This window comes from Comamonas terrae (assembly GCF_001544075.1).
Classification (GTDB): Bacteria; Pseudomonadota; Gammaproteobacteria; order Burkholderiales; family Burkholderiaceae_C; genus Comamonas; species Comamonas terrae.
Genome location: NZ_BCNT01000005.1, coordinates 167,424 through 280,639, shown reverse-complemented (window position 1 = coordinate 280,639; position 113,216 = coordinate 167,424). Strand labels below are relative to the sequence as shown.

The 113,216-nt window shown below is 67.8% G+C and carries 99 protein-coding genes (1 of these 99 only partly in view); 62 read left to right on the top strand and 37 right to left on the bottom strand.

The window, feature by feature from the left end; genetic code table 11:
- Positions 1-500: the 3' portion of a 5-formyltetrahydrofolate cyclo-ligase gene (locus Cte04_RS09730; protein WP_066475908.1), read on the top strand. It extends 91 nt beyond the left edge of the window; the window shows 500 of its 591 coding nt (coding positions 92-591); the start codon falls outside the window, past its left edge; its stop codon occupies positions 498-500.
- Positions 501-515: 15 nt separating this feature from the next.
- Here the strand turns inward: Cte04_RS09730 and queC are convergent, their stop codons facing one another.
- The gene (gene queC / locus Cte04_RS09725) at positions 516-1,280 is read right to left on the bottom strand and encodes a 7-cyano-7-deazaguanine synthase QueC (RefSeq protein WP_066475906.1); all 765 of its coding nucleotides are present in this window, start codon (positions 1,278-1,280) and stop codon (positions 516-518) included.
- A gap of 111 nt (positions 1,281-1,391) precedes the next feature.
- Here queC and Cte04_RS09720 point away from each other — a divergent pair, with 111 nt between their 5' ends.
- The gene (locus Cte04_RS09720) at positions 1,392-2,081 is read left to right on the top strand and encodes a glutathione S-transferase family protein (protein WP_066475904.1); all 690 of its coding nucleotides are present in this window, start codon (positions 1,392-1,394) and stop codon (positions 2,079-2,081) included.
- A 168-nt stretch (positions 2,082-2,249) separates the two neighbouring features.
- Here Cte04_RS09720 and Cte04_RS09715 read toward each other — a convergent pair whose 3' ends face one another.
- The gene (locus Cte04_RS09715) at positions 2,250-3,791 is read right to left on the bottom strand and encodes a M20/M25/M40 family metallo-hydrolase (RefSeq protein ID WP_066475903.1); all 1,542 of its coding nucleotides are present in this window, start codon (positions 3,789-3,791) and stop codon (positions 2,250-2,252) included.
- A 177-nt stretch (positions 3,792-3,968) separates the two neighbouring features.
- Here Cte04_RS09715 and Cte04_RS09710 point away from each other — a divergent pair, with 177 nt between their 5' ends.
- The gene (locus Cte04_RS09710; protein WP_174522912.1) at positions 3,969-5,216 is read left to right on the top strand and encodes a multifunctional CCA addition/repair protein; all 1,248 of its coding nucleotides are present in this window, start codon (positions 3,969-3,971) and stop codon (positions 5,214-5,216) included.
- A 10-nt stretch (positions 5,217-5,226) separates the two neighbouring features.
- On the opposite strand, the gene Cte04_RS09705 is transcribed toward Cte04_RS09710, so the two are convergent.
- The 3 genes from Cte04_RS09705 to Cte04_RS09695 form a co-directional block, all read right to left on the bottom strand.
- Positions 5,227-6,087: an acid phosphatase gene (locus Cte04_RS09705; protein WP_066476218.1), complete on the bottom strand. Its 861-nt coding sequence runs from the start codon at positions 6,085-6,087 to the stop codon at positions 5,227-5,229.
- Positions 6,088-6,199: 112 nt separating this feature from the next.
- Positions 6,200-6,634 (bottom strand): thioredoxin TrxC, encoded by a 435-nt coding sequence (gene trxC, locus Cte04_RS09700; RefSeq protein ID WP_066475901.1) that lies wholly within the window; start codon positions 6,632-6,634, stop codon positions 6,200-6,202.
- 114 nt (positions 6,635-6,748) lie between these two features.
- A complete protein-coding gene (locus Cte04_RS09695) occupies positions 6,749-6,949 on the bottom strand; it encodes a DUF2905 domain-containing protein (protein WP_066475899.1) in 201 nt (66 codons plus the stop codon).
- 211 nt (positions 6,950-7,160) lie between these two features.
- On the opposite strand from Cte04_RS09695, the gene Cte04_RS09690 reads away from it, so the two are divergent.
- Positions 7,161-8,153: a Bug family tripartite tricarboxylate transporter substrate binding protein gene (locus Cte04_RS09690; RefSeq protein WP_066476215.1), complete on the top strand. Its 993-nt coding sequence runs from the start codon at positions 7,161-7,163 to the stop codon at positions 8,151-8,153.
- Between the two features lie 4 nt (positions 8,154-8,157).
- On the opposite strand, the gene Cte04_RS09685 is transcribed toward Cte04_RS09690, so the two are convergent.
- On the bottom strand, positions 8,158-9,285 hold the full coding sequence (locus Cte04_RS09685) for a class I SAM-dependent methyltransferase (RefSeq protein WP_083526588.1): 1,128 nt from the start codon (positions 9,283-9,285) through the stop codon (positions 8,158-8,160).
- Positions 9,286-9,295: 10 nt separating this feature from the next.
- On the opposite strand from Cte04_RS09685, the gene Cte04_RS09680 reads away from it, so the two are divergent.
- The 7 genes from Cte04_RS09680 to Cte04_RS09650 all read left to right on the top strand — a co-directional run bounded on the left by Cte04_RS09680 (position 9,296) and on the right by Cte04_RS09650 (position 14,885).
- The gene (locus Cte04_RS09680) at positions 9,296-10,090 is read left to right on the top strand and encodes an SDR family oxidoreductase (RefSeq protein ID WP_066475897.1); all 795 of its coding nucleotides are present in this window, start codon (positions 9,296-9,298) and stop codon (positions 10,088-10,090) included.
- A gap of 31 nt (positions 10,091-10,121) precedes the next feature.
- Positions 10,122-10,493 carry a dihydroneopterin aldolase gene (locus Cte04_RS09675; RefSeq protein WP_066475895.1) on the top strand — a complete coding sequence of 124 codons (372 nt, stop codon included), beginning with the start codon at positions 10,122-10,124 and terminating at the stop codon, positions 10,491-10,493.
- A 5-nt stretch (positions 10,494-10,498) separates the two neighbouring features.
- A complete protein-coding gene (gene ttcA / locus Cte04_RS09670) occupies positions 10,499-11,476 on the top strand; it encodes a tRNA 2-thiocytidine(32) synthetase TtcA (RefSeq protein ID WP_370671025.1) in 978 nt (325 codons plus the stop codon).
- An 86-nt stretch (positions 11,477-11,562) separates the two neighbouring features.
- Positions 11,563-12,243, top strand: coding sequence for a DUF4136 domain-containing protein (locus Cte04_RS09665; RefSeq protein ID WP_066475891.1), 681 nt, complete (start codon positions 11,563-11,565; stop codon positions 12,241-12,243).
- Between the two features lie 148 nt (positions 12,244-12,391).
- Positions 12,392-12,901: a YjjA family protein gene (locus Cte04_RS09660; protein ID WP_066475889.1), complete on the top strand. Its 510-nt coding sequence runs from the start codon at positions 12,392-12,394 to the stop codon at positions 12,899-12,901.
- 174 nt (positions 12,902-13,075) lie between these two features.
- Positions 13,076-13,717: a histidine phosphatase family protein gene (locus tag Cte04_RS09655; protein ID WP_066475887.1), complete on the top strand. Its 642-nt coding sequence runs from the start codon at positions 13,076-13,078 to the stop codon at positions 13,715-13,717.
- On the top strand, positions 13,701-14,885 hold the full coding sequence (locus Cte04_RS09650) for a DSD1 family PLP-dependent enzyme (RefSeq protein WP_066475885.1): 1,185 nt from the start codon (positions 13,701-13,703) through the stop codon (positions 14,883-14,885). The genes Cte04_RS09655 and Cte04_RS09650 overlap by 17 nt, the downstream gene beginning before the upstream one ends.
- Before the next feature lie 141 nt (positions 14,886-15,026).
- Here Cte04_RS09650 and Cte04_RS09645 read toward each other — a convergent pair whose 3' ends face one another.
- Positions 15,027-15,527, bottom strand: a complete 501-nt coding sequence (locus tag Cte04_RS09645) for a YbhB/YbcL family Raf kinase inhibitor-like protein (RefSeq protein WP_066475884.1) — start codon at positions 15,525-15,527, stop codon at positions 15,027-15,029.
- A gap of 175 nt (positions 15,528-15,702) precedes the next feature.
- On the opposite strand from Cte04_RS09645, the gene Cte04_RS09640 reads away from it, so the two are divergent.
- A complete protein-coding gene (locus Cte04_RS09640; protein WP_066475883.1) occupies positions 15,703-16,731 on the top strand; it encodes an alpha/beta hydrolase in 1,029 nt (342 codons plus the stop codon).
- A gap of 16 nt (positions 16,732-16,747) precedes the next feature.
- Here Cte04_RS09640 and Cte04_RS09635 read toward each other — a convergent pair whose 3' ends face one another.
- Genes Cte04_RS09635 through Cte04_RS09625 form a run of 3 tightly spaced genes read right to left on the bottom strand, consistent with a single transcriptional unit; the run spans position 16,748 to position 19,713 of the window.
- Positions 16,748-17,497: a phosphoribosyltransferase gene (locus tag Cte04_RS09635; protein WP_066475882.1), complete on the bottom strand. Its 750-nt coding sequence runs from the start codon at positions 17,495-17,497 to the stop codon at positions 16,748-16,750.
- On the bottom strand, positions 17,494-18,711 hold the full coding sequence (locus tag Cte04_RS09630; protein ID WP_066475880.1) for a M20 aminoacylase family protein: 1,218 nt from the start codon (positions 18,709-18,711) through the stop codon (positions 17,494-17,496). The genes Cte04_RS09635 and Cte04_RS09630 overlap by 4 nt, the downstream gene beginning before the upstream one ends.
- A 6-nt stretch (positions 18,712-18,717) precedes the next feature.
- A complete protein-coding gene (locus tag Cte04_RS09625; protein ID WP_066475873.1) occupies positions 18,718-19,713 on the bottom strand; it encodes a Bug family tripartite tricarboxylate transporter substrate binding protein in 996 nt (331 codons plus the stop codon).
- 133 nt (positions 19,714-19,846) lie between these two features.
- Here Cte04_RS09625 and Cte04_RS09620 point away from each other — a divergent pair, with 133 nt between their 5' ends.
- The 5 genes from Cte04_RS09620 to Cte04_RS09600 all read left to right on the top strand — a co-directional run bounded on the left by Cte04_RS09620 (position 19,847) and on the right by Cte04_RS09600 (position 26,398).
- Entirely contained in the window at positions 19,847-21,598 is a 1,752-nt protein-coding gene (locus Cte04_RS09620) for a lysoplasmalogenase family protein (RefSeq protein ID WP_066475871.1), read from the top strand.
- Positions 21,599-21,999: 401 nt separating this feature from the next.
- Entirely contained in the window at positions 22,000-22,227 is a 228-nt protein-coding gene (locus Cte04_RS09615; protein WP_066475870.1) for a hypothetical protein, read from the top strand.
- Positions 22,228-22,460: 233 nt separating this feature from the next.
- A complete protein-coding gene (locus Cte04_RS09610) occupies positions 22,461-22,799 on the top strand; it encodes a hypothetical protein (RefSeq protein ID WP_066476211.1) in 339 nt (112 codons plus the stop codon).
- 11 nt (positions 22,800-22,810) lie between these two features.
- Entirely contained in the window at positions 22,811-25,570 is a 2,760-nt protein-coding gene (gene mgtA / locus Cte04_RS09605) for a magnesium-translocating P-type ATPase (protein ID WP_066475868.1), read from the top strand.
- Positions 25,571-25,678: 108 nt separating this feature from the next.
- Positions 25,679-26,398 (top strand): MgtC/SapB family protein, encoded by a 720-nt coding sequence (locus Cte04_RS09600; RefSeq protein WP_066475866.1) that lies wholly within the window; start codon positions 25,679-25,681, stop codon positions 26,396-26,398.
- Positions 26,399-26,506: 108 nt separating this feature from the next.
- On the opposite strand, the gene ruvB is transcribed toward Cte04_RS09600, so the two are convergent.
- A complete protein-coding gene (gene ruvB, locus Cte04_RS09595) occupies positions 26,507-27,601 on the bottom strand; it encodes a Holliday junction branch migration DNA helicase RuvB (protein ID WP_157081913.1) in 1,095 nt (364 codons plus the stop codon).
- A gap of 133 nt (positions 27,602-27,734) precedes the next feature.
- On the opposite strand from ruvB, the gene Cte04_RS09590 reads away from it, so the two are divergent.
- Positions 27,735-28,277 carry a peroxiredoxin gene (locus Cte04_RS09590; protein ID WP_066475865.1) on the top strand — a complete coding sequence of 181 codons (543 nt, stop codon included), beginning with the start codon at positions 27,735-27,737 and terminating at the stop codon, positions 28,275-28,277.
- A gap of 146 nt (positions 28,278-28,423) precedes the next feature.
- On the opposite strand, the gene Cte04_RS09585 is transcribed toward Cte04_RS09590, so the two are convergent.
- Positions 28,424-29,902: a trypsin-like serine peptidase gene (locus tag Cte04_RS09585; protein WP_083526586.1), complete on the bottom strand. Its 1,479-nt coding sequence runs from the start codon at positions 29,900-29,902 to the stop codon at positions 28,424-28,426.
- A gap of 51 nt (positions 29,903-29,953) precedes the next feature.
- Positions 29,954-30,529, bottom strand: a complete 576-nt coding sequence (ruvA, locus tag Cte04_RS09580) for a Holliday junction branch migration protein RuvA (protein WP_066475861.1) — start codon at positions 30,527-30,529, stop codon at positions 29,954-29,956.
- A gap of 153 nt (positions 30,530-30,682) precedes the next feature.
- Here ruvA and Cte04_RS09575 point away from each other — a divergent pair, with 153 nt between their 5' ends.
- The 6 genes from Cte04_RS09575 to Cte04_RS09550 all read left to right on the top strand — a co-directional run bounded on the left by Cte04_RS09575 (position 30,683) and on the right by Cte04_RS09550 (position 35,942).
- Complete coding sequence (locus Cte04_RS09575) at positions 30,683-31,687, top strand: PhoH family protein (protein WP_066475859.1); 1,005 nt, start codon at positions 30,683-30,685, stop codon at positions 31,685-31,687.
- Positions 31,688-31,827: 140 nt separating this feature from the next.
- Entirely contained in the window at positions 31,828-32,286 is a 459-nt protein-coding gene (gene ybeY / locus Cte04_RS09570) for an rRNA maturation RNase YbeY (RefSeq protein ID WP_066475857.1), read from the top strand.
- A 16-nt stretch (positions 32,287-32,302) separates the two neighbouring features.
- Positions 32,303-33,820 carry a sensor histidine kinase gene (locus Cte04_RS09565; RefSeq protein ID WP_066475856.1) on the top strand — a complete coding sequence of 506 codons (1,518 nt, stop codon included), beginning with the start codon at positions 32,303-32,305 and terminating at the stop codon, positions 33,818-33,820.
- A gap of 7 nt (positions 33,821-33,827) precedes the next feature.
- On the top strand, positions 33,828-34,454 hold the full coding sequence (locus Cte04_RS09560; protein ID WP_066475855.1) for a response regulator transcription factor: 627 nt from the start codon (positions 33,828-33,830) through the stop codon (positions 34,452-34,454).
- 92 nt (positions 34,455-34,546) lie between these two features.
- A complete protein-coding gene (locus Cte04_RS09555; protein WP_066475852.1) occupies positions 34,547-35,041 on the top strand; it encodes a GlcG/HbpS family heme-binding protein in 495 nt (164 codons plus the stop codon).
- A 229-nt stretch (positions 35,042-35,270) separates the two neighbouring features.
- The gene (locus Cte04_RS09550) at positions 35,271-35,942 is read left to right on the top strand and encodes an outer membrane protein (RefSeq protein ID WP_066475850.1); all 672 of its coding nucleotides are present in this window, start codon (positions 35,271-35,273) and stop codon (positions 35,940-35,942) included.
- A gap of 67 nt (positions 35,943-36,009) precedes the next feature.
- Here Cte04_RS09550 and Cte04_RS09545 read toward each other — a convergent pair whose 3' ends face one another.
- From Cte04_RS09545 to Cte04_RS09525, 5 genes are all read right to left on the bottom strand, one after another.
- The gene (locus tag Cte04_RS09545; protein WP_066475848.1) at positions 36,010-36,993 is read right to left on the bottom strand and encodes a Bug family tripartite tricarboxylate transporter substrate binding protein; all 984 of its coding nucleotides are present in this window, start codon (positions 36,991-36,993) and stop codon (positions 36,010-36,012) included.
- 217 nt (positions 36,994-37,210) lie between these two features.
- Positions 37,211-38,620: an ATP-dependent RNA helicase DbpA gene (gene dbpA, locus Cte04_RS09540; protein ID WP_066475847.1), complete on the bottom strand. Its 1,410-nt coding sequence runs from the start codon at positions 38,618-38,620 to the stop codon at positions 37,211-37,213.
- 56 nt (positions 38,621-38,676) lie between these two features.
- Positions 38,677-40,443, bottom strand: coding sequence for a dipeptidase (locus Cte04_RS09535; RefSeq protein ID WP_066475845.1), 1,767 nt, complete (start codon positions 40,441-40,443; stop codon positions 38,677-38,679).
- A 28-nt stretch (positions 40,444-40,471) separates the two neighbouring features.
- Positions 40,472-40,927 carry a D-aminoacyl-tRNA deacylase gene (dtd, locus tag Cte04_RS09530; protein ID WP_066475843.1) on the bottom strand — a complete coding sequence of 152 codons (456 nt, stop codon included), beginning with the start codon at positions 40,925-40,927 and terminating at the stop codon, positions 40,472-40,474.
- Between the two features lie 24 nt (positions 40,928-40,951).
- Positions 40,952-41,947 (bottom strand): cation diffusion facilitator family transporter, encoded by a 996-nt coding sequence (locus Cte04_RS09525; protein WP_066476196.1) that lies wholly within the window; start codon positions 41,945-41,947, stop codon positions 40,952-40,954.
- A gap of 178 nt (positions 41,948-42,125) precedes the next feature.
- On the opposite strand from Cte04_RS09525, the gene Cte04_RS09520 reads away from it, so the two are divergent.
- The 8 genes from Cte04_RS09520 (at position 42,126) to Cte04_RS09485 (ending at position 51,235) form a co-directional block, all read left to right on the top strand.
- The gene (locus Cte04_RS09520; protein WP_066475840.1) at positions 42,126-44,165 is read left to right on the top strand and encodes a putative bifunctional diguanylate cyclase/phosphodiesterase; all 2,040 of its coding nucleotides are present in this window, start codon (positions 42,126-42,128) and stop codon (positions 44,163-44,165) included.
- A gap of 57 nt (positions 44,166-44,222) precedes the next feature.
- Entirely contained in the window at positions 44,223-45,671 is a 1,449-nt protein-coding gene (locus tag Cte04_RS09515) for an AMP nucleosidase (protein WP_066475837.1), read from the top strand.
- An 11-nt stretch (positions 45,672-45,682) separates the two neighbouring features.
- Positions 45,683-46,855, top strand: a complete 1,173-nt coding sequence (locus Cte04_RS09510; protein ID WP_066475836.1) for a GGDEF domain-containing protein — start codon at positions 45,683-45,685, stop codon at positions 46,853-46,855.
- 106 nt (positions 46,856-46,961) lie between these two features.
- Positions 46,962-47,810, top strand: coding sequence for a 3-hydroxybutyryl-CoA dehydrogenase (locus Cte04_RS09505; RefSeq protein WP_066475834.1), 849 nt, complete (start codon positions 46,962-46,964; stop codon positions 47,808-47,810).
- A 101-nt stretch (positions 47,811-47,911) separates the two neighbouring features.
- Entirely contained in the window at positions 47,912-48,727 is an 816-nt protein-coding gene (locus Cte04_RS09500; RefSeq protein ID WP_066475832.1) for a crotonase/enoyl-CoA hydratase family protein, read from the top strand.
- Positions 48,728-48,748: 21 nt separating this feature from the next.
- Positions 48,749-50,083 carry a serine hydrolase domain-containing protein gene (locus tag Cte04_RS09495; protein WP_066475831.1) on the top strand — a complete coding sequence of 445 codons (1,335 nt, stop codon included), beginning with the start codon at positions 48,749-48,751 and terminating at the stop codon, positions 50,081-50,083.
- A gap of 195 nt (positions 50,084-50,278) precedes the next feature.
- Positions 50,279-50,755 carry a MarR family winged helix-turn-helix transcriptional regulator gene (locus tag Cte04_RS09490; RefSeq protein WP_066475829.1) on the top strand — a complete coding sequence of 159 codons (477 nt, stop codon included), beginning with the start codon at positions 50,279-50,281 and terminating at the stop codon, positions 50,753-50,755.
- A gap of 63 nt (positions 50,756-50,818) precedes the next feature.
- The gene (locus Cte04_RS09485; RefSeq protein ID WP_066475827.1) at positions 50,819-51,235 is read left to right on the top strand and encodes an organic hydroperoxide resistance protein; all 417 of its coding nucleotides are present in this window, start codon (positions 50,819-50,821) and stop codon (positions 51,233-51,235) included.
- Here Cte04_RS09485 and Cte04_RS09480 read toward each other — a convergent pair.
- Positions 51,184-51,933 carry a 2'-5' RNA ligase family protein gene (locus tag Cte04_RS09480; protein ID WP_083526602.1) on the bottom strand — a complete coding sequence of 250 codons (750 nt, stop codon included), beginning with the start codon at positions 51,931-51,933 and terminating at the stop codon, positions 51,184-51,186. The two genes, Cte04_RS09485 and Cte04_RS09480, sit on opposite strands and share 52 nt — an antisense overlap.
- A 155-nt stretch (positions 51,934-52,088) precedes the next feature.
- Between Cte04_RS09480 and Cte04_RS09475 the strand changes: the two genes are divergently transcribed.
- Both Cte04_RS09475 and Cte04_RS09470 read left to right on the top strand, forming a co-directional pair.
- Positions 52,089-53,117, top strand: a complete 1,029-nt coding sequence (locus Cte04_RS09475; protein ID WP_066475824.1) for a serine/threonine protein kinase — start codon at positions 52,089-52,091, stop codon at positions 53,115-53,117.
- 82 nt (positions 53,118-53,199) lie between these two features.
- Positions 53,200-54,558, top strand: coding sequence for an esterase-like activity of phytase family protein (locus Cte04_RS09470; protein WP_066475822.1), 1,359 nt, complete (start codon positions 53,200-53,202; stop codon positions 54,556-54,558).
- A gap of 27 nt (positions 54,559-54,585) precedes the next feature.
- On the opposite strand, the gene Cte04_RS09465 is transcribed toward Cte04_RS09470, so the two are convergent.
- Positions 54,586-54,987 (bottom strand): hypothetical protein, encoded by a 402-nt coding sequence (locus Cte04_RS09465; RefSeq protein ID WP_245633334.1) that lies wholly within the window; start codon positions 54,985-54,987, stop codon positions 54,586-54,588.
- A 322-nt stretch (positions 54,988-55,309) separates the two neighbouring features.
- Between Cte04_RS09465 and Cte04_RS09460 the strand changes: the two genes are divergently transcribed.
- Both Cte04_RS09460 and Cte04_RS09455 read left to right on the top strand, forming a co-directional pair.
- A complete protein-coding gene (locus tag Cte04_RS09460) occupies positions 55,310-56,527 on the top strand; it encodes an MFS transporter (protein ID WP_245633333.1) in 1,218 nt (405 codons plus the stop codon).
- Between the two features lie 10 nt (positions 56,528-56,537).
- Positions 56,538-57,479 (top strand): DMT family transporter, encoded by a 942-nt coding sequence (locus Cte04_RS09455; RefSeq protein ID WP_066475820.1) that lies wholly within the window; start codon positions 56,538-56,540, stop codon positions 57,477-57,479.
- Here the strand turns inward: Cte04_RS09455 and soxR are convergent.
- Positions 57,418-57,963: a redox-sensitive transcriptional activator SoxR gene (gene soxR, locus Cte04_RS09450; RefSeq protein ID WP_083526599.1), complete on the bottom strand. Its 546-nt coding sequence runs from the start codon at positions 57,961-57,963 to the stop codon at positions 57,418-57,420. The two genes, Cte04_RS09455 and soxR, sit on opposite strands and share 62 nt — an antisense overlap.
- A 201-nt stretch (positions 57,964-58,164) precedes the next feature.
- Here soxR and Cte04_RS09445 point away from each other — a divergent pair, with 201 nt between their 5' ends.
- Both Cte04_RS09445 and Cte04_RS09440 read left to right on the top strand, forming a co-directional pair.
- A complete protein-coding gene (locus tag Cte04_RS09445; protein ID WP_066475818.1) occupies positions 58,165-58,683 on the top strand; it encodes a RidA family protein in 519 nt (172 codons plus the stop codon).
- Between the two features lie 22 nt (positions 58,684-58,705).
- The gene (locus tag Cte04_RS09440; protein WP_066475811.1) at positions 58,706-59,926 is read left to right on the top strand and encodes an MFS transporter; all 1,221 of its coding nucleotides are present in this window, start codon (positions 58,706-58,708) and stop codon (positions 59,924-59,926) included.
- Positions 59,927-60,022: 96 nt separating this feature from the next.
- Here the strand turns inward: Cte04_RS09440 and htpG are convergent, their stop codons facing one another.
- The 3 genes from htpG to Cte04_RS09425 all read right to left on the bottom strand — a co-directional run bounded on the left by htpG (position 60,023) and on the right by Cte04_RS09425 (position 64,833).
- Positions 60,023-61,969: a molecular chaperone HtpG gene (gene htpG / locus Cte04_RS09435; RefSeq protein WP_066475809.1), complete on the bottom strand. Its 1,947-nt coding sequence runs from the start codon at positions 61,967-61,969 to the stop codon at positions 60,023-60,025.
- Between the two features lie 393 nt (positions 61,970-62,362).
- Positions 62,363-64,003 carry a pseudouridine synthase gene (locus Cte04_RS21965; RefSeq protein ID WP_245633332.1) on the bottom strand — a complete coding sequence of 547 codons (1,641 nt, stop codon included), beginning with the start codon at positions 64,001-64,003 and terminating at the stop codon, positions 62,363-62,365.
- Between the two features lie 98 nt (positions 64,004-64,101).
- Positions 64,102-64,833, bottom strand: coding sequence for a Crp/Fnr family transcriptional regulator (locus Cte04_RS09425; RefSeq protein WP_066475808.1), 732 nt, complete (start codon positions 64,831-64,833; stop codon positions 64,102-64,104).
- A gap of 262 nt (positions 64,834-65,095) precedes the next feature.
- Between Cte04_RS09425 and Cte04_RS09420 the strand changes: the two genes are divergently transcribed.
- The 8 genes from Cte04_RS09420 (at position 65,096) to Cte04_RS09385 (ending at position 74,969) form a co-directional block, all read left to right on the top strand.
- Positions 65,096-67,021, top strand: coding sequence for an AMP-dependent synthetase/ligase (locus tag Cte04_RS09420; protein WP_066475807.1), 1,926 nt, complete (start codon positions 65,096-65,098; stop codon positions 67,019-67,021).
- Between the two features lie 11 nt (positions 67,022-67,032).
- Entirely contained in the window at positions 67,033-67,818 is a 786-nt protein-coding gene (locus tag Cte04_RS09415) for an ABC transporter ATP-binding protein (protein ID WP_066475806.1), read from the top strand.
- 10 nt (positions 67,819-67,828) lie between these two features.
- Positions 67,829-68,758, top strand: coding sequence for a branched-chain amino acid ABC transporter permease (locus Cte04_RS09410; RefSeq protein ID WP_066475804.1), 930 nt, complete (start codon positions 67,829-67,831; stop codon positions 68,756-68,758).
- A gap of 145 nt (positions 68,759-68,903) precedes the next feature.
- Positions 68,904-69,968, top strand: coding sequence for a branched-chain amino acid ABC transporter permease (locus Cte04_RS09405; protein WP_066475802.1), 1,065 nt, complete (start codon positions 68,904-68,906; stop codon positions 69,966-69,968).
- Between the two features lie 70 nt (positions 69,969-70,038).
- The gene (locus Cte04_RS09400) at positions 70,039-71,352 is read left to right on the top strand and encodes an ABC transporter substrate-binding protein (RefSeq protein WP_066475800.1); all 1,314 of its coding nucleotides are present in this window, start codon (positions 70,039-70,041) and stop codon (positions 71,350-71,352) included.
- A 244-nt stretch (positions 71,353-71,596) separates the two neighbouring features.
- Positions 71,597-72,424, top strand: a complete 828-nt coding sequence (locus tag Cte04_RS09395) for an ABC transporter ATP-binding protein (protein WP_066475799.1) — start codon at positions 71,597-71,599, stop codon at positions 72,422-72,424.
- A gap of 96 nt (positions 72,425-72,520) precedes the next feature.
- Positions 72,521-73,786, top strand: coding sequence for a phenylacetate--CoA ligase family protein (locus Cte04_RS09390; RefSeq protein WP_066476184.1), 1,266 nt, complete (start codon positions 72,521-72,523; stop codon positions 73,784-73,786).
- Between the two features lie 193 nt (positions 73,787-73,979).
- On the top strand, positions 73,980-74,969 hold the full coding sequence (locus Cte04_RS09385; RefSeq protein WP_066475798.1) for a tripartite tricarboxylate transporter substrate-binding protein: 990 nt from the start codon (positions 73,980-73,982) through the stop codon (positions 74,967-74,969).
- A 91-nt stretch (positions 74,970-75,060) separates the two neighbouring features.
- On the opposite strand, the gene Cte04_RS09380 is transcribed toward Cte04_RS09385, so the two are convergent.
- The 3 genes from Cte04_RS09380 to Cte04_RS09370 all read right to left on the bottom strand — a co-directional run bounded on the left by Cte04_RS09380 (position 75,061) and on the right by Cte04_RS09370 (position 77,445).
- Positions 75,061-75,393: a DUF1840 domain-containing protein gene (locus Cte04_RS09380; RefSeq protein WP_066475796.1), complete on the bottom strand. Its 333-nt coding sequence runs from the start codon at positions 75,391-75,393 to the stop codon at positions 75,061-75,063.
- 28 nt (positions 75,394-75,421) lie between these two features.
- Positions 75,422-76,684 carry a class I SAM-dependent methyltransferase gene (locus tag Cte04_RS09375; RefSeq protein WP_370671024.1) on the bottom strand — a complete coding sequence of 421 codons (1,263 nt, stop codon included), beginning with the start codon at positions 76,682-76,684 and terminating at the stop codon, positions 75,422-75,424.
- A gap of 140 nt (positions 76,685-76,824) precedes the next feature.
- The gene (locus Cte04_RS09370) at positions 76,825-77,445 is read right to left on the bottom strand and encodes a hypothetical protein (protein WP_066475790.1); all 621 of its coding nucleotides are present in this window, start codon (positions 77,443-77,445) and stop codon (positions 76,825-76,827) included.
- A 30-nt stretch (positions 77,446-77,475) separates the two neighbouring features.
- Here Cte04_RS09370 and Cte04_RS09365 point away from each other — a divergent pair, with 30 nt between their 5' ends.
- Both Cte04_RS09365 and Cte04_RS09360 read left to right on the top strand, forming a co-directional pair.
- A complete protein-coding gene (locus Cte04_RS09365) occupies positions 77,476-78,717 on the top strand; it encodes an aminopeptidase (protein WP_066475788.1) in 1,242 nt (413 codons plus the stop codon).
- Positions 78,718-78,960: 243 nt separating this feature from the next.
- Positions 78,961-80,664, top strand: a complete 1,704-nt coding sequence (locus Cte04_RS09360) for a phosphoethanolamine transferase (protein WP_066475786.1) — start codon at positions 78,961-78,963, stop codon at positions 80,662-80,664.
- Between the two features lie 91 nt (positions 80,665-80,755).
- Here the strand turns inward: Cte04_RS09360 and Cte04_RS09355 are convergent, their stop codons facing one another.
- The gene (locus Cte04_RS09355) at positions 80,756-81,010 is read right to left on the bottom strand and encodes an acyl-CoA-binding protein (RefSeq protein ID WP_066475785.1); all 255 of its coding nucleotides are present in this window, start codon (positions 81,008-81,010) and stop codon (positions 80,756-80,758) included.
- Positions 81,011-81,245: 235 nt separating this feature from the next.
- Between Cte04_RS09355 and Cte04_RS09350 the strand changes: the two genes are divergently transcribed.
- Together Cte04_RS09350 and Cte04_RS09345 are read left to right on the top strand one after the other, a co-directional pair.
- Positions 81,246-81,782, top strand: coding sequence for a MarR family winged helix-turn-helix transcriptional regulator (locus Cte04_RS09350; protein WP_083526584.1), 537 nt, complete (start codon positions 81,246-81,248; stop codon positions 81,780-81,782).
- 42 nt (positions 81,783-81,824) lie between these two features.
- Positions 81,825-83,369 (top strand): MFS transporter, encoded by a 1,545-nt coding sequence (locus Cte04_RS09345; protein ID WP_066475783.1) that lies wholly within the window; start codon positions 81,825-81,827, stop codon positions 83,367-83,369.
- Positions 83,370-83,471: 102 nt separating this feature from the next.
- Here the strand turns inward: Cte04_RS09345 and Cte04_RS09340 are convergent, their stop codons facing one another.
- Positions 83,472-84,674 carry a M20 aminoacylase family protein gene (locus Cte04_RS09340; protein WP_066475781.1) on the bottom strand — a complete coding sequence of 401 codons (1,203 nt, stop codon included), beginning with the start codon at positions 84,672-84,674 and terminating at the stop codon, positions 83,472-83,474.
- A gap of 119 nt (positions 84,675-84,793) precedes the next feature.
- Here Cte04_RS09340 and Cte04_RS09335 point away from each other — a divergent pair, with 119 nt between their 5' ends.
- On the top strand, positions 84,794-86,860 hold the full coding sequence (locus Cte04_RS09335) for a molybdopterin-containing oxidoreductase family protein (protein ID WP_066475778.1): 2,067 nt from the start codon (positions 84,794-84,796) through the stop codon (positions 86,858-86,860).
- A gap of 11 nt (positions 86,861-86,871) precedes the next feature.
- Positions 86,872-88,476 (top strand): sensor domain-containing diguanylate cyclase, encoded by a 1,605-nt coding sequence (locus Cte04_RS09330; RefSeq protein WP_066475776.1) that lies wholly within the window; start codon positions 86,872-86,874, stop codon positions 88,474-88,476.
- Positions 88,477-88,603: 127 nt separating this feature from the next.
- On the opposite strand, the gene Cte04_RS09325 is transcribed toward Cte04_RS09330, so the two are convergent.
- Together Cte04_RS09325 and Cte04_RS09320 are read right to left on the bottom strand one after the other, a co-directional pair.
- Positions 88,604-89,626, bottom strand: a complete 1,023-nt coding sequence (locus tag Cte04_RS09325) for a TraB/GumN family protein (RefSeq protein WP_083526583.1) — start codon at positions 89,624-89,626, stop codon at positions 88,604-88,606.
- 8 nt (positions 89,627-89,634) lie between these two features.
- Positions 89,635-90,675, bottom strand: a complete 1,041-nt coding sequence (locus Cte04_RS09320; RefSeq protein WP_066475773.1) for a fumarylacetoacetate hydrolase family protein — start codon at positions 90,673-90,675, stop codon at positions 89,635-89,637.
- A 132-nt stretch (positions 90,676-90,807) separates the two neighbouring features.
- Here Cte04_RS09320 and Cte04_RS09315 point away from each other — a divergent pair, with 132 nt between their 5' ends.
- From Cte04_RS09315 to Cte04_RS09300, 4 genes are all read left to right on the top strand, one after another.
- On the top strand, positions 90,808-91,599 hold the full coding sequence (locus Cte04_RS09315; RefSeq protein ID WP_066475772.1) for an IclR family transcriptional regulator: 792 nt from the start codon (positions 90,808-90,810) through the stop codon (positions 91,597-91,599).
- A 25-nt stretch (positions 91,600-91,624) separates the two neighbouring features.
- Entirely contained in the window at positions 91,625-92,758 is a 1,134-nt protein-coding gene (locus Cte04_RS09310; protein ID WP_066475771.1) for a DUF3108 domain-containing protein, read from the top strand.
- Positions 92,759-92,980: 222 nt separating this feature from the next.
- Positions 92,981-93,274, top strand: coding sequence for a BTH_I0359 family protein (locus Cte04_RS09305; RefSeq protein ID WP_066475770.1), 294 nt, complete (start codon positions 92,981-92,983; stop codon positions 93,272-93,274).
- 521 nt (positions 93,275-93,795) lie between these two features.
- Complete coding sequence (locus Cte04_RS09300; protein ID WP_066476182.1) at positions 93,796-95,916, top strand: c-type cytochrome; 2,121 nt, start codon at positions 93,796-93,798, stop codon at positions 95,914-95,916.
- On the opposite strand, the gene Cte04_RS09295 is transcribed toward Cte04_RS09300, so the two are convergent.
- The gene (locus Cte04_RS09295) at positions 95,913-97,022 is read right to left on the bottom strand and encodes an AbrB family protein (RefSeq protein ID WP_157081911.1); all 1,110 of its coding nucleotides are present in this window, start codon (positions 97,020-97,022) and stop codon (positions 95,913-95,915) included. The genes Cte04_RS09300 and Cte04_RS09295 overlap by 4 nt on opposite strands.
- 151 nt (positions 97,023-97,173) lie before the next feature.
- Between Cte04_RS09295 and Cte04_RS09290 the strand changes: the two genes are divergently transcribed.
- Positions 97,174-98,112, top strand: a complete 939-nt coding sequence (locus Cte04_RS09290; RefSeq protein ID WP_066475768.1) for a ChaN family lipoprotein — start codon at positions 97,174-97,176, stop codon at positions 98,110-98,112.
- A 52-nt stretch (positions 98,113-98,164) separates the two neighbouring features.
- Here the strand turns inward: Cte04_RS09290 and Cte04_RS09285 are convergent, their stop codons facing one another.
- Positions 98,165-100,858: a sensor domain-containing protein gene (locus Cte04_RS09285; protein WP_066475765.1), complete on the bottom strand. Its 2,694-nt coding sequence runs from the start codon at positions 100,856-100,858 to the stop codon at positions 98,165-98,167.
- Positions 100,859-100,909: 51 nt separating this feature from the next.
- On the opposite strand from Cte04_RS09285, the gene purU reads away from it, so the two are divergent.
- The 5 genes from purU (at position 100,910) to Cte04_RS09260 (ending at position 106,643) form a co-directional block, all read left to right on the top strand.
- Positions 100,910-101,758 (top strand): formyltetrahydrofolate deformylase, encoded by an 849-nt coding sequence (purU, locus tag Cte04_RS09280; protein ID WP_066475762.1) that lies wholly within the window; start codon positions 100,910-100,912, stop codon positions 101,756-101,758.
- A gap of 31 nt (positions 101,759-101,789) precedes the next feature.
- A complete protein-coding gene (locus Cte04_RS09275; protein ID WP_066475760.1) occupies positions 101,790-102,716 on the top strand; it encodes a LysR substrate-binding domain-containing protein in 927 nt (308 codons plus the stop codon).
- 243 nt (positions 102,717-102,959) lie between these two features.
- Positions 102,960-104,096 (top strand): ABC transporter substrate-binding protein, encoded by a 1,137-nt coding sequence (locus tag Cte04_RS09270; RefSeq protein WP_066475758.1) that lies wholly within the window; start codon positions 102,960-102,962, stop codon positions 104,094-104,096.
- Between the two features lie 145 nt (positions 104,097-104,241).
- Positions 104,242-105,777 (top strand): FAD-linked oxidase C-terminal domain-containing protein, encoded by a 1,536-nt coding sequence (locus tag Cte04_RS09265; protein ID WP_066475757.1) that lies wholly within the window; start codon positions 104,242-104,244, stop codon positions 105,775-105,777.
- 443 nt (positions 105,778-106,220) lie between these two features.
- Positions 106,221-106,643, top strand: a complete 423-nt coding sequence (locus Cte04_RS09260; RefSeq protein WP_066475756.1) for a DNA-binding protein — start codon at positions 106,221-106,223, stop codon at positions 106,641-106,643.
- A gap of 10 nt (positions 106,644-106,653) precedes the next feature.
- On the opposite strand, the gene Cte04_RS09255 is transcribed toward Cte04_RS09260, so the two are convergent.
- The 4 genes from Cte04_RS09255 to Cte04_RS09240 all read right to left on the bottom strand — a co-directional run bounded on the left by Cte04_RS09255 (position 106,654) and on the right by Cte04_RS09240 (position 113,117).
- Positions 106,654-107,004 carry a DUF4148 domain-containing protein gene (locus Cte04_RS09255; protein WP_066475753.1) on the bottom strand — a complete coding sequence of 117 codons (351 nt, stop codon included), beginning with the start codon at positions 107,002-107,004 and terminating at the stop codon, positions 106,654-106,656.
- Between the two features lie 191 nt (positions 107,005-107,195).
- The gene (locus Cte04_RS09250; protein ID WP_066475751.1) at positions 107,196-110,345 is read right to left on the bottom strand and encodes a CusA/CzcA family heavy metal efflux RND transporter; all 3,150 of its coding nucleotides are present in this window, start codon (positions 110,343-110,345) and stop codon (positions 107,196-107,198) included.
- 154 nt (positions 110,346-110,499) lie between these two features.
- Positions 110,500-111,837: an efflux RND transporter periplasmic adaptor subunit gene (locus Cte04_RS09245; RefSeq protein ID WP_066475749.1), complete on the bottom strand. Its 1,338-nt coding sequence runs from the start codon at positions 111,835-111,837 to the stop codon at positions 110,500-110,502.
- The gene (locus Cte04_RS09240) at positions 111,834-113,117 is read right to left on the bottom strand and encodes a TolC family protein (RefSeq protein ID WP_083526598.1); all 1,284 of its coding nucleotides are present in this window, start codon (positions 113,115-113,117) and stop codon (positions 111,834-111,836) included. Before Cte04_RS09240 ends, Cte04_RS09245 begins: the two co-directional genes overlap by 4 nt.
- Positions 113,118-113,216: the final 99 nt, after the last annotated feature.

Genomic DNA, 113,216 nt, shown 5'->3' with positions numbered 1-113,216 from the left:
TGCGCTTCTGGCTGATAGACCGCCCCGACACCGTGATCGGAGCCTACTGGCCCATCAAGGGTGAGTTCGACCCGCTGCCCGCACTGCATCGCTGGAAGGAAGATGGCGAGCTACAGGGTACCCCACAACGGCGCAAGATCGGCCTCCCGGTGATCGATAAGCAGCGTAAGACGCTCAGCTTTCATGCCTGGTATCCGGGCTGCCCCATGGAGGAGGATGCCTACGGCATCCCCAAGCCCAAGGACACGGAAATCCTGGCCCCCACCCTGCTCTTCGTGCCCTGCGTGGGCTACGGCGGCGGCGGCTTCCGCCTGGGCTATGGCGGGGGCTTCTACGACCGCACGCTGGCCCAGCTGCAGCCGCGCCCGTTCACCGTGGGCCTGGGCTACGCCGAAGGCTATGTGGACGACTTCGAGCCCGAGCCCCACGACCAGCCGCTGGACGCCATCCTCAACGACAACGGCGTGGTCTGGCCCGTGCCGGGCCTGCCCGGGAAATAGGCCGCGGAAGCGGCTTCAGGCGGCGTGCCGGGCGCGCCACTGCGCCCAGCCGTGGGCCCGCAGCTCGCAAGCCGGGCAGCGGCCGCAGCCGTAGCCCCAGTCGTGCAGCACGTCGCGCACGCCCTGGTAGCAGGTGTGGGTCTCGGTGCGGATCAGCTCCACCAGCGCCTCGCCGCCCAGCTCCCGGGCCAGCTGCCAGGTCTGGGCCTTGTCCAGCCACATCAGCGGCGTGTCGATGCGCAGGCGCCGGTCCAGCCCCAGGTTCAGCGCCAGCTGCTGGGCCTTCATGGTGTCGTCCCGGCAATCGGGGTAGCCCGAGTAATCGGTCTCGCACACGCCGGTGACGATCACCGACAGGCCGCGCCGGTAGGCCAGCGCACCGGCCAGCGTGAGGAACAGCAGGTTGCGCCCCGGCACGAAGGTGTTGGGCAGGCCGTCGGCCTGCATGGCAAAGGCCACGTCCTCGGTGAGGGACGAACCGCCGATCTGCCTGAGCACGTCCAGCGACAGCACATGGTCCTCGCCCAGGCGCGGCGCCCACTGCGGAAAACGCTCCGCCAGCGCCCGGCGCACGTCCAGGCGCACCCTCATCTCCACGTCATGGCGCTGGCCATAGTCGAAACCCAGCGTCTCCACGCGCTCGAATTGCGACAGGGCCTGCGCCAGGCAGGTGGTGGAGTCCTGGCCGCCCGAAAACAGCACCAGCGCCGCCTTGTGGCGGCCGGCGCCGGGGGCGGCAAGGGTATCGGGACGGGACGTTGGGGAAGACGGTGCAGACATGCCCCGGATTACAACATTGCCGGGCAGGCCTCGCACCTGCGTGGGCATACCCGCCGTTCTTGCTAAGCTGGCTGCCTTCGCACCATCCGCACTTTTGCACAGGGGCCCTCCATGCTCACGCTCTATATCGGCAACAAGAACTACTCCTCCTGGTCCATGCGCCCCTGGGTGCTGATGCGCCAGGCCGGCATCCCCTTCGAGGAAGTGCAGCTGCGCTTCGACAGCTTTGCGCCCGACTCCAACTTCAAGCAGCGCCTGCAGGCCGTATCGGCCGCCGGCAAGGTGCCGGTGCTGGTCGAAGAGGGACTGTCCATCTGGGACAGCCTGGCAATTGCCGAATACCTGGCCGAGAAATTTCCCGAAAAGCATCTGTGGCCGCAACAGGGCCCGCAGCGTGCCCGGGCCCGCAGCATGGTGGCCGAGATGCACAGCGGCTTTACCACGCTGCGCAGCCTGTGCCCCATGAATATCGAGGCCCGCCTGCCCGAGGTGGGCGCCCGGCTGTGGGCCGACAACCCGGGCCTGCGCGAAGACGTGCAGCGGCTGGAAGTGCTGTGGACGCCGCTGCTGACGCAGGGCAAGGGCCCCATGCTGTTCGAGCAGTTCAGCATCGTGGATGCCTTCTTCGCCCCGGTCTGCATGCGCCTGATCACCTACGCCCTGCCCATACCGCCCCTGGTGCAGTCCTATGTCCAGCGCGTGCGCAATCTGCCTGCGGTGCAGGAGTGGGTGCAGGCGGCGCTGGCCGAGCACGACTTCCGCCCCTTCGAGGAACCGTACCGCAGCGCCCCTGCCAACTGACGGCGCCTAGGACCTGTTCACATACCCTGGCTTGCCCGGAGGGTTGTGCAGCCTTGGGCGTCTGCGGCGTTGCCGCTCCTTGCAAGGTGCCTACCTTGCTGCGGCCCGGCGCCTGGCATCCATCCCCAGGCTGCACAACGCGATCCACGTGCGTTATGTGAACAGGTCCTAGAACGGCTCGGCCAGCATGTTCACCAGGCTGTGCACGCCGTCGAAATAATTGCCCAGCCGCATGTTCTCGTTGAAGCTGTGCTGGTTGTTGTCGGCATTGACCAGGGGCACGATGACGAAGGGAATCCCCAGCGCCTGGACGGCCGCGCCGGTCGGCACGGTGCCCCCCATCATGCGGATCTGCACCGGAGCGCTGCCCCAGGCCCGGTCCATGCCGCGGCGCAGCCACTGGCCCACGGGCGCATCGAGCGGCGTGCGCACGGCCGAGCCCGAGGCCGAGACGCCGCCCATCTTCAGCGTGGCCAGCCGCGGATGGCGCGCGCGCTCATCTGCCGACGGGGCACCCTCGGTCAGATGGAAACCCTGGGCCTCGATATGGGCGCGCAGCAGCTTTTCCAGGCGCTCGGGCGGCGTTTCGGGAACGGTGCGCATGTCGATCTCGGCCACGGCCGTCGCAGGAATCACGGTGCGCGCCTTGGGGCCGACTTCCGCGCTCTGCAGGCCGCGCACGTTCAGCGACGGGTATTGCATGGACTCCTGGTAGCTGCCGCCCACGGATTCGGCCTGGGCGATGCCCAGGCGCCGGCGCAGCGCGGCCTCGTCATCGGGCACGGCCTGCATCACGGCCCTGGCCTGGCTGTCGAGCTCGATGCCGTCGTAGTAGCCCTTGACCAGTACCCGCCCTTCGTCGTCCTTCATGCTGGCCAGCAGCCGCGCCAGGCTTTGTGCGGGGTTGGCCGCGTAATTGCCGTAGTGGCCGCTGTGCAGCTCCTGGCTGGCGCCGTAGACGGTCAGCGTGGCCTGGGCCACGCCGCGGTTGCCGAAAACCAGGGTGGGCCGGTTGCTGGCATGCATGGGTCCGTCCAGCACCACCATGGCATCGGCCTGGAGCGCCTGCAGGTTCTCGCCGATCACGCGCCCCAGCGTGGGCGAGCCCTTCTCCTCTTCCGAGTCGAGCAGCACCTTGATGTCCACGCCCGCTTCACGCCCCTCGGCCTTGAGCGCGTCCAGCGCCGCCAGCAGCATCACGATGGGCGCCTTGTCGTCCGACGACGAGCGCGCGAATACCCGCCATTCCGGATCGATCTTCTCGCCCTGCAGCCGCTCTATCGGCAGCTCGGCCCAGCGGCCGTCGGCCGTGCGCTGCTTGAGCGTGGCCTTCCACGGGCTGGACTGCTGCCATTCCTCGGGCTTGACGGCCTGGCCGTCGAGGTGGGCATAGAAAAGCACCGTCTTGCGGTTGCCGGCCGCCGGCGTCTGCGTGGCCAGCAGCATGGGCTTGTCGCCGTTGGCCAGCTGGCTGACCGCAAAACCGCGGCGCTCGAAAGCCTTTGCGAACCAGGCCACGTTCTTCTGGATGTCGGCCGGCACGTTGGCGTCATTGGGCAGGGCCAGCACATCGATCCACTCCTGCAGGCTGGCGCGGGCGGCCTGCCGCGTGGCATCGGAGGGCGGGCCGGCAAGAACCGGCAGGGCGGCGAGCGCCACCAGGCCGGCAACGGCCAGGCTCATGGAGTGCGGCCTGAAGGACCAGGGCATGGATATGTCTCCTTGAAGAATGGGGGATGAAGATGGAAGAAACGGGGGAGGCCAAGACCGGCCGACGGGATTTTCAACCCGCCACGGCGATACGCCATGGCATGGCGGCGACACCGCCCGGAGCCCGCGCTCGCCGCATGCGCCCTGTGCAGGCCCTACCATTGCGGCATGAGCGAAATCAAGGTCTACCAGGTCGGCGGAGCGGTACGTGACCGCCTGCTCGGCCTGCCGGTGAACGATACGGACTGGGTGGTGGTCGGCGCCACGCCCGAGCAGATGGCTGCCCGCGGCTATGTGCCGGTGGGGCGCGACTTCCCCGTCTTCCTGCACCCCGAAACCCATGAGGAATATGCGCTGGCACGCACCGAGCGCAAGTCCGGCGTGGGCTACCGCGGCTTTGTCGTGCACACCTCGGCCGACGTGACGCTGGAAGAAGACCTGGCCCGGCGCGATCTCACTATCAATGCCATAGCTGCTCCCGCAAAGTGGGAGAGCACCAGCGAGCTTTTCGACCCCTATCACGGGCAGCACGATCTGCAGGCCAGGGTGCTGCGCCACGTGACGGATGCATTCCGCGAGGACCCGGTGCGCATACTGCGCCTGGCCCGTTTTGCGGCGCGCTTCACCGAATTCACGGTGGCGCCCGAAACCCTCCAGCTCATGCGGGAGATGGTGGCCGCCGGCGAGGTCGATGCCCTGGTGCCCGAGCGCGTCTGGCAGGAAGTCGCGCGCGGCCTGATGGAGGCCCGCCCTTCGCGCATGTTCGAGATCCTGCGCGAGTGCGGCGCACTGGCCGTGCTGCTGCCCGAGCTGGACCGCCTCTGGGGCGTGCCCCAGCGCGCCGAATACCACCCCGAGGTGGACAGCGGCGTGCACGCCATGATGGTGCTGGACATGTCGGCCCGCCTGCAGGCGCCGCTGGCCGTGCGCTTTGCCTGCCTGTGCCACGACTTCGGCAAGGGCACCACGCCCGCCGACGTGCTGCCGCGCCACATCGGCCACGAGCAGCGCAGCGCCCGCCTGCTCAAGCATGTCTGCGAGCGCTGGCGCGTACCCAATGAATGCCGCGAGCTGGCCGACCTCGTCGCGCGCGAGCACGGCAATATCCACCGCAGCGGCGAACTCCAGGCCGCGGCCCTGCTGCGCCTTCTGGAGCGCTGCGATGCACTGCGCAAGCCCCAGCGCTTCGAGCAGGCCCTGCTCGCCTGCGAATGCGATGCGCGCGGCCGCCTGGGCTTCGAGGAGGCGCCCTATCCGCAGCGCCAGCGGCTGGGCGCGGCGCTGCAGGCGGCCCGTGCGGTGGAGACCGCGCCCATCGCCCAGGCGGCCGCCGAACGCGGCCTCAAGGGCAAGGCCGTGGGCGACGCGGTAAGCCAGGCCCGTGAACGGGCGATCGCGCACTGGCTGCAGCAGCAGCCTCTCTAGCCGCCACGGCTCAGGGCGCGAGCCGGACCGAGGTATCCAGAACCTGCTGCTGCGCGGTACAGGCGGCGGCATCGGGCACCTTGCCCTTGCCGCGGGCGGCGGCCACCTCCTGCCGCGCCAGGGCCAGCTGCGCCCGGAACACCGCGTTGTCATGCAGCCGCGCCACCACGGCCGAACCCATGAGGCGGCCCGCCTCGATGTCGCTTGCCCAGTGGGCTCCGCACACGCCCCGGCTCTGCGCGAACGAACGCCCGCGCTGCAGCAGCGCATCGGCGCGCTCGGGCGCCACCTCGGTCAGCACCAGCGCCCAGGCCCAGCCTATGGCCGAATGGCCCGACGGATAGGAGCCGTCCCGGGCCAGGGCCGGCTCGTCGGCAGGCGTGCAGCTGGGCTCCTTGAATGTGACGAAGGGCCGTGTGCGCTGGTAATGGTCCTTGGCCTTGTAAGTGGCCAGTCCCGCGTCCGACAGCGTGCGCCGCAGCAGCATGTTCAGGTGCGGCGTGGCCTGTTCGGAGACCTCCACGCCCAGCGCGCAGGCAAACGCGTCTGCGGCCTGCGGAAAGCGCAGCTGCGCGTCCCGGGCGGCCTGGGCGCCGCGCGGCCCGGCGCGCAAGGCGGTCAGCGCGCGGTAGGCCTGGCCATCGGCCGCCAGCGCGGCCGAATCCGCCGCCGGCGGTGGCGGCAGCAGGGCCAGGCTGTCGGGCAGCTCGCCGTGCGCCAGATAACCCTTGAGATAACCCGAGCCGGGCCGGGATTCGCCGACCTGCGCGGCCGACACGGGCGGCTGCGATTCGGGCGGTGAAGCGGTGGTGGTGCAGGCGGCCAGCAAGGCCAGGGAAGCGGCCAGCGCCGCGCCGAGAGGGGCATTCATCATCTGTCTCCTTGTGTCATGGGTTTGAAAGCGCTCAAACCCGTACAGATTGATGGCTGCGCCGCCAAAACACCGTTAAAGAGGCGACAAACCCCGCGCTATTTGCAATCTCTCAGATCACCGACTGCACCCAGCGCACGATCTCGCCGGGCGGCAGGGCGCCCGAGATGCGCGCCAGCTCCTTGCCTTCCTTGAACACCACCATGGTCGGAATGCTGCGGATGCCGAATGGGGCCGAAGTCTGCGGATGGGCCTCGGTATCGAGCTTGGCGAACTGGGCCTGGCCGGCCAGCGTCTTGGCGGCCTGGGCAAAGCCTGGCGCCATCATGCGGCAGGGGCCGCACCAGGGCGCCCAGAAATCCACCACCACGGGCAGCTGGCTGCGGCCCGTGTGCCTGGCAAAGCTGTCGGCATCCAGCGCCACGGGCTCGCCGGTGACCAGCGGCTGGTGGCAGCTGCCGCAACTGGGCTGGTTGCCCAGTTGCGCGCGCGCGATGCGGTTCGTCGTGTGGCAGTGAGGGCAGACATAGTGCAGGGAATCGGACATGGGAAGCCTTTCTCGTTCGGACGCGGCAGCCCTTCGCATGGCCTCGCCGCACTCCCTGCATGTGCAGCCGGCGCCCCGGGATTCAAGCCAGACGGATGGCCTGAGAACACGTTCTCACAGCTTCACAAACCGTGCGACCAGCGCCGCAATCAGGCTCAGCACCACGGTGCTGGCCACGGGCAGGAAGAATTCGCGGCCGAAGAGCCTGAAGCGCAAGTCGCCCGGCAGGCGGCCCAGGCCGATGCGCTCCAGCCAGGCATGCAGGCCGTTGATGAGCAGCAGGGCCAGGAAGATGATGAGCAGCCAGCGGATCATGAGGCCGCCAGTATAGGCGGCCGCCGGAACCCTGACACCACTGCCGACGCAGGGGCCGGGATGGCGCAGCCTGCCATTCCGTTTGTGAATGAAGTGCTTCCCAAAGATTGATTGACGTCAATTGCGCTCCCTGCCCATGATCGGCCAGGCCATGCGCCCTGCAGGGCCGGATCCCACGCCCGTGGACAACAACGAGACAGCGAGACATTCCGTGCCCCAGACCTTCTCCCGCCAACAATTCCTCCGGGCCGCCGCGCTGCTGGCCGCCGGCCTTGCCGCCCCGGTCTTTGCCGCCGCCGACACCTACCCCAGCCGCGCCATCAAGCTGGTCGTGCCTTTCGCGCCCGGCGGCAACACCGACGTGGTGGCGCGCCTGGTCGGCCAGGGCCTGGCCGAGGCGCTGGGCCAGCCGGTGGTGGTGGAGAACGTGCCCGGAGCCAACGGCGCCATTGGCGCCAGCCGCGTCGCGGCGGCCGCCAATGACGGCTACACGCTGCTGTTCGGCACGGCGGGCACGCAGGCCATCAACCCCAGCCTGTACCGCAACCTCAGCGAAAAAAGCCTGGACGACTTCGAATACATCGCGCTGGTGACCTCCATTCCCAATGTGCTGGTGGTCAACGAGGCCAGGACGCCGGTCAGGTCGGTGGCCGAACTGGTGAGCCATGCGCGCGAGCGCCGCAGCGGCATGAGCTATGGCTCGCCGGGCGTGGGCTCGACCGTGCACCTGTCGGGCGAGCTGCTCAAGAGCGCCGCCCGGCTGGACCTGGTCCATGCACCCTACAAGGGCAGCGCTCCGGCCCTGAGCGACCTGATCGGCGGCCAGATCGACTTCATCTTCGAGAACATCACGCCGGCATTGCCCTTCATCCAGAGCGGCAAGCTCAAGGCGCTGGCCGTGACCTCCGCCGAGCGCCTGCCGCAGCTGCCCCAGGTGCCGACCATGAAGGAAAGCGGCTTCCCGTCCTTCGTCACCGCCACCTGGAACGGCGTGCTGGCGCCCAAGGGAACGCCGCGCTCCGTCGTCCAGCGGCTGGAGGCGGCCACGCTCAAGGTGGCCAGCAGCCCCGAATTCAAGGCCCGGGTCGCGGCCCTGGGCGGCGAGCCGCGCCTGCTGGGCTCGGCTGCGTTCCGCGATTTCACGCGCACCGAGTTCAGGCACTGGGCCGGCATCATCCAGGCCGCGGGGCTGGAGAAACAATAAGGCGTTACAACCGGTGGGTGCGGTCGCCGCGCACAAAGCCCAGCGGCGCCCAGGGCTGCACGCCCTTGGACAGGGCGATGACCTTGAAAAGCTCGCCCATCTCGTGCTCCATCACCAGCTTGGCGGCCATGGAGCGCGCCTTGAGGTTGGCCGCATCCATCCTGGGCGCCAGGCCGCAGTTGATCAGGAAGTGGGCCTGATTGGTATAGCCCAGCACCTCGAAGCCCGCATCCTGCGCGGCCACGGCCGTGCCCGTGAAGTTGACATGGGCCGTGATGTCCTTGAGGCCCACCTGCACCAGCGGATCGCTGTCCACCTGGTGCTGGTAGTGGCAGACCAGCGTGCCCATGTGGCGCTGCACATGGTAGTACTCGCTTTCGCCGAAGCCGTAGTCGATGAAGAAGGCCGCGCCGCGCTGGAGCTTCTCGCCCAGGGTGCGGATGAAGGCCTCGCCCTGGCGGTGGATCTCGGTCAGGTAGTCGTGCGGGCCGTCGATCTCCACGGGAGGGCGCAGCCCGGTCGGCCGGTCCTCCCAGGCAAAGGCCTCGCCGCCCTCGGCCTGCCTCACCGCCACGCCGCGCTCGAACCACTGGCCCTTCGTGCGCTGCAGCAGCTGCACCGGCATGGCATCCAGCACCTCGTTGCCCACGATCACGCCTTCCATGGCGTCGGGCAGCGCGTCCACCCAGCGCAGCAGATGCTCGTACCGGGCCAGCTTGAGCTGCTGGCGGGCGCGCAGCGTGCCCGAGAGGTCGACGATGGTGTAGCGCGCGGGCAGGCGGCCCCGGGCAGCCAGTTCGTCCAGGATCTGCAGGGCCAGCGCCCCCGTGCCGGCGCCAAACTCCCAGATTTCCCGGGTGTCTGTCCTGTCCAGCGCCTCGGCCAGCTGCGCGGCCACCAGCTGGCCGAAGATCGGCGAGATCTCCGGCGCCGTCACGAAATCGCTGCCCGATTCGGGCAGGGCCCCGAACTTGGCCGTCTCGTTGGCGTAGTAGCCCAGGCCCGGCGCATACAGCGCCAGCGCCATGAACCGGTCGAAAGGCAGCCAGCCGCCGGCTGCGGCAATCTCCTGTGCAATACGCGATTGCAAGGCGCTCGTTAAACTTGAGGGTTCTGTCGTCACAACCCGCATTTTTCCACGAATGTCCTCCCTTGCCCGAACACGCACTGTTTTGGTGACCGGCGCTGCCCGTCGCCTGGGACGCGACATGGCCCTGGCGCTGGCCCGTGCAGGCTGGCAGGTGGCCGTGCATTACCGCGGCTCCCGGCAGGAAGCTCTTGAAACCGTAGCTGCCTGCGCAGAGCTGTCGGGCAACAGCGCGGCTTTTGATGCAGATTTCTTTGGCGAGAGCGCGGTGCGCGCCCTGGTGCCGCGCGTCGTGCAGCATTTCGGCCGCCTCGACGCCGTGGTCAACAACGCCTCGCTGTTCGAGCACGACGATGTGCACGACTTCAGCTATGCGGCGCTGGAGGCGCACCTGCGCAGCAATACCGGCGCACCCATCCTGCTGGCCCAGGCACTGCATGCCCACCTCGAGGAGCGGGCCGCGGCCGAAGGCGGGCAGGCTGAACCCATCCAGGGCGCCGTGGTCAACGTGCTGGACCAGAAGCTCTGGAACCAGAATCCGGACTTTCTGAGCTACACGCTTTCCAAGGCGGCGCTGGAGGCTGCCAACACCATGCTGGCGCTGGCGCTAGCGCCGCGCGTGCGCGTGGTCGGCGTGGCGCCGGGCCTCACGCTGACCAGCCACATGCTGAGCCAGGAGCGCTTCGAGCAGCTGCACGCCATGAGCCCGCTGGGCCGCTCCTCCAGCGCCGAGGACATTGCCTCGGCCGTGTGCTTCGCGCTGGAGAACCGGGCGATGACAGGAACCACCCTGCTGGTCGATGGCGGCCAGCACTTACAGCGCTTCGAGCGCGATTTTTCGATGATGTGAGCGCCTGCTACGGCACCGCACAACAACTGCAATGACTTCCGCCTCCGGACAACAGATACTCACCCTCACGGGCCTGCGCTTCGACGCCAGCCTGGGGATTCTTGCGCACGAGAAGAATGCGCCCCAGCCCATCCAGGTCGATGCCGAGCTCCACCTGGGGCCCCAGCCCCTGGCGCCGCGTGACGATGACATCCTGCATGTGCTGGACTACCGCAAGGTGCGCCAGATCATCATCGACGAGTGCACCTCCGAGCATGTGAACCTGCTCGAGAGCCTGATCGGCAAGCTGGCCCAGCGCCTGCTGCAGCTGCCTGGCGTGCGCGGCGTGCGCGTGAAGATCGCGAAGCTGGAAATTTTTGATGACTGCGAAGTGGCCATTCGCATCGAAACCGGACAATGGTGAACCCCATGAATGCTGTGAACGACAACCCCTGGATTGCCGAAGAGGCTGCCGCCCTGGACGCGGCCGAAACTGCTGCGGCGCCCGAAGGCGAAGCCAAGCCCAACAAGATCAAGATCGAGCGCGAGCAGATCAAGCTCGAAAAGCGCCTGTGCCGCGAAGTAGGCCGCGCCATCCTCGACTTCAACATGATCGAGGAAGGCGACAAGGTCATGGTCTGCATGTCGGGCGGCAAGGACAGCTACACGCTGCTGGACATCCTGCGCAAGCTGCAAAAGCGCGCGCCCGTGAAGTTCGACATCGTGGCCGTGAACCTGGACCAGAAGCAGCCCGGCTTTCCCGAGCACATCCTGCCCGAGTATTTCCAGAGCATCGGCGTGGACTACCACATCGAGAACCAGGACACCTACAGCGTCGTCAAGCGCGTGGTGCCCGAGGGCAAGACCACCTGCGGCCTGTGCTCGCGCCTGCGCCGCGCCATCCTGTACAAGGTGGCCGACGAGCTGGGCTGCACCAAGGTGGCGCTGGGCCACCACCGCGACGACATCGTGCAGACGCTGATGCTCAACATGTTCTATGGCGGCCGCATGAAGGGCATGCCGCCCAAACTGGTCTCCGACGACGGCAGGCATGTGGTGATCCGGCCCCTGTGCTACGTGCCCGAGAAGGACACGACGCGCTGGGCCCAATACCAGAACTTCCCCATCATCCCCTGCAACCTCTGCGGCAGCCAGGACGGCCTGCAGCGCGTGGCCGTGGGCGAGATGCTGCGCGAATGGGACCGGAAGTTCCCGGGTCGCATCGAAAGCATGTTCCGCGCCATGGGCAACATCGTGACCACGCACATGATGGACCCCGAGCTGCACGACTTCAAGAACGCCCGGGCCACGGGCATCGCCGACCCCAACGGCGACATGGCGTTTGACCATGAAGAGCTTCCGGTTGCCGCCGGCCTGCCCGGCATGCAGGTGATACAACTGTCCTGAAGCGCGGCTGTTGAACCAAAGCGGCCGCCCAAGGTCCAACAAAGGCCCGTCACCCGCGGGCCTTTTTCACGAACAGGAGAGCAAGCATGAACAAGCGCTGGATCTACGCCATCGCGCTCACGGCCACCGCCCTGCTCGCGGGCTGCAGCACGGTGCGCGAAGTCAACAGCACGGTGCAGAGCTATTCCTCGCTGGGCGCCATTCCCGCGCCGCCGACCTACCGGCTGGAAACCCTGCCCTCGCAGCAGGGCCAGCTGAGCTTTCCCGCCATCGAGGCCCAGGCCCAGCAGGCGCTGGCCCGCGTGGGGCTGACGCGCGACGATGCGCGCGCCAGCCTGGTGGTGCAGATCAGCGCCGTGGCCCGCTATGCGCGCGACTACGCGAGCTGGCCCTATTACGACCCGTACTGGGGCCCGCGCTGGGGCTGGGGCATGAGCTACGGCAGAGGCTGGGGCTGGGGCTTCGGGGGCGGCATGTTCAACGAGCCGCCGCTGGAGTACTACCGCGCCGTGAGCCTGGTGATGCGCGACATCAAGACCCAGCAGATCGTCTACGAGACCTCGGCCCAGCGCCAGGATGTCTGGACCGACGACCCGGCCATCTTCGGCATTCTGTTCGATGCTGCGCTGACCGGCTTTCCGCGTCCGCCGCAGGGATCGCGCAATGTGCGCACGGTGATCCAGCCGGTCCAGGCCGCTGCCCCGGCCGCCGCAGCCACACCGGCACCCGCTCCGGCGGCCGCGCCGGCCGGCACCTCCGTGCGCTGAGGGCGCCGGTGGAGCAGCCGGACCGCTGCCCGGCGTTTTTGCAATCTTCCACACTTGCCCATGCATGCGCGCAGCCGGCGCGTGCTAACGTGCAGGCCTCTCGGTTACGCGGCCAGGCGCCGCCGCCGACCACGGAAAGGAATACAGCATGAAGCGATTTGCCCTCTCTGCGCTGGCCTGCGCCACCCTGGCCGCCAGCGCCTTCAGCGTGCAGGCCGGCGGCCTGACCGATGCCCTGCGCGGCCAGCTGGGTGGACAGCTGGGCGGTGGCGCAACCGAAAGCGGCTCCGGCGCAGCGGGCCTGGGCGGCATGCTGGGCAATGCCGGCGGCGGTGTGGGCGGAGGCCCGGCGCTGTCGGCTCTGGGTCTGGGCGGCCTCACGGGCTCGGGCACGGCCAGCAATGCGGCCGGCGTCATCACCTACTGCATGAGGAACAACTACCTGAACGCCGACAAGGCCGCCCAGGTCAAGAACCAGCTGCTGGGCAAGCTGGGCCTGGGCCAGCAGGAAGAACCCCGGGACGAGGGCTACCAGAACGGGCTCATGGGCCTGGTCAAGGGCGGAAACGGCCAGAGCTTCAGCCTCGACAAGGTCAAGAGCAACCTCAGGGAAAAGGCCTGCGACTTCGTGCTCGACCATGCCAAGTCGCTGATCTGACCGCACAAGGTTCCACACACGCCGATGCACCTGGACGGGCATCGGCTTTTTTGCGCCTGCAGGCCGGCTTGGCTGCTTTGGCGTCAGCACAGTACCGCGCGCATGTCGCAGCCCGCGGCGGCGGTTTGCATGACAATGGTCCGGTTACCAAGAGCACAGGTCTGCACCATCGCCATGCATGTCACGCGCATCATTGCCATCCGGCACGGAGAAACCACCTGGAACGTGGACGGCCGCATCCAGGGCCATCTGGATGTTCCGCTCAACGATACCGGCCTGTGGCAGGCCGAGCAGGCCGCCCGCGCCCTGGTCCACGAGCCCATTGCCGCCATCTACAGCAGCGATCTGCAGCGCGCCTATGCCACGGCCCAGGCCGTGGCCCGCGCTGCCGGGGCCGCGCTGCATGCCGAGCCCGACCTGCGCGAGCGCTGCTTCGGCCAGTTCCAGGGCCATACCTTCAAGGAAATCGAGGCCGCCCATCCCGAGGCCGCGCAGCGCTGGCGCAGGCGCGACCCGCAATACGTGCTGCCCGGCGGCGGCGAGTCGCTCGCCATGCTGCGCGAGCGCATTGCGCGCACGGTGGACCGCATCGCCAGCCGCCACGAGGGCGAGCAGATCGTGCTGGTGGCCCACGGCGGCGTGATGGACACCCTGTACCGCCTGGCCACGCGCCAGGATCTGCAGGCGCCGCGCACCTGGGAGCTGACCAATGCGGCCATCAACCGCCTGCTGTGGACACCCGAAGGCCTGTCTCTGGTAGGCTGGGCCGATACCGCCCATCTTTCCCCGGACAGCCGCGATGAAATCCATTCCTGAGTCTCTGCAAGCCCTGGTCGGCCAGGCCGCCCGCCGCATCGACACCCCCGCCCTGGTCATCGACCTCGACGCCATGGACCGCAACATCGAGCGCATGGCCCGCTTTGCCCGGCAGCACGGCGTGCTGTGGCGCCCCCATGCCAAGCTGCACAAGAGCGCGCACATCGCGCTGCTGCTGGAGCAGGCCGGCGCCTGCGGCCACTGCGTGCAGAAGGTCTCTGAAGCCGAGGCCCTGGCCGAAGGCGGCGTGAACAACATCTTCATCAGCAACGAAGTCGTCTCGCCGGCCAAGCTCGAGCGCGTGGCGCGCCTGGCCAAGACGCTGTATGCGCGCAGCGGCCGGCTGGCCATTGCCGTCGACAACGCGGAAGGCGTGGCGCGCCTGGCCAGGGCCATGCAGGAGGCAAAGGCGGCCAACGGCGCCATCGACGTGCTGGTGGAAATCAACGTGGGCCAGAACCGCTGCGGCGTGGCGCCCGGCGCGGCCGCGGTGGAGCTGGCGCGCGCCATTCTGGCCCAGCCCACGCTGCGCTTTGCGGGCCTGCAGGCCTACCACGGCGGTGCCCAGCATCTGCGCTCGGCCCGGGAGCGCCGCGAGGCCATTGCCCAGGTGCTCGGGCATGTCAACCGCACCCGCCATGCGTTCGATGCCGCGGGCATCGAACTGCCGCTGATCACGGGCGCCGGCACCGGCACCATGGTTCACGAAGCCGCCAGCGGCGTGTACGGCGAGATCCAGCCCGGCTCCTTCCTGTTCATGGACGCCGACTACGCGGCCAACGAGCACGATCCGGCCCAGCCGGTGTTCGAGCATGCGCTGTACGTCAAGACCCAGGTCATGTCGGTCGGCGAAGGCCGCGCCGTCTGCGATGCGGGCCACAAGTCCCATGCCGTGGACTCGGGCCTGCCCCGGCTGCACGCACTGCCGCCCGGGCAGGCGCTGCGCTTTGCGAACGGCGGCGACGAGCACGGCGTGCTCTATCCGGCCGAAGAGGCCGGCAACACCAGCGGCTGGCTGCCCGCGCTGGGCGAGACGCTGTGGCTGATTCCCGGCCATTGCGATCCGACGGTCAACCTGCACGACCATCTGATCGGCGTGCGCGGCGGACGGCTCAAGGGCGTGGTCGAGCGCATCTTCACCGTGGACGGCCGCGGCGCGCTGACCTGATCCGCTTTCAGGCTGCGCGCCACTCACCAAAAAGGAGCGCCTTGCGCCTGCCAGTCCATGGCTTCAGCCTTCTTAAAGGTTGAAAACCATCGCTGGCAAGCGCAAGGCGCTTCTCTTTTCGATATCCCCGCAGGGCGGCGATCAGGCCGGACGGCCGTAGGTCGAGGTGAACGTGGCCTTGGCGATGGTGTTGGCGTTGATCATGAAGCCGCAGATGGCCGCCGTGGCATCGTCGGGAATGTCCAGCCGCTCCACCGACAGCGCATGCACGGTGAAGATGTAGCGGTGGGGCTTGTCGCCGGGCGGCGGGCACATGCCGCCCCAGGCGAAGGCGCCGTAGTCGTTGCGCATCTGGCGCGCCCCGGCCGGCAGCGTGCTGCTGCCCTTGGCGCCGGCATTGGCCTGGAGTTCCGAAGTGCCGGCCGGCAGGTCCACCACGATCCAGTGCCACCAGCCGCTGCCCGTGGGCGCATCGGGGTCGTACACGGTCACGGCAAAGCTCCTGGTGTCTGCAGGGGCGCCGCTCCATTGCAGCACGGGCGACTCGTTGCGGCCGCCGCAGCCGAACACATCGGCCTCGAAGTGCGCGGGCACGCTGCCGCCTGCGGGAATATCGGGGCTGGAAAGGGTGAAGGTACTCATGCTTGTCTAGGCTCCTTTGCAATCCCTGGAGTATGCCGCGCGCACTGCGCCGCAGCCAGCACCGGACGGGATTGCCGTCCACCATTCATAATAATGAGAATCAATATCATATAGAATGAAAACGACCGGTGCAGCCCAAGGCCTGCGCTCCTCTTTTTCTCCCCGGATCCGCCGCATGCCGACTTCCGCCGCCTCTTCTCCGGCGCGTCCCGACGCTTCATGCCACTCCCGCCGCCAATGGCTGGCCGCTGCCCTGGCCCTGCCGGCGCTGGCCGCAAACAGCCGCGCCCGGGCCCAGGGGGAATCCAGGCCGCCCTGGCAGCCATGGCCCATGCCGGGCGTGCGCCAGCTGGACCTGCCGGCCGCGCCGCTGCCCGGCTCGGCCGCCGCGCGCCAGCACCGCGTGATGGTCTATGAGCCCGAAGGCGCGGTGCCGGCCGGCGGCCATCCGGTGATTTATGTGCTGGACGGCAATCTGATGTTCCCACTGGTCGCGCAGCTGGTGCACAACCGCGGCGCACGCGGCCAGGCGCTGCGCGGCGGCAGCGCCATCGTCGTCGGCCTGGGCCATGCCATGCCCGCAGGCGGCGCCGTCCACGACCTGGCGGCCCGTACCTATGACTACACCCCGCCCGGCGAAGGCGTGGGCCCCGATGCCCGGGGCCGCGCCCAGGGCGGCGCCGACCGGTTCCTGGATTTCTTCGCCGGCACGCTGCAGCCGCTGCTGCAGTCCGAGCTGCCGGTCGATGCCCGGCAGCAGACGCTGCTGGGCCATTCCTACGGCGGCCTGTGCACGCTGCATGCGCTGTTCACCCGGCCCGGCATGTTCCGCCACCACGTGGCGGCCAGCCCCTCGCTGTGGTGGGGCGGCGGCGCGGTGCTCAGGGAATGCCGGGCTTTCATCGCGCGCCACGGCGCGGGCGGCACGCCTCTGCCTGGATCGCCAGCCATGCCGCTGAGCCTGCATCTGAGCCAGGGCGGCAAGGAGCTGGAACCCCGCGTCCTCGGCGCCACGTCCGATCCCGGGCGCGAGGCTGCCGCGCTGCAGGCCCGGGCCCGGGGCAGCACGGCCGACCTGCCGGAAATGCTGAAAGCGGTGACCGGCCTGCGTACCTGCTATACCGTCTGGCCCGGTGCCGACCATGGCGGGGTCATGCCGTTTGCCTGCATGCAGGCCGTACAGATCGCACTGGCCGCAGCCTGACGCGGCCGCGAAGCGATCAGGGCGCAGCGTCCTCGGGCCACCAGCCGTCGGCGCGGCGCACCATGCGCGGGCAGTCGTAGGCGCCGACCACGGGAATCGCGGAGCCGTCGGCACGGCGCAGCTTTTCCTGCCACTGCGTGCCCTGGCGCATGGCCACGGCAATCGCGGCCACCTCGGCGCCGCAGCGCTGCAGCAGCGTCAGGCCGGCCGCCATGGTGGTGCCGGAGCTCACGGCATCGTCCACCACCAGCACGCGCCGGCCGGCGATCAGCGCCAGCTGGTTGGGGTCCACGTAGAGCAGCTTGCCCTTGCCCGGCGTGGTGATGGAGCTCACGGGCTCGGACAGCTCCTCGCGGTACCAGTACTTGCGCGAATAGCCCAGCGGCACGAAGCGGCCGTGGCCCAGCGCGCGGGCCACCAGCGGCGCAAAGGCCAGGCCCAGGGTGGGCAGGCCCACGATCACGTCGAAGGCATGGCCGCGGGCGCCTTCGGCCATGTGCAGGGCCAGCTGCTCCACCACGTCCAGGCTGGCCTGGTTGGCGATCAGCGAGGCCACGCAGCGGTCCGGCGCGGCGCCGGACGCCGTGGGCATGCCGCGCAGCGGCAGCACCAGGTAGCGGCCGTCGGGCAGGCGCGCGGGATAGCTTCTGGCATAGGGCGGATGGGGTGGCTGGGCCAGCTCGGCCTCGCCGACGATGGATTGCCAGTAACCGGTGGTGGCGTCAAAGCCCGGCAGGCTCTGGCCGGAGAGATCGATGGGGTTCATGCGCGGTCGCGGCTCAGGTAGGCTTCGGCCAGTTTCACCCAGTACGAGGCCGTCACGGGCAGCAGGTTGTCGTTGAAGTCGTAGCCGGGGTTGTGCACCATGCAGCCGCCCTCGCCCATGCCGTTGCCCACGATGAAGTAGTTGCCCGGCACCTCGTTCAGCATGATGGCGAAGTCGTCGCTGGCCTGCAGCGGCTGCAGGTCGGGGATCAGCCACTCCTGGCCGAGGAAGTCGCGTGCCACGCCGACGGCGAAATCCGTGGCGGCCGCGTCATTGATGACGGGCGGGTAGCGCCACTTGTAGTCCACCTCGGCCGTGGCGCGGTGCACGGCGGCCTGCGCATGGGCCATGGCCGTGATGCGCTCGCGCAGCAGGGCGCGCACCTCGGGGCAGCGCGCGCGGATGGTCACGCGCAGCTCGCAGGTCTCGGGGATCACGTTGGGCGCGTCGCCCGCATGGATGGCGCCCACGGTGACCACGGCCATGTCGTTGGGGTCGATCTCGCGCGAGCGTATGGTCTGCAGCGCCAGCACCAGGTGCGAGGCCACGACGATGGGGTCCACGGCCACATGCGGCATGGCGCCATGGCCGCCCTTGCCGCGGATGGTGATGACGGCCGTGTCCGAGCTGGAATACATCACGCCCGCGCGAAAGCCGAAGTGCCCGGCAGGATAGCCGGGCTCGTTGTGGAAGGCGTAGAGCGCATCGCAGGGAAACCGCTCGAACAGGCCCTGCTCCACCATCTTCCTGGCGCCGCCATGGCCTTCCTCGGCCGGCTGGAAGATCAGGTGCAGCGTGCCATCGAGCCGGTCCCGGCGCTGCGCCAGAACCCGGGCCGCGGCCAGCAGCGTGGCCGTGTGGCCGTCGTGGCCGCAGGCGTGCATCTTGCCGTCGTGGCGGCTCGCATAGGGCAGGCCCGTGGCCTCGCGGATGGGCAGCGCATCCATGTCGGCACGCAGGCCCAGGCGCCTGCCGCCTGCAGGGCCGCCGCCGCGCAGCGTGCCCACCACGCCCGTGTCGCCCAGCCCGCGGTGTACCTCGTAGCCCCATTCGGCCAGCCTGGCGGCCACGATATCGCCCGTGCGGTGCTCTTCGTAGGCCAGCTCGGGATGCGCATGCAGGTCGTGGCGCAGCGCCAGCATTTCCTGCGCCACGGCTGCCACCTCGGGCAGCACGGGCGGGTGGATTTCGGGATGGACGGGGTTGAGCGGCATGGCGGCTTATTCCTGCTGGATGTTGGCCGACTTCACGATTTGCGCGTAGCCGGCTTTTTCCTTCTTGAGAAAGCTGGCGAAGGTCGCCGGCGTGCCCGTGCCCGGCGTGGCGCCGCCCTCTTCCAGGCGCTTTCTCACATCGGGCAGCTTGAGCACCTCGGCCAGCTCGGTGGACAAGCGGGCCACCACGGCCTGCGGCGTTTTAGCCGGCACGAACAGGCCGGTCCAGGTGTTGAGGTCGAAGCCCTTGAGCTCGGGCGATTCGGCGAAGGTCATCACGCCGGGGATGGAATCGATGCGCCTGGCCGAGGTCACGCCCAGGCCCACGAGTTTCTTCTGCTGGACCAGCGGCGTGGCGCTGGTGGTCACCAGCATGCCCACGTCCACCTGGCCGCCCATCACGTCGCTGGTGATCTGCGCGCCGCCGCGGTAGGGCACGTGCACCAGCTTGACCTTGGCGCGCTCCTGCAGCATCTCCATGGCCAGGTGCAGCATGGTGCCCACGCCCGAGGTCGCATAGGTCAGGCCGCCGGGATGGGCGCGCGCCAGCGCGATCAGCTCGGTGATGTTGTGCGCGGCCAGGCCCGGGCGGGCCACGGCCACCACGGGCGCGATCGTGACCAGGCCCACGGGCGTCAGGTCGCGCTCGGCGTCGTACCGGACGGCCGAATTGATGAGCTGGGCAATGCTGATCGGGCCGTCGAAGCCCATGAGCAGCGTATAGCCGTCGGCCGGCGACTTCACGGCCTTGCTCACGCCCAGCACGCCGCCGGCGCCGGGCACGTTGTCCACCACGATGGACTGGTTCAGGCGCTCGCCGAGCTTCTGGCCGATCAGGCGGGCCGTGGTGTCCACATTGCCGCCCGGGCTGAAGGGCACGATCAGGGTGATGGGCTTGGCGGCGGGCCAGGCATCGCCGGCGGCGAACGCGGCGGGAGCGGTCAGGCCGGCGGCAGCCACCATGGCGGCTGCCGCCACGAGGAAGCGGCGGGATGTGGGCATGGAAAAGGATCGGCGAGGGGGCAAGCCTTCGATTATTTCACGCCCGTTACTCGGCAGCCATAACAGAAATTACTTAGCAAGCGTGTTCACCCTAGGATGGCTACCGCCGCCGCGCTGTCCACAATCGGTGCCCATGCTCTCCCCCAGCCAAGTCATCGTCCTGGCCACGCCGGTGTTCTTCATCCTCATGGCCGTCGAGTGGGCCGTCGGCATGCGGCGCGGGCGCAGCGCCTACCGGCTGGACGATGCCATCGCCTCGCTGAACCTGGGCGTGCTGAGCCAGACCAGCGCGGTCTTCACCAAGCTGCTGACGCTGGGCCTCTACACCTTTGTCGCCGGGCACCTGGCACTGGTGCAGGCCGACGCCTTCTGGCTCAGCCTGCCCGGCTGGCTGCTGGCCCTGGTGTTCTACGATTTCTGCTACTACTGGCTGCACCGCATGGGCCATGAGGTGGGCGTGCTGTGGGCGGCCCATGCCGTGCACCACCAGAGCCAGGACTACAACCTCTCCACCGCGCTGCGCCAGACCAGCTCGGGCGCGCTGCTGGGCTGGATCTTCTACCTGCCCATGGCCCTGGCCGGCGTGCCGCCGCTGGTGTTTGCCGTGGTCGGGCTGGTCGACCTGCTCTACCAGTTCTGGGTGCATACCGAGCAGGTGGGCCGCCTGGGCTGGTTCGACCGCTGGTTCTGCGCGCCCAGCAACCACCGCGTGCACCACGCCGTCAACGACCGCTATCTCGACAAGAACTACGGCGGCATTCTCATCGTCTGGGACCGCCTCTTCGGCACCTACAAGACCGAGGACGACGAGGAGCCCTGCGTCTACGGCACGCGCGGCCTGCTCAGGAGCTGGGACCCGCTGTGGGCCAATGTGGCGGTCTACCGCCAGCTCGCGCACGACAGCTGGCATGCGCGCCGCCTGGGCGACAAGCTGCGGGTCTGGTTCAAGCCGCCGGGCTGGCGGCCGGCCGACGTGGCCCGCCGCTTTCCCAGGCCGGCCTTCGACCTCGACGAGCACCGCGTGCGCTATGCGCCGGCCATGCCGGCCGGCCTGCGCTGGTTCTCTGCGCTGCAGTTCGCCGTGCTGGTCGCCGGTACGGCCGCCTTCCTCTGGCAGGCCGACCAGGCGCCGCTGGCCCACAACCTGCTCTGGTTCGGCGTGCTGCTCGCCAGCCAGTGGACGCTGTGCGCCGCCATGCAGGGGCGCATCAGCCCCTGGCTGGCACTGATGCTGCAAAGCGGCGCACTGGCCACGGCCACCGCGGCCCTGGGCCTGACCGGATGGCACCAGCTCTTCAAGCCGCTGGCCATGGTGTTTGCTCTTTTTTGCCTAGCAGCCAGCGCTCGCTCCTTCTTGAAATCCAATGGGAATCACGCCAAAAACCAGGTATGGATTGCGGCAGGCGCTCTGTTTTTTTCACTGGCCGGCGACGCGTTTCTCATGTTCGAGGGCTTTTTCATCCCCGGCCTGGTCAGCTTTCTGCTGGCCCACTTCTGCTACATTGCCCTGCTGCGCAGCGATGCGCCCTGGCTGGCCAGCCGCAGGGCCGTTGCCTGCATATCGCTGGTCGCCGCGGCCATGTATGCGCTGCTGTGGCTGGGCGGCCTGCCCACGGCCCTGCGCCTGCCCGTGCTGGCCTATGTGGGCGTGATCGCCACCATGGCCGCCCAGGCCTGGGGCCGGCACCGCGTGCTGCGCAACGCGGCCTCGCTGCTGGTGGCGGCGGGCGCCAGCCTGTTCATGCTCAGCGACTCGCTGCTGGCCATCAACCGCTTCGTCCAGCCCCTGCCCTGGGCTGCGGTCGGCGTGCTGGCCACCTATTACGCGGCGCAGGCCCTGATCCTGCACGGCTTTCTGAGACGGGCTGACACAATTCAGGGTTGACCCTAGGATGGCGAAACGGCGATAATCAAGGCTTCGCAATTTCAGGAGTCCCCACGTGGACAGTGCCAGTTCAACCAGTGATTCAACGCAGGCCGCAATGGCTGCGCTGCTGGCCGACTGACAGACTCCCCCTGGATCGGGAGCCGTCGTCGACCGCCCCGCATCCCTTGCCCCGCGACCTTCGCATCTTGCTGTTTTCCTTGTCTGCGCCCGAGCTGTCCTGCCGTGCGCAGCACAGGTAGCACCTGAAAACCCGCAAGCTCTGCCCGTCACTGAGATTTTTCGCGCCGCAGTCCGTTCCCGCTTCGAGCGAGCCGAGCCGTGACCGCGCGAGAACGCTTGTGCAGCGCTGCCGCCTGGCCCGCTCCCTTCAACAGGCATTAGCCGCCGAGGAGAACGCCATGAGCCACCGCCTGACCCATTCTCTGCGCCAGCTGCGTCCCCTGCGCCTGCTGCTGTGTGCCCCGTCCAGCCATGCGGGCCGCGCGGGCGGCACATCCCACCCGCCAGAGGCCGCGGCAACGGTTCCGCAGGCCCTGGAGCAGACGCGCGAACTCGATGCCCGCACCAGCTGGCCCACGCACCGCATCCGCAGCTTTCTGAGCACGCAAGGCCGCTTCGTTCGCTGAACGGCTTCACCGCCGTCCCGCGCTTCATCCACTTTTCTTGCAAGGAACACGTATGGATCCCGACCCGAGTCGATCTTGCGGCGCGCCCCCGGCGGCGCGCAACCGCAAGCCTGTTGGCGTGCGTGTTGGCCTGAAGGCAGCGCGCACAGACTGGAACCCCGCCCCGGGGTTGCGCGCCTGATGCCGTAGCAGCGGCGGGCGGCTCCCCGGGCCATCCCCGAAGGAGTATGCCCATGCAACGCCTCGCCTGGCTGCGTGTGCTCAAGCGCAGCCGCCCCGAATCTTTCCTCTCTGTCGACTCCCGCCACCATGGCCTCACGCATGCCGTGAGTTCGGCGCTGGCCGAGCGCCGCGCCGATGTGCTGCGCCACCTGGCCGACCGCCACGCCACCCCGCTGATGGCCGGCGCCATGGCCCAACTCAGCACGCGCCAGCGCGCCGATGCCCTGTCCCTGCTGACCCGCGAGCAGCGCAGCCGCATCTGCGAACAGCTGCGCGCCGAGGCACGGCGCCCCTGGCTGGCACGGCTGCCGTGGGCACGTTCCGGCACCTCCGCCAAGGCCCTGCACTGAGGGAGGCAGCCATGCAAATCCTCAAGAACCTGTTCCGGGCGTTTCTGCGCAGCCACCGCCTGGCGGGCCTGTTCGGCCGCCGCCCCATGCCGGCTGCCGGCCCGTCCACGGCCCTCGCCGTGCCGCCGGCGCTGGTGCAGGCACTGCAGTCCGCGGCCTGCAGTCCGGCACAGGCGCTGCTGCAGCAGTTGCAGACGTCGGCCCAGGGCCTGGGCCCCGGGCAGGCCCGCGAGCGCCTGGACCGCCACGGCCCCAACGAGGTGGCGCATGAAAAGCCGCTGCCCGCCTGGCTGCACCTGTGGCACTGCTACCGCAACCCCTTCAATCTGCTGCTGACGCTGCTGGCCGTGGTCTCCTACGCCACCGAGGACGAGAAGGCCACCATCGTCATCGCCAGCATGGTGCTGCTGTCCACGCTGCTGCGCTTCGTGCAGGAGGGCAGGTCCCGGCATGCCGCCGCGCGCCTGCAGGCCCTGGTCGGCAACCGCGTCACCGTGCGGCGCAAGGCCGGGGACGATGCCGCTGCGCCGCCTCCCGGTTTCCGCGACAGCGGCTACGGCCATGACGCCTCGCTGTCCGAGCTGCCCATGCGCGAACTCGTGCCAGGTGACCTCGTGGCCCTGTCGGCCGGCGACATGATCCCGGCCGACTGCCGCGTGCTGTCCGCCAAGGACCTGTTCGTGAGCCAGGCGGCCATGACCGGCGAATCGCTGCCCGTGGAAAAGGACGGCCGCACGCGCGCCGCCCTGGCGCCGGGCCAGCTGCTGGAAGCCGGCAATCTGCTGTTCATGGGCACCAACGTGGTTTCGGGTTCGGCCATGGCCGTGGTGGTCGCCACGGGCAACCAGACCTATTTCGGCACGCTGGCCGCCCGCATCACCCACCAGGACCGCACGGCCACGGCCTTCGAGAAAGGCGTGAACAGCGTCAGCTGGCTGCTGATCCGCTTCGCGGCCGTGATGGTGCCCGTGGTGCTGTTCATCAACGGCTACACCAAGGGCGACTGGGGCGAGGCCTTTCTGTTCGCGCTGTCGGTGGCCGTGGGACTGACGCCCGAGATGCTGCCCATGATCGTGACCTCCACGCTGGCCAAGGGCGCCGTGGTGCTCGCGCGCCAGAAGGTGGTGGTCAAGCGCCTGGATGCCATCCAGAACTTCGGCGCCATGGACGTGCTGTGCACCGACAAGACCGGCACGCTGACGCAGGACCGCATCGCGCTGGAGCGCCATACCGACGTGCAGGGTCGCCCCAGCGACGAGGTGCTGCAGTTCGCCTACCTCAACAGCTACTACCAGACCGGGCTCAAGAACCTGCTGGACCGCGCCGTGCTCGAGCATGTGGAGCTGCGCACGCGGCTGCACATCAACGAGGACTACCGCAAGGTCGACGAGATTCCGTTCGACTTCCAGCGCCGGCGCATGTCCGTGGTGGTGGCCGAACGCAACCATCACCACGAGCTGATCTGCAAGGGCGCGGTCGAGGAAATCCTGCAGGTCTGCACGCATATCCGGGACAGCGGGCGCGATGGCGACGCGGTGCTGCCGCTCACGCCGCAGCGCCGCGAGCAGGTGCGCACCGTCACCGAAGGCCTCAACAGCGAAGGCCTGCGCGTGGTGGCCGTAGCCATGAAGGAGGTGCCGCCCGACAGGGACAGCTACGGCATCGCCGACGAGGCCGGCCTGACACTGATCGGCTACGTGGCCTTCCTCGATCCACCCAAGGAGTCCACGCAGGCAGCGATTGCCGCGCTGCTCCAGCACGGCGTGGCGGTCAAGGTGCTCACGGGCGACAACGAGCGGGTGGCGCGCAAGGTTTGCCGCGACGTGGGGCTGCAAGTGGACCAGGCCGTGGTCGGCAGCGACATCGAGGCCATGGACGAGCAGCAGCTGCGCCGCACCGTGCAAACGCATGTGCTGTTCGCGCGCCTGACGCCGCTGCACAAGGAGCGCATCGTGCACGCGCTGCGCGCCAATGGCCACATCACGGGCTTCATGGGCGACGGCATCAACGACGCGCCCGCGCTGCGCGCCGCCGACATCGGCATCAGCGTGGACAGCGCCGTGGACATCGCGCGCGAGGCGGCCGACATCATCCTGCTGGAGAAAAGCCTCATGGTGCTGGAGCAGGGCGTGGTCGAAGGACGCCGCACCTTCAGCAACATGCTCAAGTACATCCGCATGACGGCCAGCTCCAACTTCGGCAACGTGTTCTCGGTGCTGATCGCCTCGGCCTTCATCCCGTTTCTGCCCATGCTGCCCATGCAGCTGCTGGTGCAGAACCTGCTGTACGACATTTCGCAGATCGCCATTCCGTTCGACAACGTGGACGAAGAGCAGGTGGCGCGGCCGCTGCGCTGGAATCCGCAGGACCTGGGCCGCTTCATGGTCTTCTTCGGCCCCATCAGCTCGCTGTTCGACGTGCTCACCTTCGCGCTGATGTGGTTTGTGTTCCAGGCCGATACGGCGGGGCGGCAGACGCTGTTCCAGTCGGGCTGGTTTGTGGTGGGACTGCTCACGCAGACGCTGATCGTGCACATGATCCGCACGCCCAGGATTCCCTTCCTGCAAAGCCGCGCCTCATGGCCCCTGCTGGCCACCACGGCAGCCATCATGGCCATCGGCATCTTCCTGCCCATGGGCCCGCTGGCCGGACACTTCAAGCTGCAGGCATTGCCGCCCAGCTACTTTCCCTGGCTGATCGTCATATTGCTGGCCTATGCTGTGCTGACCACGCTGCTCAAGCGCTTGTACATCCGAAAATATGGGTGGTGACCCTTCGGGCCGAACCGCGTCTTCCCGAGCCTGGGACGGCTCTTTGCCGACCGTCCCCGGCTTCACAGACCTGGGTAGAGTTCAACCGACAAAAACAACCAGAACTGCATGCAATCCCTACAGAACTTCCATCTGCTGGCCACGCTGAACACGGTGCTGTGCCTCCTCGTGGCCTTTGTCTGTGGCAGCATCATCGGCCTGGAGCGCCAGATACGCCAGCGTACGGCGGGCCTGCGCACCAACACCCTGGTGGCCGTGGGCGCGGCCGTGTTCGTGGACCTGGCCATGCGTGTCTCGGGCGCGGATGGCGCCACGCGCGTGATCTCCTATGTGGTCTCCGGCGTGGGCTTTCTCGGCGCCGGCGCCATCATGAAGGAGGGTGCCAACATCACGGGGCTGAACACCGCCGCCACACTGTGGGGCTCGGCGGCCGTGGGCGCCTGCGCGGGCGCGGGCCTGCTGCCCGAGGCCGGCATCGCCACGCTGTTCGTGCTGGCCAGCAACACCTTGCTGCGCCCCGTGGTCAACTACATCAACCGCCATCCGGTGGCCGAGCATGCCAGCGAGGCCACCTACTATGTGTACGTGATCTGCCAGCAGGCCGCCCAGGCCGATGTGCGCGAGGGCATGCAGGAGCTGCTGGAAGCGGCCAACTACCCGGTGCGCACGGTGGAAAAGCACGAAATCCACCCGCACAACACCGAAATCGAGGCCGAGCTGTTCGCCACGGCCGTGCATGCCGAGGAACTGGACCAGGTGGTCACGCAGATCGAGGCGCTGCCCGGCGTGCTGCAGGCGTTCTGGAGCGCCGGGCCGCAGAGCAATTGACCTCCTGAGCCGCTGCGCGGCTTCCCCCAGGGGGACGACGGCCTTTGCTGCGCGGCGGCGGGGCCGCCTAGCCCTTGCTCGGCGTCTCTCGCTTGGGTCGCGCCAGTTTTATGCCGGATCGTCTCCGGGGACGGGCAGGCCCAGGTGGCGGTAGGCGGCCTGGGTGGCCATGCGGCCGCGCGGCGTGCGCTGCAGAAATCCCTGCTGGATCAGATAGGGCTCGATCACGTCCTCGATGGTGCCCGACTCCTCGCCGATGCTGGCCGCGATGTTGTCCAGGCCCACGGGGCCGCCGTCGAAGCGGTGCACCACGGCTTCGAGCAGCTTGCGGTCCATGATGTCGAAGCCCTGCGGGTCCACATCCAGCATGGCCAGGGCCTTGTCGGCCAGTTCGCGCGTGATGCGGCCGTCGCCCTTGACGTCGGCATAGTCGCGCACGCGGCGCAGCAGGCGGTTGGCGATGCGCGGCGTGCCGCGCGAGCGGCGCGCGATCTCGAAGCAGCCTTCGTCGTCAATCGGCGCACCCAGCAGGCCGGCGCTGCGGCGCACGATGCGTGCGAGTTCCTCGGAGGTATAGAACTCCAGCCGCGCCACGATGCCGAAGCGGTCGCGCAGCGGATTGGTCAGCATGCCGGCGCGCGTGGTGGCACCCACCAGCGTGAAGGGCTGCAGGTCGAGCTTGATGGAGCGCGCGGCCGGCCCCTCGCCGATCATGATGTCGATCTGGTAGTCCTCCAGCGCCGGATAGAGGATTTCCTCGACCACGGGCGAGAGGCGGTGGATCTCGTCGATGAAGAGCACGTCGTTGGGCTCGAGGTTGGTCAGCAGCGCCGCCAGGTCCTTGGGCTTTTCCAGCACCGGGCCGCTGGTCTGGCGCAGGTTCACGCCCAGTTCGGCCGCAATGATGTGGCTCAATGTGGTCTTGCCCAGGCCCGGCGGGCCGAACAGCAGCACATGGTCCAGCGCCTCGCTGCGCTTGCGGGCCGCGCCAATGAAGATTTCCAGCTGTTCGCGGGCCTTGGCCTGGCCCACGTATTCGTCGAGCAGCTTGGGGCGCAGGGCACGCTCCAGCGCCTCCTCGCCCGTCGAGGCCGGCCCGGCCGACACCATGCGCGGCGCGGCGCCTGCGGCGCCGCCCGGAGGCTCGCGCAAGGGCTTGGCAGGGGAAGGGCTGGCGGCGAAGTCGTCCACATGAATCGTCATGTCCCAGATTGTGCCGTGCCGCACGGCCATGCCCCGGGGCCGGCCACCATATCCCCCACGGGCTCAAATTGCCATCGCCGCCGGACATGCGGCAAGCGCACAATGGAAGCCCTTCGCACTGCCAGAATCCGCCATGCCTGCACACGTTCCACTCCGGCCCGCTGCCCTGCTGCTGGCCGCCCTGCTCTCGCTGTCGGCCCAGGCCACGCTCAAGCCGGGAGAAAGCGCCCCCCTGTTCCATACCGAGGCCGCCGTGGCCGGCAAGGCCTTCGCGTTCGACATGGCCGCAGCCCTGAAGAAGGGACCGGTGGTGCTGTACTTCTTCCCCAAGGCCTTCACCCAGGGCTGCACGCTCGAAGCCCATGCGTTTGCCGAGGCCACGCCGCGCTTTGCGGCCATGGGCGCCACCGTGGTGGGCATGTCGCACGACGACATCGCCACGCTCAAGCGCTTTTCCACCGAAGCCTGCCGCGACCAGTTCGCCGTGGCGTCGGACCCCGGGGCCGCCACCATCAAGGCCTATGACGCGGCCGCCGCGGCCAATCCCGAGCGGGCCGACCGCATTTCCTATGTGATCGGCCAGGACGGCAAGGTCAAGTTCGTGCACGTGGGCTCCGACCCACTGGAGCATGTGGAGCGGACCCAGGCAGCAGTCAAGCAGCTCACGGGCAAATAAAAAGGCCTGTAAAAAAGGCCTGTACGCTTGCTCGCTTCGGGTGGCTGCCGGCCTACCCAGAGGTCCTTGGTGCCGCGGATCAGCCGGCGGCCCATAGGAAAGCCCCGGTTGCCTGGCTCCCGGGGCTGCCCTGCAACAGGTGGCGGTTACTGGGCCAGCCAGTCCTTGAGACGGTTGCCGAATGCGTGGTCGAACCGGCCATAGGCGTCTATGCCGCCGGTCGCCGTGCAGGCGCTGCTGCCGCCCGACAGCGTGCCGACCACGCGTCCGCCGATGAACAGGGCCGAGCCGCTGCTACCGCCCTCGGTCGTGCCCTTGCTCCAGCCCACGGCCAGGAAATCGCTTTGCGCATTGCCCGCACTGCAGGAAATGCCGCCGCCGCTCAGGGAGCAATTGCTGTAGCGCTGGATCTGGCCCTCGCTGTATTTGAGCCAGTCGCCCTGCGGATGGTGCAGCGCATAGATGGGGACATTGACCGTGGCCGTGCCGCGCGCATCCCAGCCGGCCAGCGTCACCCCGGCCGGCGGTGTTTCGTTGAGCCGCAGCAGCGTGGTGTCCGTCACCGAGGTGGCATACAGCAGCGTGGCGCCTTGCTGGCGCGTTGACGCCAGGGGGCTGGGGGCAAAGCTGTTACAGCTGGCCGAACGGAAGAACCAGTCCGTGCGCAGCGAAGTGGCCGAGGACTGCGTCGAGATGCAATGGTTGGCCGTCAGGAAATACGGCGCATAGTCGACCTTGGTGTTGTTCAGCAACGTGCCGGTGCAGTAGTAGTAGCGGCTGTCCGGGCCTATGAAAGTCATGCGCGCCACGGCATTGCGCTCGGTGGCGTACTGGTCCGCGCAGCTCGCATCCAGTTCGCACGAACCCGCATCCCCGACGCTCTTGACCGCGTAGGTCTCGCGCAGATCGGCGTCGGTCGGCAGCGCGAGATTGACATAGGCATGCGCGAGCGCCGGGATGGCAAACCGCAGCTGCGCGGCGGAAACGCCGGCCGGCAGGCCGATTTCCAGCGTCACCTCCTCGGCGCCGAGATCGGGCGACCACCAGGTACCGGCGGCCTGGGTATTGCCGTCGGCCGCGCGGTTGCGGGCGAGAGCCTCGTTGATGGCCTGGCCCGTGGTCTGGTAGCCGGACTTGCTGCCGTCCTGGCGGTACAGGCGGACCTGTGCGGCATCGGGCAGGCTGTCGATCACCAGGCCCAGGCGCACGCCATAGGCGCCGGTCGAGGTGATGCTGAGAGCGGCGACCTGCCCGCCCTCGGGAGACGGGGACCAATGCAGGATCCGGGCCATGTCCTCCACCGTCTGCGTGGCCGGCAGCGCTCTCGGCACGCCGATCTGCGTGGGCGTGCCAGGTGCAGCCACCGCCGCCTGCTTGGCCTCATTCCATGGCGGCAGCACCAGCGTGGCGGCCGGCGGGCGTACGGCAGCCGCCGGGGCCACCGCGCTCTTGGCGGCCGAGGCGGGCAGCACCACGGAATCGAGTACATAGGCCTTGGGCGGATTGGACGGCGGGCTGCTGCTGTTGACGCCGTCGGAGCCGCCGCCGCAGGCAGCCACCAGCAGGGCTGCCGCCACCCCCATGCACCCGAGGCCGACAAGCCTGCGTTGAGTCCATCGATCCATATTGCATCCTCCGTTCAAAATCCACAGCGGCCAGGCCAGGGCCCGCGCCTTTTATTTGGTCAGCGCCTTCAGCGCCAGCTTGATGCCTTCGCTCACGCCCACGTCGGGCGGCAGCTTCTTGAGCGCGGCCGAGGCTTCCTTGTCCGAATAGCCCAGCGCCATCAGCGCCTGCAGGATGTCATTCTGGTCGTTGTTGTGGGCAAACAGCGACTGCGCACCCGTATCGGCGCCGATCTTGCCCTTGAGCTCCAGCAACAGGCGCTCGGCGGTCTTCTTGCCGATGCCCGGCACCTTGACCAGGCGGCCGGCCTCCTGCTGGGACACGGCATCGGCCAGATCGTCCACGCTCATGCCGCTGAGCACGGCCAGCGCCATGCGCGGGCCGATGCCGGTGATCTTGATGAGCTCGCGGAAAGTCTGGCGCTCACGCGCCGTGCCGAAGCCGAACAGCAGCTGCGCGTCCTCGCGCACCACGAAGTGCGTCAGCAGGGCCACCTTGCTGCCCGTGGCGGGCAGGTTGTAGAAGGTGCTCATGGGCACCTGCACCTCGTAGCCCACGCCGCCGCAGTCCACCAGCACCTCAGGCGGGTTTTTTTCCAGCAAGGTCCCTGTCAATTTGCCTATCATTGAAATCCTTTGCCGCCAATTGGCGAATTCTTCGGCGGCTTTTTCATCGCCGGGCCACCCCAAGACGAGAAGCGCCCCCGCATGCTTGGATACGGAGGCGGCGGCTGCGCACAGCAAGCCAGGCGGGGGCCAATCTTCATTGGAATTATCCGCGTGATCCTGCGCCACACATTCACACCCCACAACAATACGCGCCTGTCCCATCTGTGCGGCCCGGCGGATGCGCACCTGCGCACCATCGAGATCGCCATGGGCGTCAAGATCGCCCACCGCCACGAGCAGTTCAAGATCGACGGCCCCAAGGCCAAAGCCAATGATGCGCTGGAGCTGCTGCAGGCCCTGTACGAGATGGCCGACGATGCGATCGCCGAGGATACGCTGCAGCTGATGCTGGCCGGCGACACCGACCTGATCGAGGCCCCCCTGGACACGCCCCAGCTGTCCACGCGCCGCGCCGACCTGCGCGCGCGCACGCCCAACCAGGTGCAGTACCTGGAAAGCATTGCCGTCCACGACATCACCTTCGGCATCGGCCCCGCAGGCACGGGCAAGACCTATCTGGCCGTGGCCTGCGCCGTGGATGCGCTGGAGCGCAGCAATGTGCAGCGCATCGTGCTCACCCGCCCGGCCGTGGAGGCCGGCGAGCGCCTGGGCTTTCTGCCGGGCGACCTGACGCAGAAGGTGGACCCCTATCTGCGGCCGCTGTACGACGCGCTCTACGACCTCATGGGCTACGACCGCGTGCAGAAGGCCTTCGAGCGCAATGTGCTGGAGATCGCGCCGCTGGCCTTCATGCGCGGACGCACGCTCAACAATGCCTTCGTGATCCTCGACGAAGCCCAGAACACCACGCCCGAGCAGATGAAGATGTTCCTCACGCGCATAGGCTTCGGCTCCCGGGCCGTGGTCACGGGCGACGTGAGCCAGATCGACCTGCCCAAGGGAATGCCCAGCGGCCTCATCGACGCCGAGCGCGTGCTGCGTCGCGTCAAGGGCATCGCCATCAACCACTTCACCAGCGCCGACGTGGTGCGCCACCCGCTGGTGGCCCGCATCGTGGACGCCTACGATGCGCGCGGCCGCGTCTCCGAAGGCACCTCGGCGCCCAGGCACCGCACGCGCACGGCCCGGCCCCTGCCTTCCGCGGAAGAACTCTGAGCCCTGCGCACGGCTTGCGCAAATCGGGCCGAAGCGGGAAGCTCGCTTCCTGGCGGCGCCCTGGAGCACACTGCCGACGCAGGCCTTTACTCCCAATTTCATAGCTTACTGCGCTTGCCGGACAAGCGCCACAAGCCAAAATGACCCTGAACCAGCTGCAACTGTCCCTGCAATTTGCCCGCTTCCCCGAAGCAGGCGCCCACCGCGCCGTGCTGTCCCGCAGCAAGGTCACGCGCTGGATCCGCCACGCGCTGGCCGTGGATGCCGAAATCACGGTGCGCATCGTCGATGCCGAGGAAGGCCGGAGCCTGAACCGCGAGTACCGCCACAAGGACTACGCGACCAATGTGCTGACCTTCGACTACCAGCAGGACCCCACCGTGATGGCCGACCTGGTGCTGTGCGCACCCGTGGTCGAGCGCGAGGCCAGGGAGCAGAACAAATCGCTCGAAGAGCACTACGCCCATCTGCTGGTGCACGGCACCCTGCACGCCCAGGGCTGGGACCACGAGACCAGCGAGGAGGATGCCGAGGAAATGGAAGCCTACGAGACCGAAATCATGCAGGAGCTCGGCTTCCAGGACCCCTACGCCAAATAGGCGGCGGATTCCGGCCATGACCCTGTCCCACTGGCGTCGCGCCCTGGCCTGGCTGCTGGCCTGGGCCCTGGTGGCTGCCGTGGGCGCGGGCTGGCTTGCCCATGCGCGGCTGCTGGCACTGGAGGATGCGTTCGTCACGGATGCACGCATCGTGCACCGGCTGCTGAGCCAGCGCGCGGTGCAGCACGATGCGGTGATGGCCATGCTGCCGCTGCTGCAGCCACCCGCCGAAGGCCAGGGCAGCAGCATTGCCATGCCGCTGCCGCGACTGCCCGCGGCCTATCCCCAGATCGCCCAGGTGCTGCGCCGCCTGCCGGGCAGTGCCTGGCCTGCAGACCTGCCCGCGGCCCTGGGCTCCGCGCTGGATGCGGCCGAGGCACGCTCACGCCACAGCGGCCATGCCGAACTGGCCCAGGCCGACCTGCCCCGGGGCCGGGCGTGGCTGGCGCTCGCAGGCCCGGCGGACCAGGCGGCCGACCACGCCCTGCTGCTGGACCTGCATGCCACCATCCCCTGGGACGAATGGCCCATGGACGCGCAGACCAGTCCGGTGCGCGTACGGCTTCAATACCAGGGCCAGGCCTTTGGCGTGCAGGCGGGACGGCGCCTCGCGCATGGCTGGCACTACGGCTTCCACAAGCTGCTGGCTTCGCAGAGCCAGCCGTTCGACGTGGTGCTCGAACGCGACGTGGGCTGGAGCGAGCTGCCCTGGGGGCCCATGCTGGCCTGGGCAGCGGCCAGCGCCGCAGCACTGGCCGCTCTGCGCGCCCTGCTGCGCCAGCGCGTGGCCGCGCGCCGTGCCGAGGAGCTGCTGCGGCTGGGCCAGGTGGCCCGGCTCAACCAGCTGGGCGAGCTGGCCGCCGGCATGGCGCACGAACTCAACCAGCCACTGACCGCACTGCTGGCCAGCACCCAGGCCGCACAGCGCCTGCTGGACGAGGAGGAGCCGGACCTGGATACCGCGCGCCATGCCATGGGCCAGGCCGTGGCCCAGGCACGGCGCGCCAGCGCCGTCGTGGGGCGGCTGCGCCGCGTGGTGGAGCGGCCCGATCTCTCGGGTCAGGCCCAGGCCCTGGCCCTGCCCGCCGCCGTGCACGATGCCCTGCACCTGCTGGAGCCCGAGCTGCGCCGCCGCGGCATTGCCGTGCAGGTGGATGCGCCCGCCGACCTTCCGGCCGTGCGCGCCGAACCCGTGGCGCTGCAGCAGATCATCCACAACCTGGTGATGAACGCGCTGCAGGCCATGGAACAGTCCGAGGCGGGCCAGCGCCGCCTGCGGCTGGCCCTGGTCCAGCAGGGCAGCCGGGTGCTGCTGAGCGTGCGCGACACCGGCCCCGGCGTGGCGCCCGAGGCGCGCGCGCGCCTGTTCACCCCGTTCTACACCACGCGCCCGGGCGGCCTGGGGCTGGGCCTGTCGCTGTCGGAAAGCCTGGCCCAGGCCATGGGCGGCGAACTTTCGCTGGCGCCGCCCGCTGCCGCAGACGGGGCGGGCGCCGAATTCCACCTGCTGCTGCCGCTGGCCCACCAGCCATGAACGCACCATGACCTCTTCCCTCTCGCCCCTGATCCACCTGGTGGACGACGATGCCGCCGTGCGCGACAGCCTGGCGCTGCTCATAGGCACGGTGGGCCTGCGCGTGCAGGCCTGGGCCGATCCGCAGGACTTTCTCGCGCAATTCGAGCGCAGCGACGTGGGCGCCATCGTGCTGGACGTGCGCATGCCCGGCACCAGCGGGCTGGCGGTGCTGGACATGCTGGCCGCGCAAGGGGTGGACCAGCCCGTGATCATGCTCACGGGCCACGGCACGGTGGAGATGTGCCGCCGCGCCTTCAAGGCCGGCGCAGCGGAATTCCTCGAAAAACCCGTGGATGACGAGCTGCTCATCGAAGCGCTGCAGGCCGCCGTGCGCCAGCATGTGCGCTCGCGCGAGCGCCACCAGGCCGACCGGCAGGCGCGCGAGCGCTATGCCCAGCTCTCGGGCCGCGAGCGCGAGGTGCTGGGCCTGATCGTGGAAGGGCTCACCAACAAGGAGATCGGCCGCGCGCTGGCGCTTTCGCCGCGCACGGTGGAGACCCACCGCGCCAACCTGTTCGCCAAGCTGGAGGCCGACTCGCTGGCCCAGCTCATCCGGCGCTACGCGGCCCTGGTCGAGGACACCGCTCCGTAGTTCTACGGAGCGGTGCGCGTAGCCGGCCGCATTGGCGCCGGCGCGGCGCTTTTCTACAGTTGCGTTCATACCCATCCACCCGGAGAAAACGCATGAAACGCACCCTGACTCTCGCCGCACTGACCCTGGCCGCCCTGGCCGCAGGCACCGCCAACGCCCAGGCCGTGCGCACGGAAAAGAACATGTCGCTGGAGCTGGCCAACCAGATCGCCGCCCAGACCGTGGCCGCCTGCACCGCCAACGGCTATGCCGTGACCGCCACCGTGGTGGACCGCGCAGGTGGCGTGCGCGCCGTGCAGCGTGCCGACAACGCCGGCCCCCATACCGTGGAAGCCAGCTTCCGGAAGGCCTTCACCTCGGCATCGGCCAAGGCGCCAACGCTTGCCATCATGGAAAACGCCCAGAAGAACGCCGGCGCGGCCAACCTGACCGACATCCCCGGCTTCCTGCTGCTGGGCGGCGGCGTGCCCGTGAAGGCGGGCAACGAAGTGATCGGCGCCGTGGGCGTGGCCGGTGCACCCGGCGGCCACCTGGACGACCAGTGCGGCCAGGCCGCCCTGGCCAAGGTGCAGGACCTGCTGAAGTAAAACGACCTGCGCAAATTGGGTCCAAGCAAGAGCTTCGCCTCAAGGCAACAGCCTTGGGGCGACCTTTTTTGCGCAAGTCTTAGCAAAAGCTGCTAACACGACCCAGCAAACCGCAGGTTTGCGGTTGAGACGAGGCACGAAGCCGCAGACAGTTCAAAAGTACGGCAAGGCGAAGTAACGACGTATCAAGGGTTGTGTTAGCGGCTCCAAAGAGATAGAGGATTTTTTCGTGAAATTTCAACACATCGCCCCCCTGCTGATCCTGGCCGCCGCCGGCGGCGCCTGTGCCGACGACAGCTACTACGGCGCCCTGCGGATCAATTCCGCACGCTACAAGGCCCACGACATGGATTCCAGTGCCCGCCCCGGCCTGGGCCGGTTCGTGCCCGGCGACGACTCGCATACCGCCACGGGCGCCTCTCTGGCCCTGGGCTATCGGCTGCCGTCGAACTGGCGCGTGGAAGCCGAGTACACCCTGCCCAGGAACAACGAGTTCACCAGCGGCTCCACCAACTTCCCGGCCAGCTTCAACCACCACAAGATCCGCTCGCAGCGCCTGATGGTCAATGCGTACAAGGACTTCCCCCTGAACGCCCGGTTCTCGCTGTACGGCACGGCCGGCCTGGGCCTGGCCCATCTGCAGTCCAGCGGCTGGCAGGGCAATCCGGGCCGCCAGTACTTCGGCGACTCCCAGAACAATCTGGCGTACGCGGTGGGCTTTGGCGTCACCTATTCGCCTGCCCGGAAAGTCAGCATCGACCTGGGATGGCGCTATGTCGACATGGGCAAGACCCAAAGCGGCGCCAACAACTTCGCCAACGTGCGCCGCCTGCAGGACGAGCAGATGCGCGCCAAGCTGACTTCCAGCGAAATCTCGGTCGGCCTGCGCTACAGCTTCTGATCCTCTCCGGCGCGAGCAAAGAAAAAGCGGCCTCAAGGCCGCTTTTTTTGGCGATGCGAAACGGCGCCTACTCCACACTCAGGCCGATGGCGCGTACCAGCTGCGCCACGCGCACATCGTCGCTGCGGATCTGCCGGGCAAAGACCTGCTGGCCTTCGCCTACGGGCGTGATGCCCTGCTGCAGCAAGGCCTGGCGCAGTTCCGGCTCCTTCAGGGCGCGGTCGGTATCGCGGGCCACGGCCTGGACCACGGCAGCCGGCGTGCCCTTGGGCGCGAACAGGCCGAACCAGGCACCGGCCTCGAAGCCCTTGTAGGTCTCGGCCAGGGTCTGCACCTGGGGCAGCAAGGGGTGGCGCTGCAGGCCCGAGACCGCCAGCGCCGTGAGCTTGCCGCTCTGGATCTGCGTCAGTGCGGGCGCCACGGCCACCAGCATCACATCGACCTGGCCGGCCAGCACGTCCTGCAGGCCCTGGGGGCCGCCGCGATAGGGAATATGCGTGGCAAAGAATCCGGCGCGCTGCTTGAACTGTTCCATGGCCAGGTGCTGCGCGCCGCCGGTGCCCGACGAGGCATAGTTGACCTGGCCCGGATGCGCCTTGGCAAAGGCCACGAATTCCTTGAGCGTCCTGTAGCCCTTGCGCGGGTTGGCCACCAGCACGAAATCGGACTGGCCCAGCTTGGTCACCGGCACCAGATCGTTCCTGACGTCATAGGGCAGGTTGCGCTGCACATTGGGCATGATGGTGATGGCGCTGTCGCCGCCGACCAGCAGGGTATGGCCGTCGGCAGGCGCCCTGACCACGGCATCCACGGCCGCGACACCGCCGGCCGCGCCCTTGTTCTCCACCACCACGGCCTGCTTCCACTCCCGCGAAACCAAGCTGCCCACCTGGCGTGCCAGCAGGTCGGGCACGCTGCCCGCGCCGTTGGCCACCACCAGCTTGACGGGGCGCACCGGAAATTCCGGCTGCTGGGCCATGGCCGCGCCCTGCACGCAGGTTGCGGCCAGCAGGGCCCAAGCGGTGCGATTCAGAAAGCGGGGCAGGTTCACGGCAAACTCCTTGGCGAAGGAGCGATTGTCAAAACAACTGCTTATTCTTCAAAATATCGTTTTCTAATTTTTTAATATCAAAAAAGAATTAGTGGTATTTCCCGGGCTCCTGCTGCTGTCCGGATTGCAGCAACAAAAAAGCCTTCTCGCATGGGAGAAGGCTTTTTGATGGGCAGCCGGCGCTTAGCTGCATCGGGGAGGCTGACGGGGCCTTTTTTTACAGCAGGCGCGCCTTCACGCTCTTGCCCTTGACGCGGCCCGCATTGAGCTTGGCGCAGGCTGCCGAAGCGATCCTGCGGTCCACGGCCACATAGGTGGAGAAATCGTTGACGCTGATCTTGCCGATCTGCTCGCGCGCATAGCCGAAGTCGGCGCACATGGCTCCCATCACGTCGCCCGCGCGGATCTTTTCCTTGCGCCCGCCGATGATCTGGATGGTCATCATGGGCGGCAGCAGCTCGCCGCCGGCGGTGGGCGTGAGTTCGGCCAAGGGATGGAACTCGGAAGCGCGGCCCTGCAACTGCTCGATCTTGCCCACGCTGCCCATCTCGTCCATGCTGACCAGATTCAGCGCCAGGCCCTCGGCATCGCCGCGGCCCGTTCGGCCGATGCGGTGGATATGGACCTCGGGGTCGGGCGTGACATCCACATTGATGACGGCCGACAGGTCGGCAATGTCGAGGCCGCGTGCCGCCACGTCGGTGGCGACCAGCACGCTGCAGCTTTTGTTGGCGAACTGCACCAGCACTTCGTCGCGCTCGCGCTGCTCCAGCTCCCCGAACAGCGCCAGCGCGCTGAAGCCCTGGGCCTGCAATGCGGCCACCACATCGCGGCATTGCTGCTTGGTGTTGCAGAAAGCGATCGTCGACTCGGGGCGGAAATGCGCCAGCAGGCGCGCCACCACATCGACCTTCTCGCGCGCTTCCACCTCGTACCAGCGCTGCGCGATCTTGCCCGCGCTGTGCTGCGCCGCGACCTTGACCGTCTGCGGATCGCGCATGAAGCGCTGGGCCAGGCCGGCAATGCCCTCTGGGTAGGTGGCGGAGAACAGCAAGGTCTGGCGCTCGGCCGGGCACTGGCGCACCACGGTCTCGATGTCGCCCAGGAAACCCATGTCCAGCATGCGGTCGGCTTCGTCCAGCACCAGGGTCTTGAGATGGCCGATATCGAGCTTGCCGCGCTCCATCAGGTCCATCACGCGGCCCGGCGTGCCGACCACGATGTGGGCGCCGTTTTCCAGCGAAGCGATCTGGTTGCGCGAAGGCACGCCGCCATAGACGGTGACGACCTTGATGTTGTCCTGCGCGCGCGCCAGGCGGCGGATTTCGGTGGCCACCTGGTCGGCCAGCTCGCGCGTGGGGCACAGCACCAGGCCCTGCACGGCAAACCAGCGCGGGTTCAGGCGCTCGACCATGGGCAGGCCGAAGGCCGCGGTCTTGCCGCTGCCCGTGCTGGCCTGGGCGATCAGGTCCTTGCCCTGCAGCGTGAGCGGCAGGCTGGCGGCCTGGATGGGCGTCATCTGCGCATAGCCGAGCTGCTGCAGATTGGCCAGCATTTCGGCAGACAGGGTCAGCGCCGAAAAAGCGGTGGGGTCAGTGGCCTTGGCGGCGCCGGAGGAGGTATTCATGGGGCTGAATTATCCCGGGACTGGGTTCGCCCGGCCATGCGCCTCACACAAGACCTTCACTGCATCTGCTGCAGATTCCCGATGCGCACCAGCATCTCGGTGAACATCTGCATGTCGGTGCGCAGGTCGGGCAGTTCCTGGTATTCGAGCGCGTTGTGGGCCGTGTACTTCTTGCCGGGCATGGCGGGTCCGAAGTTGATGGCGTTGGGCATGAACTTGGCGGTGGTGCTGCCGGCCGTGGGCACGGGCTTGGCATCGAGGCCGGTGGTATCGCCGAAGATGTTGAGCAGCGTGGCCAGCCAGGCGCCCCTGGGGTCGCGCGCCATCCAGTTGCCCTGGGTGTACTGCACCGCCACCGGCACCTTGGCGGCCTCGCTCCAGCGGGCGATGCCCTGCTCGACCTCGGCGCGCAGCTGCTCGGGCGTCTTGCCGCGCGGCATGCGCACGTTGGCGGTGACTTCGAGCTTGCCATCCACGGCCTGGATGAGGTTGGGCGACAGCGTGAGTGGGCCCATGAAGTCGTCGGCATAGGCGACGCCCAGCTGCCTGCCGAAGTAGTCGAGGCCGAACACGCCGTTGATGTAGCGCACGGCCTGGCTGTACTGGTTGGGCCCTACCAGCGCCGCTCCCGCGGGCATCAGCGTCTGCTGCAGGAACAGCGCCAGGCGCGGCACGGGGTTCACGCCCTCCTCGGGGCGCGAGCCGTGGGCCGAGGCACCGGTGACCTTGACGGTGACGGCGCCGCTGCCCGGCTGCACCTCGATGGCGAACTTGCCCTGGGCCTGGTGCTCGGCGATGAATGCGTCCTTCGCATCGTTCAGGCGCTGCGCCACGGCGGCGAGCGCCGCCGCATCGCCGGCCGAGATGGTGGCGGTGGCCGTCTGCGCGATGGCATTGGCCGAGGCCGCGCCCGCCATGGCGGTGATGGCGGGTCTGGCGGCATCGGCGGACGCATCCACGGGTACAGCGGCGAACACCGCCTTGAGCGCGCCCGAGCCCTTCTCGGCGACCACGGCCGGGTACTTGCTGTCGAGCACGATGTTGTACTCGGGCAGCCGGGTCCTGGCCTGGTAGTACTTCATCGCGTCTCCGCCGGTCTCCTCGGTGGTCTCGATCATCAGGCGGATGCCGCGCGCCAGCGGCAGGCCGCTGTCCTTGACGGCCTTCATCGCGTGCAGCACGGTGGCGATCGAGCCCTTGTCGTCGATGGTGCCGCGGCCGTAGAGCCGGTCGCCCACGCGCGTGACCTCGAAGGGGTTGATCTGCCTGCCGTCCAGCACCCATTCGGCGGGCACCACCGGCACCACGTCGGCATGGGTGAGGATGCCGAACTCCTCACCGTCCTTTCCTGCCACGGTCGCGGGCAAGGTCACTTCGAAAATGCGGTTGTCCACGTTGCGGTAGCGCAGGCCGAAGTCGCGGGCCATGGACTCGACCAGCTTGCCGAAGTCGAGGATGGCCGGGCTCTCGTGCGGCGGCACCTTGGCGTCGCGCACCGTGGGCAGGGCCACCATGCGCTGCAGGCTGGCAAGCACCGCAGCTTCCTGCGTGAGGCGGGTATAGGCGCCCAGCAGCCGCGCCACATCGGCCAGCTCCTCACCGGAAAGCGCATCGCCGCGGGCATGGCGCTGCACGGCCACAGCCACCGAGGGCTGCAGCTTGGCAGCCTGCTGCGCAAAAGCGGCAAAGGAACGGGGTGCGGGCTGGGCCAGCAGCGCCTCGAGCGCGGGCTTCTTCAGCGTCTGTGCATGGGCCGGCAGGCCGCAGGCCAGGGAAGCCGCCAGTGCGATGGCAAACAGGGAACGGTTGCGGAAGTTGTTCATGGATGGATTCGGCAAGTGAAAGAGCCTGTCATGCCAGGGCTGCGGGCTCGATGCGCAATGGAATGGTCACAGGACCGTCGTTGACCAGATGCACCTGCATGTCGGCCGCGAATTCGCCGGTCTGCACCAGCGGATGCATCTGCCGCGCCCGGTCCACGAAGTACTCATACAGGCGACGCCCCTCTTCGGGCACTGCCGCTCCGGTGAAGCTCGGCCGGTTGCCGCCGCGCGTGTCCGCGGCCAGCGTGAACTGGCTCACGACCAGCAGGCCGCCCGCCACATCCTGCACGCTGCAGTTCATCTTGCCGGCCTCGTCCTGGAAGATGCGCAGCTTGAGCAGCTTGGCCAGCAGCCTGTCGGCCTCCTGCTCGCTGTCGCCGCGCTCGGCGCAGACCAGGGCCAGCAAGCCCTGCTCTATCCGTCCGGTGATCCGGCCTTCGACTTCCACCCGCGCGCTGCGCACACGCTGTATCACACTGATCATGCCACCCCACCTGTTGGAATCTTTTCACACCTGCCCTGGCGCCGCGGCCTGGGCATCCGGTTCCGCCGCAGCCGCGGCGGGTTCGGCCGCCGTCTCGCTGGCCGTGGCCATGCCCAGCGGCAACACCTCGATGCGCGCGTACAGGCCGGGCACGGCCTGCAGCAGCGCCGCCTCGATCTCGGTGCGCAATTGTGCCGCGCGCTGCACGCTCCACTGGCCGGGCACATGCATGTGCAGGTCGACAAAGCTGCGTTCGCCGGCCTGGCGGCTCGAGACATTGTCGAAGACCACGCCATCGACGCTCCGGGCATAGCCGTCCAGCAACGTGTCGATCTTCAGGCGCTGGGGCGCGCCCAGCGCCTGGTCCATCAACCCCTGCGAGGACTGCCAGACCAGCTGCGCGCCCTGCACGCAGATGTGGGCCGCCACGCCCAGGGCCACCAGCGCATCCAGCCACAGCCAGCCGGTCCAGGCCGCGGCCAGCAGCCCTCCGACAACGCCCACCGAAGTCCAGACATCGGCGAACAGGTGCTTGGCATCGCCGATCAGCGCCATGGAGCGGTATTTGCGCGCCGAGCGCAGCATGACCCAGGCCAGCAGGCCGTTGAACCCCGTGCTGACCAGCGACAGCACCAGGCCCCAGCTCAGCTGCTCCAGCGGCTGCGGATTCCACAGGCGCGACAGCGCCGCCCAGGCAATGGCCAGGCTCGCTCCTATGACCAGCACTCCCTCGAAGCCGGCCGAAAAGTATTCGGCCTTGTGGTGCCCGTAGGGATGCTCGGTATCGGCAGGCCGCTTGGCCACGGTGACCATGGTCAATGCGAACATGGCGCCGGCGAGGTTCACGAAGGATTCCAGCGCATCGGACAGCAGCCCGACCGAGCCTGTCAGCCACCAGGCCAGCGTCTTGAGCACAATGGTGACCACGGCCACCACCACAGACAGGCGCAGCAGCTTGTGGGGCTGCATCCAGTCGTCAGGATCCGGGGAGGAGAATGATGAAAGCGTCATATGAGACATCATCGGATATTTTTCATGGCAAGAACCCGGGCAACTCGCATGCTGGCTCGCCTCCCCGCAAGCGAAAAAATGCTGGTGCAAAGAACGCAGTTGGGTAAACATTTGTATCAGCGGCATGCCGTTCTGATAAAAAGCCATGATCTCGCAATAAATTCAATCGGCTGAGGAGGCGCAGCCCATGAAAGACAGCGACTCCATATTGCAACTGATCGCGGACACCACGCCCGCCCTGCTGGCCTATTTCGATGCCAGGACGCTGCGCTGCCGCTTCGCCAACGCCAGCTATGCCAGTTACTTCGGCTTCACGATACAGAGCATCGTGGGCCGGACCGTGCAGGAAATCGCCGGCGATGCCGTCTGGCAGGAAGTTCAGGCCTATTTCCCGCGCGTGCTCGTGGACCGGCAGTCCGTGCGCTACACGCGCAAGGTGGAGCGCGACACGGGAGAGACGCAATACCTGGAAACCGTGCTGCGCCCCCACATCGACAACGGCGAATTCAAGGGCCTGGTGGCCCTGGTCACGGACGTCAGCCATCACTACCGCATGGCCCAGCAGATGCGGGCCAGCGAAGAGCGCATGCGCAAGTTCGCCGAGATCACCACCGAGGCCATCGTGGTGCACCAGGGCGGCATCATCATGGACGGCAACGATGCCCTGGCCCGGCTGACCGGCTATCCGCTGGACGCGCTGCGCGGACGCCATGTGCTGGAATACATCGCCCCCGAATACCGCGCCCAGGCCCTGGAGCACGGCCGCAGCGGCGGCGAGGACTGCTATGAGTCCATGATCGTGCACAAGAGCGGGCGCCATATTCCGGTGGAGGTGGAGGGCAAATCCATGCCGGGTGCGGAGCGCGATTCGCGCATCGTGCTGCTGCGCGACCTGACCGCCAGCCGGCAGGTGCAGGAGCACATGGACTTCCTGGCGCAGCACGACCTGCTGACCCGGCTGCCCAACCGGGCCCGCCTGAACCAGCTCATGAAGAATGCGCTTGCGCAGGCCACGGTCCGGCAGGAAAGGCTGGCCATCCTGTCGATCGACATCGACCATTTCAAGGCCGTCAACGACTCGCTGAGCCACCATGCGGGCGACCTGCTGCTGTGCGAAGTGGCACGGCGCCTGAGCGCCACGGTCCGCGCCCAGGATATCGTCGCCCGCATGGGCGGCGACGATTTCGTGGCGGTGCTGACCGGCGACCCGACCCCGCAGGAAGCCGAAGCCATGGCCACCCGTCTGTGCCAGGCCATCGAAGCGCCCTGCGACATCGACGGCACCCAGTTCGTGGTGTCGCTGAGCATGGGCATTGCCATGTTCCCCGGCAACGGCGACACGCCCGAGATGCTGCTGGGCAATGCCGAGGCCGCCATGCACATGGCCAAGGACATCGGGCGCAGATCCTTCCAGTTCTATACCTCCACGCTGGAGAGCCGCTCCACCCGGATGCTGATGCAGGAGCAGTTGCTGCGCCGCGCCGTGGAGCAGGGCGAGCTGGAACTGCACTACCAGCCGCAGATCGCCACCGCCGACGGCACGCTGACGGGCCTGGAAGCGCTGGTGCGCTGGCGCCATCCGCAGCGCGGCCTGGTCTATCCGAACGAATTCATCGGCCTGGCGGAAGACCTGGGCATGATCTCCGAAGTCGGCCGCTGGGTGCTGCGCGAGGCCTGCCGCCAGGTCAAGGTCTGGCAGGATGCCGGTTTTCCCGTGGTGCCGGTGGCCATCAATCTTTCCGCGCAGGAATTCCTCCAGCGCGACGTGGCCCGGGATGTGGCCGAAGCCCTGTGGGAAACAGGGCTCGAGGCGCGCTACCTGCACATCGAGCTGACGGAATCCACGCTGATGCAATCCGGCGGGCAGATGTCCGACACCCTGCACGCGCTCAAGGCCCTGGGCGTGAGCCTGGCCATCGACGATTTCGGCACCGGCTATTCTTCCCTGGCCTACCTGCGCCGCCACCCCATCGACAAGCTCAAGATCGACCGCTCTTTCGTCACCGACGTGCCGCGCGATGCGGACGCCACGGCCATCGTCAACGCCATCGTGCAGATGAGCCACAGCCTGCACCTGCAGATCGTGGCCGAAGGCGTGGAGACGCAGGAGCAGCTCGACCTGCTGCGCAGCCTGCACTGCACGACGGCGCAAGGCTATCTGATTTCCCGACCGTTGCCGGCCGACCAGACCCAGGCCTGGATGTCGCAACACCTTCACAAGTCCTGAAGAAAATAGTGCATGACCCTGCATACCCCCGCCTCCTCGCTTAGAACCAGCACCACCATGCACACCGATGCGCAGCAGGCGCTCGAGCATGTGCAGCAGCTTTATCGCGAACAGATCGAGCATCTGCGCTCGGCCATGCAGCGCTTCGTGGCCGGGGAGACCCCGGTCGCTCCCGTGCATGCCTACTACCCGTTCGTGCGCCTGAAGACCACCACCGTGGCGCGGGCCGACACCAAGCTCACCTACGGCTTCGTCGAAGGCCCGGGCACCTACGAAGCCACGCTCACGCGTCCCGACCTGTTCGCCCATTACTACGGCGACCAGTTCCGCCTGCTCATCCAGCACCACGGCGTGCCGCTGGAAGTGGGCCTGAGCGACAAGCCCATTCCCATCCATTTCTCGTTCGCCGACAACGACTATGTGGAAGGCACGCTCTCGGCCGAGCGGCGCCTGCTCATGCGCGACGTGTTCGACCTGCCGGACCTGGAGTCCATGGACGACGGCATCGCCAACGGCACCTGGCGCGCCCAGCCCGGCGAGGCCCTGCCGCTGTCGCTGTTCACCGCGCCGCGCGTGGACTACTCGCTGCACCGCCTGCGCCACTACACGGGCACGGCGCCCGAGTGGTTCCAGAACTTCGTGCTGTTCACCAACTACCAGTTCTACATCGACGAATTCATCCGCCTGGGCCATGCCGAGATGGCCAACGAGAACAGCGAATACATCGCCTTCATCGAGCCCGGCAACGTGGTCACGCGCCGCAAGGGGCTGCCGGCAGAAACGGTGGACGAACTGGGCGCCGCTCCGCCGCGCCTGCCGCAGATGCCCGGCTACCACCTGGTGCGCGCCGACCACAGCGGCATCACCATGGTCAACATCGGCGTGGGCCCGGCCAATGCCAAGACCATCACCGACCACATCGCCGTGCTGCGCCCGCATGCCTGGATGATGCTGGGCCACTGCGCGGGCCTGCGCAACAGCCAGCAGCTGGGCGACTATGTGCTGGCCCATGCCTATGTGCGCGAGGACCATGTGCTGGACGAGGAGCTGCCGCTGTGGGTGCCGATCCCCGCGCTGGCCGAGATCCAGGTGGCACTGCAGCAGGCCGTGGCCGATGTCACGCAAATGGAGCGGGCCGATCTCAAGCGCATCATGCGCACCGGCACCGTGGCCAGCACCGACAACCGCAACTGGGAGCTGCTGCCCGACAACCTGCCCCAGCGCCGCTTCAGCCAGAGCCGCGCCGTGGCGCTGGACATGGAAAGCGCCACCATCGCGGCCAATGGCTTCCGCTTCCGCGTGCCCTACGGCACGCTGCTGTGCGTGAGCGACAAGCCGCTGCACGGCGAGATCAAGCTTCCCGGCATGGCGAACCACTTCTACCGCGAGCGCGTGGACCAGCATCTGCGCATCGGCATGCGGGCGGTGGACATACTGCGCGAAGGCGGCTCGGACCGCCTGCACAGCCGCAAGCTGCGCAGCTTCGACGAAGTGGCCTTCCAGTAAGCCCTTGCGCCATGCCACCCCTCGACTTCTTTTCCATGACGGCGGTGGTGGCAGTCAACCTGCTGGCCATCGCCTTCGTGCTGCCCTGGAGCATGGGGCACCAGGTCGATGCGCCGGCGCGGCATGCCCAGCGCTTTTTCCTGCTGCAGGGGCTGGCGTGGATCGTGATTCTGGTGGCCTCGCGCCATCCTGTCCGTCCCTGGATCGACATACTGCCGTTCCTGGCCGCCAGCATCTCCATGTGGGCGCTATGGCAGCTGAGCCGGGCGCTCGTGGGCTGGCTAGGACCGCGGTCGCTGCTGCTCGAGCGCGGCCTGCTGCTGATGTGCATGGCCGGCCCGCTGGGCTTCGTGGTGCTGGTCAACCACATGGACTATCGCCTGGCCTGGTTCAGCCTCTGCCATGGCCTGGGCGTGGCCCTGGCGGCCTGCATGGCGCTGCGGCCGAGAAAGCGCGTGGCGCGCGGCTGGCGCTACATGATGTTCGGCATCGGCATGGTCATGGCCGCCAGCCTGCTCATGCGCAGCGTGCTGGCCCTGGAGACGCCCTGGCTGCCCTTCTTCACCGCCGACTCGCCGGCCAACCACGGTTTTGCGCTGGTCGCGCCGTTCTGCACCACGCTGCTGCTGATCGCCATCCTCGTGGCCTGGCGCGACGAGGCCAACCAGAAGCTGCGCGACATGGCCCTGCAGGACGCGCTCACCGGCTTGGCCAACCGCCGCAGCCTGGAGACCCAGGGCCAGCACATGCTCAAGCGCGCCATGCGCGAAGGGCTGCCGCTATCGCTGGTGATGCTGGACCTGGACTATTTCAAGGGTGTCAACGACCGCTACGGCCATGTGGTCGGCGACCAGGCCCTGCAGTTGCTGGCGCGCACGCTGCAGAAGCAGACACGGGGCGACGAGCTGGCCGCGCGCTGGGGCGGCGAGGAGTTCTGCCTGCTGGTCTATGCCAGCCCCGACGAGGTGCAGGCCTTGTGCATGCGCCTGAAGTCGGCGCTGCTGCTGGGCTCCCGGCTGGAGCTGGCGTTCGAGCTGTGCTTCAGCGCCGGCTGCGCCCACGCGGAGAGCGTCTGGGAAGGGCTGACGCTGGAGCAGATGCTGGCGCAGGCCGACAAGGCGCTGTACCAGGCCAAGCATCTGGGCCGCAGCCGCTGGGAAACCGTGATCCTTTCCCCCTCCTGATACCACGACGTCGCCGAGGCGGCACGGCGCATGCCCGACTGCGGCGGACGCATCCCCGAACCCCGCTAAGATTTTCAGGTTCTTTCAATACCTGGAGACTGCAATCATGACAATTCAGACCGTAGGCATCGTCGGTGCCGGCACCATGGGCAACGGCATCGCACAGGCCTGCGCCGTATCGGGCATCGACGTGGTGATGGTGGACATTTCGGATGCCGCCGTGCAAAAAGGCCTGGCCACCGTGGCCGGCAGCCTGGACCGCCTGATCAAGAAGGAAAAGCTCACCGAGGCCGACAAGGCCGCCGCGCTGGCACGCATCAAAACCTCGACCCGCTACGACGACCTGAAGTCCGCCCAGCTGGTCATCGAGGCCGCGACCGAGAACTTCGACCTCAAGGTCAAGATCCTCCAGCAGCTCGACGCGCTGCTGGGCCAGGACGTGATCGTCGCCACCAACACCTCGTCCATTTCCATCACCCAGCTGGCCGCAGTGACCCAGCGCGCCGACCGCTTCATCGGCATGCATTTCTTCAACCCCGTGCCCATGATGGCACTGGTGGAGATCATCGTCGGCCTGCAGACCAGCGAAGCAACGCACGCCACGGTCAAGGCCCTGTCCGAGCGCCTGGGCAAGAGCCCCATCACCGTCAAGAACGCCCCGGGCTTCGTGGTCAACCGCATCCTGGTGCCCATGATCAACGAGGCCTTCTTCGTGCTGGCCGAAGGCCTGGCCTCGGCCGAGGACATCGACGCCGGCATGAAGCTGGGCTGCAACCAGCCCATCGGCCCGCTGGCCCTGGCCGACATGATCGGCCTGGACGTGTGCCTGGCCGTGATGGAGGTCTACCTCAAGGAGTTCGGCGACAGCAAGTACCGCCCCTGCCCGCTGCTCAAGGAAATGGTGGCCGCCGGCCGCCTGGGCCGCAAGACCGGCCGCGGCGTCTACAGCTACTGAACGGCCTGCGGCGGCATGGGCCGGCGCGCCCATGCCGCACGTCTTCTGCGCGACTGCGCCCGCCCGCGGCCTGGACTAAGGTCCACGCGCAGGAGACAAGCATGGACATCAACACCCCGCCCCCGCCTCCCGAAGGCTGCATCAGCTGCGAAGTCCGCGGCCATGTGCTGCTGATCGGCATCAACCGCCCGGCCAAGCGCAACGGCTGGACGCCCCCCATGTTCAGGCAGCTGGCCGAAGCCTATACGCGGCTGGATGACGATCCCGAGCTGCGCGTGGGCCTGCTGCACGCCTTCGGCAGCCATTTCACGGCCGGGCTGGACCTGCCCGTGATGGCCGAATTCCTGCGTTCGGGCAAAAAAGCCATTCCCCCGGGCCTGGTCGAGCCCCACGACTACGGCCTGACCGGCTACCGCCGCCGCGCCAAGCCCATGGTGGCGGCGGTCCAGGGCATTTGCTTTACCGTGGGCATCGAGCTGATGCTGGGCGCCGACATCGTGGTCGCAGCCGACGACTGCCGCTTCGCACAGATGGAGGTGCAGCGCTGCATCATGCCCACGGGCGGCGCCACGCTGCGCATGGCCGAGCGCGCCGGCGTGGGCAATGCCATGCTGCACCTGCTCACGGGCGACGAATTCGACAGCGCCGAAGCCTACCGCTGCAATTTCGTGCAGAAGGTCGTACCCGCGGGCCGGCAGCTGGACGAGGCCTGGCGCATTGCCGAGCGCATTGCGCTGCAGGCGCCGCAGGCCGTGGTGGCCACGCGCCTGAACGTGCTCAAGGCCATAGAACTGGGCCAGGCCGCCGCCGTGGCAGACTTCATTCCCGTGCAGCAGCGCCTGGCCCACAGCGAGGACGCGGCCGAAGGCGTGCGCTCCTTTGTCGAGAAACGCCCCGCACGCTTTACCGGCAGATAAGAACCCTCCAGGGAGACAACCATGAGTTCCAAAGGTTTTGCGCGCCAAGCGCTTTTCCCGCTTGCGCTGGCAGCTCTTGTTTCTATAGCTCACGGACAGACGGCGGCCCCGGCCCTGCCCGACCCGGCCAGCACCACGGTCCAGGCCATGGGCTGGATGCAGGGCTTTCCGCCGCCGCCCGACAAGGTCCTCACCTTCGACAATCCCGCCGTCAACGTCTATCCGCGCACGCGCTGGTCCTTCTCGCATATCCGCGAACTGGTGCCCACGGCCAATGTCTGGCGCGGCAGCTCGGCGCCCAGCCCCCTGCCCAGGGCCGCGCGGGCGCCCGACCTGGACAGCGTGCGCTTCAAGGCCATGGGCACGGGCGAGGAGCTGACTTTCGCCCAGTCGCTGGAGCGCAACTACACGGACGGCATCCTGGTGCTGCACAAGGGCCAGGTCGTGTATGAGAAATACTTCGGCGCGCTCACGCCCGAACGCCCGCACATCGCCATGTCGGTCACCAAGTCCTTCGTGGGCACGCTGGCCGCGCTGCTGGCGCACGAAGGCACGCTGGACCCCGGCGCCCCTGTCACGCGCTACCTGCCCGAACTCAAGGACACGGCCTATGGCGACGCCACGGTGCGCCAGGTCATGGACATGACGATCGGCGTGCACTACTCCGAGAACTACGCGGACCCCAAGGCCGAGATCTGGGACTATGCGCGCGCAGGCGGCATGCTGCCCCAGGGCCGCGACTATGCAGGCCCCAGGACCTTCTATGAGTTCCTGCAGACGCTCAAGAAGGAAGGCGAGCACGACCAGGCCTTTGCGTACAAGACCGTCAACGCCGAGGTGCTGGCCTGGGTGGTGCGCCGCGCCAGCGGCAAGTCGCTGGCCCAGCTGCTGTCCGAGCGCATCTGGAGCCGCATCGGCGCCGAGCAGGACGCCTTCTTCATGGTGGACCGCATCGGCACGGAGTCGGGCGGCGGCGGCCTCAACACCACGCTGCGGGACCTGGCGCGCTTTGGCGAGATGATGCGCAACAACGGCCGCGCTGCCGACGGCCGGCAGGTGCTGCCGCGCGCCGTGGTGGACGACATCCGCAACGGCGGCGACCGCGCCAAGTTCGCCAAGGCCGGCTATGCCACGCTGCCCGGCTGGTCCTACCGCAACATGTGGTGGGTCTCGCACAACGCCGATGGCGCCTACACGGCGCGCGGCATCCACGGCCAGACCATCTACATCGATCCCAAGGCCCAGATGGTGATCGTGCGCTACGCGGCCCACCCCATCGCGGCCAACGCGGCCATCGATCCCCTGAGCCTGCCCGCCTACCAGGCCGTGGCCGACGCACTGATGGCCGCCCAGTAGGCGCCAGAAACCGCGGTCCCGACAGCGGACCTGCGCGCTTCATTGCCAACCGGCGGGCGGGCAGGCGCAGCCTCCCGCCCTTCACCTCCAGCCGCGCCATGGCGGCCCTTTGCTCCAGCTGCTTCCCACCCTTGCCCGGGCAGGGTCTTGGTATTTAAATTGCACACAATTAAATTGCCGGCAATAATTCATCCCATGCGAACCGGCCAAGACCTTCTCCCCGATACCTCCGAGCTGCTGCGCCTGGACAACCAGGTCTGCTTTGCCCTGTACTCGGCGTCGCTGGCCATGACCAAGCTCTACAAGCCTCTGCTTGAAGCCATAGGCCTGACCTACCCGCAATATCTGGTCATGCTGGTGCTCTGGGAAGGCGACCGGCTCACGGTCTCGGAGCTGGGCGAGCGCCTGACCCTGGATTCGGGCACGCTCACGCCGCTGCTCAAGCGGCTCGAGGCCGCGGGCCTGCTGGCGCGGCTGCGCGATGCCGAAGACGAGCGCCGCGTGCGCATCGTGCTCACCGAAGCCGGCCGTGCGCTGCGCGCCGAAGCCGAAAAGATTCCCGCCTGCGTGCTGCAAAGCACGCAATGCACGCTTCCCGAATTGCAGGCCCTCACGGGCCAGCTCAGCGCACTGCGCGAGCGGCTGGCGCCGCGCCGCAGCAGCTCCGGCTGACACCGGAGCGCCGATTTCCTCCACCCGCCCGCATGGCCGGGCACTCTTGCAAAGGAAGACACCATGGCACAGCTCGACAAAGTTCTCTACACCGCCCACGCCCACACCACCGGCGGCCGCGAAGGTGCCTCGCGCACCGATGACGGCCGCCTGGACATCCAGCTGTCCCCGCCCGGCGGCGCCGGCAAGGGCACCAATCCCGAGCAGCTGTTCGCGGCCGGCTATTCCGCCTGCTTCATCGGCGCCATGAAGGCCGTGGCCGCACGCCAGAAGATCACGCTGCCCCAGGACCTGTCGGTGGACGCCGAGGTGGACCTGGGCCCCGTGGGCGAAGTGTTCGGCATTGCCGTGCGCATGACCATCCACCTGCCCGGCATGGACAAGGCCGCGGCCCAGCAGCTGGTGGACGCCGCCCACCAGGTCTGCCCCTACTCCAACGCCACGCGCGGCAACATCGGCGTGCAGCTGACCGTCGCCTGACCGCCGGCCTGCTCCAGATCGCCGAACAGGGCACCGGGCGCTGCCGCATAGCGCCCGGTCTGCAGGTCGAACCAGCCTTCGGCCTGCAGCGGCCCGGCGATGTCCTGCGCGGCATAGCGCACCAGCGCCAGCGCCCGCACCTCCACATGCATGGCTTTCCTGGCCACGCCTGCGGCCCCGAGACGCGCCACGGCCTGCCGCAAGGGCATGGCCACCGCATAGTGGCCCAGCGTCACATGGGGCACATAGCGCCAGCCTGCGCGTAGCGCCTCCTGCGCAATGCCGCCCAGCACCGCATGCCAGCGCGCCAGCACACCGGCGCCCTCTTCCACCGCCAGATACGGCACCGTCGTGAAGCTTCCCGCGCCCCGCACCTGCACGGCAAACGGCCCGCTGCCCGATTCCCGCCAATGCGTTGCCAAGCGCGCAATATCGGTCCGCAGCCCGGCATGGCCGTATTCGGCCGGCGCATCCGGCCCGCCGCCGCACAGCCCGCGATAGGCCAGCGTGATGTGCGGCTGGCGCGCATAGCGCGGCAACAGGGCCCGGGCCAGCGCCTGCCGCCCCCGGGCCACGGCGGCAGCCACTTCGGGCACATCGGCGCAGGCCACCCAGACCGCGCACCAGGGGCTGCCCCGGTGCCATTCGGCAAAGTCGCGGTCCTCGCAGGGCTGGGAGATCGGGGGAGCTGCACGCATGGTGTGCCAGTGTGCCAGCGCGCGGCACATGAAAAAACCATAGCTGGCAGCGCCTTGCCTTTCTGGTATCCAGGGCATAAACCATCCACAAGCAAGGAATGGCAAGCGCCCGAAGCTCCCGATTCAAGAGCACACAAAGACGCGACAATGCAGGCATGAGCCCCAACGACGACCATCCCTATGCCGCCCTCACGCCGGACTGCGTGATCGACGCGCTATGCGCCACCGGCCTGCTGCCCGACGGGCGGCTCACGCCGCTGAGTTCCTACGAGAACCGCGTCTATCTCGCGCACCTGGACTCGGGCGAGAAGGTGGTGGCCAAGTTCTACCGGCCCGGCCGCTGGAGCCGTGCGCAGATCGAGGAAGAGCATGCGTTCTCGCAGGAGCTGGCCGATGCCGAGATACCGGTGGTCGCGCCGTTCAAGCTGCTGGACCGCAGCGTGCACGAGCATGCGGGCTTTCTGTTCAGCGTCAGCCCCTGGCGCGGCGGACGCCGGCCCGAGCTCGATGACTGGGAAGTGCTGGAGTGGACCGGCCGCTTTCTCGCCCGCATCCACACCGAAGGCTCGGCCAGGCCTTTTGTGCACCGCCCGACGCTCGACCTGCGCAGCTTCGGCTTCGAATCCATGGGCTATCTGCTGGAGCACGACATGGTGGCGCTGGAAGTGCGCAACCGCTGGGAGCAGGCCTGCGAGCAGGCGCTGCACCTGATCGCACCGGCCGCGGACGGACTCAGCCAAGCCGGCCATTTCGGCCTGCAAAGCGCCCGCCATATCCGCCTGCACGGCGACTGCCATCCGGGCAACATCCTGTGGACGCCGCAGGACGACGAGGGCCGCGGCGGCCCGCACTTCGTGGACCTGGACGATGCGCGCATGGGCCCGGCCGTGCAGGACCTGTGGATGCTGCTCTCGGGCGAGCGCGCCCAGCAGACACAGCAGCTGTCGGCCCTGCTCGAAGGCTATGAGCAGTTCCGTCCCTTCGACCGGCGCGAGCTGGCCCTGATCGAGCCGCTGCGCACGCTGCGCCTGATCCACTACAGCGCCTGGCTGGCGCGGCGCTGGCAGGACCCGATCTTCGCGATCAACTTTCCCTGGTTCGGCACCGCCGACTACTGGCGCAGCCAGGTGGACATGCTCCACGAGCAGATCGAGGCCATCCAGCGGGAGCCTCTGTACGCCTGAAGCATGCCGGGCCCTGGGGGTTTCATGACATCGTCATGTTCGGCAGGCAACTTGCCGGCTTCCGTTTTCATGAGTTCCCCCCATGCTTGCTTTCAAGACACTCACCGCGGCCGCCGTGGCCGGCGCCCTGCTCGGCCTGGGCGCACAGGCCCAGCAGGTGTATCCGGCCACGCTGGCCGGCCATGCCGTGCTGCCGGCCCAGTCCTTTGTTCCGGCTCCCAAGGATGCCCCGGCCGACCTGCAGGCCAGCGGAAAGTTCACGACCGCGCAGCGCACCGAACAGGTGGGCCGCATCGAAGGGCTGTCCAACGGCCGCCCCACGGGCGTTTCGCTGCCCTTCAAGGGCCAGCCGCTGCAAGGCCATTCGGGCATCAAGCACATGGCAGACGGCACGTTCTGGGTGCTCACCGACAACGGCGCCGGCGCCAAGGCCAATTCGCCGGACTTCATGCTCTACCTCAACCACTACAAGGTGGATTTCCAGAGCGGCCGGTTCCAGCGCCTGAAGACCGTGTTCCTGCACGACCCCGACAAGAAGGTGCCGTTTCGCATCGTCCATGAAGGCACGAAGCAGCGCTACCTGACCGGCTCGGACTTCGACCCCGAGAGCTTCCAGTTCGCGGGCGGCGCGCTGTGGATCGGCGAGGAGTTCGGGCCCTATCTGATCAAGGCCGACCTGAACGGCAAGGTGCTGGGCGTTTTCGAGAGCCGGGTGGACGGCAGGCCCGTGCGCTCGCCCGACTATCCGGGCACGGTGGCACCCGGCGCGCCGGACGCGAAGATGTCCGCCTTCCAGATCAAGCGCTCCAAGGGCTTCGAGGGCATGGCCGCCTCCAAGGACGGCAGCAAGCTCTATGCGCTGCTCGAAGGCCCGGTCTGGAACGAGGAGGCCAGGGCCTATGAAGCGGTGGAGGACGGCAGGCAGTTCCTGCGCGTGCTGGAGTTCGACGTGAAGTCGGAGCAATGGACGGGCCGCCACTGGAAGTACGTGCTCGAAGGCAACAGCCATGCCATCGGCGACTTCAACATGATCGATGCCACGACCGGCCTGGTCATCGAGCGCGACAACGGCGAAGGCACGGCCGACAAGGCCTGCCCGCAAGGCGAAAAGCGCAAGGACTGCTTCGACGACACGGCCAGGTTCAAGCGTGTCTACAAGGTGGAGCTGTCCGATGCGAACGCGGGCGGCGAACTGCGCAAGATCGGCTACATCGACCTCATGAACATCCAGGACCCGCAGCGCATCGCGAAGAAGCCGCTGAATGCCGGCGTCTTCACCTTCCCGTTCTTCACCATCGAGAACGTGGACGTGGTCGATGCCAGCCACATCGTGGTCGGCAACGACAACAACCTGCCGTTCAGCTCCAGCCGCGAGCCCAATCGCGCGGACGACAACGAACTGGTGCTGCTGGAAGCCGGCGACTTCCTGAAGGCGCGCTGACCGGACCGCCGATCAGGGCGCTGTTCTTCAGCAGCGCCCTTCGGCCTTGCAGGCGGGCACGGGCTGCCCGCTGGCATCGCGCCACTGGATCTGGCCGGGCTCGGCGGCGGGCTGGACGGGCGCAGCCGGCTCCGCCCTGGCATTGCGCGGGTCGTGCAGCACCGTGGAAGTGCCCACGCCTACGCCGACATTCGCGCCGCCCACGCCCGTGGACGCCCCCACGCCCGCGCTGCCCAGCACCTGGCCGCGCTGGTTCACGCCCACGCCGACGCCCAGCGGCCCGACACCCGTGCCCACGCCGGCGCTCAGGCCGCCGCTGCCCATTCCCACGCCCACCGAGAACGGCCCCACGGGAATGCCCACACCCACGCCGGCACCGACCGAGCCGCAGCCGGCCAGCACGGCCGCCAGCCCCGCGGCCAGGGCCATGCGCCCGATTCCCCTGATTCCTGTCCGCATGCCTGCCATGGCGAATTTCGCGGGCGCCTGCGCGCCCCTTTCCGTGCTTTCGTTCATAGCGTCCCTATCCTGCCGTCCATTGTGACCCGCTTGCGATCCGCCAGCGCCGGCCAAAGTTTCTGCCCGGCTGCCTCGCCGGCATTACCTTCCTGAGGCCGGGGGCTCACGGGCGGCCGCCAGCCGGCGCCGTCCGCCCTTTCTACAATCGCTCCAGCTGAACCCATGCGGTCCCCGGTTCCAGCGCAGGGACGGGGACATGCCGGCCGGCGCAACGCTTTCTCCTCCATTCATCATGCAATCCAAGTGGACGCCCTATCCGTGGGTGTGCTTTTCCATGTGCGTGGGCGTCATGGGCACGGCCCTGGCCAGCCCGCTGTACCCGCTCTACCAGCAGGCCTGGGGCCTGCAGCCCAGCCACATCACGCAGATCTTCGTGGCCTATATGTTCGGCGCGCTGGCCAGCCTGCTGTTCCTGGGCCGGCTCACGGACCGCTTCGGCTTCATGGCCGTGCTGCGCGCGGGCCTGATCCTGATGACGCTGGGCGTGGGCAGCTCGGCCCTGGCCTGGGACGTGCCCAGCTTCTCGGTCTGCCGCTTCGTCATCGGCGTGGCCTCGGGAATGATCACCACCTCGGCCTCGGTGGGCATGACCCGGCTCAACAACAAGGGCGACCTGCAGCGCGCCGCCGCCACGACCAGCCTGACCATCGCCTTCGGCTTCGGCCTCGGGCCCGTGGTGGGCGGGCTGATGGCGCAATGGGTGCCCGCACCTCTGAAGACGGCCTATGTGCCTTCGCTGGCGCTGGGCCTGCTGGCCATCTATGCACTGTTCCAGGTGCGCCTGCCGGCGCAGCCCGCCGGCACGGCAGCCCCGGCCGCCGCGCCGCGCTTCTCGTTCAGGGACGTGCAGCCCGCGCTCTCCCAGCCGCGCAAGCCCTTTTTGCGCCACTACGCGCTGGGCTGCATGGCCGCGTTCTCGGCCTTCGGCATGTTCAGCCTGTTCGCCTCTCTGGCGCCCAGCTTCATGGAGCACATGGTGCCCTGGCACGGGCCCGCGGTCTCGGGCCTGTCCATCGGCATCATCCTGTTCCTGTCGGCCATCGTGCAGCTGATCGCCCGGCCCTATGCGACCAAGGGCGTGGCCATCGCCGGCTTCTTCGCGCTGACGGCCTGCAACCTGCTCCTGCTGGTCAACACCTTCGCGGGCTCGCCCTGGCTGTTTGCGCTGTGCGTGGCCGCCACGGCGGCCGGCCACGGCATGTGCAACCTGGCGGGCATGTCCATCGTCAACAAGGTGTCCAAGCCCGCCAGCCGCACCGGCCTGCTGTCCACCTATCTGATCGTGGGCTATCTGGGCACGATTTTCCCCATCCTGGGCCTGGGCTGGCTGTCGGATGCCATCGGCCTGACGCGGGCGCTGGTCGTCTTCTGCATCTGCCTGGGCCTGCTCACCGCATTCCTGGGCGCCCTGTGCATCCGTGCGCGCGTGCTGCCGGTTCCACGCCAGTAAACCATCTCCCGTGCCCGCTTTGCCTGTGTTCAAGATTCCCCGGCTGCCGCTGAGCGTGCAGGAAGCCGCGCTCGTCGGCGTCACCATGCTGTGGGGCACGACGTTTCTCACGGTGCACACGGCGATGCAATACGCGGGACCGCTGTTCTTCGTCGGCTTTCGCTTCACCACTGCCGGGCTGCTGTGCCTGCTGGTATTCCACCGCGCCATGCGCGACCTGAGCTGGCAGGAAGCCAGGGCCGGTGCCGCCATCGGCCTGTCGATCTTCCTGGGCTACGGCCTGCAGACCCATGGCCTGCAAAGCGTCAGCGCCAGCCAGTCGGCCTTCATCACGGCGCTGTACGTGCCCACGGTGCCGCTGCTGCAGTGGCTGGTGCTGCGCAACGCGCCGCATCCCATGAGCTGGGCGGGCGTTGCCCTGGCCTTCACCGGCCTGGTGCTGCTGACCAGCCCGCAGCCGCTGGCCGGCCTCGAAGGCTTCGCCGGCCTGGCACTGGGCGCGGGCGAACTGGCCTCGCTGCTGGCGGCCTTGGTGTTCGCGGCCGAGATCATTCTGATCGGCAAATATGCGGGCCGGGTGAACCTGCAGCGCGTGACCGTGGTGCAGTTGCTGGTCGGCGGCCTGCTCTCGTTCGCCGCCATGCCCGTGGCCGGCGAATCCGTGCCTGCCTTCTCCTGGGTCTGGCTGGCCTGCGCGCTGGGCCTGGGAACGGCCAGCGTGCTCATACAGCTGACGATGAACTGGGCGCAGAAAGCCGTCTCGCCCACCCGGGCCACGCTGATCTACGCGGGCGAGCCCATCTGGGGCGGACTGGTCGGCCGGCTGGCCGGCGAGATGCTGCCCGCGCCAGCCCTGCTGGGCGCCGCCCTGATCGTCCTGGGTGCCGTGGTCAGCGAGCTGCGGCCGCGCCTGCGGCAATGGGTGCGCTGGCTCCCTCTGCCGCGCCGGTAGCCGGCGCCCCCGCAGCGAAATGCGGCCCCGGACCGGCCGCCGCCAGCGCATCACCCTCGTTGCGCAGCGGGCAGGCCTTGAGCGACAGGCAGCCGCAGCCTATGCAGGTGTCGAGCTGATCCCTGAGCTGCACCAGCCCCGCAATGCGCTGCTCGAGCTGGCTGCGCCACCGTGCCGACAGCGCCGTCCAGTCGGCCTTGTCGGGCACCTCGCCCGCGGGCAGCAGGCTCAGCGCCTCGGCGATCTCGGCCAGCGGCACGCCCATGCGCTGCGCCACCTTGATCACGGCCACGCGGCGCAGCACGGCGCGCGGATAGCGGCGCTGGTTGCCTGCGGTGCGCGCGCTCGCGATCAGGCCGCGCTTTTCATAGAAATGCAGCGTGGACACCGCCACGCCGCTGCGCCGCGCCACCTCGCCAACGCTCAGCTCCTGCAGTGCAGCGGCCGGCGCCGGCCTGCCGCAGCATCCGGCTCCGCCGGCCATTTCTTCATCCTCTTCGCACTGCGCTGTCGATCCCATGCCTGTCCTTGTTGCGGGCCCATGACCGGCATGCCATGGCCCCGGTTTCTGAAGGTCTTGCAAAACACTTGACCTCAAGCTTAGTCGAGGTTGAACAATGCCAGCCAGCTTCCCGCCAAAAGCCCCGCCATGGCGGGCTGCACAACAGCCCAACCGAAAGACCTTATGCCTACCCTGCACAGCACCGACACCCCGACCACGGCCCCGCGCCAATACCTGCAGCCCGCAGGCCTTTATGACTGCAGCCCCAACGGCTACACCCATGTGGTCGCCGTCCAGGAGCCGCTGCGCTGGCTGTTCGTCTCCGGCCAGGGCGGCGAGAATGCGCAGGCCGAGCTGCCCGACGGCTTCGCCGCACAGGCCGTGCAGGCCCTGGCCAACGTCAAGACCGCCCTGGCGGCGGGCGGCGCGCACATGGGCCATGTGACCAAGCTCACGGTGCTCATCGTCGACCACAGCCTGGAGCGCTTCGAGCATTGGCAAAGCAGCGTGCGGCGGCACTGGGGCAGCGGCGAGCCGGGCGATGGCAAGCCGCGCTTTCCGGCCTGCACGCTGATTCCCGTACCCAAGCTGGCCCTGCCCGGCATGCTGATCGAAGTGGAAGCCACGGCCGCCGTGCCCGTCGCGGCGCCCGCGCCGCAAGCTGCCGGCACCCCGGCCGACCGCATCGCCATCGCCGCCTGATCCGTTCACACACCTGCGCTCCATGACCGTACAGACCCCGCAACCGCATACGCAACCGATTCTCCCGCTCTCCACCCTGCTGCTCATGGCCACGGCCTGCGGCCTGTGCGCAGGAGCCAATTACTTCAACCAGCCACTGCTGCACTCCATGGCGCAAAGCCTGCAGATCAGCGATGCCCTGGCCTCCAGCACCGTGACCATGGCCCAGGTCTCCTACGGCCTGGGCCTGCTCTTCCTGGTGCCGCTGGGCGACATGCTGGAGCGCCGCCGCCTGGTGCTAGCGCTCATGCTGCTGGCCGCCTGCGGCATGCTGGCCAGCGGCATCAGCGGGCTGACGGGCAGCTTCGCCCTGCTGGCCGGCGGCACGCTGATGGCCGGCGTGTTCTCGGTCGCGGCCCAGGTGCTGGTGCCCATGGCCGCCACCTTTGCGGCGCCCGGCGCCAGCGGCCGCGCCGTGGGCCTGGTGATGAGCGGGCTGCTGATCGGCATCCTGGCCTCGCGCAGCGTGGCCGGCATCCTGTCCGAACTGGGCGGCTGGAGCACCGTGTACTGGGTGGGCGCCGCCTGCACCGCGCTGATGGCCGTGCTGCTGTCGCGCGCCCTGCCCCGGGCCGCGCCCACGGCCCCGGTGAGCTACGGCGCCGTCATGCAGTCGCTGGCCGTGCTGGTCCGCCAACACCCGCGCCTGCGCAGCCGCGCCCTCATCGGCGGCCTGGGCTTTGCCACGGTGAGCGTGCTGTTTTCCACCATGGCGCTGCTGCTGGCCGGACCGCAATTCCGGCTGTCGGACATGGAGATCGGCCTGATCGGCATCGCCGGCATTGCCGGCGCGCTGATGGCCAATGTGGCCGGCCGCATGGCCGACAAGGGGCTGGAGCAGCACACCACGCTGGCCGGCGCCGTCCTGCTGCTGCTGGGCTGGCTGGCGCTGTGGCTGGGCGGCACCAGCCTGTGGTGGTTCCTGGCGGGCATGCTGGTCGTGGACGGAGCGCTGCAGGCGCTGCACATCAGCAACCAGAACGTGATCTATGCACTGGCGCCCGAGGCCCGCTCGCGCATCAACGCGGTCTACATGACCACGTATTTCATCGGCGCCTCCATCGGCTCGGCCCTGGGCTCCTGGGCCTGGCTCGGCCAAGGCTGGACCGGCACCAGCATCATGGGCCTGGTGCTGGGCCTGGCGACGCTGGCCATGGTGTGCCGGGACCGGCAGCTGGTACACCAGAAGCCCTCGACTCGATAGCTGCCAGCGCCTGCCCCTGCGGGGTCCCAGCACTTTCCCTGGAGATGCCGGGCATAAAAAAAACCGCCATCGCTGGCGGTTTTTTGCAGCGCCGGTTTACACCAGCAGCGCGTTCACGCGCTTGACATAGGCGGCCGGATCCTCGGGCATGCCGCCTTCGGCCAGCACGGCCTGGTCGAACAGGATCTGGGCCAGGTCATGGAAATGCACCGAGCCATCGAGCTTCTTGACCAGCGGATGCTCGGGGTTCACTTCGAGCACGGGCCTGGTCTCGGGGGCCTTCTGGCCGGCCTGCTTCAGCAGGCGCGCCAGCTGCAGGCTCATGCCGCCGTCCTGCACCACCAGGCAGGCCGGCGAATCGACCAGGCGGCTGGTGGCGCGCACATCCTCGGCGCGGTCCTTGAGCGCTTCCTTGAGCTTGGCCAGCACGGGCTTGAAGGCTTCGGCAGCCTCCTCGGCGGCCTTCTTCTCGGCCTCGTCCTGCAGCTTGCCCAGGTCCACGGCGCCCTTGGCCACGGATTGCAGCGGCGTGCCGTCGAACTCGGTCAGGTAGTTGAGCGCCCATTCGTCCACGCGGTCGGTCATCAGCAGCACTTCGATGCCCTTCTTCTTGAAGACTTCGAGCTGCGGGCTGTTCTTGGCCGCCGCCAGGGAGTCGGCCGTGATGTAGTAGATGGCCTCCTGGCCCTCCTTCATGCGGGCCTTGTAGTCGGCCAGCGAGACCACCAGGCCTTCGTGCGTGGTGGAGGCAAAGCGCAGCAGCTTGGCGATGCGCTCCTTGTTGCCGAAGTCCTCGCCCAGGCCTTCCTTGAGCACGGCGCCGAACTCGTTGTAGAACTGCGTGTACTTGCCTTCCTTGGCCTTGTCCTCTTCGCTGACCACATCGGTCACATCGCCCTCGGCAGCCACTTCATGCCGGTCGTGGCGGGCCAGATCCTCGAGCATGGACAGCACGCGCTTGGCCGAGCCGTCGCGGATCAGGCGCACGTCGCGGCTTTCCTGCAGCAGCTCGCGGCTCACGTTCAGCGGCAGGTCGGCCGAATCGATCACCCCGCTCACGAAGCGCAGGTACTGGGGCATCAGCGCCTCGGCGTCATCCATGATGAAGACGCGCTTCACATACAGCTTGATGCCCGCGTGCTTGTCGCGCTGGTACAGGTCGAACGGCGCCTTGGCCGGAATGTACAGCAGCTGCGTGTACTCGGTGTTGCCTTCGACGCGGTTGTGGCTCCAGGTCAGCGGATCCTCGTAGTCGTGGCTGATGGACTTGTAGAACTCCTTGTACTGCTCGTCCGTGATGTCCTTCTTGGGGCGGGTCCACAGGGCGCTGGCCTTGTTGACGGTCTCCCATTCGCCGGTCTTGACCATCTGGCCGGGCTCGCCCTCTTTCTCGCTTTCCTTCCACTCTTCCTTTTCCATCAGGATGGGCAGGCTGATGTGGTCGGAATACTTGGAGATGATCTGCTTGAGCTTCCAGCCATTGAGGAACTCCTCGGCCTCGGGGCGCAGGTGCAGCGTGATGCTGGTGCCGCGCTCGGCGCGCTCGATCTGCTCCACCTCGAAGTCGCCGGTGCCGCCGCTGACCCAGCGCACGCCCTCGCTGGCCGCCAGGCCGGCGCGGCGCGACTCCACGGTGATCCGGTCGGCCACGATGAAGCCCGAATAGAAGCCCACGCCGAACTGGCCAATCAGCTGCGAGTCGGCCTTCTGGTCGCCGCTGAGCTTTTCCACAAAGGCCTTGGTGCCGCTCTTGGCGATGGTGCCCAGGTTCTCGATGGCTTCCTGCTCGCTCATGCCGATGCCGGTGTCGGCAATCGTCAGCGTCTTGGCGGCCTTGTCAAAGGACACCCGCACTTCCAGGTTGGGCTGATCGCCATAGAGGCTGCTGTCGTTCAGGGCCTCGAAGCGCAGCTTGTCGCAGGCGTCCGAGGCGTTGGAGATCAGCTCGCGCAGGAAGATTTCCTGGTTGGAATACAGCGAATGCGTGACCAGATGCAGCAACTGGGCCACTTCGGCCTGGAAGGAATGGGTTTGCTTTGTCATAGGCGTTCAGTGAAATTCGAGGAAATACGAACAAAAAAATCCGCCAGCGGCGATTCGCCCCATTAGCTAGGGACGGCCCTTGGTATTTCAAGGGCTTTTTCCAGGCATGAAAAATGGCTCCCCACGCGCCCCACGGCGTGTGGCCGCAGCCTCTCCGAGAGGAGGCTTTTCAACTTGGGGCGGCCCGGCGATGAAAAAAGCGCAAGCGCCGATTCAAAAAGAATAGCTGCTTGCGCTTATCAATAAATGGCTTGAAGCCAATTTTTCTTAAAACTAGCGCAACCCAAGCGAGAGACACCGAGGAAGGGCCGCCCCGCCCCGAAGGTGTCGTCCCCCTCCCATAGCGCGCAGCGCGTAGGGAGAGGGGAAAGGCGTGAAGCGCCTCAGGGGGTATTAGAAGCTCTCGTGCGCAGCCAGGTAGCGCCACTGGCCCACAGGCAGATTGCCCAGCGTCACGCGGCCGATGCGGATGCGCTTGAGGCCCACGACCTTGAGGCCGACCAGCTCGCACATGCGGCGGATCTGGCGCTTCTTGCCTTCGGTCAGCACGAAGCGCAGCTGTTCGGCGTTCTGCCAGTCCACCTGGGCGGGCTTGAGCGGCTCGCCGTCCAGCTCCAGGCCATGGCGCAGCAGCGCCAGCTTTTCCTCGGGGAAGACGGACTGCACATCCACGTCGCGGTCGCCGAAGCTCACGCGCACCAGGTACTCCTTGTCCACCTCGGAGTCCTCGCCGATGATGTGGCGCGCCACGCGGCCGTCCTGGGTCAGCACCAGCAGACCCACGGAGTCGATGTCCAGGCGCCCGCAGGGCGCCAGGCCCTTGAGCTGGCTGAAGTTGAAGCGCGTCTTGCTGCGGTCCTGGTTCCAGTGGTTCTCGGGCTTGACCAGCACCACGGCGGGCTCGTGCCCGTCCTCGGCCTGGCCGCTCACATAGCCCACGGGCTTGTGCAGCAGGATGGTGACCTGCTGGTCCTGCCGGTCCTGGGCCTTCTGGTCGACTTCGATGCGGTCGCCGGGCACCACGTTCTGGCCCATCACGGCCACTTCGCCGTTCACGCGCACCCAGCCGTTTTCCACCCACTCGTCGGCCTCGCGGCGCGAGCACAGGCCCATGTCGGCCATGCGCTTGTTGATGCGCACGGCGCCCGGACGGTCGTCCTGGCGCGCCTCGGGCTCGGGCGCCCGCTTGACGGGAATCACGCGGTCGGAGCCGTCGCCTGCGGGGCGGTAGGTGCGGATGCCCGTGGTCGGGCGGCGCTTGGCCTCGGAAACGAAGGAGCCGGGAATGTGACGCGGCTCGCCGCCGCGCTCATTGTGGCGGTCACTGCCGCGGCGGTCGTCACCGCGGCGGTCGTCGCGTGCGCCCGGACGGGTGTCGCGGGGGCCGCGGCCGGCGCCGAAGTCCTTGCGGCCGCCGCCCTGGCGCGTGTCGCCGCGCGGACCGTAGCCGCCGCGGCGGTCCTCGCCCTGAGCGGCATCGCGGCGCGGGCCGCGCTCGACATTGCGCTCCAAGCCCTGGTCGCCGCGCGCGGGCCGGTCGGAACGCTCGAATCGGCTTTCACCGTCGCGCGCACCAAAGCCGCCACGGCGCTGGAAGCCTTCGCCGCCGGGTGCGCCATCGGCGCGGCCGAAGCCGCCGCGCGAGGGTCGCTGCTCGCCGTCGGCGCGCTCTCCGCGTTCACGGAAGTCACGGGAATCGCGGCGCTCGGGGTCGTAAGGGCGGGCCGCCGGGCGCGCACCGCGCTCCGGGTCGTAGGGACGCGCACCGCGTTCGCCGCGCGGGCCGGAACGGTCGGCAAAACGATCTGCGGAGCGGCCTGCGGGACGGTCCTGATTGCGCTCCTGATAGCGGTCCGAAGAACGTCCGGAGCGCTCGGCGCGGCCTGCGCCCTGGCGCGGCTGGCTGTCCCTGGCGCCTGCAGGCTTGGCCGGTCGGCGCAGCACGGCGCGGCCGGCAGAGGAGCGGCCCGGGGACGAATCCGACGGGCTTTCGGCGCCCTGGGCGCCGGTTTTTTTGGTGGGGTTGGATGACATTTGCCGCCATTGTCGCGCGGCCGGCGCCCCCTTTGGGGCCGGTGCCCACAATACCGGCAGGGTGCCGGGTTATAGCCGGAGCGGCAGCATGCCCGGCCTCAAGCGGCTACCTTCTTCGGCGAGCTGAATTCCCCGTGGCGCAGCGCCTCGATGTCGAGCACGCGCAGACCGCCGTATTCGACCATGATGACCTGCTCGCGCTGCAGCACGGCCAGGGCCTCGTTGACCCGCTGGCGCGACAGTCCCACGAGATTGGCCAGCTCCTGCTGGGTGATGCGCAGCACCTCGCCCACGCCCGGGTAAAGCAAGGGGTTGAACAGCGCGGCCAGGCTGCGCGCCACGCGCAGGTCGGGGTTGCTCATGCGGTCGATCTCGCGCGCCGCGATGAACTGGCCCAGGCGCTCGTTGAGCTGGCTCATCACGAAGCGGTTGAAGCCTATGGAATGGTCGAGCAGCCAGTGGAAGGTGTCTATGGGCAGGCCGCCGACCACGCTCCTGCGGATGGCCTGCACGTTGTAGCGGTAGGGCTCGCGCTTGATGGCCGTGCCCTCGCCGAACCAGCCGCCGGGCGGCAGGCCGGCCAGCGTCATGCTCGCGCCGTCGGCGCTGTCCGTGTTCATCTTGAGCAGGCCGTCGACCACGCCGAACCAGTAGGTCGGCGCGCGGCCCATGCGGCAGACGTAATCGCCGGGATCGGCGTCGCCGACCACCAGCACGCGCGATACGGTCTCGCGCTCCAGCGGCTGCAGCACCGGCCACCACGGTATGCCGTCCAGCTCGGAAGCCAGCGGCTTGCGGCGCCTTTGGTGCAGGGACAGTTCTTGGCTCATGGGCAGCAAGCATTGCCAAAGGCCCGGTCCCGCAAAAGCGGGATTTCCACGAGTCAGCAAATGCGCCCTTTTGAGCAGCATTTGTTACAGCGTATTTTCCCGATGATGAGTTACCCCCGAATTGTCGTCAAACAGACATCTTGGCGTCAAAGTCGCCCATACGATGCCTGCGAGACTTTCGTGCACAGAGCCCCCCAAACCGGTGCGCGGTCCACAAGCGGCCCGCTGTTCGACCCCCGAGACTGCCCACAGAGGACTAGGAATGACCACCACGTTCCCGCATTTGCTGCTCAGGCATGCGACAGAGCGCCCGGATGCCCCGGCCCTGCGCGAGAAGGAATACGGCATCTGGCAAACCTGGAGCTGGCGCGAAGCCGAGCAGACCGTGCGCCACATGGCCTGCGGCCTGCGCGCCCTGGGACTGCAGCGCGGGCAGAACCTGGCCTTCATCAGCGACAACCGGCCCCATGTGTACCTGGGATTTCTGGCCGTGCAGGTCTGCGGCGCGGTGCCTATCCCGCTGTACCAGGATGCCGTGGCGGCCGAGATGCGCTTCGTGATGGAGGATGCGGAAATCGCCTTCGCCTTCGCCGAGAACCAGGAGCAGGTGGACAAGCTGCTGGAAGTGCGCGAATCCGTGGCCTCCATCGCCCACATCCTCTACGACGACCCGCGTGGCCTGCGCAACTACGACCAGCCGGGCCTGATCGGCATCGAGGCACTGCTCAAGCTCGGCCGTGAATGGGAAGCCCTGAACCCCGATGCCTACGAGCAGATGCTGCAGGCCCTGTCGGGCGAGGACATCTCCGTCATCCTCTACACCTCGGGCACCACGGGCAAGCCCAAGGGCGTGTGCCAGACGCACGCGAGCTTCATCGGCGCGGCGCGCGGCGCGGCCGAGGTGGACCGGCTGGGCCCGGCCGACAGCATCATCTCCTACCTGCCGCCGGCCTGGGTGGGCGACCATCTGTTCTCGTTCGCGCAGTGGCTGGTGGCGGGCTACACCATCAACTGCCCCGAGTCCGCCAGCACGGTGGGCATCGACATGCGCGAGATCGGGCCCAGCTACTATTTCGCGCCGCCGCGCGTCTTCGAGGGCATGCTGACATCGATCTCCATCCGCATGGAAGACGCCGCGCCCGTCAAGCGCTGGCTCTACGAGCGCTGCATGCGGCTGGCGCGCCGCGTGGGCTCGGACCTCCTGGACGGCAAGCACGTGGGCCTGCCGGACCGGCTCAAGTACAAGGCCGGCGACCTGCTGGTCTACGGCCCGCTGCGCAACGCCATGGGGCTGTCGCGCATCCGCGTGGCCTATACCGCGGGCGCAGCCATCGGGCCGGAGCTGTTCCGCTTCTTCCGCTCCATCGGCATCAACCTCAAGCAGTTCTACGGCCAGACCGAGACCTGCGCCTATGTCTGCCTGCAGCGCGACGGCCAGGTGGCGCTGGCCAGCGTGGGCCAGGCCGCGCCGGGGATCGAGCTGAAGATCGCGCCCAGCGGCGAGGTGCTGGTCAAGGGCGTCTCGGTGCTCAAGGAATACTACAAAAGGCCCGATGCCACGGCCGAGGTCATCGACGGCGACGGCTGGTTCCACACGGGCGATGCCGGCGTGATCGACGCCGGCGGCCAGCTGCGCATCATCGACCGCGCCAAGGACGTGGGCCAGACCCGCCGCGGCGCCATGTTCGCGCCCAACTACATCGAGAACAAGCTCAAGTTCTTTCCCCACATCAAGGAAGCCGTGTGCTTCGGCCACGGCCGCGACCAGGTCTGCGCCTTCATCAACATCGACTACGAGGCCGTGGGCAACTGGGCCGAGCGCCAGGGCCTGCCCTACGGCGGCTATGTGGACCTGGCCTCCAAGGCCAAGGTGCTGGAGCTGGTGGCCGACTGCATCGCCCAGGTCAACGCCGACCTGGCCGCCGAGCCCGGCATGGCCGACACCCAGGTGGCGCGCTTCCTCGTGCTGCACAAGGAGCTGGACCCCGACGACGACGAGCTCACGCGCACCCGCAAGGTGCGGCGCAACTTCATCGCCGACAAGTACAAGGTGCTGGTCGACGCGCTGTACGAGGGCCGCAAGGAGCAGTTCATAGAGACCCAGGTCAAGTTCGAGGACGGCCGCACCGGCAGCGTCAGCGCCACGCTGCAGATCCTGGATGCACAGTTGCATCCGGCCCGCGCCTGAGGGAGGAAGCCATGAGCACCAGAAAGATCGGCGACGTCATCCTGGACATCCAGAACATCAGCCTGCGCTTCGGCGGCGTGAAGGCGCTGACCGACATCTCGTTCAACGTGCGCGAGCACGAGATCCGCTCCATCATCGGTCCCAACGGCGCCGGCAAGAGCTCCATGCTCAACTGCATCAACGGCGTCTACACGCCGCAGGAGGGCTCGATCACCTTCCGCGGCCAGACCTTCAGCCACATGAACAGCCGCCAGGTGGCCGAGATGGGCGTGGCGCGCACCTTCCAGAACCTGGCGCTGTTCAAGGGCATGAGCGTGATCGACAACATCATGACCGGGCGCAACCTCAAGATCAGAAGCAACCTGCTGCTGCAGGCCCTGCGCCTGGGGCCGGCGCAGCGCGAGGAGATCCGGCACCGCGAGTTCGTCGAGCACATCATCGACTTCCTGGAGATCCAGGCCTGGCGCAAGACGCCCGTGGGCCAGCTGCCCTACGGCCTGCAAAAGCGCGTGGACCTGGGCCGGGCCCTGGCCATGGAGCCCCAGGTGCTGCTGCTGGACGAGCCCATGGCCGGCATGAACGTGGAGGAAAAGCAGGACATGTGCCGCTTCATCCTCGACGTGAACGACGAATTCGGCACCACCATCGTGCTGATCGAGCACGACATGGGCGTGGTCATGGACATCAGCGACCGCGTGGTGGTGCTGGACTACGGCAAGAAGATCGGCGACGGCGCGCCCGACGAGGTGCGCAACAACGAAGACGTGATTCGCGCTTACCTTGGCGCTGGCCATTGAGGGGACAGAGATGGGATTTTTTCTCGAAACCTTGTTCGGCGGCCTCATGGTGGGCCTGCTCTACGCGCTGATCGCCATCGGCTTCGTGCTGATCTTCAAGGCCTCGGGCGTCTTCAACTTCGCCCAGGGCGCCATGGTGCTGTTCTCGGCCCTGGCCATGGCGCGCTTTTCGCAATGGATACCGCTCTGGCTGGGCATGGAGCCCGGCTTTGTCGGCAACCTGCTGGCCATCGCGGTCACGCTGGCGCTGATGGTCGTCGTGGCCTGGCTGATCGAGCGGCTGGCGCTGCGCCATCTCGTGAACCAGGAGCCCATCACGCTGCTGATGGCCACGCTGGGCATTGCCTATCTGCTCGACGGCCTGGGCCCCATGGTCTTCGGCAGCGAGGTCTACAGCATCAACGTGGGCATGCCCAAGGACCCGGCCTTCATCCTCGACGGCCTGTTCCAGGGCGGCGTGATGGTCAGCCTCGAGGACCTGTACGCGGCCTGCGTGGCGGCCATCCTGGTCATCGCGCTGAGCCTGTTCTTCCAGAAGACCAAGACCGGCCGCGCGCTGCGCGCCGTGGCCGACGACCACCAGGCCGCCCAGTCCATCGGCATCCCGCTGCCCTACATCTGGGTCATCGTCTGGTCGGTGGCCGGCGGCGTGGCCCTGGTGGTGGGCATCATCTGGGGCTCCAAGCTGGGCGTGCAGTACTCGCTGTCGCTGGTGGCCCTCAAGGCCCTGCCCGTGGTGATCCTGGGCGGCCTGACCTCGCTGCCCGGCGCCATCATCGGCGGCCTGATCATCGGCGTGGGCGAGAAGCTCTCCGAGGTCTACCTGGGCCCCCTGGTGGGCGGGGGCATCGAGACCTGGTTCGCCTACGGCCTGGCGCTGTGCTTCCTGCTGGTGCGGCCCCAGGGGCTGTTCGGCGACAAAATCATTGATCGCGTATGAAATACGAGAGCCATGATTTTGCGAAGTCGGCGCGGTATTCGCGCCGCGAATACCGCAAGTGCGACGGTACGTCGCACTTGGCAACCGCAGGTTGCGCCCATGTGTACAAGATCATTGACCGCGTGTAAGACGGAAAGGCTGACCCATGTTCTATCGTGAAAACGGCCAGTTCAAGACCAGCTACGCGGCCGACCAGCAGATCTTCCCGGTCGCGCAGGACCGCTATGCGATCGGGCTGCTGCTGGCCGTGGCCTTCCTGGTCATTCCCTTCGTCGCCAGCGACTACACCTTCCAGGCCATTCTGATTCCCTTCGTCATCATGTCGCTGGGGGCGCTGGGCCTGAACATCCTGGTCGGCTACTGCGGCCAGATCTCGCTGGGCACGGCGGCCTTCATGGCCGTGGGGGCGTACGCGGCCTACAACCTGCAGGCGCGCATCGAGGGCATGCCGCTGCTGCTCGCGCTGATCGGCGGCGGCCTGATCGCCATGGTGTTCGGCGTGGTGTTCGGCCTGCCGTCGCTGCGCATCCGCGGCCTGTACCTGGCCGTGGCCACGCTGGCGGCCCAGTTCTTCGTGGACTGGCTGACCACGCGCGCCGCCTGGGTGACCAACAACTCCTCCTCGGGCTCGGTGAGCGCCAGGCCGCTGGAAATCGCCGGCTGGCAGATCGACACGCCCCTGGAGAAATACCTGCTGTGCCTGGCCATCCTCTGCGTGCTGGGCCTGGCCGCCAAGAACCTGGTGCGCAGCGCCATCGGCCGCGAATGGATGGCCATGCGCGACATGGACGTGGCCGCCAGCGTGATCGGCATCCGCCCCGTCTATGCCAAGCTCTCGGCCTTTGCGGTCAGCAGCTTCATCGTCGGCATCGCGGGCGCGCTCTGGGGCTTCGTGCATCTGGGCGCCTGGGAGCCCGCGGCCTTCAGCCTGGACCGCTCGCTGCAGTTGCTGTTCATGATCATCATCGGCGGCCTGGGCTCGGTGGTGGGAAGCATCTTCGGCGCGGCCTTCTTCGTGCTGCTGCCGCTGCTGCTCAACCATGTGCCGCACTGGCTGGGCCTGCCGCTGTCCACGGCCACGGCCACTTACCTCGAGCACATGATCTTCGGCGCCCTCATCGTGTTCTTCCTGATTGTGGAACCTCACGGATTGGCCAAGCTCTGGGCCACCGCCCGGCAAAAGCTGCGCGTCTGGCCTTTTCCCCACTGATTTCAACCACCAAGACACCGCAGAGTGCCTGCCCGGGACGCCGTCCCACACAACCCAAGGAGACCTGTTCATGATGTTCAAGAAAGTTGCGATCGCCGCGGCCACCGTGGCAGCCGGCATGGGCGCCCTGATGGCCTCGCCCGCGGCCCAGGCGCAGGAGCAGTTCGTGCCGCTGCTGGTGTACCGCACCGGCCAGTTCGCGCCGCTGGGCATTCCCTGGGGCGACGGCAAGCAGGACTACCTGAAGCTGGTCAACGCCAAGGGCGGCATCAACGGCGTGAAGATCGCCTACGAGGAGTGCGAGACCGCCTACGACACGGCCAAGGGCGTGGAGTGCTACGAGCGCTTCAAGGTCAAGCCCGGTGTCTCCAGCTTCGACACGCAGTCCACCGGCATCACCTTCGCGGTGAGCGCCAAGGCACCCGGCGACAAGATGCCCGTGGTCACGCCCGGCTACGGCCTGTCGCAGTCGGCCGACGGCCGCGCGTTCGAGTGGAACTTCCCGCTGCTGGGCAACTACTGGACCGCGGCCGACTCGATGATCCAGGACATCCTGAAGAAGGAAAAGGGCAGCCTCAAGGGCAAAAAGATCGCCCTGGTCTACCACGACTCGCCCTACGGCAAGGAGCCCATCCCGCTGCTGCAAAAGCGCGCCGCCAAGGAAGGCTTCGAGCTGATGCTGCTGCCCGTGACCGCGCCCGGCGTGGAGCAGAAATCCACCTGGCTGCAGGTGCGCCAGCAGCGCCCCGACTATGTGCTGCTGTGGTCGGCCGGCGTGATGACGCCCACGGCCGTGCGCGAGGCCCAGGCCACGGGCTACCCGCGCGAGAAGATGTACGCCATCTGGTGGGCCGGCTCGGACCATGACGTGAAGGACATCGGCGCCGGCGCCAAGGGCTACAACACCGTGACCATCCACAACACGGCCGAGCACGACAAGGTGCACGACGAGGTCAAGGCCATGGTCTACGACAAGGGCCAGGGCACGGCCAAGGACGCCAAGGAGCTGGGGGCGCTGGCGCACACCCGCGGCATGGTGATCGCCATGCTGCAAGTGGAAGCCATCCGCACCGCGCAGGAGAAGTTCGGCAAGGGCAAGGTGATGACGTCCGAGCAGGTGCGCTGGGGCCTGGAGAACCTCAACCTCACGCAGGAGCGCCTGAACGAGCTGGGCTTCGGCAAGATCCTGCGCCCCTTCAAGACCAGCTGCGAGAACCACCTGGGCGCCGACTGGTCGCGCATCGCGCAGTGGGACGGCAGCAAGTTCAAGGCCGTTTCCGACTGGTACCAGGCCGACAAGAGCCTGATCGATCCGCTGGTCAAGGAGTACGGCGAGAAGTACGCCAAGGAAAAGAACCTGCCGATAAGGACTTGCACCCCCTGAGGCGCTACGCGCCTTCCCTCTCTCTCTACGCGCTTCGCGCTAAGGGAGGGGGACGACAGCTTCGCTGCGGGGCGGCCCTTGCTCGCTGTCCCTGACTTGGGTCGCGCCAGCTTTTTGGCGCAACGATCACTCAAAAACCATAGCGTTTTGCGTTTGATTTAAAACAGTTTCAATTTCATTTGAATTTGAAACCATTGCACAACAAGAGATAACAGCTTCTTTTTCAATAGCAAACGGTGAGGCCATGAGCACATCCAACCCCGCATCCACGGCGGCGCCGCTGGTGGAAGTCAACGGCATCGAGGTCATCTACAACCATGTGATCCTGGTGCTCAAGGGCGTGTCCCTGCAGGTGCCGCACCGGAGCATCGTGGCCCTGCTCGGCGGCAACGGCGCGGGCAAGACCACCACGCTGCGCGCCATCTCCAACCTGCTCAAGGGCGAGCGCGGCGAAGTCACCAAGGGCGGCATCACGCTGGAGGGCGAGCAGATCGCCAACCTCTCGCCGGCCGAGCTGGTCAAGCGCGGCGTGGTGCAGGTCATGGAAGGGCGCCACTGCTTTGCCCACCTGACCATCGAGGAAAACCTGCTCACCGGCAGCTACACGCGCACCGACCGCGGCGAGATCGCGGCCAATCTCGAGAAGGTCTACAACTACTTTCCGCGCCTCAAGACCCGGCGCACCAGCCAGGCGGCCTACACCTCGGGCGGCGAGCAGCAGATGTGCGCCATCGGCCGCGCGCTGATGAGCAACCCGCGCATGGTGCTGCTGGACGAACCCTCGATGGGCCTGGCGCCGCAGATCGAGGACGAGGTGTTCCACATCGTCAAGGACCTCAACGACAAGGAGAAGGTCACCTTCCTGCTGGCCGAGCAGAACACCAACATGGCGCTCAAGTACGCCGACTACGGCTACATCATGGAAAGCGGCCGCATCGTCATGGACGGCTCGGCCCGCGACCTGGCCAGCAACGAGGACGTCAAGGAGTTCTACCTGGGCGTGGGCGGCGGCGAGCGCAAGAGCTTCAAGGACGTGAAAAGCTACAAGCGCCGCAAACGCTGGCTAGCCTGAGCAGCAACTCATTAATCAATAGCATTTGCCGCACATCACGCCTGCGGCAGAGGCCTTTTCGCCCGAAATTCTTGAAATGCGTGCAGGAGATCGATGATGAGCCAGTTCTATGACAGCCTGGAAACCCGCAGCCCCGCGCAGCGCGAATCGGAACTCATGGCCCGGCTGCCCGGGCAGATCGCCCATGCCCAGCAGCGCTCGGGCGCGTTTGCCGCAATTTTGCAGGGCATCGATGCCGCCGCCATCACTTCGCGCCAGGCCCTGGCGCAGTTGCCGGTCACGCGCAAGAGCGAGCTGCTGGAGCGCCAGACGGCGCACAGGCCCGACCAGGTCTTCGGCGGCTTCAACGCCATCCACACCGGCCGGGACATGCCGCGCGTCTTCGCCAGCCCCGGCCCCATCTACGAACCCGAAAGCCGCCGCGCCGACTACTGGCGCATGGCCCGCGCGCTGTTCGCCGCGGGCTTTCGCGCGGGCGATCTGGTGCACAACTGCTTTTCCTACCACTTCGTGCCCGCGGGATCCATGATGGAGACCGGCGCCCACGCGCTGGGCTGCACGGTGTTCCCTGGCGGCACCGGCCAGACGGAGCAGCAGGTACAGGCCATGGCCGACCTGCGCCCGGCCGGCTATGTGGGCACGCCCAGCTTCCTCAAGATCATTCTGGAGAAAGCTGCCGAAATGGGCGTGCAGCTGCCCAGCGTGACCAAGGCCCTGCTCTCGGCCGAGGCCTTCCCGCCCTCGCTGCGCGACTGGTTTGCGGCGCGGGGCGTGGCCGGCTACCAGTGCTATGGCACGGCCGACCTGGGCCTGATCGCCTACGAGACCGCGGCGCGCGAGGGCCTGGTGCTGGGCGAAGACATCATCGTCGAGATCGTGCGCCCCGGCACGGGCGATCCCGTGGCCGAGCCGAAGGCGGGCGAGGCTCCCGAGGTCGGCGAACTGGTGGTGACCACGCTCAACCCCGACTATCCGCTGATCCGCTTCGGCACCGGCGATCTCTCGGCCTATCTGCCCGAACCCTGCCCCACGGGCCGCACCAATGCGCGCATCCAGGGCTGGATGGGCCGCGCCGACCAGACCACCAAGGTGCGCGGCATGTTCGTCCACCCGCAGCAGGTGGCCGAGATCGTGCGGCGCTTTCCGCAGATCGCCAGGGCGCGCCTGGTGGTCAGCGGCGAAATGGCCAGCGACCGCATGCAGCTGCTGGTCGAGACCACGGAAACCTCGCCGGGCCTGGCCCAGCAGGTCGTCGATGCGCTGCGCGAAGTCACCAAGCTGCGCGGCGAGGTGCAGATGCTGCCCCCGGGCAGCCTGCCCAACGACGGCAAGGTGGTCGAGGATGCGCGCTCCTACCGCTAGCGCGCATTCATGCTTGTGCCAGCGCAAAACCAATGAAAACAAAGGGTTGAACCAAGGGTTAGCACCAACAAATACCTGCTCATCAGGGCTTATGTCTGTTGCCATCTGTTTCTAAAATCCGGGCTCCTTACGTGCTGTACGGCGGCGCAGGCGCCCGCCGTACGGCACATCGGTTTTTATGCAGGGAGACACTATGAACGCCATCTTCAAAATCGCCGCCGTTGCCCTGGCTGCCACCGCAGCCGTCGGCAGCCACGCCGAGAGCTACCCCGCTCCCGGCAAGACGATTACCATCATTGTTCCGTTCACGGCAGGCGGCCCCACCGACAAGGTCGCCCGCGACCTGGCCGAGTCCATGCGCAAGCAGCTGAACAACGCCACCATCGTGATCGACAATGCGGATGGCGCCGGCAGCACCATCGGCACGGCCAAGGCCGCCCGTGCCCGCAACGACGGCTACACGCTGCTGCTCACGCACATCGGCATGTCCACCATCCCGACGCTGTACCGCAAGCTGCCCTTCAACGTGCTGAGCGACTTCGAGTACGCCGGCATCATCAACGACGTGCCCATGACGCTGATCGGCCGCCCCACGCTGCCGGCCAAGAACTTCGCCGAGGTCAAGGACTGGGTCGGCAAGAACCAGGGCAAGGTGAATCTGGCCAACGCCGGCGTGGGCTCCGCCTCGCACCTGTGCGGCCTGATGTTCCAGGCATCGCTGCAGCAGGAAATGACGCCCGTGCCCTACAAGGGCGCCGCGCCCGCGATTGCCGACCTGATGGGCAACCAGGTGGACCTGCTGTGCGACCAGACCACCAACACCACCTCGCAGATTGCCGCCAAGAAGGTCCAGGCCTATGCGGTGACCACCACCAAGCCCCTGTCCACGCCGGCGCTCAAGGACCTGCCCACCCTGCAGTCCCTGGGCCTGAAGGACTTCAACGTGACCATCTGGCACGGCCTGTACGCGCCCAAGGGCACGCCCGCCGAGGTGGTGCAGAAGGTCAACGAAGCCATGAAGGCCTCGCTGAAGGACCCCGAATTCATCAAGCGCCAGGAAGCCCTGGGCGCCGTGATCGCCTCCGACGACCGCATCACCCCAGCCGGCCACAAGAAGTTCGTCGAGGCCGAGATTGCCAAGTGGGGCAAGGTCATCAAGGCCGCCGGCATCTACGCCGACTGACGGCACGGCAGCGTCCACCCGGCCCCCGGGTGGACGGCCACAACGAAAAACGCGGCCCAGGCCGCGTTTTTTCATGGCCTGCCGCCGGCGCCTACCAGACCACCTCGCGGCCCTCGGCGCCGCTGCGGCGCAGCATGTCTATGAAGGGCGCGGCCCGCTGGGCCAGGCTGACCTCCTCGCCGGCAGGCTGGGCGCTGTCTGCCGGTGCGTCCTCCTGCCCGGCCTCCCGGGCCTGCTCACGGCGCCGGGCATTGTCCTGCTCGACTGCGGCCTCGAGCGCCGCGACCGCCGCCGGGATCTGCTCGGCGGTGATGATGCCGTGGGCCTCGTCGGGCGACTTGCCGATGATTTGCAGCACCTGGCGGCCGTTGGCCTGCAGCATGATGACGTCCGCCGTGGCGCGCGATTTGAACTTGTAGAGCATGGGCAATCCTTGGAACGCGGATACGTTCTTAACGGTAAATATATTCGCGGTTGAAAGGATAGCTGCTCTGCGCGCCCTTCAAGGGACCGGTCTGCAGATTGCCGTCGGGCCGCGTGCACAGCATCTGGTGCAGCGCCACCCAGCCTCGTTCGAAGCCCATGGCGCAGCCCGCCAGATAGAGCCGGTAGGCGCGCAGCGCCTTGGCCGCCTTGTCGGCGTCGTATTGCGCCTCCAGGATGCGCTGCGCCTGCGGCAGTTGCGCCTCCAGGCTGTCGGACCAGGCCCAGAGCGTGCGCGCATAGTGGGGCCGCAGGTTCTCGGTATCCACCATTTCCAGGCCGCTTTGCCCCATGTCGTGCAGCACGCGGCTCACATGCATGAGCTCGCCGCCCGGGAAGATGTAGCGGTTGATGAAATCGCCGATGCCCGCGCCCACCTCGGCATTGCCCACGCCGCCGGCCGTGATGCCGTGGATCAGCGCCAGTCCGCCGGGCTTGAGCATGGTGTAGACGGTCTTGAAATACTCGGGCAGGTTGGCGCTGCCCACATGCTCGAACATGCCCACCGAGCCGATCTTGTCGAACGGCTTCACGCCGTCCATCTCCCGGTAGTCGCGCAGCTCGACATGCACCTTGCCCTGCAGGCCCTTCTCGGCGATCAGGCGCTGCACATAGTCGTACTGGTTGCGCGACAGCGTGATGCCGTGGGCCTGCACGCCGTAGTGTTCGGCCGCCCAGAAGATGAGGCCGCCCCAGCCCGAACCGATGTCCCAGAAACGCTCGCCGGGCTTGAGCTGCAGCTTGCGGCAGATGTGGTCGAGCTTGGCCTCCTGTGCCTGGGCCAGGCTCATCTCCAGGTCCTTGAAATAGGCGCAGGAATACACGCGGCGCGGGTCCAGCCACAGCGCATAGAAATCATCCGAGAGGTCGTAGTGGAACTGGATCTGCTCTGCGTCGCGCGTGAGCGTGTGCATGGCCAGCGACTTGGCCTTGGAGACGGTCTGCTCCAGCCAGGTGGGCGTATGCGAGACGGGGTCGGACTGCAGGATGCCGGCCGCGGCGGCCATGATGTCCCGAGCCTGCCCCTTGACGTCGACCCAGCCTTCCACGATGGCCGCGCCCACGGCGCCGACCTGCCCGTCGACCAGGGCTGCCAGCGCCTTGGGCGAACGAAAAATCAGCTGCACCGCGCTGTTGTCGGGACCTATGCGTTCGCCCGTGGAAAGCTGTACAGAAGCAGTGACCGGAAGCCTGACCAGATGCTGTTCCAATGTGCTTAACAGGTTTTTCATGCAACCCATTCTTCACACCACCGCCGGCATGGTCAAGGCCGGCCGGTTCACCCATCTGTCAGCAATCGACGCAAATTGATGACAAGTTCAAGCAAACCCTGAAAACTTCAAGCGCGGGGGCGGATATCGCCCTGTTGCCCCTAGCGGATGCGGATTCCGGTCAAGGCCTGGTAGCCGCGCTGCGTTTCCGGGGCCACGGACTGCAGCACCTGCTCGTAGGCCGTCTTGTGGCGCGCCAGCAGGCGCATGGAGGCAATGGTGCGGCTCTTGCAGAACCAGTGGCAGCTGTGCTGCATCAGCATGAGTTCGGCCGTCATGGTGAAGGCGCGGCGCTTGCGCTCCTCGTCGTCCCCGGCCTCGCCCACGCGCACCGCCGCAATGGCCTGCGCATGCAGGCCCATGAGCGCGCGCACGTCCAGCGTGGCCGCCGGAAACACGCGGTCGGCATAGGGCAGGGCCAGCGGCAGGGTCGTCACGCGCGCCAATTCGGCCGGCACTTGGGCAAACTCCTTGGCAAAGCGCTGGAACTGCGCGACCAGGCTGCTTTCGGCGTTTTCCAGCACGGTCCAGATCTGGGCGCGTCGCTCGGCATCCGGCTCGCCGAGCACGCGCATATAGCCGTCCATGAGGGAGCCCATGAGTTTTTCGATCTGGAAACGCCCCAGGTGCTGTGCCAGCAGCAGCGTATGCTTGCGCTGCTCCTGTTTCTTGAGCAGGTAAAGCGCTGTGGTGACAATGAGAAGAAGCGTGAACAGATCCATGAAGCGAAACCGGACGGGTAGACAACGGTGATGACCAAAGGCTCGAGTGTAGTCAGACGGGCGGGCCTGCGGGCCGCAGCCTCCGCCATCGGCCTGGCGGCCCTGGCGGGCTGCTCGTCCCTGGGCTATTACTGGCAGGGATTCCAGGGACAGGCGGCCATCCTGCAGGCTGCGCAGCCGATCTCGGCCTGGCTCGAGCGCCCGGATCTGCCGCCATCGCTGCGGCTTCGGCTGGAAACGGCGCAGAAGATGCGCGCATTCGCCAGCAACGAGCTGGGCCTGCCCAGCAATGCCAGCTACACCCGCTATGCGGACCTGGAGCGCCGTTATGCGGTCTGGAACGTCACGGCCGCGCCGCCCTACAGCCTGGAGCTGCACCGCTGGTGCTTTCCGATTGCGGGCTGCGTGGGTTACCGCGGCTATTTCTCCATGGAGGCTGCGCAGGCGCAGGCGCGCCAGCTGCAGCAGCAGGGGCTGGAAACCAGCGTCTACGGCGTGCCCGCCTATTCCACGCTGGGCTATCTGAACTGGCTGGGGGGCGACCCGTTGCTCAACACCTTCGCGGGCTGGGCCGAGGGCGATTTTGCCGGCCTGCTGTTCCACGAACTCGCCCACCAGGTAGTCTATGTGGCCGACGACACGGCCTTCAACGAATCCTTTGCCACCACCGTGGAGCGCCTGGGCACGCCGCTGTGGCTGCAGGCCCATGCCAGTGCCGCCACGCGCGAGCGCTGGCAGAAATCCCTGGCGCGCCGCGAGCAGTGGCGCGCCGTGACCCGGGAGACGCGCGAGCGGCTGCAAAACCTCTACCACCCGCAACCAGGGTCAAAACAGGGCGAAACCCAGGACACACCTGCGCTGGCAGCTATCAAAGCAGGAATCTTTGCGGATTTCCGCGCGCGCTATGCCCGCCTGCGCGCCCAGTGGCTGGCGCAGGACGAGCCGCTGCTGACCACGCCCGAGCTGCGCGCCCAGTACCTGGAGCGCCTGGGCCAGACCGACGACTGGGTGGCACGGGCCAACAATGCCAGCTTTGGCGCGCTGGCGGCCTATGACGACTGGGTGCCGGCATTCACGGCCTTGTGGACGCAGATGCAGCAGCAGGCCCGCAGCCCTGCGCAGGGCTCCCCCGTGCCCTCGCCGGCCGGCTGGCAGCTGTTCTACGGCAAGGTGCGCGAATGGGCCAGGCTGCCCGCCGAGCAGCGCCAGCAGCAGCTGTGCGAATACCTGCCCGCAGATACCCCCAGGCCCGCAGCCTGCGCCGCGCCCTGAGAATCAGTGAACCGGCCTGCCGCAGCGGCCGCGATGGCCGCCGCGATGAAACTCGGCGGCGCAGCCGATGCCGTGTATCGGCGCCCGCTTCACGGCCTGGCGGGCCGCACGGGCGGACAAGGCCGAAAGCGCGGGGGCTTTTTGGACGGTGGCCCGCCCGGGATTGCCGGGCTGAAGAGACAATGCCCCCATTGAGCAATCCGCTTCAGATCCACTTAAGCCTGCCCGGCTAGGCTTTGAACAATGTCCCAGTCTTTGCCTTCGCGATCCTCGCCTCCCCCTGCTTCGTCCTCCCCTTCTTTATGGCAGCGCCTGCGCGCGCCGCGCTCCCCGCAAGCCGTGGTGCTGCTGCTGTCGGCCTGGCTTACGCTCACCGCCAACTGGGCGCTGTGGCTGCGCCTGCCCACATTGGACGGCTATACCGGCAGCCTGCCCGTGCTGGTGCTGCGCGCGCTGCCGCTGGTGTTTTTCGCCATCGCGCTGCTGCTGAGCTTCACCGCCTGGCCGCGCTGGATGAAACCGGTCTGGCTGCTGCTGCTGCTGACGGCGGCCTGCTCGCAGTACTTCATGGTCGAGTACGGCACCATGATGGACAGCGGCATGATCAACAACGTGCTGCAGACCGACGTTCGCGAAAGCGCGGATCTGTTCAACCCCAGGCTGCTGCTCGAAGTGGCCGTCATCGTCGGCGTCCCGGCCCTGTGGCTGTGGCGCCTGCCGATACGCGGCGGCCGCACCGCGCTCGCCAGCCTGCTGCGCACCCTGGGCCTGTTCGTGCTGGCCGCCGCGCTGCTGGCCGCCTCGGTCTTTGTCTCCTACCGGGAGCTGGCGCCCGTGGTGCGCAACAACCTGTGGCTGCGCTACATGTTCAACCCCGTGAACCCCGTGCTGGCCGTGGTGGACACGGCCCTCAAGCCCGTGCTGCACAAGAAGCGGCCGTTTGTCAGCATCACGGGCGGCGCGGCCCTGGGCGCCAGCTATGCGGCCGGCAGCAAGCCGCCGCTGTTCGTGCTGGTGGTGGGCGAGACCGCGCGTGCGGCCAACTTCAGCCTCAACGGCTATGCGCGCGACACCAACCCCGAGCTGGCCAGGCGCGACGTGCTGAGCTGGCGCAACGCCTACTCCTGCGGCACCAGCACGCGCGAGTCCGTGCCCTGCATGTTCTCGCACCTGGGCCGCGAGGGCTTCTACGGCACCAAGGCCGACCATGACAATCTGCTCGACGTGCTGCAGGCCGCCGGCCTGGCCGTGCTGTGGATAGACAACCAGGCCGGCTGCAAGGGCGTGTGCGAGCGCGTGCCTTCGGCCAGCACGGCCGACCGCGTGAACACGCCCGAAGGCAAGGCCCTGTGCACGACCGACGGCGAATGCCTGGACGGCATGCTGCTCAGCGGCCTCGACGAGCGCATCGCCAAGCTCGACCCGGCGCGCCGGGCCCGGGGCATCGTGCTGGTCATGCACGAGATGGGCAGCCATGGCCCGGCCTACTACAAGCGCTCCACGCGCGAAACCAAGGTCTTCAAGCCCGAGTGCGAGACCAACGCGCTGTCGGGCTGCCCGCGCGAGCACGTGGTCAATGTCTACGACAACTCCATCCGCTACGGCGACCTGTTCCTGGCGCAGACCATAGACTGGCTCACGCAGCAGCAAGCCCGCTACGAGACAGGCCTGCTCTACATGTCCGACCATGGCGAGTCGCTGGGGGAAAACGGCCTGTACCTGCACGGCATTCCCTACGCCATCGCTCCCGACGAGCAAAAGCACGTGCCCATGATCGCCTGGCTGGGCACGCTGGGCGCACGCACCCATGTGGGCGAAGCCTGCCTGCGCAAGGAACTGGACAAGCCCGTCTCCCACGACAATCTTTACCACACGGTGCTGGGCCTGCTGGACGTGGCCAGCCCCACCTACAAGCCGGCGCTGGACGCGCTGCAAAGCTGCCGCTGACATCTGGCTGCCGCCACGCAAAAGGCCTGTCTTGTTGCCAAGACAGGCCTTTTTCATGGATGGAGGCTGCGGGCGCAGCTTCGCCAATGGATCAGCGCAGCGATTCGATCAGGTCGATGTACTGCTGCTTGGCTTCATCGGGCGAAGTGCCATTGAGCTTGTCCCAGGCATCCCACTTGGCGCGCGCCACCATGTCGGTGAAGCTGGGCTTCTTGGTTTCGTTGTCGCCTTCGGTGGCCTGCTTGTACAGCGCGTAGATCTTGAGCAGCGTGGCGTTGTCGGGGCGCTCGCTGATCGAAGTGGAATTCTTGACCGCAGCTTCGAAATTGGCGTTCAGGTCGGACATGGCAAGTCTCCTTGGGTTTTGAAAATCCCAGCCAGTGTAGCGAAAAAACGCTCAAATTAGAACGATCGTTCTTTTTTAAACACATGTATACGGCATCTGCGCGCATGCCTCATGAGGGATGTCTTTGTCTCTTGGAAACCGCGGCGGCCACTGCGGCCGCAGGGTCTATCCGTGCCGACCACCGATTTGATTGCAAAGGATATAATTTCATTTGAAATCAAATAAAGAGCATGCCATGAGTCTGGATTCACGCCTGGAACGCATCCTGGCCGGCAAGCCGGCCCGCCACCGGGATGCGGTGGCCGCCTCCCGCCTGCTGCTGCACACCGCCACGCTGCTGGAACGCCGCGTGGACGAAGCCCTCGCACCCTTTGCCCTGCACATGCGCGAATACCTGGCCCTGCACCTGCTGTCCGACAGCGTGCACGAGCCCCTGCGCCCCTCCGACCTCGGCGTGTCGCTGGACGCCACGCGCACCCAGGTCACGCGGTTGCTTGACGGCCTGGAAAAGAAAAGCCTGCTGGTCCGCACCCAGGATGTGCAGGACCGCCGCAGCCTGCAGCTGGCACTGACGCCGGCAGGCACGCAACTGCTGCAGCGCTGCGTGCCCGTGGTGCAGCAGGTCTACCTGCAGGCCTGGGCATGCCTGGGCGAGCAGGCCACGCGGTTGCTGCAGCAGCAGCTGCGCCAGGTGCACAGCGGACTGCAGCAGCCTCAGGCCCCAGGGGAAGCGACAGACAGTGCCCATGCGAACATCCGCGCAAACGCTTGATGGGCCTGCGCAAGACAGTCTGAATCCATAGCAGGTCATCCCATGAAAGCCCAGCGCTGGCAACAGTTCATGCATCGCCGCAAGCAACGCCTGCTGATGTGGCTGCTCGGCGCCCTGGTGGGCATGGAGTTCCTCGAAAACGGCATGTTCGTTTTCGGCTCCTCCCACATCCTGGGCGGCATCGGCGTGGCGCCGCGCGAGTTTGCCCAGGTGCAGGCGGCCTACGCCATCGGCAGCATGCTCATGATCGCCCTGCAGCAATGGCTGACGCGCCATTTCGGCTACCGGCACTACCTGCTCATCGCCCTGCTGCTCTACGGCGCCGGCGACCTGGCCTCGGCCAACGCGGCCAATCTGGCGGAGCTGACCACGGCCCGCCTCGTGCAGGGCATGGGCGGCGGCGCCTTCTTCATCAGCACGCGGGTGCTGATACCGCTGCTGTTCTCCGTCCAGCTGCGTCCGCGGGCCGTGCGCATCTACATGTTGAGCATCTTCAGCGTCGGCGCCATCGGCCCGGTTCTGTCGGCCTGGCTGGTGGACAGCTGGGGCTGGCGCTGGGTGTTCTGGATCGTGCTGCCGCTGGTGGGCCTGCTGGCTGCCGGCGTGCGCTGGATGCTGCCACGCCACCTGGGCCGCAGCCATACGCCGGTGCGCTTCTCGGTGGCGCCCGTGCTGATGTTCGTGCTGGCCGTGGGCTGCGTGCAGTGGAGCTTTTCCGAGGCGCGCTACGAGCTGTTCGACCGGCCCGAGCGCCTGGTCCTGATCGTGCTGACCGGCGTGCTGCTGCTGGGCCTGTTCGGCCTGCACCAGTGGAAGCACGACGAGCCGCTGCTGCACCTGCGCGATCTCACGCACCCGGGCTTTCTCGTGGGCCTGGCGCTGTACGCGCTGTATTACTTCGTGATCAACTTCAGCAACTACCTGTTCCCGCAGTTTGCCGAGCAGGGCCTGAACATTCCGCTGGTCACCACGGGCTGGCTCAACAGCTTCTCCGCGGCCATCAGCTTGGTGGTCGCCATCTTCTACATCCGGTACGCGGGCAAGGTGAGCAACAAGCGCGCCATGATGATGGCCGGCTGCACGGCCATGGCGCTGGCCTGCTGGTGGATGAGCAAGATTGCGCCGGACGCTCCCTATAGCGCGCTGTTCGGGGCGCTGGTCGTCAAGGGCTTCTTCGGCGTGCTCATGGTGCTGCCCGTGGCGGCCCTGACCTTCCGCGCGCTGGGCGACTCCCTGTTCGCCAAGGGCTACCAGAGCAAGAACATCATGCGCCAGATGATGGCCTCGTTCGCCTCGGCCGTGGCTGCGGTGGCGCTGCAGGACAGCCAGTTCACCGAGTACACCGAGCTCATGGGCCGCGTCACGCCCTCCAGCCCGGCCGCCGTGGACTGGCTGGCAAGGCTGCAAGCCGCTTTCGAGCACCTGGGCTACACCGCCAGCCAGGCGCATGGCGCCGCACTGGCCGAGATGAGCGCCGTGGTGCACCACCAGGCGTTTTTCATGGCCTGCCAGGACCTGTACCAGTGGCTGGCCCTGGTGGCCGCGGCGGCGGCCGTGGTGGTCAGCGTGCAGCGGCATTTGAAATGATGTCTTGCAGCCTGTGCACTCAGAATGCGGGCCATATGCCTATTTGAAGAGGCAGAGGCCGGGTTTCGCCCCGGCTTCTACCATTCATGCCTGCAATCCCATTCAGGTGGCCGCCAGCCACCTCTGCGCCAGCTTCACCCAGAACGTCGCCCCCAGCGGTATCAGCGCGTCATTGAAGTCGTAGCTCGGGTTGTGCAGCGTGCACGGCCCGCCGCCATGGCCCGGGGCGCGGTGGTCCCCGTCGCCGTTGGCGATGAAGCAGTAGGCGCCGGGCTTTTCGAGCAGCATGAAGGCGAAGTCCTCGGCACCCATGGAAGGCTCCTGCGGCACGACGCCCTCGTCGCCCAGGATCTCGCGCATGACCTGCCGGGCGAACTCGGCCTCGGCAGCGCTGTTGATGGTGGGCGGGTAGTTGCGCACGAACTCGAATTCGCACTGTGCGCCATGGGCCTGGCAAATGGATTCGCTAAGCTGCCGCATGCGCTGCTCGATCAGGTCCAGCACTTCGAGCGTGAAGGTCCGTACCGTACCCTGCAGTTCCACGCTGTCGGGCACCACGTTGGTGGCCTCGCCCGCATGCACCATGGTGACCGAGACCACGCCGGCCTCGATGGGCTTGACGTTGCGGCTCACGATGGTCTGCAGGGCCAGGATGAGCTGGGCCGCCACGGGCACGGGGTCGACCACCATGTGCGGCATGGCTGCGTGGCCGCCCTTGCCGCGCACCACGATCCTGAACTCGTTGCTCGACGCCATGGCCGGCCCGGCACCCACGGCCATGGTGCCGGCCCTCATGCCGGGCCAGTTGTGCATGCCGAACACGGCCTGCATGGGAAACCGGGTGAACAGGCCGTCCTTGACCATCTCGCGGGCACCGCCGCCGCCTTCCTCGGCCGGCTGGAAGATCACGTAGACCGTGCCTTCGAAGGACTCGCGGTGCGCGGCCAGGTACTGGGCCGCCGCGAGCAGCATGGCCGTGTGGCCGTCATGCCCGCAGGCGTGCATCTTGCCGGCGTGGCGGCTCGCGTGGACAAAGGTGTTGAACTCCTGCATGGGCAGGGCATCCATGTCGGCGCGCAGGCCGATCGCCCTGCCGCTGGCGCCTCCGTCGCGGCCGCGGAGGGTCCCGACCACGCCGGTGCGCCCCAGGCCGCGGTGAACTTCGACGCCCCACTGCTCCAGCCGGGCTGCGACCAGGTCCGAAGTGCGCACCTCCTCGAAGCACAGCTCCGGATGGGCATGGATATCGCGGCGCAGGGCCGCAATGGCCGCAGCGCTTTCCTCAAGTTCCGGCAGCAAGGCCATGGCGCACTCTCCTCTCGCACGCACCGTGAATTCCACATGATTCGACGCCGGTGCCCACGCATAATAAGGCGCTGCAGGGCCGCCCGCCGGCACCTTCTTCCCAAAAACCAGCCCACACCATGCCCACCCCCACCGACACCCCGGCCCAAGTCATCGGTGCCTGCCCGCACGACTGCCCCGACACCTGTTCGCTCGTCACCACCGTGGCCGGCGGCACGGCCATCAAGGTGCAGGGCAATCCGGCCCACACGCACACCGGCGGCGTGCTGTGCGCCAAGGTCAGCAAGTACACGGAGCGCACTTACCATGCCGAGCGCGTGCTGCAGCCGCTCAAGCGCAGCGGCCCCAAGGGCAGCGGCCGGTTCGTGCCGGTGAGCTGGGACGAAGCCCTGAGCGACATCGCCGCACGGCTGCACGCCATTGCCAGGCGCGAGCCCGAAGCCGTGCTGCCCTACAGCTATGCGGGCACCATGGGCCTGGTCCAGGGCGAAAGCATGGACCGGCGCTTTTTCCACCAGCTCGGAGCCAGCCTGCTGGACCGCACCATCTGCGCCAGCGCCGGCGGCGAGGCGCTGGCCGCCACCTACGGCGGCAAGCTGGGCATGCGCATGGAGTTTTTTGCCGAAAGCCGGCTGATCATCATCTGGGGCAGCAACAGCATTGCCAGCAATCTGCACTTCTGGCGCTACGCGCAGGAAGCCAAGCGCAACGGCGCGCGCCTGGTGTGCATCGATCCGCGCAGGAGCGAGACCGCCGAGAAATGCCACGAGCACCTGCAGCTGCTGCCCGGCACCGACGCGGCGCTGGCCCTGGCGCTGATGCACGAGCTGATCGCCAACGACTGGCTGGACCACGACTACATCGCGCGCCACACGCTGGGCTGGGAACCGCTCAGGGCGCGCGCGCTGCAATGGCCGCCCGAGCGCGCGGCCCAGGTCTGCGGCCTGCCCGTCGAACAGATCCGCCAGCTGGCGCGCGACTACGGTACGACGACGCCCGCCGCCATCCGCCTGAACTACGGCATGCAGCGCGTGCGCGGCGGCGGCAATGCGGTACGCGCCATTGCCTGCCTACCCGCGCTGGTGGGCGCCTGGCGCCACCGCGCCGGCGGCCTGCTGCTGTCCAGCTCGGGCGCGCAGCCCTTTGCCCGCGCGCGGCTGCAGATGCCGCAGCTGCTGGGCGATCGGCGGCCGCGCACCATCAACATGAGCACGATCGGCGATGCCCTGCTGCACGAAGGCGGCGGCCGCTTCGGCCCGCGCATCGAGGCCATCGTGGTCTACAACAGCAACCCCGTGGCCGTGGCGCCCGAGTCGGCCAAGGTGGCCGCCGGCTTTGCGCGCGAGGACCTGTTCACCGTGGTGATCGAGCATTTCATGACCGACACGGCCGACCATGCCGATTACGTTCTGCCGGCCACCACCCAGCTGGAGCACTGGGACATCCACGGCAGCTACGGCCATACCGACGTGCTGCTCAACCGCCCGGCCATTGCCCCCCGGGGCCAGGCGCGCAGCAATGCCGCCGTCTTCCGCGCGCTGGCCGCCCATATGGCCCGCCATGACGCCGCGTTTGCGGCGCCGCATTTCCAGGAATCCGACGAGGCGCTGTGCCGCACGGCGGTTGCGCAGACAGCTATCGATTTCGAAGAGCTGCTGCAACAGGGCTTTGCGCGCATCCCGCTGCCCGAGGCACCGTTCGCCGACGGCGGCTTTGCCACGCCTTCAGGCAAGTGCGAATTCGACAGCAGCGCCCTGGCCGCCCTGGGCGTGAACACCGTGCCCGACCACCTGCCCAACCACGAGCCGCCCACGGACCGGCACCCGCTGGCCATGATCTCGCCGCCGGCGCGCAACTTCCTCAACAGCAGCTTCGTCAATGTGGCCAGCCTGCAGCGCATGGAAAGCCGCCCGCTGCTGGAACTGCACCCCGACGACGCGGCGGCGCGCGGCATTGCCGACGGCGACAGGGTGCGGGTCTTCAACGACCGCGGCGAGCATGTCTGCCATGCCAGCCTCAACGGCCGCGCGCGCAAGGGGGTGGTCGTGGGCCTGGGGATCTGGTGGCGCAAGCTGGGCGAGAACGGCACCAACGTCAACCAGCTCACACACCAGCAGCTGACCGATATCGGCCGCGGCCCATGCTTTTACGACTGCGCCGTGCAAGTCACGCGGATGGCGGGCTGAGGGCGGCAGCCATGGACTTCACCCGATGGTTGCCCCGGCGTCTATCGCCGCAGAAGGTGAATCTGCGCCGCCTGATCCTGGCCCTGACCATCTGCAGCGCCTTCATCCCCTTTGCCAATACCTTTTACGCGAGCTACACCGTCCAGCGCCAGCAGCTGATCGACACCACGCTGGAAGCCAACCACGCCTATGCCACCAAACTGGCCAGCAGCACCGAGGATTTCCTGCAGTCGGCGCTGCAGCAGCTGGACTATGCCGCACAGGTGATCGCAACGCACATGGACGACGCGCCGCGGCTCCAGGAGGAGACCGCGCGCCTGCAGCTGCAGTCGCGCAGCTTCAACTCGGTGGGCATCTTCGACGCCGGCGGCGTGGTGCTGGCCACGTCCCCCGCAACGCTGAAGATCACGGGCCGCAAGGTCGACAGCGAGGGCGTGCGCAAATCGCTGGCCGCCAGGGGACCGGTGATCAGCGACCCCTATCTGTCGGCGGCGGGCAACTTCATCGTCTTCATCTCCCAGCCCATCTTCGCGCGTGACGGCCGGTACCTGGGCATGGTGGCCGGCAGCATCTACCTGAAGCAGGAAAACATTCTCGACCAGCTGCTGGGCACGCATTTCTACGAGGACGGCTCCTACATCTACGTGGTGGACCGGGGCAAGCGCATCATCTACCACCCCGACAACCAACGCGTGGGCAACGTGCTGGCCGGCAACGCGGCGGCCGACGAAATTGCGGCCGGGCATGGCGGCAAATCCCTGGTGATCAACAGCCAGGGCGTGGAGACGCTGGCCGGCTTTGCCGTCGTGCCCTCCACCGGCTGGGGCATCGTGGCCCAGCGTCCGCAGGAGGCCACGCTGGCGCCGCTGCACGCGCTGATGCGCACGGTGCTGTACAAGACCCTGCCCGTGGCAGTGCTCACGCTGCTGGCCATCTGCTGGAGCGCCCGGCGCATCGCCAGGCCCCTGCAGCTGCTGGCCAACGGCGCCCGCACCATGGACAAACCCAGCACGGACCAGACCATACGCGCGGTCAAGTCCTGGTACTTTGAATCGCACGAGCTCAAGAAAGCCATGCTCATCGGCATCGGCCTGCTGCAGAAGAACATCAGCAAGCTGCGCGAGGACGTCAATACCGATCCGCTGACCGGCCTCGGCAACCGCCGCTACCTGAATGCCGAAGTGGCCGGATTCCAGGCCCAGGAGACGCCGTTTGCCGTGATCGCGATCGACATCGACCACTTCAAGCGCGTGAACGACAGCCATGGCCACGACGCCGGCGATGCAGTGCTGCGCCAGCTGGCCGCTCAGATGCGCGAGATCTCGCGCGCAGACGACATTGCCTGCCGCGTGGGCGGCGAGGAATTCCTGCTGCTGCTGCCCAAGGTTCCCCTGCACCGCGCCGCCCAGGTGGCCGAACGCCTGCGCCGCGAAATCGAAGCGAACGAATTGCCCGTCGTGGGCCGCATCACCATCTCGCTGGGCGTGTCCTGCTGGCCCGGCGGAGAGGCCAGCACCAGAAGCGTCTTCAAGCAGGCCGACGCCATGCTCTACCAGGCCAAGCGCAACGGCCGCAACCGCGTGGCCGTGTACGAGGCCCCGCGCGCCCAGGACTGACAAGACAGCGCCAGCGCCGCCACCCGGCATATATCGCCAACGCTACTAAATAAGGAGCGCAAAGCACTTGCCGCGCATACGTTTGAGGCCGGTGCTGCCTGGTTCCCTGAACTGCGTCGCCGCTCCTTCAGCGGGCGTCGCCGCCGGGCCAGCGCACGCGCTCCACCTCATAGCCCCGCGCGGCCAGCAGCGCCGGCACCCCCCGGGGGCCGATCAGGTGCAGCGCGCCCACGGCGGCAAAGACGGTCTTGCCCTGGGCCATCAGGGCGTCGATGCCTTCGGCCATGCCGGGATTGCGGCCTTCGACGATGCGCCGGTATTCCGCGCGCTCGCTTTCAGTCTCCAGGCAGCCGCACCAGGACGGAAAGCGGGCCAGCTTGTCCGCATCGCCCTTTTCCCACAGCGCGGCCAGCGTTTCCATCATGGCCAGGGACTGGCCGCTCTCGAGCTGGCCCAGCCCGTCGGCCAGGGATTTTTCGATGGCGGCGGGATCGTCGGAAAACAGTTCGCGCAGCTGGAGGGCCGGCGTTTCCAGGCCGACCACCGGCTTGCCCATGTAGCGCGCCGTGCCGGCCAGCACCAGATCGACGCCATAGGAGGGGTCCAGGCCGCGCGCGCGGCCGACCAGGGCCTGCAGCGCCATCAACTGCGCCTCGGGCCGCATCGCGGCCACGCTGTCATCCGCACAGGCTGCCTTGCGCTGCCGCGCTAGGCGCTGCGCAAGCGCCGTGGGCAGGGCGGCGGCACCGGGACGCTCGCGCAAGCCCTCGCCCAGCTGCTGCAGGACTGCCGGATCGGTGAGATCGAGCTCCAGCGCCAGGCTGTCTGCCGCCTTCACGGCCTGCACGACCGCGGGTCCGGGCATCAGCCATTCCAGCCTGCCCACATGGATGGTGCCGTACAGCCAGCTGGTGCGGCCGTCGCGCCGCACGCGCCACAGCAGCCCGTGATTGCGGGCCTGGCGCGCAAGCGTTTGCAGCTCGGCGGGCGCAGGCAGCCGCGCTTGAGGCGGACAAGCGGCGGCCGAGGCAGATGCCGGCGGCGCCGCAGAAGCGGCGTCCGCCGGGGCCGCCATCGACGGAGCGGCCCATAGCGCCAGCAGGACCGCAGCCGTTGCGACTGCGCGGAGCCGGCGCAACGGCAGGCGCATCAGGGGGCTCAAGCGGCGTCGGTTCCGCTGCCGCCCGGGGCCGCGATGCTCTGGTCGATGGCGCCGAAGATGCTCTGGCCGTCCTTGCCCTTCATCTCGATGCGGATGGTGTCGCCATACTGCATGTATTCGGTCTTGGGCGCGCCGTCCTGGATGGTCTCGATGCAGCGCTTTTCGGCGATGCAGCTGTAGCCCTTGGGCCATTCCATGCGCTTGTTCTTGCCGGTGCCGGTTTCCACGCCCTTGTTGCTGACCGTGCCGCTGCCCACGATGGAGCCGGCACGCACATTGCGCGTCTTGCAGATGTGGGCGATCAGCTGGCCGAAATGGAAAGTCATCTCCTCGCCCGCGTCGCACATGCCGACCTTGCGGCCGTTCCAGGTCGACTGCAGCGTCAGGTGCAGGCGGCCGCCCTTCCAGGCATCGCCCAGCTCGTCCAGCGTCACTGCCACGGGGCTGAAGGCCGTGGCGGGCTTGGACTGGAAGAAACCGAAGCCCTTGGCCAGCTCGGGGGGGATCAGGTTGCGCAGGCTCACGTCGTTGGCCAGCATGACCAGGCGGATGCCGCCCAGCGCCTGCTCGGGTGTGGAGCCCATGGGCACGTCGCCCGTGACCACGGCGATCTCGGCCTCGAAATCGATGCCCATGGCCGTGCTGGGCACGACCACATCGTCGCAGGGACCGATGAAGTCGTCACTGCCGCCCTGGTACATCAGCGGGTCGGTGTAGAAGGTGGCGGGCACCTCGGAATTGCGCGCCTTGCGCACCAGTTCCACATGGTTGATGTAGGCCGAGCCATCGGCCCACTGGTAGGCGCGCGGCAGCGGCGCCATGCACTGCTGGGGATCGAAGGGGAAGGCATGGGGCGCCTTGCCCGTGTTGAGCTGGTGGTACAGGTCCTGCAGCTGGGGCGCCATATAGCTCCAGTCGTCCAGGACCTGCTGCATGCGGCTTGCAATGCCGGTCGCATAATGCGCTTGGCTCAGATCGCGGGAAACCACGACCAGTTGACCGTCACGAGAACCATCTTTGTAGGTGGCCAGTTTCATCGACACTCCCCCGCATCCAGACCGCCGTCTCTGCAGCTGCCCGGCGAAAGGCTTCGCCGGCTGCCCGATGCGGCCACCTGAATTACGATTGGTTAAATTGATTTAACTAAACAAAACACGAATTCTATTGCAATGGACAAGGAACGGGCAGGCATTCAATCGGTAGAGGTGGGTTTCTCCCTAGTCGAAGCCCTGGCGCGCGCACGTGGCCCGCTCATGCTCAGGGATCTCGCGTCGGACGCCGGCATGAGTGCCGCCAAGGCGCACCGCTATCTGGTGAGTTTCCAGCGCATCGGCCTGGTCGCCCAGGATGAGCGCAGCTCGCGCTACGACCTGGGGCCGGCTGCGCTCAAGATGGGGCTGGCCGCACTGTCGCGCCTCGATCCGGTGCGGCTGGCGCGCGAGCGCATGCCGGCGCTGATGGAAGAGATCAACCATACGGTGGCCATTGCCGTCTGGGGCAACCACGGACCGACCATCGTGCACTGGGAGGAATGCGCCGAGGCGGTGACGGCCAACCTGAGCCTGGGCGATGTCATGCCCATGCTGGCCTCGGCCACGGGCCGCTGCTTTGCCGCCTGGCTGCCGCGCGAGATGACCCAGCCGCTGATGGAACCCGAGCTGGAGCGCGCGCGCAAGGCCAACCGCCAGGATCTGCCGCTGACGCTCCAGGCCGTGGAAGCCATGCTGGCCGAGGTGCGCCAGCGCGGCACGGCACGCGTGGTCGATACCGTGCTGCCCGGCATCGTGGCGTTCTGCGCGCCGGTCTTCGACGCATCCGGCCATCTGGTGCTGGGGCTGATGACCCTGGGCTCGGTGGCTACTTTCGATCCCGACTATGGTGGAGCCATCGATGTGCCGCTGCAGGCTGCGGCCCGCCAGCTGTCGCTGGACCTGGGCTGGGGCAGCGCGGCCCAGGCCTGAAACCGACAAGGATGAAATCGCTCCCATGGTCGGCGCCCGCAAAGCCCTGATTCCCATTACCGGCATGGTCGTCTCCGCCCATGCAGTGGTGCTCTGGGGCCTGCCGGCCCTGGAAGGCAGGCCGGACATCCAGGGCCGGGAAACCGTGGTCATGCAGACCCGCACGGTACAGGCGCAACCGCCTGCGCCCCCGGCCCCTCCCATGCCGCCCCCCAGGCCGGCACGCCCGCCAGCCCCCAAGCCCCGGCCGCAACCGCCAGCCCCGCGGCCGGCACCCGTGCCTTCGCCGGAGCCCGTGCAGGAATCAGTACCGGATCCGGAGCAAACCCAGGTGGCACAAGCGCCAGCCGCTCCCGATAACGAAGCGCAGGCCACTGGCAGCCCGGCGCCGGCCGAGACGCCCGCCCCACCGGAAACGCCACCGTCCCCACCCGCCGACCGGCAAGGCACGGCCCAGGGTCTGCGGGTCACGCCGGCGGGCGCCGCGCCACTGCCGCCAGGCACGGAACTGCCCGTGGCCCTGCCCGGGCCGGCCACGCTGGAGTTCGATGCCAAAGGGCAGGTCAAGGGCTTCCAGTACTCGGCCGGCGCCGAACTGCAATGGTCGCACGACGGCCAGTACTACCAGGCCAGGCAGTCCATCAGCATGTTCCTGATGGGCGAGCGCTCCCAGACCAGCCAGGGGCTGGTCACCCCTCGCGGCCTGCAGCCGCTGAGCTTTACCGACCGGGGCCGCAAGACCCAGACAGCCCATTTCGACGTGGCCCAGGGCAAGGCCAGCTTCAGCGACGGCACGCCCGAGGCCGCCATTGCCGACGGCGTGCAGGATCGGCTCAGCGTTTTTCTGCAACTGTCGGCCCTGCTGGCGGCCGCCCCCGGCCGCTACCCCCAGGGCACGGTAATCGAGCTGACCACCAGCAGTGCGCGCGCCGCCGCACGCTGGCGCTTTGCCGTCGGCCCCAGCGAAACCCTGGACCTGCCGGCCGGCTCCGTCGAGGCCTTGCGGCTGGACAAGCTGCCCGACACGCAGGGCAACAGCGAACAGCAGGGCGCGCTGTGGCTGGCGCCGTCCATGCAGTACCTGCCCGTGCGCATCCGCCTGAACCAGGGCCAGAACGACTATGTGGACCTGCGGCTCAAGCGCTACGAGCCGCAGTAGCGGCAAACAGCACGGGCGCGTTCCGCGCCGCCTACATCCGGCATAGCCGGCAGCTTCGCGGCATCGCGTGGCCCCGCCGACACGGATTCATGGCCGAGAGGTCCAATCCGTGAAATACTGTGCTCAGGTGCCCGGGTAGGCGTTTCGGTCTTGAAACGCGGCACCGGACCTCCATCTCCATGGAGAACACACCCGCAACACGGCTCAGAAAGGGGGAACACCATGCAAATGCTTTACGACTCCGAATCTTTTGTGGTGCTCCATCTACGTCCCGACATGGAAGACGAAGAAACGGCCGGCACTGCGGAAAAGAACGCCATCCCGCAACTGCCGCGCCACGGTTTCGAGATCGTGGACAAGCGTTCGGGCAAGGAGGTCTATCTGGACGGCTCCTGGGCAGAACTGTTCCAGAAGCAGATCCTGGCCTGGCAGCAGGATGCGCCGACCGAGGAAGAAGTCGAGGACACGCTGGATCGCTATGCGGGCCTGGCCCAGCAGCCGGTGATCGTGCACTGACGCCGGCAGCCTTCCGTCTCCACCAGGGGAACGTGGCAAAAGCACGTTCCCTTTTTTCATGGCACCAGCCCGCGGCGCAAGGCATTGCATTTTTTCCGCAGAATCATTAACGCCACATTAAATGAAAATTGCCCTGGCAATTCACTCCGGCAGATTTATTTTCCGTTTACCCCAAGCCATCCAGAAAAATCAAAAAAACTGAAAAGCATTTCTGTTGCAGCGAACAGCAACATGACTCATGAATTCAGGAATCATTGAATTTTTTCTTTTAAAAACAATGATATGCACAACATCCGAATGCGCCGACGACAAGCGACATAAAAACATCCGGATTACCGACCTACTCCTTCCCGGGGTTCATTGACCCATATCAACGTTCATATTCCCCACGCGCAAGGAACAAATCCAGAATTCCTTTATGGAAGCGCACCCATGAATCACGGCATCCGGGAAGGAATATGAAGAACACGTTGAAATACAGCATCTGGCCGGTCACCGCCGCACTGGTCGTCTTCTGGCACATGGCATCGGCCACGGTACAGGAGGCGCACACGCTGGCCGCGAACAGCCCGGCAGCCCCCGACACGCCCCAGATCATCGACGACCTGCCCGCCAACTATGCGGCCGACCTGACGGCCGAGCAGCGCACGCTGGTGGAGCGCGGCCGCTATATCGCGCGCCTGGGCGACTGCGTGGCCTGCCATACGGGCGAAAAATCCAAGCCCATGGCAGGTGGGCTGGCTTTGGAAACGCCGTTCGGCAAGCTCTATTCCACCAACATCACGCCGGACAAGGCCACGGGCCTGGGCGGCTACAGCTTTGCGCAGTTCGACCGCGCCATGCGCAAGGGCGTGGCCGCGGACGGCCGCAATCTGTACCCGGCAATGCCCTACCCTTCCTATGCCAAGATGACACAGGAGGACATGCAGGCGCTCTATGCCTATCTGATGCATGGCGTGGAAGCGGTGGCGGCGCCCAACCGGGCATCGGAAATCGGCTTTCCCTTCAACCAGCGCTGGGGCCTGTCGCTGTGGAACTGGCTGTTCCTGGACGACACGCCCTTCCAGCCCCAGCCCGCCCAGAGCGCCGAATGGAACCGCGGCGCCTACCTGGTGCAGGGCCTGGGCCACTGCGGCGCCTGCCATACGCCGCGCGGCGTGGGTTTCCAGGAAAAGACCATGTCCGGCGAGGGCAGCAAGGGCCGGTTCTTCCTGGCCGGCGAGACCGTGGAAGGCTGGCGTGCCCTGAGCCTGCGCAATCTCTGGACCCCCGAGGAAACGGCCGAGCTGCTCAAGACCGGCCGCAACAGGCATGGCATCGTCTCCGGCAACATGGTGGACGTGGTGCAGCACAGCACCCAGTACATGAGCGATGCCGATCTGCTGGCCATCGGCACCTATCTCAAATCCCTGCCTGCCGGTTCCGGCGACCTGCCCATGCAGGTGGCGCAGGGCCCGGCGCCGCGCATTGCCATTCCCGCGCGCGCCACGGCCGGCGCCGAAGCCGCGCACTACGACGTGCCGGCCGACCTCTACACCAGCCGCGGCGGCCTGGGCTATCTGCAGTTCTGCGCGGACTGCCACCGTTCGGATGGCGGCGGCGTCAGGGACGTCTTTCCCTCGCTCGAAGGCAACCGCTCGCTGCTGTCGGACAACCCCAGCACGCTGATCCATATCATGCTGACCGGCTGGACCACGCCGGTCACGCAAAGCCATTCCCGGGCGCTGACCATGCCGGCGTTCGCGCAGCTCGGCGACCAGGAGATTGCAGACATCCTGAACTTCACGCGCCGCAGCTGGGGCCGCAAGAACGCGCCCGAAGTCAAGGCCGGGGATGTGGCGAGCCAGCGCAAGCAGCTCAAGGCCCAGGCCGACCACTCGCGTCCTTTCGAGACGCCGCGCCTGGCAGCCATGCTCGAGGAGCCCAATGCCAGGCAACTGGTCTACGGCGCACGCCTGAACATCGAGACGCGCGACCTGCTGCCCCGCAACGTGGGCAATGCCCTCAACTGCGCAAGCTGCCACCTGAACGCCGGCACCGTGGCCGACGGCTCGCCCTATATCGGCATCTCGGCCTTCTTCCCCAGCTACGCGCCGCGTGCGGGCCGCACCATCACGCTGGAAGACCGCATCAACGGCTGCTTCCTGCGGTCGATGAACGGCAAGCCGCTGCCGCTGGATTCCGAGGAGATGAAGTCCATGGTCGCGCTGTTCGACTGGATGCGCCGCGAAACCAAGCCCGAGGACAAGGTCGAGGGCCGCGGCGTGGGCAAGGTCAGCCAGGCCATCGTCCCCAACCGCGACAACGGCAAGAAGATCTATGAAGCCCAGTGCGCGCTGTGCCACGGCGGCGACGGCGAAGGCGTGAAGAACGCCAGGGGTCAGTGGGTCTACCCGCCGCTGTGGGGCGACGAATCCTTCAACATCGGCGCCGGCATGGCCCGCACCTACACGGCGGCAGCCTTCGTCAAGCGCAACATGCCGATCGCGATGCACAGCAAGTTCCCGCTGGGTCAGGGCGGCCTCAGCGACCAGGAAGCCGTGGACGTGGCCGAATACTTCAGCCACCAGCCGCGCCCCGACTTTGCCGCCAAGGTCAAGGACTGGCCCAGGGACAGCAAGCCCGCCGACGCGCGGTACTAGGACCTGCCGGACCGCTGGCGCAGCCAGCGGTACAGCGGCGCCACCAGCAGCAGCACGGCAATCAGGCGGCAGACCTGAAACGCCGTGACCACCGGCACGCCCAGCTGCAGCACCTTGGCGGTGATGGCCATTTCGGTGATGCCGCCCGGCGAAGTGCCCAGCAGCAGCGTCACCCAGGGCAGGCCGGTGGCCGCATGCAGGGCCCAGGCAAAAGCGGCACATACCGCCATCAGCCCCACGGTGCCCAGCGCCACCATGGCCAGCCAGCGCGGTGCCGTATGCAGGAATTCACGCTTGAAGCGCACGCCCAGGCTGACGCCGATCACCAGCTGCGCCGCGTTCATCAGGCCCTGGGGCACGGCCGACAATTCCAGGTCCGCCATGGTCAGCAGCATGGAAACCAGCAGCGCTCCCAGGAACCACGGATTGGCGCGCCCGAGCCTGACCATGGCCAGCGCACCCAGGCCCGTGAGCAGCACCAGGGCGGCAAAGCCCGGCCACTGCACATTGCGCACGGCCGGCAGCGCCAGCCCGGCCGTGCCATGCAGGCCCGCCAACCCTGCATACTGCAGGGCGAACGGAATCGTCACCGTCACGATCACCAGCCGCAGGCTGTGGCTGGCGGCCACCAGGTCGGTGCGCGCATGTTCGCGCTCGGCCAGCAGGGTCATCTCCGAAGCCGCACCGATGGAGCCTGCGAAATACGTGGTGGCGCGCATTCTTGCCTCGTCCATGCCGGGCTGCCCGAGCATGGACGGTGCCTGCACGCGGTACAGCCAGGCGCCAAAGCCCCAGCCCAGCAGCAGGGCCCAGGCAATGGCCAGTGCAATCGCCCACCAGAGGCTGGCCACCAGCTCTGTGACCGGCGGCGTGAAATAAAGGCCCAGGGCTGCGCCGATGGTCCACTGCCCGATGTTGCGCAGCTTGGCCCAGCTCTGCGTGGGCGCTCCCGCAATGGACGCCAGCGAGGTCGCAATCAGCGGCCCCAGCATCCACGGCAGCGGCGTGTGCAGCCAGAGGCACAGCCGGGCGGCCAGCCAGGCCAGCAGCAGCGTGGCGGCCACGCGGGCAACGAAGACAGGGGAAGGCAGGGAAAAGGCAGGCATGCGCGGCGGGGTAAGACAAGGCGCGACAATGGAAACCTCGCTCGCAGCGAGCGAAGCCGCACAAGTATCGCGGCATTTTTCGGTGGGCAAAGCCGGTGCGATTTCTACAGGTACGAAGCCATGCCCCGTCTTTCACGATAGGACCAGCTTTATGTGGACATCTTCCCCGCAGGCCCCGGCGCGCCGGCCCGCAAATTCTTCCCTGACCGCCCAGGCCAGAACCGCCGCAATGGCAGTCCTGCTGGCCCTGGGCGGCTGCGCCCAGCAGGCAACGGCTCCGGCATCGCCGGCCGCGCCCCCTCTTGAAGCATTCACCAGCGCATCGGACTGGAATCTCCAGCTGCGGCAATGGGCCGGCACGCCCGTGATCCTGCTCGGCGAGCAGCATGACGCGGCGGCGCACCAGCAATGGCAGGCGGCCACCATCGGCGAACTGTCCCGGCTCCAGCGCCTGGCGGCCGTGGTGCTGGAGATGGCGCCCGCAGGCGGCAGCACCGAGGGCCTGGCGCGCGATGCCGGCGAGGCCCAGGTCCGGCAGGCCCTGCGCTGGCAGGAAAAGGACTGGGCATGGCAGCGCTACCGCGGGGTGGTAATGGCGGCCGTGCAGGCCGGCGTGCCCGTGCTCGGCGGCAATCTGCCGCGCGAGCGCATGCAGGCCGCCATGGGGGACGCCCGCTTCGACGCGCACCTGCCTGCCGCGGGCTGGCAGCTGCAGCGCGAGGCCATCCGCGACGGCCACTGCGGCCTGCTGCCCGAGGCGCAGTGGACGCCCATGGCCCGCATACAGCTGGCCCGCGACGAAAGCATGGCGCAAACCGTGCGGGTCGCCGCAGCCCGGCTGCGGCGTGACGGCCAGAGCGTGCTGCTGGTCTCGGGGCGCGGGCATTCGCGCGCCGATGTCGGCGTACCCACCTGGCTGGGCGCTGACCTGCCGTACAAGGTGGCCGTCGCGCGCGCCCCGGCGGAGCAAGGAGTCTTGCAGTTTGCCCCGGACTGGTGGCAGGTGCTGCCCGCCGCCCCGGGCGCGGATCATTGCGCCCAGCTGCGCGCGCAATGGCAGCGCCCGGCAGTGCAAGCCGGCAAGCCCTGAGAGAAACGCAGGGCTCCCGCTGCCCTGCCGTTTGCGGCAGCCAGCCCCCGTTTCAGGCTGTCTCGATCAGCCGCGCCCCCTTGCCCACTTTTTCGAGCAGGCGCGTGAAGTCCTGCGCCGGCAGGGGCCGGCTGCAGAAATACCCCTGGAAGAAGTCACAGCCCTTCTGGCGCAGGAACTCCAGCTGCTCGCGGTTTTCCACGCCTTCGGCCAGCACCTTGAGGCCCATGGCATGGCCCAGCGCGATGACCGAGCTGCTGATGGCCATGTCGTCGGCACTGTGCGGAATGTCGCGGATGAAGCTCTGGTCGATCTTGAGCAGGTCCAGCGGAAAGCGCTTGAGGTGGGCCAGCGACGAATAGCCGGTGCCGAAGTCGTCAATGGCCAGGTGCACGCCCAGTTCGCGCAGGCGGTTGAGCACCTGCAGGCCCTCTTCGGGATGCTCGGCCAGCGCGCTTTCGGTGATCTCCAGCTCCAGCTGCTGGGCGGGATAGCCGGTCTGCGCCAGCACCTGCTGGGTCGCGCCGGCCAGATCGGTGAGCAGCAGCTGGTGCAACGAGACATTGACGGCAATGGTCAGTGCCGGCAGGCCGGCGCTGCGCCACTGCTGGCCCTGGCGGCAGGCCTCCTGCAGCACCCACAGGCCCAGCGGCCCGATGAGGCTGGAGCTCTCGGCCACGGGGATGAAGCGCGCCGGAGAGATCAACCCTTCGTCGGGGTCCAGCCAGCGCAGCAGGGCCTCGGCACCGATCAGGCGGCCCGTGGCCAGCTCCAGCTGCGGCTGGTAGTACAGGCACAGATGGCCCAGATCCAGCGCGCGGCGCAGCCGCGCCTCCAGTGCCAGCCGCTCGCGGGCGGCCTGCGTCATGCCTTCGCTGAAGAAGCACCAGGTGCCCGAGCCGCGGGCCTTGGCGCCGTAGACGGCCGCATGGGCATCACGCATCAGCTCCTCGGTATCGAGCGCATGCTCGGGATACAGGCTGATGCCCACGCTCAGACCCACGACCACGGACAGGCCGTCCGGCGAAGTCCAGGGCCGGGCCGCGGCGCGTATCAGGTGCTCGGCCACGGCAATCGCCTCCTCGCGGCCGTTGAGCCCCGGGCAGACCACGGCCAGTTCGTCTCCGGCCAGGCGGCCCAGCATGTCCCCATGGCGCAGCGCGCCCTGCACCTGCTGCGCCACATGCTTGAGCACCATGTCCCCGACCGCGTGGCCATAGCTGTCGTTCACGTCCTTGAAGCGGTCGATGTTGAGCAGCATCACGGCCATGCCGTCCTGCGTTGCACGCGCCTGCTCCACGGCCTCGCCGAGCAGCCCCTCGAATTTCGCGCGGTTGGGCAGGCCCGTGAGCACGTCGCTCTGCGACAGGAACTCCAGCTGCCGCTCGCGCGCCTTGTCGCTGGAGATGTCGGTGAACATGCATACGTAATGCGTGACCGTGCCCGCTGCATCCTTGACCGCGCTCAGCGACATGCGCTCCAGAAACACCTCGCCGCTCTTGCGCCGGTTCCAGATCTCGCCCTGCCAGTGCCCCGTGGCCCGCATGCTGGCCCACATGTTTTCATAGAACGCCTTGCCGTGCAGGCCGGACTTGAACATGCGCGGCGTCTGGCCCAGGATCTCCTCCTCGGCATAGCCCATCAGCCGGGTGAACGAGCGGTTGGCCGAAAGAATGCGGCTTTGCGCATCAGTCACCACCACGCCCTCGATGGTGTTGTCCACCACGGCCGCCGCCAGACGCTGGCGCTCCTCGGCATCGCGGCTGGCGGTCTGGTCGGCCAGCAGGCCCGACAGGCGCTGCAAGCGCCCTTCGGCATCCACGCGGCTCTGGCCGTGCACCTTGAACCAGCGGTAGACGGAGTCGAAGCACAGCAGACGCGCCGTCAGCACGATTTCGCGGCTTTGCCGCAGCGCGCTCCGGAGCATGGAGCGGGCGGGCCTGCGGTCCTCGGGATGCAGGCGGGAGAAGAAATCGAAATCACGCACCAGGTCGCTGCCGCGGTAGCGCAGCATGCGGGCCACGCCCTTGGAGAAATGGAAATGCCGGGCCGCGCCATCCCACTCCCAGACGCCGTTGCCGCTGCCTTCCAGCGCCAGGCGCAGCGTGGTCTCGCTGCGCTCCAGCGCCTGCCGGGCGGCCAGCACCTCGGTCAGGTCCTGCAGCACGCACACCAGGGCCAGCGGCCCTTCGCCGTCGGCGGCCCGCATGCGGCTGGCCGTGCACAGCACGGGCGTCACCTTTTCCGTGAGCACGTTCACGCAGCGGCGCAGCATCTGGAAATGGTCGCACTCGCCGGCGACCAGGCTGGCCATCTGCCGCTTCACCTCCTGCGGGTCGTCGGCCGGCACCAGCAGCCGGAAGTTCTCGCCCTGCAGCGAATCCGCGCTGCGCCCCAGCCAGCCGGCCAGGCGCGCATTGGCCCAGACGATCTCGGCGCCATCGAAGCGCACCCGCGCAATGCCGGCCGGCGCATGGCGCGCCACCAGGGCCAGTTCCTGGGCGGTTTCCTGGCGCACGCCCTCGGCGCTGCGCTTGCGCACCAGCAGCCAGGCGCCGATCAGGGCCGTGATCAGCAGCCAAGCGGCAAACAAGGCTATCTGCCAGCGGGCCGACCGCTGATGGGCGGACACGCCAAAATAGGCCAGCACCCACGCCTGGGCCCCCAGCCATGTCATCCCCGCACACACGTAAAGGGCCACCAGCATCCAGGGCCTGATGTGGGAATGACCTCCCTCGCTTTTCATGTATTTCCTTTGTCCGCAGGGTCCTGCCCTTGCTGCGACAATCGCCCAGCTATGACCCAAGCCTATATTCTGACCCTTTCCTGCCCCGACCGACTCGGACTGGTACATGCCGTGTCGGGCTTTTTGCTGGAGCAAGGCGGCAACATCGAGGAAGCCGCCCAGTACAACGACCCGGCCACCGGCCTGTTCTTCATGCGCGTGCAGTTCGCCTGCCCCGGCACCGACGTGGCCACGCTCAAGGGCGCGGTCGCCGAACTCGCAGGCCGCTACCAGATGCAGTGGAACCTGCATCCCCAGGACGAGCGCATGAAGACCGTGATCATGGTCAGCAAGGAAGGCCACTGCCTCAACGACCTGCTGTTCCGCTGGAAGACCGGCCTGCTGCCCATCGACATCCGCGCCATCATCAGCAACCACCGCGAGTTCTACCAGCTGGCCGCCAGCTACAACATCCCGTTCCACCACATCCCGGTGACGGCCGCCACCAAGGCCCAGGCCGAAGCACGGCAGTACGAGATCGTCGAGGCCGAAGGCGCCGAGCTGGTGGTGCTGGCCCGCTACATGCAGGTGCTCTCCAACGACCTGTGCGCCAAGCTTTCGGGCCGCGCCATCAACATCCACCACAGCTTCCTGCCCAGCTTCAAGGGCGCCAAGCCCTACTACCAGGCCCACGACCGCGGCGTGAAGCTGATCGGCGCCACGGCCCACTATGTGACGGCCGACCTGGACGAAGGCCCCATCATCGAGCAGGACGTGGCCCGCGCCGACCATACCGACACCGTCGAGACCCTGACCGCCCGCGGCCGCGACACCGAGAGCCAGGTGCTGGCCCGCGCCGTGAAGTGGCACAGCGAGCGCCGCGTGATCCTCAACGGCCACAAGACCGTGGTCTTCCGTTGAAGCGGGCCCGGGCATAGCCTGCCGCGACGCCATGGTGACGATCACCAGTACCGTGACCGGCAGCGCCGCCGCCCTCCACAGCGGCAGCGCGCGGCGCATTCCGCCCATACAGTGCCTGCTGACCTTCGAAGCCCTGGCCCGGCTGCGCTCGGTCACCCAGACGGCCGAAGAGCTGTGCGTCACGCCCAGCGCCGTCAGTCACCGCGTCAAGCAGCTCGAGCAGTTGCTGGGCACGCGCCTGTTCGGCCGTGCCGATTTCTCGCTGACCACCGACGGCATCGCCTACCTGGCCCATGTGCGCGAAGGCCTGGGCGCGCTGCAGCGTTTTCCCGGCACCGCTGCCGCCCCCGGGCGCCGGCGGCTCAAGCTCGCGGTCACGCCCACGTTCGCCCGCTCCATCCTGATCCCGCGCCTGCGCCAGTTCACCGAGGCCTATCCGGAGATCGACATCGCGCTGCAGGTGTCCATTCCGCTGCTGGACGTGATCGCCGAGGACGCCGACCTCATGGTGCGCTTCGGCACCGGCCACTATGCCGACGTGGAGCATATCGAGCTGGCGCGCGACACCGTCACACCGCTGGCCTCGCCGGCCTTTCTGCGCGAGAACGGCCCGTTCGAGCGCCCCGAGGACCTGGAAGGCCAGCCGCTGCTGCGCAGCCCGCTGGACCCGTGGCGCACCTGGTTCGCGGCCGCCGGCCTGTCCTGGCCCGAGCCCGGCGAAGGCTCGCAGTTCAACGACGTGGGCCTGATGTGCGACGCCGCCGCGGCCAGCATGGGCGTGGCGCTGATCCGCCACAAGCTGGGCCTGCCGTGGCTCGAGAACGGCTCGCTGGTGCGCCTGTTCGACCTCGATGCGCCCAGCCCCCATGCCCACTACCTGTGCTGGGAGACCGGCACCATGGACCGCTGGGAATGCGCGGCCTTTGCCGAATGGCTGCGCAAGGCCATGAACTCCTGACACCGCCCCTCTGCCGGCTTTTGCCACCGCCGGCAACCCGCAGTTGCCCTCTGCCCTTTTCCAGCACAGTGCCGTGGCCGCCCGGCTGCGCTGCATCAAGGCCGCTGCATGGCTGCCGGTCAAAACTATGTAACGTCGCGCCGTGCGGACACTGCAGCGCTGGCCCTCTTCAACGACTTGCGCCCGCTGGCCATCATGCGCCCCACAACCCAAGAAAACAGTCCATTCGGGAGGGGGAGAACCATGCACAAGCGAAAAGGCCATCTGAAGGCTCTGTTGCTGGCATTGCCGTTGTGGGCCGCCGGGCCTGCACCGCTGCAGGCCGAGGAACAGCCCATCGTCATCGGCGCCAGCCTGCCGCTGTCCGGCGTCCAGGCCGATGCGGGCAGGGAGGGCCAGGCCGTCATGCAGGCCTATGTGGATGCCGTCAACCGCCAGGGCGGTATCGGCGGCCGGCCGCTGCAGCTCAAGGTGCTCGATGACGGCTACGAGCCCCAGCGCGCGGCCGGCAATGCGCGCCAGCTGATCCAGGGCGGCGCCGTGGCCCTGCTCAGCTGCTGGGGCTCGGCCAGCTGCGGCGCCATGCAGCCGGTGCTGCAGGAGGCCCAGATTCCGCTGGTCGGCGCGCTGGCCGGCACCGGTCCCGTGCGCCAGCCGCAGGGCCGCTACACCTATCTGCTGCGCGCCAGCACCCTGAGCGAAATCTCGGCCATGGTGCAGCAGATGCAGACCCTGGGCCAGAACCGCATCACCGTCGCCTACCAGCAGGACAGCTTCGGCCAGAACAGCCTGGAGACGGCCCGCGCCGTGCTGGGCTCGCACAGCCTGCAGCCGCTGTCCGAGATCGCGCTGGAGCCCTCGGGTGGCAATGCAGCTGCGGCTGCCGCACAGCTGGCCCGCCAGCCGCAGCTGCAGGGCGTGATCGTGCTGGCCGGCGCGCCGGCCACCGTGGGCCTGATCACCGCAGCGCGCCAGGCCCAGGTGGGCGTGCAGTTCTACAACCTGGCCGCCCAGGCCCACCAGGGCGTGGTCAAGGGCCTGGGCGAACACACGCGCGGCGTGATCTTCACCACGCTGGTGCCCAGCCCCTGGCGCACGGCGCTGGCCGTGTCCAAGGACTACCAGCAGCTGCTGGGTGCCGCGGGCAAGCACAGCGCCTCGTACATGGGCATGGAGGTCTATCTGAATGTGCGCACGCTGGTGGACGGCCTGCGCAAGGCCGGCAGCGGCGTCACGCGCGCCTCGCTGGCTGCGGCGCTCGACAGCCTGGGCGAGATGCACTACGGCCCCATGAACATCCGCTTTGCCAGCGGCCGCCACCAGGGCTCCAACTATGTGGGGCTGGCCATGCTGAACCAGCAGGGCCATTTCATAGATTAAGCATCAAATCAGCCTCAAACCATTGCACGGCAAGCGCGGACAGCTATTGTTTTAGACACTAGAAAACAGGCAGCTTCAGCGCTTTTCACATGCGGCTGCAAGAAAACTCACGCCGCAGCCGGCATCCTTCCTCTACAGTCGGGGCATGATGCCCGCCAGCTCTCTTTCCGATCCGTCGGCCGCCGCCGATGCCGCCCGCCGCCAGCCGGCTGCTACCGAACGCGCCCGCCGCCAGGCCCAGGTGCTCGATGCGCTGCGCCCCCATGTGCCCGCGCATGCGCTGCTCTACCAGACCGAGGACACCACGCCCTATGAATGCGACGGCCTCACGGCCTACCGCCAGCGCCCGCTCGTGGTCTGCCTGCCCGAGACCGAGAGCCAGGTGCAGGCCGTGCTCAAGGCCTGCCATTCCATCCAGGTGCCCGTGATCGCGCGTGGCGCGGGCACCGGCCTGTCGGGCGGCGCCATGCCCCACCCCATGGGGGTGACGCTGTCGCTGGCCAAGTTCAACAGGATCCTCAAGGTCGACCCGTACAGCCGCACGGCCCTGGTGCAGTGCGGCGTGCGCAACCTGGCCATCAGCGAGGCCGCCGCACCCCACGGCCTGTACTACGCGCCCGACCCCAGCAGCCAGATCGCCTGCACCATCGGCGGCAACGTGGCCGAGAACTCGGGCGGCGTGCACTGCCTCAAGTACGGCCTGACGGTGCACAACGTGCTCAAGGTCAGGGGCTTCACCATCGAAGGCGAGCCCGTGGAGTTCGGCTCCGATGCGCTGGACACGCCGGGTTTCGATCTGCTGGCCACCGTCATCGGCAGCGAGGGCATGCTGGCCGTGGCCACCGAAGTCACCGTCAAGCTCATCCCCAAGCCCATGCTGGCACGCTGCATCATGGCCAGCTTCGACGATGTGCGCAAAGCCGGCGACGCCGTGGCCGCCGTGATCGCGGCCGGCATCATTCCCGCCGGCCTGGAAATGATGGACAAGCCCATGACCGCCGCCGTCGAGGACTTCGTCAAGGCCGGCTACGACCTCACGGCCGAAGCCATCCTGCTGTGCGAATCCGACGGCACGCCGGAAGAAGTGGAGGAGGAAATCGCACGCATGAGCGAAGTGCTGCGCGCGGCCGGCGCCACGGCCATCGCCGTGAGCGAAAGCGAGGAAGAGCGGCTGCGCTTCTGGAGCGGGCGCAAGAACGCCTTTCCGGCCAGCGGCCGCATCAGCCCCGACTACATGTGCATGGATTCGACCATTCCGCGCAAGCGCCTGGCCGACATCCTGCTGGCCATCCAGCAGATGGAGAAGAAATACGGCCTGCGCTGCGCCAATGTCTTCCATGCGGGCGACGGCAACCTGCATCCGCTGATCCTGTTCGATGCCAACGATCCCGACGAGCTGCACCGCTGCGAGCTGTTCGGCGCCGACATCCTGGAAACCAGCGTGGCCATGGGCGGCACCGTGACCGGCGAGCATGGCGTGGGCGTGGAAAAGCTCAACTCCATGTGCACCCAGTTCACCACGGCCGAGAACCAGCAGATGTTCGCGCTCAAGGCCGCATTCGATCCGCTGTCGCTGCTCAATCCCGGCAAGGTGATCCCCACGCTCAACCGCTGTGCCGAGTACGGCAAGATGCTGGTGCGCAGCGGACAGATCAGCCACCCCGACCTGCCCAGGTTCTGAGCCCGCGTCACGCCTTGGCAATGCCTGGCACGGAAGGGGTGCCGGGCGCTTCAGGCGCGGTCGCGGCCGAATCATCTGGCGAATCACCGGCCGAGGTTGGCATGCGCCCCCCTGCGGCGCCCTCGCAAGCTCGCTCCTGTTCACGCAAGGCCTTCAAATATTTCACGTTGGCACGGATGGTCTCGATCTGTGCCCGGGTCAACGGTCGTGGAATCCTTGCTTCCCCGGCCCTGACCCATGCCGCGGCATGGGTCCCGGGGTCGCAGTGCGCGGGCGCCTGCTCATCGCGATTCAAGCCCATTGTCCAGCCTCCTCGCCTTCGGCCAGCCCAACGCGCGGGCTAGCCATGATGTAACTTTTTAACTTAACCGAAAGTCAATCATTAATGTAACTTCAAATAGAAGTTACGCTCGGCATCCGGCATTTTTATAAGTTGCAGCCGCATGCAGAATGCAAAGCAGCGGTTTGCGCAAAAGTTACGCGAGGCAATGGAGGCGGCAGGCTACGAGGCCAAGCCTTCGGTCCTGGAGCGCGAGTTCAACAGCCGTTACTGGGGCAAGCCCATGACGCTGCACGGCGTACGCCGCTGGCTGCTGGGCGAAACCGTTCCCGGCCACCGCAAGCTGGCCACTCTGGCCGAATGGCTGCAAGTGCCTGCGCATGAACTGGCCTGGGACCCCGCCGAGGTGCCCCGGACCCGCGAGCAGCCCGCGCCCTGGAGCGTTTCCCTGGGTTACGAGGACCGCGAGCTGTTCGACCTCTATCTGCGCCTGCCCGTGCCCAAGCGGCGCCTGGCGCGCGACGTCATATTGGCCATTGCGCGCGCCCATGCGGCCGAAGAGGCCGAGCGCGCGGCCCAATCCTAGAAGGCCAGGCTCAGCCGCCAAAGGCACGCTGGCGCGCCTCGCGCTGCGCCGGCGTTTCGTCGAGCAGTTCGCCGATCACTTCCTGGCGCGATCTGCCGCCGGCGGCCTGCGGTGCATCGGCCGGATAGACGCTGGCGTTGAAGCGCGACGCGCCGCCCTGGCGCACGGCGGTCTCGGCCTCCGCCAGCACCTGGGCGCGCGTCTTGCTGCTGCGGAAATGGTCGGGATGCGTGGTGACCCCGGATTCGTTGTTGGCCGGATGCCAGTAGCTGCCGGCCATGGCGGCGCCGGGCAGGATGATTGCCGCCGATGCGGCCAGGCCAGCCATCAGGGAAGCGGGAAAGAAGCGGCGTTGCGTCATGGTCTGGTTCCTTTCAGAAGTGGTGGAAGGGGCTCTCTTTCCAGCGTTGCGGAAAGATGCATCCACTGTAGGAACCGGGCTCCGACAGCACGCCCACAAGACCGTGACATTGCTGTCATCCACGTACGGTCCACAAAAAAGCCGGGGCCCTGTTCAAGGCTCCGGCTTTGGACGAGGCAACGTGAAGACGGCTATGCGGCTGCCGGTTCGCCGCCCGCCGACGGGTCGTTGCGGTGCACCAGCCGGTACAGCAGCGGCAGCACCAGCAGCGTGAGCATGGTGGACGAGAGGATGCCGCCGATCACCACCGTGGCCAGGGGGCGCTGCACCTCGGCCCCCGTGCCCGTGGCGATGGCCATGGGCACGAAGCCCAGCGAGGCCACCAGGGCCGTCATCAGCACGGGACGCAGGCGCGTGAGCGCGCCTTCGGTCACCGCCTCGGGCACGCTGCGCCCGGCTTCGCGCAGCGAGCGTATGCAGGCAATCATCACCAGGCCGTTGAGCACGGCCACGCCCGACAGCGCGATGAAGCCCACGGCCGCCGAGATCGACAGCGGAATGCCGCGCAGCCACAGCGCCAGGATGCCGCCCGTGAGCGCGAACGGGATGCCGGTGAAGACGATGAGCCCGTCGCGCACATTGCCGAACATGGCGAACAGCAGCACGAAGACGAGCAGCAGCGCCACGGGCACCACGATCTGCAGGCGCTGGCGCGCGGACTCCAGGTTCTCGAAGGTGCCGCCCCAGCGCGTCCAGTAGCCGGGCGGCAGCTGCAGGGCTTGCAGGCGCTGCTGGGCCTCGCCCACGAAGGAGCCCATGTCGCGGCCGCGCACGTTGGCGCTGACCACGATGCGGCGCTTGCCGTCCTCGCGGCTGACCTGGTTGGGGCCGGGCGCGGTCTCGAAGCGGGCCACGGCCGACAGCGGCACAAAGCCCATGCGTCCGTCGGCGCCGCGCGGCAGGGCGATGGGCAGCCGGCCCAGCGCCTCCATGTCGTTGCGCACCTCCTCGGGCAGGCGCACCTGGATGTCGAAGCGCCGGTCGCCCTCGAACACCGTGCCGGCCTCGCTGCCGCCCAGCGCCGTGGCGATGGTGTCCTGCACATCGCCCATGTTCAGGCCGTAGCGCGATGCCTTCTCGCGGTCGATGTGCACGGTGAGCATGGGCAGGCCCGTGGTCTGCTCGACCTTGACCTCGGAGGCCCCCTGGATCTGCTGCAGCATGCCGGCCACCGCCTGGGCGCTCTTTTCGAGCACGCCCATGTCGTCGCCGAAGATCTTCACCGCCACATCGCTGCGCACGCCCGAGATCAGCTCGTTGAAGCGCAGCTGTATGGGCTGGGAGAACTCGTAGTTGTTGCCCGGTATGCGCTCCACGGCGGCCTGCACGGCGGCCAGCAGGTCGTCGCGCGAGCGTGCGGGATCGGGCCATGCGCTGCGGTCTTTCAGCATGATGTAGCCGTCCGAGATGTTGGGCGGCATGGGGTCCGAGGCGATCTCGGCCGTGCCCGTGCGCGCAAACACGCGATCGATCTCGGGGAACTCCTTCTTGAGCGCCCTCTCGATCTGCATCTGCATTTGCAGCGATTGCGTGAGGCTGGTGCCGGGAATGCGCAGGGCCTGGATGGCGAAATCGCCCTCGTTGAGGTTGGGCGCGAATTCGCTGCCCAGGCGCGAGGCCAGCAGCAGGGAGAGCAGCACGGCCACGCCGGCGGCCGTCAGCACCACGGCGGGCGCGGCCATGACGCGCGCCAGCACGGGCGCATAGGCGCGGCGCGCCCATCCCATGAGGCGGTTCTCCTTCTCGGCCACCTTGCTGCCCATGAAGAGCGCGATGGCGGCGGGAATGAAGGTGATGGACAGCAGCATGGCGCCGGCCAGGGCGATGACCACGGTCAGCGCCATCGGATGGAACATCTTTCCTTCCACGCCCGTGAGCGCGAAGATGGGCAGGTAGACCACCATGATGATGAGCTGGCCGAACAGCAGCGGGCGGCGGGCCTCGCGCGCGGCGGCGAAGACCTCGTGCAGCCGTTCGCTGCGCGTGAGCAGGCGGCCGCGCGCCTCCTGCGCATGGGCCAGGCGGCGCACGCAGTTTTCCACGATGACCACGGCGCCGTCGATGATGATGCCGAAGTCCAGCGCCCCCAGGCTCATGAGGTTGGCGCTGACGCGCCAATGCACCATGCCCGTGAAGGTGAACAGCATGGACAGCGGAATGATGAGCGCCGTGATCAGCGCCGCGCGCAGGTTGCCCAGGAAGAGGAACAGGATGACCACGACCAGGGTGGCGCCATCGACCAGGTTCTTCTTGACGGTGGCGATGGCCTTGTCCACGAGGTTGGTGCGATCGTAGACGGTGATGGCCCGCACGCCCGCCGGCAGGCTGCGGTTGATCTCGCGCATGCGCGCATCCACGGCCTGCGAGACGCTGCGGCTGTTCTCGCCGATCAGCATGAACACCGTGCCCAGCACCACTTCGCGGCCGTTGTCGGTGGCCGCGCCCGTGCGCAGCTCGCGGCCCAGGCCGACCTCGGCCAGGTCGCGGATGCGTATGGGCTGGCCCTGCGCGCTGCCGACGATGACCTCGCGGATGTCGGCCATGCCCGCGACCTGGCCCGGCGCGCGTATCAGGTACTGCTCGCCCTGGCGCTCGATGTAGCCGGCGCCCACATTGGTGTTGTTGCGCTGCAGCGCGGTGACGATGTCGGCCAGCGTGAAGCCGTAGGCCGCCAGCCGCTCGGGCCAGGGGGCCACCAGGTATTCCTTGGCGTAGCCGCCGATGGAGTTGATCTCGGTCACGCCGGGCACGTTGCGCAGCTGGGGCTTGATGACCCAGTCCTGGATCTCGCGCAGGTCCATGGGCGTGTAGGGCGTGCCGTCGGCCTTCTTCGCGCCCTCCTCGGCTTCCACGGTCCACAGGTAGATCTCGCCCAGGCCCGTGGAGATGGGCCCCAGCGTGGGCGTGATGCCCGCGGGCAGGCTGCCCTTCGCCTGCTGTATGCGCTCGTTGACCAGCTGGCGCGCGAAGTAGATGTCCGTGCCGTCCTTGAACACCACGGTGACCTGGGACAGGCCGTAGCGCGACAGCGATCGCGTCTGCTCCAGATGGGGCAGGCCGGCCATCACGGTCTCCAGGGGATAGGTCACGCGCTGCTCGGTCTCCAGCGGCGAATAGCCGTTGGCCTGGGTGTTGATCTGCACCTGGACATTGGTGATGTCGGGCACGGCGTCGATGGCCAGGCGCTGGTAGCTGAAGATGCCCAGCCCCGCCATGGCCAGCACGGCCAGCAGCACCAGCCAGCGCTGCTCGATGGCGAATCGGATGATGCGTTCAAACATGTTTCTTTCCTAGCCGCAGTAGCGATTTCCGCGCCTTGCACACGCGTTCTGAAATAGGCATGGCCCAAACCCGAGACGGCCAGCAAGGGCCGCCCCGCAGCATGGGCCGTCGTCCCCCTGGGGGGAAGCCGCGAAGCGGCTCAGGGGGTCAAGGTCAATGCGTGTGTTCAGCGCTGGCCTTGCCCAGCTCGGCCTTGAGCACGAAGCTGCCTTCGGCCACATAGGGCTGGCCGGGCTGGAGGCCTTCGAGCACCTCGGTCGCCTTGGCATCCGAGCGGCCCACGCGCACGGGCCGGGCCCGGAATCCTCCCTGCACGGGCACGAAGACCACGGCCTGCTGGCCTTCCATGCGCTGGATGGCCGATGTCGCCACGGCCAGTGCGGCCTGCCGGGACGAGGCCGTCAGCTCCACGTTCACGAACAGGCCCGGACGCCAGACGCCGTCGGGATTGGGCAGCGTGATGCGCGCGGGCGCCGTGCGCGTGTCCTGGCCGATCAGCGCGCCCACATAGGCCACTTCACCCGTGGCCGAGGAATCGAAGGCCGTGGCCCGCACCGTGGCCTTTTCGCCCACGCGCACGGCCGGCAGGTCGGGAGCAGCCACGCGCATCTCGGCCCAGACCGAGCGCAGGTCCGAGATGGTGAAGACCTGGGTCGTGTCCTGCACGGCCTCGCCCACGGCCAGGTGCTTTTCCACCACCACGCCGTCAAACGGAGCGCGCAGCTCGAAGCGGTTCAGGCCGCCCGCGCCGCCCGCGCTCGCGCCCGTGGCAGCCAGCTTCTGCTGGGCGTTGGAGACCGCGATCTCGGCCTCGCCCAGGGCCTGGCGGGCCTGCAGATAGTCCTGCTCGGCCGATACCTTTTCCTCCCACAGCTGCTTTTCGCGCGCATAGGTGGTGCGCGCCAGCGACAGGCGTTTCTGTGCGGCCAGCAGCTCGCTGCGCTGCTCCGACACGGCGGCGCTGCTGAGCACGGCCAGCAGCTGGCCCTTCTTCACGTTCTGGCCCAGGTTGGCGGCCACGCTCTCGGCCACGCCCGCCACGCGCGGCACCACATGGGCCGTGCGGTCTTCGTTGAAACGGATTTCGCCGGGCAGCTGCAGCACGGAGCGCACCGTGGCCGGGCCGGCCTCGGCCAGCCGTATGCCGGCTGTCTCCATGCGCTGGGCATCCATGGCGATCAGGCCTTCGTCCTCATCGTGGCCGGCTTCGGACTTGCGGGCCGCAGGCGCCCCGCCGCCTTCATGGTGCTCGCCATCGGCATGCGCCTCGTCGTGCGCGTGGGCAGAGGCCGCCGCGCCATGGTGCTCGCCGTCGGCATGGCCTGCGGCTTCGCTGTGGCCGTGCCCATGGGCCGCCTCGGCCCCGGATCCGCCTGGGGTGCCGCTGCGCAGGATCAGCACGGCCGCCAGCGCACCCAGCGCGAGGATGGCGGCGATCGCCACGACGGTACGGCGCGGCGCCAGGGGTGTGGGGGATGGAGTGTTGCTCATGGTGTGGTGCGGTCGGATGGTTCTGCGCCCAGCAGGCGGTCGATGTCGGCGGCCGCGCGCTGCGTGGCCAGCAGTTGCTCCAGGTACTGGCTGCGTGCCTCCGACCAGGTGCGCTGGGCGTCGAGCACGTCGAGGTAGGCGAACTTGCCCAGCGCAAAGCCGCGCGCGGCCAGCTCATAGGCCGTGCGTGCCGTGGGCAGCACCTCGCCGGCCAGCAATCGGGCCTGCTGGCTGCTGGCCTGCAGCTGCTCGCGCGCCTCGAACACTTGGGCCTGCAGCTGGATGCGCACGGCCTGCAGCTCGTCCTCGGCCCGGTCGGCCAGGCGCAGGGCCTGCAGCTGGTTGCCACGGTTGCTGTCGAAGACCGGCAGCGGCACCGAGATGCCGACCACCAGCTGGTTGCGCCCCACTTCCGTGGCGCGCTTGACGCCCAGGCTCAGCGTGGGATCGGGCAGGCGCCGTGCGCGCTCCAGCTCGGCGACGGCCCGGCTTTGCGCCAGGGCCTGGCGTGCGCGCAGCACGGCCGGGGCCTGCTCCATGCGCTGCTGCAGCGCCTGGAGCGCCGGTACCTCGGGCAGCGCATCGACGCCCCCCGAGCCTTCGCCTATAGCGTCTCCGAAGGGACGCACGGCGTCGCCCCACAGCGCCTGCATCTGTCCGCGCGCCACGCGCAGGCCCGACTGCGCCTGGGCCAGCTCCAGCTGCGCGCCGGACTCGGCCACGCGGGCCTTGGTCTCTTCCAGCGGCGCGATCTTGCCCGCGGCCACGCGCTTGGCCGCGGCTTCGCGCGCGCCGCGGGCAATTTCCAGCGACTGCCTGGCCAGGCTCACGCGCTGCTGCGCGGCCAGCAGGCTAAAGAAGGCCGCGCGCACATCGGCGCGCAGCGCGGCCTCGGCGGCGGCCAGTTCGGCCCGGACCACATCGCGGCCGCGCTCGGCCACGCGCATGCGGGCCGCGCGCTTGCCGCCGACTTCCACGGTCTGGTTCCATTGCAGCGTCACCGAGCGCGTGCTGCTGCGCGTGTCTTCCTGCGAATACGCGAGTTCGGGATTGGGTCGGGCCTGGCTTTGCAGCACGGCGCCCTCGCTGGCCGCCAGCGCCTGGCGCGCCGCGCGCAGGCCGGGGTTGTGATCCAGCGCCAGAGCCAGCGCCTGCGGCAATGACAGCGACGGCGCATCACCCACCGACACATCACCCACCGGCGCACGACCGACCGCCGCGGTATCGGCCTCCGCGGCATGTACCGCTTCGGCCCGGGCTGCAGGCCATGCGGCAGCCATGGCCAGGCCCAGCAGGCTGCAGCGCAGGGTGCGGAACGGGACATCGAACATAAAAAAACTCCTGGCTCTCTCCAGCCTGCCGCGACTGTAGAAACCCGG

Excerpts from the sequence above, each read along its gene's own strand:
- Cte04_RS09490 (WP_066475829.1), top strand. The coding sequence starts at position 50,279 with ATGCGAACCGGCCAAGACCTTCTCCCCGATACCTCCGAGCTGCTGCGC.
- Cte04_RS09535 (WP_066475845.1), bottom strand. The coding sequence starts at position 40,443 with ATGAACAACTTCCGCAACCGTTCCCTGTTTGCCATCGCACTGGCGGCT.
- Cte04_RS09410 (WP_066475804.1), top strand. The coding sequence starts at position 67,829 with ATGGGATTTTTTCTCGAAACCTTGTTCGGCGGCCTCATGGTGGGCCTG.
- htpG (WP_066475809.1), bottom strand. The coding sequence starts at position 61,969 with ATGACAAAGCAAACCCATTCCTTCCAGGCCGAAGTGGCCCAGTTGCTG.
- Cte04_RS09555 (WP_066475852.1), top strand. The coding sequence starts at position 34,547 with ATGAAACGCACCCTGACTCTCGCCGCACTGACCCTGGCCGCCCTGGCC.
- Cte04_RS09565 (WP_066475856.1), top strand. The coding sequence starts at position 32,303 with ATGACCCTGTCCCACTGGCGTCGCGCCCTGGCCTGGCTGCTGGCCTGG.
- Cte04_RS09365 (WP_066475788.1), top strand. The coding sequence starts at position 77,476 with ATGACCAAAGGCTCGAGTGTAGTCAGACGGGCGGGCCTGCGGGCCGCA.
- Cte04_RS09355 (WP_066475785.1), bottom strand. The coding sequence starts at position 81,010 with ATGTCCGACCTGAACGCCAATTTCGAAGCTGCGGTCAAGAATTCCACT.
- ttcA (WP_370671025.1), top strand. The coding sequence starts at position 10,499 with ATGAATGCTGTGAACGACAACCCCTGGATTGCCGAAGAGGCTGCCGCC.
- Cte04_RS09255 (WP_066475753.1), bottom strand. The coding sequence starts at position 107,004 with ATGACGCAACGCCGCTTCTTTCCCGCTTCCCTGATGGCTGGCCTGGCC.
- Cte04_RS09340 (WP_066475781.1), bottom strand. The coding sequence starts at position 84,674 with ATGGCCTTGCTGCCGGAACTTGAGGAAAGCGCTGCGGCCATTGCGGCC.
- Cte04_RS09375 (WP_370671024.1), bottom strand. The coding sequence starts at position 76,684 with ATGAAAAACCTGTTAAGCACATTGGAACAGCATCTGGTCAGGCTTCCG.
- Cte04_RS09585 (WP_083526586.1), bottom strand. The coding sequence starts at position 29,902 with ATGGATCGATGGACTCAACGCAGGCTTGTCGGCCTCGGGTGCATGGGG.
- Cte04_RS09245 (WP_066475749.1), bottom strand. The coding sequence starts at position 111,837 with ATGAGCAACACTCCATCCCCCACACCCCTGGCGCCGCGCCGTACCGTC.
- Cte04_RS09350 (WP_083526584.1), top strand. The coding sequence starts at position 81,246 with ATGAGTCTGGATTCACGCCTGGAACGCATCCTGGCCGGCAAGCCGGCC.
- Cte04_RS09330 (WP_066475776.1), top strand. The coding sequence starts at position 86,872 with ATGGACTTCACCCGATGGTTGCCCCGGCGTCTATCGCCGCAGAAGGTG.
- Cte04_RS09360 (WP_066475786.1), top strand. The coding sequence starts at position 78,961 with ATGTCCCAGTCTTTGCCTTCGCGATCCTCGCCTCCCCCTGCTTCGTCC.
- Cte04_RS09270 (WP_066475758.1), top strand. The coding sequence starts at position 102,960 with ATGCACAAGCGAAAAGGCCATCTGAAGGCTCTGTTGCTGGCATTGCCG.
- Cte04_RS09415 (WP_066475806.1), top strand. The coding sequence starts at position 67,033 with ATGAGCACCAGAAAGATCGGCGACGTCATCCTGGACATCCAGAACATC.
- Cte04_RS09465 (WP_245633334.1), bottom strand. The coding sequence starts at position 54,987 with ATGGCCCTGGCCGCGGGGCTGGCGGCCGTGCTGGCCGGCTGCGGCTCG.
- Cte04_RS09260 (WP_066475756.1), top strand. The coding sequence starts at position 106,221 with ATGCAGAATGCAAAGCAGCGGTTTGCGCAAAAGTTACGCGAGGCAATG.
- Cte04_RS09300 (WP_066476182.1), top strand. The coding sequence starts at position 93,796 with ATGGCATCGGCCACGGTACAGGAGGCGCACACGCTGGCCGCGAACAGC.
- Cte04_RS09250 (WP_066475751.1), bottom strand. The coding sequence starts at position 110,345 with ATGTTTGAACGCATCATCCGATTCGCCATCGAGCAGCGCTGGCTGGTG.
- Cte04_RS09610 (WP_066476211.1), top strand. The coding sequence starts at position 22,461 with ATGCAACGCCTCGCCTGGCTGCGTGTGCTCAAGCGCAGCCGCCCCGAA.
- Cte04_RS09520 (WP_066475840.1), top strand. The coding sequence starts at position 42,126 with ATGAAAGACAGCGACTCCATATTGCAACTGATCGCGGACACCACGCCC.
- trxC (WP_066475901.1), bottom strand. The coding sequence starts at position 6,634 with ATGTCCGATTCCCTGCACTATGTCTGCCCTCACTGCCACACGACGAAC.
- Cte04_RS09510 (WP_066475836.1), top strand. The coding sequence starts at position 45,683 with ATGCCACCCCTCGACTTCTTTTCCATGACGGCGGTGGTGGCAGTCAAC.
- Cte04_RS09630 (WP_066475880.1), bottom strand. The coding sequence starts at position 18,711 with ATGCCGCTCAACCCCGTCCATCCCGAAATCCACCCGCCCGTGCTGCCC.
- Cte04_RS09395 (WP_066475799.1), top strand. The coding sequence starts at position 71,597 with ATGAGCACATCCAACCCCGCATCCACGGCGGCGCCGCTGGTGGAAGTC.
- Cte04_RS09560 (WP_066475855.1), top strand. The coding sequence starts at position 33,828 with ATGACCTCTTCCCTCTCGCCCCTGATCCACCTGGTGGACGACGATGCC.
- Cte04_RS09590 (WP_066475865.1), top strand. The coding sequence starts at position 27,735 with ATGCCTGCACACGTTCCACTCCGGCCCGCTGCCCTGCTGCTGGCCGCC.
- Cte04_RS09290 (WP_066475768.1), top strand. The coding sequence starts at position 97,174 with ATGTGGACATCTTCCCCGCAGGCCCCGGCGCGCCGGCCCGCAAATTCT.
- purU (WP_066475762.1), top strand. The coding sequence starts at position 100,910 with ATGACCCAAGCCTATATTCTGACCCTTTCCTGCCCCGACCGACTCGGA.
- Cte04_RS09505 (WP_066475834.1), top strand. The coding sequence starts at position 46,962 with ATGACAATTCAGACCGTAGGCATCGTCGGTGCCGGCACCATGGGCAAC.
- Cte04_RS09500 (WP_066475832.1), top strand. The coding sequence starts at position 47,912 with ATGGACATCAACACCCCGCCCCCGCCTCCCGAAGGCTGCATCAGCTGC.
- Cte04_RS09440 (WP_066475811.1), top strand. The coding sequence starts at position 58,706 with ATGACCGTACAGACCCCGCAACCGCATACGCAACCGATTCTCCCGCTC.
- Cte04_RS09600 (WP_066475866.1), top strand. The coding sequence starts at position 25,679 with ATGCAATCCCTACAGAACTTCCATCTGCTGGCCACGCTGAACACGGTG.
- Cte04_RS09650 (WP_066475885.1), top strand. The coding sequence starts at position 13,701 with ATGAAATCCATTCCTGAGTCTCTGCAAGCCCTGGTCGGCCAGGCCGCC.
- Cte04_RS09475 (WP_066475824.1), top strand. The coding sequence starts at position 52,089 with ATGAGCCCCAACGACGACCATCCCTATGCCGCCCTCACGCCGGACTGC.
- dbpA (WP_066475847.1), bottom strand. The coding sequence starts at position 38,620 with ATGAATACCTCCTCCGGCGCCGCCAAGGCCACTGACCCCACCGCTTTT.
- Cte04_RS09310 (WP_066475771.1), top strand. The coding sequence starts at position 91,625 with ATGGTCGGCGCCCGCAAAGCCCTGATTCCCATTACCGGCATGGTCGTC.
- Cte04_RS09515 (WP_066475837.1), top strand. The coding sequence starts at position 44,223 with ATGCACACCGATGCGCAGCAGGCGCTCGAGCATGTGCAGCAGCTTTAT.
- Cte04_RS09680 (WP_066475897.1), top strand. The coding sequence starts at position 9,296 with ATGTCCTCCCTTGCCCGAACACGCACTGTTTTGGTGACCGGCGCTGCC.
- Cte04_RS09295 (WP_157081911.1), bottom strand. The coding sequence starts at position 97,022 with ATGCCTGCCTTTTCCCTGCCTTCCCCTGTCTTCGTTGCCCGCGTGGCC.
- Cte04_RS09405 (WP_066475802.1), top strand. The coding sequence starts at position 68,904 with ATGTTCTATCGTGAAAACGGCCAGTTCAAGACCAGCTACGCGGCCGAC.
- ruvB (WP_157081913.1), bottom strand. The coding sequence starts at position 27,601 with ATGACGATTCATGTGGACGACTTCGCCGCCAGCCCTTCCCCTGCCAAG.
- Cte04_RS21965 (WP_245633332.1), bottom strand. The coding sequence starts at position 64,003 with ATGTCATCCAACCCCACCAAAAAAACCGGCGCCCAGGGCGCCGAAAGC.
- Cte04_RS09675 (WP_066475895.1), top strand. The coding sequence starts at position 10,122 with ATGACTTCCGCCTCCGGACAACAGATACTCACCCTCACGGGCCTGCGC.
- Cte04_RS09320 (WP_066475773.1), bottom strand. The coding sequence starts at position 90,675 with ATGAAACTGGCCACCTACAAAGATGGTTCTCGTGACGGTCAACTGGTC.
- Cte04_RS09620 (WP_066475871.1), top strand. The coding sequence starts at position 19,847 with ATGCTCTCCCCCAGCCAAGTCATCGTCCTGGCCACGCCGGTGTTCTTC.
- Cte04_RS09425 (WP_066475808.1), bottom strand. The coding sequence starts at position 64,833 with ATGAGCCAAGAACTGTCCCTGCACCAAAGGCGCCGCAAGCCGCTGGCT.
- Cte04_RS09720 (WP_066475904.1), top strand. The coding sequence starts at position 1,392 with ATGCTCACGCTCTATATCGGCAACAAGAACTACTCCTCCTGGTCCATG.
- Cte04_RS09400 (WP_066475800.1), top strand. The coding sequence starts at position 70,039 with ATGATGTTCAAGAAAGTTGCGATCGCCGCGGCCACCGTGGCAGCCGGC.
- Cte04_RS09345 (WP_066475783.1), top strand. The coding sequence starts at position 81,825 with ATGAAAGCCCAGCGCTGGCAACAGTTCATGCATCGCCGCAAGCAACGC.
- Cte04_RS09460 (WP_245633333.1), top strand. The coding sequence starts at position 55,310 with ATGCAATCCAAGTGGACGCCCTATCCGTGGGTGTGCTTTTCCATGTGC.
- Cte04_RS09385 (WP_066475798.1), top strand. The coding sequence starts at position 73,980 with ATGAACGCCATCTTCAAAATCGCCGCCGTTGCCCTGGCTGCCACCGCA.
- Cte04_RS09265 (WP_066475757.1), top strand. The coding sequence starts at position 104,242 with ATGATGCCCGCCAGCTCTCTTTCCGATCCGTCGGCCGCCGCCGATGCC.
- Cte04_RS09370 (WP_066475790.1), bottom strand. The coding sequence starts at position 77,445 with ATGGATCTGTTCACGCTTCTTCTCATTGTCACCACAGCGCTTTACCTG.
- Cte04_RS09480 (WP_083526602.1), bottom strand. The coding sequence starts at position 51,933 with ATGCGTGCAGCTCCCCCGATCTCCCAGCCCTGCGAGGACCGCGACTTT.
- soxR (WP_083526599.1), bottom strand. The coding sequence starts at position 57,963 with ATGGCCGGCGGAGCCGGATGCTGCGGCAGGCCGGCGCCGGCCGCTGCA.
- Cte04_RS09625 (WP_066475873.1), bottom strand. The coding sequence starts at position 19,713 with ATGCCCACATCCCGCCGCTTCCTCGTGGCGGCAGCCGCCATGGTGGCT.
- Cte04_RS09315 (WP_066475772.1), top strand. The coding sequence starts at position 90,808 with ATGGACAAGGAACGGGCAGGCATTCAATCGGTAGAGGTGGGTTTCTCC.
- Cte04_RS09470 (WP_066475822.1), top strand. The coding sequence starts at position 53,200 with ATGCTTGCTTTCAAGACACTCACCGCGGCCGCCGTGGCCGGCGCCCTG.
- Cte04_RS09660 (WP_066475889.1), top strand. The coding sequence starts at position 12,392 with ATGAAGCGATTTGCCCTCTCTGCGCTGGCCTGCGCCACCCTGGCCGCC.
- Cte04_RS09640 (WP_066475883.1), top strand. The coding sequence starts at position 15,703 with ATGCCGACTTCCGCCGCCTCTTCTCCGGCGCGTCCCGACGCTTCATGC.
- Cte04_RS09685 (WP_083526588.1), bottom strand. The coding sequence starts at position 9,285 with ATGCGGGTTGTGACGACAGAACCCTCAAGTTTAACGAGCGCCTTGCAA.
- Cte04_RS09525 (WP_066476196.1), bottom strand. The coding sequence starts at position 41,947 with ATGTCTCATATGACGCTTTCATCATTCTCCTCCCCGGATCCTGACGAC.
- Cte04_RS09380 (WP_066475796.1), bottom strand. The coding sequence starts at position 75,393 with ATGCTCTACAAGTTCAAATCGCGCGCCACGGCGGACGTCATCATGCTG.
- Cte04_RS09495 (WP_066475831.1), top strand. The coding sequence starts at position 48,749 with ATGAGTTCCAAAGGTTTTGCGCGCCAAGCGCTTTTCCCGCTTGCGCTG.
- Cte04_RS09705 (WP_066476218.1), bottom strand. The coding sequence starts at position 6,087 with ATGAATGCCCCTCTCGGCGCGGCGCTGGCCGCTTCCCTGGCCTTGCTG.
- ruvA (WP_066475861.1), bottom strand. The coding sequence starts at position 30,529 with ATGATAGGCAAATTGACAGGGACCTTGCTGGAAAAAAACCCGCCTGAG.
- Cte04_RS09645 (WP_066475884.1), bottom strand. The coding sequence starts at position 15,527 with ATGAGTACCTTCACCCTTTCCAGCCCCGATATTCCCGCAGGCGGCAGC.
- Cte04_RS09665 (WP_066475891.1), top strand. The coding sequence starts at position 11,563 with ATGAACAAGCGCTGGATCTACGCCATCGCGCTCACGGCCACCGCCCTG.
- Cte04_RS09285 (WP_066475765.1), bottom strand. The coding sequence starts at position 100,858 with ATGAAAAGCGAGGGAGGTCATTCCCACATCAGGCCCTGGATGCTGGTG.
- Cte04_RS09635 (WP_066475882.1), bottom strand. The coding sequence starts at position 17,497 with ATGAACCCCATCGATCTCTCCGGCCAGAGCCTGCCGGGCTTTGACGCC.
- Cte04_RS09390 (WP_066476184.1), top strand. The coding sequence starts at position 72,521 with ATGAGCCAGTTCTATGACAGCCTGGAAACCCGCAGCCCCGCGCAGCGC.
- Cte04_RS09445 (WP_066475818.1), top strand. The coding sequence starts at position 58,165 with ATGCCTACCCTGCACAGCACCGACACCCCGACCACGGCCCCGCGCCAA.
- Cte04_RS09485 (WP_066475827.1), top strand. The coding sequence starts at position 50,819 with ATGGCACAGCTCGACAAAGTTCTCTACACCGCCCACGCCCACACCACC.
- Cte04_RS09240 (WP_083526598.1), bottom strand. The coding sequence starts at position 113,117 with ATGGCTGCCGCATGGCCTGCAGCCCGGGCCGAAGCGGTACATGCCGCG.
- Cte04_RS09335 (WP_066475778.1), top strand. The coding sequence starts at position 84,794 with ATGCCCACCCCCACCGACACCCCGGCCCAAGTCATCGGTGCCTGCCCG.
- Cte04_RS09655 (WP_066475887.1), top strand. The coding sequence starts at position 13,076 with ATGCATGTCACGCGCATCATTGCCATCCGGCACGGAGAAACCACCTGG.
- ybeY (WP_066475857.1), top strand. The coding sequence starts at position 31,828 with ATGACCCTGAACCAGCTGCAACTGTCCCTGCAATTTGCCCGCTTCCCC.
- Cte04_RS09715 (WP_066475903.1), bottom strand. The coding sequence starts at position 3,791 with ATGCCCTGGTCCTTCAGGCCGCACTCCATGAGCCTGGCCGTTGCCGGC.
- Cte04_RS09275 (WP_066475760.1), top strand. The coding sequence starts at position 101,790 with ATGGTGACGATCACCAGTACCGTGACCGGCAGCGCCGCCGCCCTCCAC.
- Cte04_RS09615 (WP_066475870.1), top strand. The coding sequence starts at position 22,000 with ATGAGCCACCGCCTGACCCATTCTCTGCGCCAGCTGCGTCCCCTGCGC.
- dtd (WP_066475843.1), bottom strand. The coding sequence starts at position 40,927 with ATGATCAGTGTGATACAGCGTGTGCGCAGCGCGCGGGTGGAAGTCGAA.
- Cte04_RS09420 (WP_066475807.1), top strand. The coding sequence starts at position 65,096 with ATGACCACCACGTTCCCGCATTTGCTGCTCAGGCATGCGACAGAGCGC.
- mgtA (WP_066475868.1), top strand. The coding sequence starts at position 22,811 with ATGCAAATCCTCAAGAACCTGTTCCGGGCGTTTCTGCGCAGCCACCGC.
- Cte04_RS09325 (WP_083526583.1), bottom strand. The coding sequence starts at position 89,626 with ATGCGCCTGCCGTTGCGCCGGCTCCGCGCAGTCGCAACGGCTGCGGTC.
- Cte04_RS09695 (WP_066475899.1), bottom strand. The coding sequence starts at position 6,949 with ATGATCCGCTGGCTGCTCATCATCTTCCTGGCCCTGCTGCTCATCAAC.
- Cte04_RS09305 (WP_066475770.1), top strand. The coding sequence starts at position 92,981 with ATGCAAATGCTTTACGACTCCGAATCTTTTGTGGTGCTCCATCTACGT.
- queC (WP_066475906.1), bottom strand. The coding sequence starts at position 1,280 with ATGTCTGCACCGTCTTCCCCAACGTCCCGTCCCGATACCCTTGCCGCC.